This is a genomic window from Streptomyces sp. DS1-CR2 (assembly GCF_055760475.1).
Window position 1 is genome coordinate 1,790,001 of sequence record NZ_CM147085.1, and the last position, 114,662, is coordinate 1,904,662.

Sequence of the window (114,662 nt, forward strand, 5' to 3'; positions counted from 1 at the left end):
CGTCTCTCTTCACCCGCACGCCTATGTAGTGGTGGACGAAGAGGGCCACGGCGTCCTGACGCACCTGGGCATCGACACCGTTCAGCTGAATGGCGAGGGCTTCGAGCTGCTCGTCAACAAGGGCGACACCGTGCAGCGCGGTCAGGAGATGGTGCGCTGGGATCCGGCCGCCGTCGAAGCCGCCGGCAAGTCCCCGATCTGCCCGATCGTTGCCCTCGAGGCCACCGCCGAGTCCCTCTCCGATGTGATCGAGGACGGCGACGTCAAGTCCGGCGACGCACTCTTCAGCTGGAAGTGACGCGGGCCGTCGCTGGCGGCATTCAGGTCAACCACCGCGGCGGCTGGGCCCGCCGCACTATCGGAGACGGTGAGATGGAGACAACGCTGCGAGGCGTCGGCGTGAGCCACGGTGTGGCCATCGGCGAGGTTCGGCACATGGGGACGGCGGTTCTCGAGCCGCCGGCCAAGCAGATTCCGACGGAGGACGCAGAGCGCGAACAGGGGCGCGCCCGTCAGGCCGTGGAAGCTGTGGCGGCCGATCTGATTGCGCGCGGCAATCTGGCGGGTGGCGAGGCACAGCATGTGCTCGAGGCCCAGGCCATGATGGCGCAGGACCCGGAGCTCATGGCCGATGTCGACCGACGTATCGCGGTCGGCAGCACGGCCGAGCGTGCGGTGTACGACGCCTTCGCGTCCTATCGGGCGCTGCTGGCCGGTGCAGGTGAGTACCTCGCGGGTCGCGTCGCCGACCTGGACGACGTGCGGAACCGGATCGTGGCGCGGCTGCTCGGAGTGCCGATGCCTGGTGTCCCGGACAGCGACAAGCCCTACGTACTCATCGCGCGGGACCTGGCTCCCGCGGACACGGCGCTGCTCGACCCAACGCTCGTGCTCGGCTTCGTCACCGAGGAGGGCGGGCCGACCAGCCACAGCGCGATTCTGGCGCGTGCGCTCGGGGTGCCGGCCGTGGTCGCGCTGCCCGGTGCGGGTGAGCTCGCCGAGGGCACGGTGATCGCTGTCGACGGCAGCACCGGCGACATTTTCGTCAATCCGAGTCCGGAGAAGCGGGCCGAGCTGGAGGCCGCCTCCGCCGCGCGGAAGGCCGCGCTGGCCGCGTCGTCCGGTCCCGGTGCGACGTCCGACGGTCACAAGGTGCCGCTCCTTGCCAACGTCGGCGGTCCGGCCGACGTGCCGGCCGCGGTCGAGGCCGGTGCGGAGGGTGTGGGTCTCTTCCGTACCGAGTTCCTGTTCCTGGACGACAGCAGCCGCGCTCCTTCCGAGGAGAAGCAGGTCGAGGCGTACCGGAAGGTTCTCGAGGCGTTCCCCGAGGGCCGGGTCGTGGTGCGCGTCCTCGATGCCGGTGCGGACAAGCCGCTGGACTTCCTGACGCCCGCCGACGAGCCGAACCCGGCTCTGGGTGTGCGTGGACTGCGCTCGCTGCTCGAGCACCCTGAGGTGCTGCGTACGCAGCTGACCGCACTGGCCAAGGCGGTTGAGGGCCTGCCGGTCTACCTAGAGGTCATGGCGCCGATGGTCGCCGACCGTGCCGACGCGAAGGCCTTCGCCGACGCGTGCCGTGAGGCGGGACTCGATGCGAAGTTCGGCGCGATGGTCGAGATTCCGTCGGCCGCTCTCCGGGCGCGTTCGATCCTTCAGGAGGTCGAGTTCCTTTCCCTGGGGACCAATGACCTGGCGCAGTACACGTTCGCCGCTGACCGGCAGGTCGGTGCGGTGTCCCGGCTTCAGGACCCGTGGCAACCCGCACTGCTCGACCTGGTCGCCCTGTCCGCTGACGCGGCGAGGGCCGAGGGCAAGAGCTGTGGCGTCTGCGGTGAGGCCGCGTCCGACCCGCTGCTCGCGTGTGTCCTGACCGGTCTGGGCGTCACCTCCCTTTCCATGGGTGCGGCGTCGATTCCTTACGTGAGGACGACGCTCGGCAAGTACACGCTGGCCCAGTGCGAGCGTGCGGCCTCGGCCGCGCGGGCCGCGGACTCCGCCGAGGAGGCCCGCAAGGCCGCCCAGGCGGTGCTGTCAGGCGAGTAGCCCAGAAGCCGGTTCGCTGTCGTGGGGCGCTCCACCTTCGTGGTGTAGCGCCCCACGGTCGTTTCAGTGGGTGTGCCCGCCCTCGGGGCCGGTGTCTCCGAGGTCGGGTGCCGCGCAGTAGTCGACGCCGGACTCGGGTGCGACGAGGTCGCCGGACTGGGCGTCGGTGCAATAGGCGTCGAAGACTTCCGCCGCGGTGAGCGGTAGCAGGCGTTCGTCGCGCAGGCGCCAGCCCTGGACGCGGTCGTCCCTGTCCGGGGCGGTGGTGCGCATGACCAGGCCGCCCGGGCTTGCGGTCGCGAGGCCGAGGGCCAGGACCGTGGTGAACTCGAGCGCCTCCTTCTCGTCGAGTCGTGTGCTGTCTTCGGTGCAGCGGTCGACGTGTAGCACCGACAGCAGTGATTCGGCGTCTGTGGGGACGCTGCACACGAGGTGGTGGGCGCCGATGCCTGCCGTGTCGAGGACCCGCGTCAGGAGGAGCGAGGCGCGGGCGAAGGCGTCCCTTCCGATGTCCCGGCCGCAGGCACCGCACACTCCGATCCGGGCGAGGACGGACGAGGCGTACTCCCAGGTGGCCTGTCGGACCGCTTCGTCGACCAGGTGGTGCAGGAGGTCGGCCAGGGGCTGACCTTCGTAGGGGACGGTGGCGCCCATGACAGCCAGTTCAGCGGTGAAGCGGGTGCGGCTGGAGGGGGTGTCCGGTTCGAGGCCGGCCTCAGCGCAGAACTCCGCGTACTCCTCGGGGTCGAAGAGGGCGACGGTTGTGTGTCCGCCCTGTGCGGCGAGTGCCTGGAGGAGGTTCTCCACCTGCTGGAGGTACGCGTCGTGGTCGTCGAAGGCGAAGGTGCGGTAGCTCCGCATTGCCGTGAAGTCGCGTTCGTCGGCGAGTAGGCCGATGATGCCCGCGACTTCACGGCGCAGGACGCGTCGCATGCCGGTGTGCCGGGTGTTCTGGGTGTGCGCCATGGTTCCCCCTGAGAGCTGTGGTCAATGCTCACTCACAGTAATCGGGGGCACTGACAACGGCGGCGGAACCGGGTTCGGTCAGGGGCGGTTGCGGGCGATTTCCTCGTAGAAGCGCAGGAGTTCGACGCTGTCGACCGAGCCGAGGTTGACGGCCTTTTCGAGGGGGGTGCCCTGGAGGAGGCGTTTGACGGGGACCTCGATGCGCTTGCCGGTGAGGGTGTGCGGGACGCCTGGGGCTTCGATGATGTCGTCGGGGATGTGGCGCGGGGAGAGGTTCTCGCGGATGGTCAGCTTGATGCGGGCGCGGAGGTCGTCGTCGAGTACGGCGCCGGGCGCGAGGTGGACGAACAGGGGCATCCAGTAGCCGCCGTCGGGCTGTTCGAGGCCGATGACGAGGGACTCGCGGATTTCGGGGAGGCGTTCGACGGCCTCGTAGATGTCGGCCGAACCCATGCGGACGCCCTGGCGGTTCAGGGTGGAGTCCGAACGGCCGTGGATCACGACCGAACCGCGGGAGGTGAGGGTGATCCAGTCGCCGTGCCGCCAGACGCCGGGGTAGGTGTCGAAGTAACTGTCGTGATAGCGGCTGCCGTCAGGGTCGTTCCAGAAGCGGATCGGCATCGAGGGCATGGGGTTGGTGACGATGAGTTCACCGACTTCGTCGATGAGCGGTTTGCCCTGCGGGTCCCAGGACTGGAGGTCCGTGCCGAGGCAGGGGGCCTGGAGTTCGCCGATGTGGACAGGCAGGGTCGGGACGGCTCCGGCGAAGCAGGAGCAGACGTCCGTGCCGCCGCTGACGGAGGCGATCCAGAGGTCTTCGCGCACCTCGTCGTGGAGCCAGCGGAAGCCGTCGGGCGGGAGCGGCGAGCCGGTCGTGGCGACGCACTTGACGCGGGACAGGTCGTGGTCGCGCGAGGGGTGGACGCCGGCCTTGCGGCACGCCATGACGTAGGCGGCCGAGGTGCCGAAGAGGGTGGCTCCGGTGCGTTCGGCGACGGCCCACTGGGCGCCGGTGTCGGGGTAGCCGGGGCTGCCGTCGTAGACGACGATCGTGGTGCCCGTGAGAAGGCCGGAGGCGAGGAAGTTCCACATCATCCAGCCGGTGGACGTGTACCAGAAGAACCGGTCGCCGGGGCCGAGGTCGCAGTGCAGGCCGAGCTGTTTGAGGTGCTCGACGAGGATGCCGCCCTGGGACTGGACGATCGCCTTGGGGAGTCCCGTCGTGCCTGAGGAGTACAGAACCCACAGAGGGTGGTCGAAGGGGAGGGCTTCGAAGACGGGCTCAGTGTCGGCGGATGTGAGCTCCGACCACTCAAGGGTCCCTTCGGGGGCGTCCGTGCCCAGCAGCGGGATGTGGACGACCGCGCGGAGGGTGGGCAGTTCGGCGCGGAGTTCGCCGACCGTGTCGCGGCGGTCGTGCTCCTTGCCGCCGTAGCGGTAGCCGTCGACGGTGAACAGGACGACGGGTTCGACCTGCTGGAAGCGGTCAAGGACACTGCGGGCGCCGAAGTCGGGGGCGCAGGACGTCCAGACTCCGCCGACGGCCGCGGTGGCGAGGAGGGCGACGACGGCCTCGGGGATGTTCGGCAGGTAGCCGCTGACGCGGTCGCCCGGGCGGACGCCGATGGCCCGCAGTTCGGCGGCGAGCGAGCCGACCTGGCGGCGCAGTTCCGCCCAGGTCACGGGGCGAGGTTCGTGTGTCTCGTCCACGTGGAGGATGGCCGGGGTGTCCGCGCGCTCGGGGTCGGTGGCGGTGCGCAGGGCGTGTTCGGCGTAGTTCAGGGTGGCGCCGGGGAACCATTCGGCTCCGGGCATGGAGCGGTCGCCGAGCACGCGCGCGTACGGGGTGGTGAACCGGATGTCGAACCAGTCGGCGACGGCCTTCCAGAACGTGTCGAGTTCGGTCACCGACCAGCGGTGCAGCGCTTCGTAACCGCCGTCGGCGGGGGCTCCGTAGTGTTCGGACGCCCAGGCCTGAAAGCGCGTGATCTGCGCTTCGGCGATGAATTCCTTGTCGGGCTTCCAGAGCGGCGTCGGATTCGCTGCGGACGGCATGGGGCGGCTCCCGGATGTACGCGTGGTGTGCGTCGGTCCCGCGCACGGGCCGGTGTGCGCGCGTGACGCGGCTGACAGGGACGATGCCACGTGATCGACTTCCGCACCAGGTTGCGCCCCACATAGTCCGTGTCGTGAAGATGTGCCGCCACCACGGATGAACGGCAGTTGAACGACTCACTATTGCGCGCCCCGCAATGACAGGGTGAGCAGCATGAACGGTCGTGACCTGGTACGCGCGGTGAGGGCGGTCGGCTTGGTGGGTGCGGTCCAGGGTTTGCGGGCGGTGCGGTCCTCGTGGCGCAGGAAGCGTGCCGATGCTGTGGGTCTGCGGCGCCGGGGGCCGGAGCGGGCGAGGGTGCCGGGTCCGGTGACCGGGGCCGAACCGGCCCCCGGTGGTGGTGTCGTCCGGTTCACGCGGTCCCGGCTGCGGATCACGGTGACGGTGACGGGCGCGGTCTTCTGGGGCTGGGACGGGGCGGACCCGGAACCGTCGTACGCGCTGGCGGGTTCCTGTCCGCAGCCGGATCCGCGGGCTGTCCTGGAGCCGGACAAGGACGGCGGCTGGCGGGTGGTGGCGGAGCGGGTGACCGTCGTCGTGTCGCGGCACGGCGCCGTCTCCGTGTGCACTCCGGGGGGTGTGGTGCTGCGGCGTGATCTGCCGCCGCGCTGGTGGGAGCCCGTGGACGGGGGCGAGGCGCGGTGGGTGCAGCGGTCCGAGGTGGCCGCCGACGCGCGGTTCTTCGGTCTGGGGGGCCGGGCGTCGGGGCCGCGGCTGCGGGACGGCACGTACCGCCTGTGGAACACGGATCCGGGCGGTTCGTTCGGGCCGGGGGACGATCCGCTGTACCTGACCATGCCGGTGCAGATGGTGGTCGCCGACGCGGGCACCCATCTGGTGTTCCACGACAACTCGTGGGACGGCACGGTGACGCTGTCCGAGGGCGAGGAGGGTGCTGGTTCCGGGCATGACCGGGCCGGGACGTGCGAGGTCCGGATGGAGGGCGGTCCGCTGCGCTGCTGGGTCATGGTGGGTCCCCCCGCGCGCGTGCTGCGCGCGTGGGCGTCGCTGACCGGTGCTCCCGCGCTGCCGCCGGCCTGGGCGCTCGGGTATCAGCACTCGCGTTGGGGCTTCGGCGGGGAGCAGGCGGTGCGGCGGATCGTCGAGGGCTACCGGGAGCGGGGGCTTCCGCTCGACGTGGTCCATCTGGACATCGAACATCTCGACGCGTTTCAGGTGTTCACGGTCGACCGGGAGACCTATCCCGGTCTTCCGCGGCTCGCCGAGGACCTGCGCGCTGATGGTGTGCGGCTGGTGTCGATCGTCGACCCCGCGGTCAAGGCGGAGGCGGGGAACGCCGTGTACGACGCGGGAGCGTCCGTGGACGCCTTCGTGAAGGACGCGGCGGGGAGGGCGGTGCGGGGCGTGGTGTGGCCGGGTGAGTCGGTGTATCCCGACTTCACCGACCGGGCGGTGCGCAAGTGGTGGGGCGGTCTGTATGAGGAACGTCTCGCCCAGGGCTTCTCGGGGTTCTGGCACGACATGAACGAGCCGGTGTCCTTCGCCGCGTTCGGTGACCCGACGCTGCCCCGCTCGGCACGGCACTCCCTGGAGGGGCGGGGCGGCGACCATCGGGAGGCGCACAACGTGTACGGGCTGTGCATGGCGCGCGCCGGGTACGAGGGGCTGCGTGAACTGCGGCCCCAGGAGCGGCCGTTCCTGTTCTCGCGCTCGGGCTGGGCGGGGATGCAGCGCTACGGGGGGACGTGGTCCGGGGATGTGGCCACGGGGTGGCCCGGTTTGCGCGCGTCGTTGTCCCTGGTGCTGGGCCTCGGGTTGTGCGGAGTGCCGTATTCGGGCCCGGACGTGGGCGGGTTCGACGGGGATCCGTCTCCTGAGCTGTATCTGCGGTGGCTCCAGCTGGGTGCGTATCTGCCGCTGTTCCGTACGCATGCGGCGCTGCGGGCGGGGCGTCGGGAGCCGTGGGAGTTCGGTGACGAGGTGCTGGGGCACGCGCGCGTGGCGCTCGTCGAGCGCAGGCGGCTGCTGCCGTACTTCGTGACGCTGGCTCATCTCGCGCGGCGTACGGGCGCTCCATATGTGCGGCCTGTGTGGTGGGGCGCTCCGGAGGACAGGGCGTTGCGGGACTGCGAGGACGCGTATCTGTTGGGTGACTCCTTGTTGGTGGCTCCGGTCCTGGAGCCCGGTGCGGACCGGCGGGCGGTGCGACTGCCGCGTGGGCGCTGGTACGACACGGAGAGCGGGCAGGCTCACGAGGGGCCCGGTCAGGTTCTGGTGGACGCGCCGCTGTCCCGTGTTCCCGTCTTCGCGCGGGCGGGCGCGGTGATCCCGGTGCGGGGCGAGGACGGGGACCTGTGCCTTGAGGTGTGGGCTCCGGCGCAGGGGCGTACCGGCGGCGGGGTTGTCGTGCCCGACGTCGGTGACGGCTGGCAGGCGCCGGACGTTCAGCGCTACACCACGCGGTGGAGCGGCGGCAGTGTGGTGGTGGAGCGGCAGGACGAGGCAGGGCCCGCCGAGCCCGCGTACCCGGTGCGGATCCGCGGGCTGTGAGCGTTCAGAGGGCTGGGGAGGTCATGCGGCGGTGCGCGTCACACGTAGCGGCCCTCGAACCAGGCGCGGGCGGCCAGGGTGTGGAGGGGGAAGGCGAGTTCGGCTGGGCGGCGCAGGAGGTGCCAGCCTTCGGTCTCGTCCGTGACGGCGGGCTCGGGCAGTTCGGCGGCCGGGCGTTCCGGGAGGAGGCCGAACAGGAGCAGATGTCCGTCGGGCGAACTCATCGCGTCGGCGAGGCGCACGTCGCGGCTCGCCGCCTCGATGCCCGTCTCCTCCTTGAGCTCACGGACGACAGCGTCCTTCCAGCCCTCCCTGTGGTCGACGAACCCGCCGGGCAGGGCGACTCCCCCGCGCGCGGGGGCGATGGTCCGGGTGATCACGACGAGAGCGGAACCGCGGCTGTCGTAGACGGCCTGGAGGGCGACCGCGACCGGCAGGGGGTTGCGGTAGCTCACGTTGGCGCAGGCCGGGCACGTGCGCGGCCAACCCGAGACCTCGGGTCCGTAAGCGGTTCCACAGCTCGAACAGTGGGAATCCGGAACGGCGTTGGTTATGTGGTGGGGTTCTGACACGCCGCGGACTGTATCCGATCGCGACGCGGCGCTCTTCCCTGGCCACCCTTGATCCTGATAGATGCAGGTTCATGACACGAACAGCAACTGCCGTACGCAGACTCGCCGTCACCGCTGCCGCCGCGCTCCTGTGGACTGCCACCGCTCCCGGCGCCGCGCAGGCGAAGCCCGAGCCCAAGGCTCCCGCGCAGTTCGTGGCGCTGCGGGACGTCGACCCGACGATCATCCAGGAGATCCGCTACATCACTGCGCACAACTTCGTCGGGGCGCCTGTAGACGGCTACGAGAAGCCGATGTGCATCCTCACCGAACCTGCCGCGAAGGCGCTCCACAAGGCGCAGGCAGGGCTCCTGAAGCGGGGTTACTCGCTGAAGGTGTACGACTGCTACCGGCCGCAGCGTGCGGTCGACCACTTCGTGCGCTGGGCCAAGGATCTCGACGACCAGCGGACGAAGGCGGAGTTCTATCCGCAGGTCGACAAGACGCGACTGTTCGCCGACGGTTACATCGCGGAGAAGTCCGGGCACAGCCGGGGCTCCACGCTCGATCTGACCGTCGTGAAGCTGCCGGCGATGCCCACGCGCGCGTACGTGCCCGGTGAGCGGCTGGCGCCCTGCTACGGACCGAAGAAGGACCGTTTCCCCGACAACTCGGTGGACATGGGTACGGGCTTCGACTGCTTCGACACGCTCGCCCACACCGATGACCCGCGGATCCAGGGGGCGCAGCGCGCGAACCGTGACCTCCTGCGGGACGCTCTGGCCGCGCAGGGATTCGTGAACCTGCCCGAGGAGTGGTGGCACTTCACGTACAAGCCGGAGCTCTTCCCGGACACGTACTTCGACTTCCCCATCTCGCGACGTTCCCTGAGCGGTCGGCCCATGGCACACTTCTGACGGTCCATCAGATCTGCTGGTGTTCTGGTGGCGTCGTCGGATCCAGCGCGGGAGGGGCCTTGTCGCATACGCGCACACCTGTCGTGGCCGATTGGTTCACCGGGGAGGGAGAGGACTTCCGGCTGCTCGGCACGCGCTGCTCGGCCTGCGCCTCGGTCTTCTTCCCCCGCGAGGACACCTTCTGCCGCAACCCCGGCTGCACCGGAGGGGAACTGCTCTGCGTGCCGCTCTCCCCGCGCGGCCGGGTCTGGTCGTACACGGACAGCCGGTATCGGCCGCCCGCGCCGTACGTGTCCGATCCGGAACTTCCATGGCAGCCCTACACGTTGATCGCTGTGGAGCTGGAGGCGGAGCGCCTGGTGGTGCTCGGGCAGGCGGTTCCCGGAGTCTCCGTGGCCGACCTGGAGGTGGGCATGGAGGTGGAGGTCGTGCCCGGCGTGCTGGACGAGGACGGGGACACGACCTGGATGACCTGGCACTGGCGGCCGACGGGGGTGGCGGCATGACGGACGACGTGGCGGTACTCGGCGCGGGCATGCACCCCTGGGGCAAATGGGGGCGCGGCTTCGTCGAGTACGGGACGGCGGCGGCGCGGGCGGCGCTCGCCGACGCCGGAGTCGACTGGCGCGACGTGGACTCCGTCGTGGGTGCGGACACGGTGCGGGGCGGGTACCCGGGCTATGTGGCGGGCGCGACGTTCGCGAAGGCGCTCGGCTGGCAGGGCGCGCGGGTCGCGAGCGTGTACGCGGCCTGCGCCTCGGGCGCCCAGGCGGTCAACGCGGCGCGTACGCAGATCCTCGCTGGGCTCGCCGACGTCGTGCTCGTGGTGGGCGCTGACGCCGCTCCCAAGGGGTTCTTCCGCCCCGCGGGCGGGGACCGGCACGACGACCCGGACTGGCTGCGGTTCCGGGTGCTCGGTGCCACCAACCCGGCGTACTTCGGCCTGTACGCGCGCCGGCGTATGGCCGTGCACGGGGACACGCTGGAGGACTTCGCGCAGGTCAAGGTGAAGAACGCCGCGGCGGGCGCGCTCAATCCGAATGCCCGGTACCGCAAGACGGTGACGGCCGAGGAGGTGGCCGCGTCGGCGGTCGTCGCCGATCCGCTGCGGCTCCTGGACATCTGCGCCACGTCCGACGGGGCGGCCGCGCTCGTGCTGTGCGGCATGGACTTCGCGCGCAAACACGGAGTGCACAACCCGGTGCGGATCCGCGCGGTGTCGACGGTCACGCCGACGTATCCGAACACGGTGCTCGACCTCCCGGACATCGCCACCGACTCGGCCGCGGCCGTCGAGCCGGACGGCGTCACCTTCCGCGCCTCCATCGCGCGGGCCGCGTACGAGGAGGCCGGAATCGGCCCGGAAGACCTCTCCCTCGCCGAGGTGTACGACCTGTCGACCGCTCTGGAGCTCCAGTGGTACGAGGATCTGGGGCTGTGCGGCGAGGGCGAGGCGGCGAAGCTGCTGAGGGAGGGGGCGACGGCGCCGGGCGGGCGGATACCCGTGAACGCCAGTGGCGGACTCGCGTCCTTCGGAGAGGCGGTCCCCGCACAGGCCATCGCCCAGGTCTGCGAGCTGACATGGCAGCTGCGCGGCACGGCGGGCGCCCGGCAGGTGGCCAACGCGCGCGTGGGAATCACCGCGAATCAGGGACTGTTCGGGCACGGCTCGTCCGTGGTCGCAGTCCGCTGACCGGCGGCCTCCGATGGATCCGTACGCTGCGTGTTCGGCCGAAAAGGGCGCGTGAACAGCTCGTGAACTGCGCCTGGGCACGCGTCGGGGGCGCCATTATGCTTCCGTGCCTTCCTGGACGGACGCTCTCCGTTTCGCCTTCCAGCCGGTCGTCAACCTGACGACCGGCGCCGTGGCGGCCCTGGAGATACTCGCCCGTCCGGAGGTCGGCGACGTGCTGGCACAGGCCCGGCGCGACCCTGAACTCGACGGCCGACTCGCCGCGTTGGCGGTGCGCTCGGCGGTGCAGCGGGAGACGTTGCTGCCGCTGCACGTCAATGTGTTCGCGGGGACGGTGGCGGACCTCGGTGGTCTCGCCGCACTCCGGGACGCCGTCCGGGACGTGGGGCGGCTGCCCTGGGAAGTGACGGTCGACATCGGTCCCCCGTTCACCCACGTGCCGCACCGGGCGCTCCTGGAGGGGGTCACGGCCCTGCGCGAGGAGGGCTTCCGGATCTGTGCGGACGGCGTCGGTGACGGCGACCTGCCACTGCGGCTCCTGGTCGACCTGGCGCCGGACCTCGTGAAGCTCGACGCCTCGCTGCTGTCGCGTCCCGCGTCGGTGAGCGCGATGCGGACGCTGTGCGAGGGGCTGGGCGCGCTGCTCGCAGTCGAGGGCGTGGAGACGGAGTTGCAGTGCGGCGCCGCTCGTCAGGCCGGTGCGCAGCTGGCCCAGGGCGAGCTGTTCGCGCCCCCGTCGCGGCTGCCGGCGGCCGATGTGTACGTCCCGGCGCTCACTCCCCCGGTGGCGTCGCCGCCGCCTTCGGGGCCGCCGGTGCGCCAGTTCGTGCGGCCCGCCGCATTGCTGCCCGCATCGGCCTCGGCAGGGCGCGTACGCGCCCTGCTCACCGGGTCTCCCGACGTGTCCGGCGTGCTCCTGGTGGACTCGGCAGGCGCACCGGTGCGCTCGGTGCAGCGGGACCGCTTCCTGTTGTCCCTGTCGGGCCGCTACGGTCACGCGCTCTACGCCGACCGGCCGGCCGCCCGCCACGGTGACCGGCCGCGCACGGTGGGCGTGGACGCCACAGCCTGGGAGGTCCTCGACGTACTCGCGGACGGCGAGCGCAGCCGTACGGCCGACGACGTCGCGGTCGTCGACAAGCGGGGCCGGTGCGTGGGCATCGTGCGGCTCGCCGATCTCGTGCGCGCGCTGGCCGAGAGCCGGGTCGAGGAGGCGGCGGCGCTCAATCCGCTGACGCGGCTGCCCGGTTCGGACTCCATCACGGGCGAGGTGGACCGGCGGATCGCGCAGGGGCGCGGATTCGCCCTGAGCTGGCTGGACATCGACGGGTTCAAACAGGTCAACGACGGGGCGGGGTTCGCCGCTGGTGACGATCTGATCCGCGAGGTGGGCAGGTCCCTGGAACGGGCCGCGTCGGGGGCGACCAGGGTGGGGCACATCGGGGGCGACGACTTCCTGGTCCTGGCCGATCCGGACGGGCTCGATCCGCTGGCTTCCGCGGTGCTCGACGTGCCCTGGGCGGCGGGCGGGCGGCCCGTCACGATGTCGCTCGCCACAGTGCTGTGCGCGGCGGGCAGCGTCACCGACCACCGGCAGGCGGCCGCGTCGCTGGCGCCGCTCAAACAGGCCGCCAAGGCCCTGCCGGGGGCGAGTTGGGTCATCGGACGCTCGGACACGCCGGGGCACGAGGTGCGGCGGGGTATGCGTTCGGGGGCGGCACCGGTGTCCGGGGCCGCATGGGCGGGGACAGGACCGCGCGCGGAAGCGGAATCGGGCCGGGCAGCCACGGGATGAGGCGGGCGCGGGCCGTACGGACGGGCGCCGCCAACCGTTCCCGTCCGCGACCTTGACGCTCCATCACGGCCGGTGAACACTTCCCCGTGTCAGTCGGCATCGCCGCACGTCGTCCCACCGCCGCTCAGGGTCCCTGCCTGTCCGTCGGGCTCCTCCTGTCGCGTTCGGGCAGGTCAGGTCCTTCTCCCTGCGGCGATACGAGTGATCCGACTGAGCGGGAACGCTTGTCGCGGGCGCCCGGCGGGGCGCGGGAACCCCTGCCGTCGGCCGTTGCAGCCAGAGCCATCCAGAACCAGCCATGGAAAACGCACCCTGCACTGAGGACCGGGGCGTATCGCTCCGGGCGAGGGCCTAGGAGCCGCCATGAGCAATGGAGACATATTCGTCGGTGAGGTCATCGGGACCGCGATCCTGATTCTGTTCGGGGCCGGCGTGTGCGCCGCTGTCACGCTCAAGCATTCCAAGGCGAGAGCCTCGGGATGGGTCGTCATCGCGTTCGGGTGGGGCTTCGGCGTGCTGGCCGGGGCGTACACCGCCGCGCCGCTGTCCGGGGGCCAGCTCAACCCGGCGGTGACGATCGGCATCGCCGTGGACACCGGCAAGTGGGACAAGGTCTGGGTCTATCTGCTCGGCCAGATGGTCGGCGCGATGCTGGGCGCCGTGCTGGCCTATCTGGTCTATATGGCCCAGTTCAACGCCAACGTCACGTCGGGGTCCGGCGAGAGCGAGGCGGACGACGACGGGCCCACTCCGACGCTCGGGATCTTCTCCACGATCCCCGAGATCAACAACCCCGTGGCCAATCTGATCACCGAGATCATCGCGACGATCGCCCTTGTGCTGCCCATCCTCGCGTTCGGACTCACCAAGGGGCTCGGGGAGTCCGGTACGACGGTGCTCGTCGTGGCTTTCCTGGTCGTCGGGATCGGCCTCTCGCTCGGTGGGCCCACCGGGTACGCCATCAACCCGGCGCGCGACCTCGGTCCGCGCATCGTGCACTCGTTCCTGCCGATCCCCAACAAGGGCACGTCCGGCTGGGGTTACGCCATCATTCCGGTGGCCGGGCCGCTGATCGGCGGCGCGCTGGCGGGGCTCATCTACAACGCGGCGTTCTGACCGCGGCCGCGCAGCCGCCACGCCGCTTTCGCGTCCCCGCGCGCGGGGACCTCGGACGAAGTCGAAGGGGAGTCACATGCCCGACAACGATGAGAAGTACGTCGCCGCCATCGACCAGGGCACCACGTCGAGCCGCTGCATCATCTTCAACCACGGCGGCGAGATCGTCGCCGTCGACCAGCGCGAGCACCGCCAGATCTTCCCGAAGCCCGGCTGGGTGGAGCACGACGCCACCGAGATCTGGTCCAAGGTGCAGGCCGTGGTCGCCGGCGCGCTCGCCAAGGCCGGACTGCGGGCCGACGACCTCAGCGCGCTCGGCATCACCAACCAGCGTGAGACGACGGTCCTTTGGGACCGGGCCACGGGCCGGCCCGTGCACAACGCGATCGTGTGGCAGGACACCCGTACGTCGGCGCTGTGCACCGAACTGGGCGGCACGGACGGACAGGACCGCTTCCGGGAGCAGACCGGTCTGCCGCTCGCGAGCTACTTCTCCGGGCCCAAGGCGGCCTGGCTGCTCGACAACGTGCCGGGGCTGCGCGCCCGCGCCGAGCGGGGCGAAATCGCGTTCGGCACCATCGACTCCTGGCTCATCTGGAACCTGACGGGCGGCACGGACGGCGGCGTGCACGTCACCGACGTGACCAACGCCGGGCGCACCATGCTGATGAACCTGGAGACGCTCCAGTGGGACCAGGGGATCCTGTCGGCGATGAACGTGCCGGAGGCGGTGCTACCGGAGATCAGGTCGTCGGCCGAGGTCTACGGGACGGCCGTCGGCCAGCTCTCCGGCGTGCCGGTCGCGTCCGCGCTCGGCGACCAGCAGGCGGCGATCTTCGGGCAGGCCTGCTACGACACGGGGACGGCCAAGAACACGTACGGCACGGGCAGCTTCCTGCTGCTCAACACCGGGAACCGGCCCGTCCCCTCGAAGAACGGGCTGCTCACCACTATGGGGTACAAGATCGGCTCCGAGGCTCCCGTGTACTGCCTCGAAGGGTCGATCGCGATCACCGGCGCCCTGGTCCAGTGGTTCCGCGACCAGCTCGGGATCATCCGCACGGCCGACGAGATCGAGACGCTCGCGGCGAGTGTGAACGACAACGGCGGCGCCTACATCGTGCCCGCGTTCTCCGGTCTGTTCGCGCCGTACTGGCGCTCGGACGCGCGGGGCGTCATCACGGGCCTGACGCGGTACGTCACCAAGGCCCATCTGGCGCGGGCGGTCCTGGAGGCGACGAGCTGGCAGACGCGCGAGGTCGTCGACGCGATGTACCAGGACTCCGGAGTGCAGATCACCACACTGAAGGTCGACGGCGGCATGACCAAGAACAACCTCCTGATGCAGCATCAGGCGGATGTCCTCGGCGTGCCGGTGATCCGGCCTCGGGTGTCGGAGACGACGTGCCTGGGCGCCGCGTACGCGGCCGGGCTCGCGACGGGGGTGTGGAACGACCTGGACGAGCTCAAGGCGCACTGGCAGCGCGACGCGGAGTGGACGCCGGCGATGGACGGCGGGACGCGTGAGCGCGAGTACCGCAACTGGCGTAAGGCCGTGGAGAAGAGCTTCGGCTGGCACGACGACGAGGCGTGACGGTCGGCGCGCGCCTCTTGTGACTGGCACGTGGTCCTGGCGAGGGCCACGCGCGCGTGGACGACGGTCCGCACCCCGGTCGGCGAGGGTGCGGGCCGTTCCCATGGGGTCCGCTCCCATGGGGACCGCTCCCATGCAGCCCGTTCCCATGCGGTCGGTTCCCATGCGGTCCGCTACCGCGCCGGCGGATCAGGTGGTGGCCGGCTGGCGGCGGCGCGCACCCACGGCCAGCGCGTGCTCGACGACGCCGATGAGGACCTCCTTGACGGTCTCCTTCTCACGCGCGTCGCACATCAGAACGGGCACGTCGGAGTCGAGGTCGAGGGCCTGGCGTACGGCGTCTGCCGGGTAACGGGCCGATCCCTCGAAGCAGTTGACGCCCACCACGAACGGTATGGAGCGCCGCTCGAAGTAGTCGACGGCGGCGAAGCAGTCCTCCAGGCGGCGGGTGTCGGCGAGAACGACGGCTCCCAGGGCGCCGGTCGCCAGCTCGTCCCACAGGAACCAGAAGCGGTCCTGCCCGGGCGTGCCGAAGAGGTAGAGCACCAGGTCCTCGCGGAGCGTGATCCGCCCGAAGTCCATGGCGACCGTGGTGGTGTGCTTGCCCTCGACGCCGCGGGTGTCGTCGAGCGGGCGGCCCGCCTCGCTCAGCAGCTCCTCGGTGCGCAGGGGCTTGATCTCGCTGACCGCGCCGACGAGCGTCGTCTTGCCCACGCCGAATCCGCCGGCCACGAGGATCTTGAGCGTGACGGGCTCCACGGGGGGCTTGCCGCGCTCAGAACGCCCGAAGATCATGGGTCTCTTCTCCTGCCTCACTGCTGTCGCTGTGGTCGTTCCCGACAGGTGGCGGCGGACCGTATCCGCCACCTCCGGGGGTTTCGATGACAAGTACGTCGCCGGGGAGCACGTCCGCCGAGTCGCTGCCGGCGAGCCGGTCGACCGTGCCGTCGGGGTGTTCCACGGAGTTGGCGCCCAGGGCTCCCGGCCCGCCGCCCGCCATGCCGTAGGGCGGGACTCTGCGGTGCTGCGAGAGCGTTGAGACGGTCATGGGTTCGAGGAAGCGGAGGCGGCGTACGGCGCCGTCGCCGCCGTGCCACCGGCCCCGGCCCCCGCTGCCGCGCCGCACGGCGAACTCCTCGAGCAGGACGGGCAGTCGCCACTCCAGGACCTCGGGGTCGGTGAGCCGCGAGTTGGTCATATGAGTCTGTACGACGGGCGCTCCATGGAAACCGTCACCTGCCCCGGAGCCCGAGGCCACGGTCTCGTAGTACTGGTGGCTCTCGTTGCCGAAGGTCACGTTGTTCATCGTCCCGGAGCCCTCGGCCTGGACGCCCAGGGCCGCGTAGAGGGCTCCGGTGATGGCCTGGGAGGTCTCCACATTGCCGGCGACAACGGCGGCGGGTGGCTCGGGGGCGAGGAACGAGCCCGGGGGGACGATGATGTGCAAGGGGCGCAGGCAGCCGTCGTTGAGGGGGATGTCGTCGTCCACGAGGGTGCGGAAGACGTACAGGACGGCCGCGTTGACGACGGCGAAGGGCGCGTTGAAGTTGGTGGCGAGCTGTGGCGAGGTGCCGGTGAAGTCGACGGTCGCGCCGCGCTGTTCGCGGTCCACGGTGACGCGGACGCGGATCGTGGCGCCGGAGTCGGTCTCGTAGGCGAACTCACCGTCCTGTAGGGCGTCGACAACGCGGCGCACGGCGTCTGCGGCGTTGTCCTGGACGTGCTTCATGTACGCCTGGACGACGTCGAGCCCGAAGTGGTCGATCATGCGGGCGACTTCGTCGACGCCCTTCTGGTTGGCGGCGATCTGGGCGCGCAGGTCGGCGAGGTTGGTCCGCGGGTTGCGGGACGGATAGGGGCCGCCCGTGAGCAGGGCCAGGGTCTCCGTCTCGCGGAAGCTGCCCCCCTCGACGAGCAGCCAGTTGTCGAAGAGGATCCCTTCCTCGTCGATGGTGCGGCTGCCCGCGGGCATGGAGCCGGGGGCGATGCCGCCGATCTCCGCGTGGTGGCCGCGCGAGGCGACGTAGAACAGGATCCGCTCACCCTCCGTGTCGAAGACCGGGGTGATGACGGTGACGTCGGGGAGGTGGGTACCCCCGTGGTAAGGGTCGTTGACGGCGTACGTGTCCCCCGGCCGCATGCGCGTGCCGCGGCGGCGGATGACCTCCTTGACGCTGGTGCCCATGGATCCCAGGTGGACGGGGATGTGGGGGGCGTTCGCGACGAGGCTGCCGTCGGGGTCGAAGAGCGCGCAGGAGAAGTCGAGGCGCTCCTTGATGTTGACCGACTGGGAGGTGGACTCCAGGCGGGCGCCCATCTGTTCGGCGATCGACATGAAGAGGTTGTTGAAGACTTCGAGGAGTACGGGGTCGGCTTCCGTGCCGATGTCGGAACTCTCCGTGACCGCCGCGCGTTCCATGATCAGGTGGCCGTCATCCGTCACGGCCGCTCGCCAGCCGTCGTCCACGACCGTCGTGGAGCCGGACTCGGCGATGATCGCGGGTCCGGTGACGCTTTCGCCGGGCGGCAGTTGGTCGCGTCGGTGCAGGGGCACGTCGCGCCAGGTGCCGCCGGTGTGGAGGCTGACGGTCTCCGGGGCGGCGGGCGGGGCCGAGCGGGGTGCGAGGGCGGACAGATCGGGGGGTGCGGTGAGGCCGGTTGCTTCGACGGAGAGTGCTTCGACGACGAGAGGGCGGTCGAGGGTGAAGGAGTAGGTGGCGCGATGGCGTTCTTCGAAGGCGGCGCGCATCGTGTCGGGGTCCGTGAGTTCCACGGTGAGCGTGGTGTCGGTGCCGTCGTAGCGCAGTTGGGCCCGGCGGGTGACGCGAATGCGGTCCTCGGGCACGTCCTCGGCGAGGAGTTCGGCGCGGGCCGCGCCCTCCAGGTCGTCGGCGGTCTTGTGGACATGTGGCATGGCGGACGGTTCGAGCGGTGCCTCGGCGGACTGCTCGCGCATGGCGGTCGTGTCGGCGAGACCGATGCCGAGCGCGGACAGGACTCCCGCCATGGGCGGTACGAGGACGGTGCGGATGCCGAGCGAGTCGGCGACCCGGCACGCGTGCTGGCCACCGGCCCCGCCGAACGTGGTGAGGGCGTAGCGGGTGACGTCGTGGCCCTTCTGGACGGAGATCCGTTTCACGGCGTTCGCGATGTTGGCGACGGCGATCTGCAGATAGCCCTCGGCGACCTGCTCCGGGGTGCGGTCGTCGCCGGTGCGGTCGCGGATCTCGCGGGCGAGCGCGGCGAAGCGGTCCCGTACGAGGGTGTGGTCCAGGGGCTGGTCCCCCTCGGGGCCGAACACTCTGGGGAAATGGGCGGGTTGGATGCGCCCGAGGGCCACGTTCGCGTCGGTGACGGTGAGGGGGCCGCCGCCGCGGTAGCAGGCGGGTCCGGGGTCGGCGCCCGCGGAGTCGGGGCCCACGCGGTAGCGGCTGCCGTCGAAGTGGAGGACGGACCCGCCGCCGGCCGCGACGGTGTGGATGTCGAGCATGGGGGCGCGCAGGCGCACGCCGGCGATCTGCGTGGTGAAGACGCGCTCGTACTCCCCCGCGTAGTGCGACACGTCCGTGGACGTGCCGCCCATGTCGAATCCGATGACGCGGTCGAAGCCGGCGAGGCGGGAGACCCGGGCCATGCCGACGATGCCGCCGGCGGGGCCGGACAGGATGGCGTCCTTGCCGCGGAACTGTCCGGCCTCGGTGAGCCCGCCGTTGGACTGCATGAACATGAGGCGTACGCCCGCGAGCTGGTCCGCCACCTGCTGGACGTAGCGGCGAAGGACGGGCGACAGATAGGCGTCGACGACCGTCGTGTCCCCGCGCGGGACGAGCTTCATCAGGGGGCTGACCTCGCTGGAGAGCGAGATCTGCGGGAAGCCGATCCGGGCCGCGAGGGCGCCGATCTGCCGCTCGTGGTCGGGGTACAGGTGGCTGTGCATGCAGACGACGGCGAGGGCCCTGATCCCGTCGTCGTACGCCTGGCGCAGCGACACTTCGAGGGCGTCCGTGTCGAGGGGGGTGAGGACGGCGCCGTGGGCGTCGATGCGCTCGTCGGCCTCGATGACCCGTTCGTGGAGCAGCTCGGGCAGCTCGATGTGGCGGGCGAAGATGCGCGGCCTGTTCTGGTACGCGATGCGCAGGGCGTCACGGAAGCCCCGGGTGACCACCAGGGCGGTGCGTTCGCCCTTGCGTTCCAGGAGGGCGTTGGTGGCGACGGTGGTGCCCATGCGGACGGAGTCGACGTGGGCGTGCCCCGACTCGCCCTCGCTGTCGAGGAGTTCGCGGATCGCGGCGACGGCGGGGTCGCGGTAGCGGGCGGGGTTGTCGGACAGGAGCTTGTGGGTGAGCAGGCGTCCGCCGGGGTGCCGCGCGACGACATCGGTGAACGTGCCGCCTCGGTCGATCCAGAACTGCCAGCCTGTCACGCGCGTCTCCGTTGTTCGCCCCGCTGCTCGCCTGGTCCCCACCCTCGTGTGTGGCCTCGGTGTACGTGTGGGTCAGAGCGCCCTGAGACCGTTGATCACGTCGCGCAGAATACTCTCGTCCGGGAGCTCGGCAGGGGGTACGGGCCGGGTCACATGGACCAGTTCCTCGTCGACGAGATCGCCGATGAGGACGCGTACGACGCCGATGGGAAGGTCGAGTTCCGCGGCGAGCTCGGCCACCGACTGGGGGCTGTCGCGGCACAGTCCGACGATGTCCACGTGCTCCGGGGACAGCGTCTGGTCGGCGGCGGGGTCGCCGGTGCGGTGTTCCGCGACGACGACCGCGATCAGGTCGAGGCGATGCTGGGCCGCGCTGGTGGTGCGGCCGCGTGTCATGGCGTACGGGCGAACCACCGGTCCGGCGTCGTCGTCGAACCAGTGGTGCGTCTCCTGCGTCCCCTCCCCGTCAGGGCTCATACCGGCCCACTACCCGCCGGCGGACAGATCGGTGCGCGGAGCGGTCCCCAGGTGCACGCCGACCCGCTTGACCAGCAAGGTCATCTCGTATGCGACGAGACCGACGTCGGAGTCCGCATCCGACAGGACGGCGAGGCAGCTGCCGTCGCCGGCTGCCGTGACGAAGAGGAAGGCGTCGTCCAGCTCCACGACGGTCTGGCGGACGCTGCCCGCCTCGAAGTGCCGGCCGACCCCCTTGGCCAGGCTGTGGAAGCCGGAGGCGACGGCGGCGAGATGCTCGCTGTCCTCCCGGGTGAGGTCCTTGGAGACCCCGGTCGGCAGGCCGTCCCCGGAGAGCACGAGCGCCTTGCGGATACTGGCGACGCGCTCCACCAGGTCGTCCAGGAGCCAGTTCAGCTCCCCGGAACCGCCGTTCGCGGTGGTGTGTGCGGCGGCCTTCGGTGCGGTCATCGACCGTCCCCCTCAGATGTCGTTCCCTGTGCTGTGCCGTCGGAGGCGTCGTCGCCTGCGGCGTTCTCCTCACGGCCGCGGCGCCAGCCCCGTTGGAGCGAGGCCATCCGGTTGCGGACCTCGTCGGCGTCGCGCTCGGCGGGGCTGTCCGAGTGGTTGGGCCCCTCCCGGTCCGCGGCGCGGTCGGCGCGCAGGTCGGGTCCTTCCTTGAGCTGCGGGGCGAGATTGGCCTGGCGCACACGGCGGGGCAGGCCACTTGGCAAGCTCGGCGCGGGGGCGTCGGCGGCCGGTTCGGGCGCGGGGTCGCGCAGCGGCTCCGGGCGACGTGCGGGAGTGGCGTCCTCCGCGGCCTCGGCACGGGCGCGCCTGCGCGGCAGATCCGGCGCGGACGCCGAAGTGAGTCGGCGCTCGCGCGGTCCCTCCGGGGCTTCCGCGCCGTACGCGTTCCCCGGGGTGTCCGGGGTCGGGGCCTCGGGATCCCGTGGGACGCTGCCCGGGTTCTCGGGTCGGCCGTCCGTGCGTTGGTTGTCCGATGCTGACTCACCGGGCCTCGTGTGGGTGACGGGCCTGCCGTGCGAGCTGACGAGCTTCGGTGCCCTGCGGCGCGGCAGCGGCACGGGCGCGTCGTCGCCGTCGGGGCCGCCAGCCCGGTGGGTGGGCTCGGCCCGGTCCTCGAACTCGTCGCGCGCGTGCTGGTGCTGCTCTCCGGGGAGCCCGGCGGGGCGGCGGCGCGGCCGGAAGAGCCCGCCCCGCTCGCTGTCTTCGTCGTCGAGAGCGCCGGGGAAGGGCGCGAGATCCGACGCCGCAAGCGGCGCCTCCAGCTCCACGGGCCCGTCCAGGAGAGAGGCCTGAAGGCCCGGGAGCGGGCTGCCCGCCGTGGAGAGCTTCGGGGAGCGCACGCCCGGGGCGTCGCCGCGTCCGGCGCTGTTGGGACGGTCGAGACGGAAGCCGGCGCCCTCGGTGTCGGGGGCGTCGGTGAGCAGGGTGTCCGGGATGAAGACGATCGCGGTCGTGCCGCCGTACGGGGACGGCTGGAGCGAGACGCGGACGTTCTGGCGCTGGGCGAGCCGGCTGACCACGAAGAGGCCGAGCCGGTCGGTGTCGGAGAGTTCGAACTCGGGCGTCTCGGCGAGCCGCAGATTGGCGTCGAGGAGCGCGTCGGCCGCCATGCCGAGGCCCCGGTCGTGGATCTCCAGCGTGAAGCCGTTCGCGACGCTCTCGCCGACGACGTGCACGGCGGTGTGCGGCGGCGAGAACACCGTGGCGTTCTCCAGGAGTTCGGCCACGAGGTGGGTGAGGTCGGCGACGGCGGGGCCGGTGACGGCGATGCGCGGCAGACGCCGGACCTCGACGCGCTCGTAGTCCTCCACCTCGGCGACGGAGGCCCGGACGATGTCCATGAGCTGGACGGGCCTGCGCCACTGCCGGGAGGGGGCGGCTCCGGAGAGGATCACCAGGCCTTCCGCGTGGCGCCGCATGCGCGTGGTCAGGTGGTCGAGGCGGAACAGGTCGGCGAGTTCGTCGGTGTCCTCGGTCCTGCGCTCCATCGTGTCGAGCAGGGTGAGCTGCTTGTGGAGGAGCACCTGGCTGCGCCGGGCGAGGTTGACGAAGACCTCGGAGACGCCGTGGCGCAGTTCGGCCTGCTTGACGGCGGCCTCGACGGCGGAGCGCTGAAGGGTGTTGAGCGCCTGGCCGACCTGCCCGATCTCGTTCTTGTCGTACTCCAGGCGGGGGGCCTCGGTCTCCACGTCGACGTGTTCGCCTGCCGCGAGACGGCGCATCACGCTGGGCAGCCGCACACCGGACGCCTCGTGGGCCTCCAGGCGCAGCCGCCGCAGATCGCGGACAAGGCTGCGGCCGATGCGAACGGACAGGAACAGCGAGAGCAGGAGCGCGAGCAGGCCGAGCACACCGGCCACTCCGGCCTGCAGGAAGACATTGATCGCGACGGGGCGCGCCCGGTCCTGGTAGCGCTCCGTGGCGGCGGTGTCGCGCTTGACGAGCTCGTCGAGCACCTGGCCCGAAGCGTTGTTCCAGGCACGTGCGGTGACGCCCCGGGGGATGCCCGCCGTGGAGTCGGCGAGGGTGTTCTCCGCCATGCGCAGGGCCGCCGTGTCCGCGCTCTTCCAGTAGCGCTCGAACTCGGCGCGGTCGTGGTCGGGGAGCAGCGCAAGGCTGGTCTCGTACAGGATGGCGCGCTGGGCGACGAGGTCGGAGACCTGGCGCAGTTCCTTCTGCGTGATCCGGCGGGCGACGAGCGCCGAGCCGACCAACGCGTCCTCGCGGGACAGCAGTTCACGCGCGCGCAGCACGCCGATGACCGCGCGGCCCTGGCGGTCCATCGCCGAGTTGTCGAAGCTGCTGAGCGTGAGCAGGAAGTCGTACGTAGGGTCGATGAGGCGGTTGTAGAAGTCGAGGGCCTGCGCGCGGGTGACGGTTCCTTCGTCGACGTTGCGGCGCAGGGACTCGATGCCGTCGAATCCCTCGACGACGGTGCCGATGCGGCGCCGGGAGTCGTCGCTCATATCGTCGCGGATCCCGGAGTTCTCCGCCTTCGTCCTGATCTGGGCCATCGCCTCGTCGGAGGCGCTGCGACGGCTGCGCAGCTTGGAGAGGGCGTCTGAGGCACGGGGATCGGCCAGGTAGACAAGGGTCTGGCGGCGCTCGTCCTGGAGGGCCCGCCCGGCGTCGGATATCGGGTAGCCGATCTCGTCGGCGACCTTCGCCGCCGAAACGAGCTGAGTCGCGGCGCGGCCCGTGATCACCGTGGAGAAAGCCCAGATGGCGGTCAGGGACACCAGCGGCACCAGGAGCAACGCCACGATCTTCCGGCGGATGGACTTCCCGCGAAAGCGCATGGCCTCCCCCAGATCGACCCCTGCGGTCAGGGGTACACATGTGCGGCAACAAACGCCGCGAGCCTACTACTGACGCAGGAGCAACTCGAAGGACTGTCCGGATGCTGTCCGCTGGCGAGTGGCGTGGGACGTCAGCATGTGTCCGGCCATTGCAGGAGATTGCACCCCGCAAAGTGGCGCTCGAAATCCGGCACCATCCGGCCGGACGGGGAAGGCAGTTGGCCGGAATCGATCGATCTTCGGCGGAACGGAAATGACCGCCGCAATCCGGGGGAATCTTTCGAGGCCGCCGTACGTCCTTCCTCACGGGTCATACGTGATGAGGCCCGCACGAGGTGAGCGGGCAGCGTAAAGCGGCGCAATCCGGGCAGCCATCGAAGAGCCCCGGTGCGGGAGCACCCAGGGCGGCGGGCTGTGACGGCGGTGGGGAGTGACGAACTGATGGGCACGGCAGAGCGGCGCGGGGAATTGTGGGTCGAGGAGCCGGCGAGGCGGCGCCGGTTGCCTGATCCGGTGCGAACGGCGGCGGTACGGGCGGTGCTCATCGTCGCGCTGACGCTGATGCAGGCGGTGATCGCGTTCCTGTGCACCCTCGCCGACTCATGGCTGGCGTTCCCGATGGTGCTGAGCAGCGTGGGAAGTACGGTCGTGGCGACCTGGGGCGTGCTGGACGTCTGGGTGACCCGACAGGTGTGGAACCAGCGCAACGGCGTGGTGTCCGCGCCCAACAGCACGGCGCGGCAGCTGCGCAGGGAGCGTCGCCAGGCGCGCCGGCAGGCACGCGCGCAGGGCCGTCCGGCCCCGGAACGCATACGGAGGCGTGGCGGGGCCGGACAGTTGACGCATACGTAGGCGCGTGCAGGCAGTGCGTCGGTAGATACGCGCGCGTGCGGGGGGGGCGCGTAGGCAGGTGGGGTGGGATCGGTGACGGTTGCGTAGCGCTGGGGCATGTGTCGGCTACCTACGCACGCCCAAGGCGAGAGCCATCGTCACAGCGCCACCGGCTCCGCGACGTTCTGCACGGCCGGTCGCGCCTCGCGGCGTGCCAGCTCCCGGCGTACCCGTGTGAACGGTCGCGGCCGGTTCACCGCGAGCGCGGCCGTGGTCTCGCCCCCGCGCTCGTAGAGTGCGAGGAAGCTCCCGTCCTCCACGGCGCCTTCGATGACGCGGACCAGGTCCCCGTCCCTCCTGCGCCCGGCGAACTGGATGCGCGAGCCGTACTGGTCCGACCAGAAGTACGGCAGCGGCCGAACGGTCTCGACGGTGCGGCCCGCCAGCAGATTGCGTACGGCCACGCGCGGCTGGGCCGTGGCGCTCGTCCAGTGCTCGGCCCGTGCCCCGCCGACGCGTGCCACATCACCCACGGCCACGACCTGAGGAAGCGCCGTGACGCAGCCGTCGTCGCAGAGCACCCCGTCGTGCAGGGCGAGCGTCGAACCGGCGAGCCAGCCCGTGTTGGGGACGGCCCCGATGCCGACGACGACCACGTCGGCGGGCAGCACGCGCCCGTCGGCCAGTTCCACGCCGTGGACCGCGAGGTCGCCGTGGAGTGCCGCGACCCCGACGCCCGTGACCAGTTCCACCCCGCCGCGCGCGTGGAGCCCCGCGCACACCGCGGCCATCTCCGGCCCGAGTTGGGGCAGGAGCGGCAGCGGCGCCGCCTCCACGACGGTGACCGCGTGGCCGAGCGCGGCGCACGAAGAGGCCGTCTCGGCGCCGATGAACCCGCCGCCGATCACGACCACGCGCCGTGGCCCACGCAGCAGTTCGGCACGCAGGGAGCGCGCGTCGTCGAGAGTCCTGAGCGTGTGCACGCCCGCGAGGGAGGGTCCGGGCAGCCGGCGAGCGCTCGCCCCGGTGGCGATGACGATCCCGTCCGTGGACACCGTGCGGCCGTCCTCCAGGAGGACCGTGCGTCCGCGCGCGTCGAGCCCGCGGGCCCGTACGCCGAACATCCACTCGGCGCCCAGTTCCAGCGTCTCGTCGACGTCGGAGAGGGCGAGCTGGTCCTCGCCGGCCTTCCCGATGAGGAAGTCCTTGGACAGTGGCGGGCGGTCGTACGGGCGGTGCGGCTCCTCGCCCACGATCACGAGACGGCCGTCGAAGCCCTGGGCCCGCAGCTCGCGGGCGGCGTACAGTCCGGCGAGCGAGGCGCCCACCACGGTCACGGTCCTCATGCCGGATCCCGTGCTCATTCCGTTGACAGTGCTCATGCGGCGGTACCTTCCTCGGCGGCAGGATGGACGTGGACCACGCCGTCGTCGACGGTCACCCGGTGGGTGCGTACGGGGCGGCGGGCGGGCAGGCAGGTCGGCCGCCCGGTACGGAGATCGAATGAAGCCTCGTGGAGCGGGCATTCGACCAGACAGCCCTCCAGCCAGCCCTCCGACAAGGAGGCGTCCTGGTGGGTGCAGGTGTCGTCGATGGCGTACAGCTCACCGTCAGCGTTGAAGACGGCGATGGGCGGTGCTGTGTCGATGCGGACGGATCCGCCCTCGGGGAGGTCTTCAAGGCGGCAGACGGGTATCACGGGCCCCCCTCTTGGTCCAGGACTGTCTGGCTCAGGACTGTTCGGTAACATGGCGTTTCGTATGGCGCATGAGGGAGCGCTATGCGCAACAGAATCCGGTCGAGATGCCCGCCGCGTCAAGGGCTTCTCGAAGATGCGACCCGCCAAGGGGTCGCAAGGTGGTGAGAGTTGAGTGATGACCCGCAAGGAATCGCAGGCTGAACCAGGCACGACGGCACCGGAGAAAACCCCGAAGGGCGCGGCCGGCGCCGTCCAGTCCGTGGACCGTGCGGTGAGTGTCCTCGAGATCCTCGCCCGGCTCGGCGAAGCGGGAGTCACGGAGATCGCCGACGAACTCGACGTGCACAAGTCCACCGCGTTCCGGTTGCTCGGCGTACTGGAGAACCGGGGCCTGGTCGGGCAGGCCAAGGACCGTGGCAAGTACTACCTGGGGGCGGGTGTACTGCACCTCGCGGGGGCGGCGGCAGTGCGCCTGGACATCTCCCAGGAGGGCGTGCCCGTCTGCCGTGAACTGGCCGACGAGCTGGGCGAGACGGTCAACATCGCGATCCTCGACGACGATGTCGCCGTCAACATCATGCAGGCGCGCGGCTCCGCCTCCGTGACGGCGCAGAACTGGCTGGGCAGACGCACCCCTCTGCACGCCACGTCGAGCGGCAAGGTGCTGCTCGCCCATCTGCCGCCCGCACTGCGCGAGGGCCTGCTCGCCCGCCCTCTGGCCCGCTTCACCCCGCACACGGCGACCGGGGCGGTGTCGCTGCGAGCCGATCTGGAGGCCGTGCTCGACCAGGGATACGCCGTCGCCGTGGAGGAGCTGGAGGTCGGCCTCGCCGCGGTCGCGGCCCCCGTGTTCGCCCACGACGGAAAGGTCATCGGCGCGATCAGCGCGTCGGGTCCCGTGTACCGGCTGACCGAGGAACACCTCCCCGAGCTGGCCAAACGCACGGTCGCGGCATCGACCGAGCTGTCGCGCCGGATGGGGTACGGCTTCTAGCAGGGCGTTTCGCAGCACGGTTACTGAACGCGGGGTCAGGGAAACCTGGCCCCGCGTTCTGCGTGTGTCGACGAGGTTTCGGTACGTCCGATCGTTTTGCCAAGCATTAACTCCCACCCCTTGACGGGGCCTTGATGGCGTTTCCAAGATGTTCCTCATCGCGCAACCGATCGTGCGATGCGCAACAGCAGAGGAGTTTGGTCGTGCCACATGAGGTCCGCGCCGTCGTCGCTGTGAAGAAGGGCGCACCCGTCGAGGTACAGACGATCGTCGTGCCCGATCCTGGCCCGGGCGAGGTTCTGGTCAAGGTGCAGGCGTGCGGGGTCTGCCACACGGATCTGCACTACCGGGAGGGCGCCATCAACGACGACTTCCCGTACCTGCTCGGCCATGAGGCCGCCGGCACCGTCGAGTCCGTCGGCGACGGGGTCGCCGACCTCGTCCCGGGTGACTACGTGGTGCTCGCCTGGCGCGCACCCTGCGGCAACTGCCGTTCCTGCCGCCGCGGTCGCCCCTGGTACTGCTTCGACTCCCGTAACGCGACCCGGCCGATGACCCTTCTCGACGGAACGCCGCTGAGCCCCGCGCTCGGCATCGGCGCGTTCGCCGAGAAGACCCTGGTCGCGGCAGGGCAAGCGATCAAGGTCGACCCGGCGGCGCGCCCCGAGGCCGCGGGCCTGATCGGCTGCGGCGTGATGGCCGGCTACGGCGCGGCCGTGAACACGGGCAACGTCCAGCGCGGCGACACCGTCGCCGTCATCGGCTGCGGCGGTGTTGGCAACGCGGCCATCGCGGGCGCCTGCCTCAACGGCGCGCGCCGCGTGATCGCCGTCGACATCGACGACAAGAAGCTCGACCAGGCCGAGCGGTTCGGCGCCACGCACACGGTCAACTCCCGTGGCACGGACCCGGTCGAGGCGGTGCGCGCGCTCACCGGCGGGTTCGGCGTCGACATCGCCATCGACGCGGTCGGCCGCCCGGAGACGTACAAGCAGGCGTTCTACATGCGCGACCACGCGGGCGTGCTGGTCCAGGTCGGGGTGCCCGAGCCGGACATGGCGGTGGACATTCCGCTCATCGACCTGTTCTCGCGCGGCGGATCGCTCAAGTCCTCCTGGTACGGGGACTGCCTGCCGAGCCGTGACTTCCCGGTCCTCATCGACCAGTACCTCTACGGGCTGCTCGACCTGAACGCGTTCGTGACCGAGACGATCGCCCTCGACCAGGTGGAGGCGGCGTTCGCGAAGATGCAGCGCGGCGAGGTGCTGCGCTCGGTGGTGGTCCTGTGAGCCCTGCGGCCCGCACCGAACGCGTCGTCGCCTCGGGCACGTTCAGCCTGGACGGCGAGGCGTTCGACGCCGCCGTCCTCCTGCACCCCGCGGAGCGCGCCGACACGCCTGCCGCATAAGGCCATTCCATCCCCACCAGCATGAGGAGGGGCATGTCCAGCACGCCCGAAAAGCCCGGAACATCCAGCCCTCGCGTCGTCGTCATCGGCGCCGGAATCGTCGGCTGCTCCCTCGCCGACGAGCTCACCGCCCGCGGCTGGACCGACGTCACCGTCCTCGAACAGGGCCCGCTGCCGGCCCCCGGCGGCTCCACCTCGCACGCGCCGGGCCTTGTCTTCCAGACGGGCCCGTCCAAGACCCTCACGGAGTTCGCCCGGTACACAGTGGAGAAGTTCAACACCCTTGAGGTGGACGGTCTTCCCTGCTTCAACCCGGTGGGCGGCCTGGAGCTGGCGACCACCCCCGAGCGCTGGGCCGACCTGCACCGCAAGTCCGGTTACGCCGCCTCCTGGGGCGTGCGCGGCGAACTCGTCAGTGCCGCGCGCTGCAAGGAACTGTGGCCCCTCATCGACGAGTCGGCCGTACTCGGCGGCTTCCACACCCCCGACGACGGCCTGGCCCGCGCCCTCCTTGCCTCCCGCGCCCAGATGCAACGCGCCCGCGAACGCGGCGCCACCTTCCTCGACCGGCACACAGTCACCGGCATCGATCAGGACGACGGCCGGGTCACGGCGGTGGTCACCGACCGCGGCACCTTCCCCGCCGACCACGTCGTCTCCGCCGCCGGATTCTGGGGCCCGGTGATCGGCCGCATGGCCGGCGTGGACGTCCCGCTCCTGCCCCTCGCGCACCAGTACGCGAAGACCAAGCCGATGGCGGAGCTCGACGGGGCCAACGACCCCCGCACGGAGGCCTCGAAGCCGATCCTCCGCTTCCAGGACCGTGATCTGTACTTCCGTGAGCACACCGACCGCATCGGCATCGGCAGTTACGCCCACAAGCCCCTGCCCATCGATCCGTTCAAGGTCCTCGACTACGACACGGCGCGGGCATCCGAGCTGGACATGCCGTCGTCGCTGCCCTTCACCCAGGAGGACTGGGCGCCCAGCTGGGAGGACTGCCGGTGGCTGATCCCCGCGCTGCGTGAGACCGAGATCGAGGAGGGCTTCAACGGCGTCTTCTCCTTCACGCCCGACGGGATGCCGGTCCTCGGCGAGACCCGTGCGCTGCGCGGCTTCTGGCTGGCCGAGGCGGTCTGGGTCACGCACTCCGCGGGCGTCGCCAAGGCGGTCGCCGAGTGGATGGTCGACGGGCGGCCCTCCGTCGACGTGCACGAGTGCGACCTCACCCGGTTCGAGGACGCCCAGCGCTCCCCCTCCTATGTGCACGACCGCGGGGCGCAGCAGTTCACCGAGGTCTACGACGTCCTGCACCCGCTCCAGCCGGCCGAGCGGCCGCGCCCGCTGCGGGTCAGCCCCTTCCACGCCCGCCAGGAGCAGCTCGGCGCGTACTTCCTGGAGGGCGGCGGCTGGGAGCGTCCGCACTGGTACGAGGCGAACGCGGACCTGCCCACCGGCGACCTGCCCGAACGCGACGCCTGGTCGGCCCGCTACTGGTCGCCCGTCGCGGCCGCCGAGGCCAGGGCCACCCGCGAGAAGGTGGCCCTCTACGACATGACGCCCCTGCGCCGACTGGAGGTCACGGGCCCGGGTGCCCTCGCCTTCCTCCAGCGCATGACGTCGAACAATCTCGCGAAGAAGCCGGGCGCGGTCACGTACACGCTGCTCCTGAACGAGGCGGGAGGCATCCGTTCGGACCTGACCGTCGCCCGTCTCGCGCCGGACCGCTTCCAGATCGGGGCGAACTCCCCCGCCGACCTGGACTGGCTCACGCGGCACGCCCCCGCTGATCTGCAGATCAGGGACATCACCTCCGGCACCTGCTGCATCGGCGTGTGGGGCCCGCTCGCCCGCGACCTCGTCCAGCCGCTGACCCGCGACGACTTCTCGCACGAGGGCTTCGGCTACTTCCGCGCCAAGGAGACCTACCTCGGCCATGTGCCGGTCACCGCGATGCGCCTGTCGTACGTCGGTGAGCTTGGCTGGGAGCTGTACACCACGGCCGACCTGGGGCTGCGCCTGTGGGACACGCTGTGGGAGGCGGGGCGGGAGCACGGCGTGATCGCGGCCGGGCGGTCGGCCTTCAACAGCCTGCGCCTGGAGAAGGGTTACCGCTCCTGGGGCCACGACATGACCGAGGAGCACGACCCGTACGAGGCGGGCGTCGGATTCGCCGTCCGCATGGACCGCGGTGACTTCCTGGGCAGGGCGGCGCTGGAGCGCAAGGGCGAGCAGCCGGCCCGCAGGCTCACGCCGCTCCTCCTGGACGACCCGGGGGCCGTCGTGCTCGGCAAGGAACCAGTCCACGTCGAAGGGGTCCCGTCCGGCTACGTCACCAGCGCCTCGTACGGCTACACGCTGGGCCGCTGTGTCGCGTACGCGTGGCTGCCGCCGCTCCCGTCCGGTACGGGGGTCCACATCGAGTACTTCGGCGAGAAGGTCCCGGCGACGGTCGCCGACGAGCCCTTGTTCGACCCGAAGATGACCCGCATCCGCCGCTGATCGCGCGGAGGTCCGGACATGTCACGCACCTATGACGTGTCCGGCCTCCGCGAGCGGGCCACCGAGTGCGTGCCCGTCGTCGGTGGGATCGTCGCCTACCTCGCGCTCACCGGCGCCACCGCGCACCCCATCGACCTCTTCGACCTCTTCGACCCCAGCCGCCCAGGGCCTCTCCGGCGAACCACGCCGGAGTCGCGGGGTCTGGCACGCACTCCCCCAAGCTCTCGGCTGCGCTCGAGCAGGGGGGACTCCCATCGCGTCGACGCCCTCCTCCGCCTTGCGGCTGCACGCACCAGACCCCGCTCACCAGCACGAACCATGTACGGCCACCCAGTTCCGGCCTGGTCCGCCGGACAGGCCCTATCGCCGCGCCCGCCTGAGGAGTCCGCACGTGACGACGACCCCGATTTCCCCCAGCCTGAGGGCCACGCTGCCCGGGCACTACTACACCGATCCGGAGATCTTCCGGCAGGAACAGGAACGCATCTTCGAGTCGATGTGGTTCTGCGCCGTACGCGCCGCCGACCTCGACAAACCGGGCGCGTTCCGCACGGTCCAGGTCGGCCGCGAGAACGTCCTCATCACCCGCTCCCGCACCGGCGAACTGCGGGCCTTCCTCAATGTCTGCCGCCACCGCGGCGCCCGCCTGTGCACGGAGGCGTCCGGCCAGGTCCGCCGCAACCTCCAGTGCCCGTACCACGCGTGGACGTACGACCTCGACGGCAAGCTCATCGCTGCGCCGAACCTCGTGCAGATGCCGGACGTCGACCGTACCGAGTACGGCCTGGTCAAGGTCGCCCTGCGCGAGTGGCTCGGCTACGCCTGGGTCAGCCTGGCGGATGAGCCGCCCTCCTTCGAGGAGACGGTGATCGGCGATGCCGTCGAGCGGCTCGGCGACACGGCCTCGATCGAGCGGTACCACACCCAGGATCTGGCTCTCGGCAAGCGCATCACATACGACGTGAAGGCCAACTGGAAGCTGATCGTCGAGAACTTCATGGAGTGCTACCACTGCGCGACGATCCACCCCGAACTGACCGATGTCCTGCCGGAGTTCGCGGACGGCTACGCCGCCCAGTACTACGTGGGCCACGGCGCCGAGTTCGGGGACGGCGTGAAGGGTTTCACCGTCGACGGCAGCGAGGGCTTCGGCCGGCTGCCCGAGGTCGCCGAGGACCAGGACCGCCGCTATTACGCGATCACCGTGCGGCCGACGGTCTTCATCAACCTCGTCCCCGACCATGTGATCCTGCACCGGATGTTCCCGCTGGCCGAGGACCGCACGGTCGTCGAGTGCGACTGGCTGTACGCGCCCGAGGTCATCGAGTCCGGGGCCGATGTCTCCCGGTCCGTGGAGCTGTTCCACCGGGTCAACGCCCAGGACTTCGAGGCCTGTGAGCGGACCCAGCCGGCGATGGACTCCCGTGCCTACCGGCGCGGCGGCGTACTCGTCCCGACCGAGCACCACATCGGGATCTTCCACGAATGGCTGACCTCCAAGCTGGGCGGTGCCCATGCCTGACCTGTTCATCGGCGGCGTGTGGACCACCGCCCGCGACGAGCGGACGCGCGAGATCCGCTGCCCCGCCGACGGTTCGCTCGTCGCCGTGGTCGACGAGGCGGCCGCCAAGGACACCGCCGACGCGATCGCCGCGGCCCGCCACGCCTTCGACGAAGGCCCGTGGCCCCGGATGTCGGCGGCCGAGCACGGCGACCTGCTCCTGCGCGTCGCGGACCTGCTCGTGCGCGACAAGGACGCGCTGGCCCGCGCCGAGTCCCTGGACACCGGGAAGCGGCTGGTCGAGAGCGCGTACGACATCGACGACATCGCGAACTGCTTCCGCTACTTCGGGAGGCTCGCGGCCTCCGACACCGGACGCGTCGTGGAGACGGGGACGGAGGGCGCCGAGAGCCGGGTCGTGTACGAGCCTGTCGGGGTGTGCGCCCTGATCACCCCGTGGAACTACCCGCTCCTGCAGACCGCGTGGAAGGTCGCCCCGGCGCTCGCGGCCGGGAACACCTTCGTCCTGAAGCCGAGCGAGCTCACCCCGCACACGGCGATCCGTCTGATGAGGCTGCTCGACGAGGCGGGGCTGCCCGCGGGCGTCGCGAATCTGGTCCTCGGCGCGGGTCCGGAGGCGGGCGCGCCGCTCGGCGACCATCCGGACGTGGACCTCGTGTCGTTCACGGGCGGTCTGCAGACCGGACGGCTGCTCATGGCCGCCGCGGCGGGCTCGGTCAAGAAGGTCGCCCTCGAACTCGGTGGCAAGAACCCGAACATCGTGTTCGCGGACGCCGACTTCGACGCGGCCGTCGACATGGCGCTCACCGCGGTGTTCCTGCACTCGGGACAGGTGTGTTCGGCCGGCGCGCGGCTCCTCGTGGAGGACTCGCTGCACGACCGCTTCGTCGACCAGGTCGTGCGGCGCGCCGAACTCATCAGGCTGGGCGGCCCGTTCGACGAGGACGCCCAGACGGGGCCGCTGATCTCGGCCGCGCACCGCGCCAAGGTCGAGGCGTATGTCGCACGGGGCATCGAGGAGGGGGCGGTTCTGCGCTGCGGCGGCGGACGGCCGCGTTCGGCCGCGTACGAGCAGGGCTTCTACTATCTGCCCACCGTCCTCGACGAGTGCACGAGCGGCATGTCCGTCGTGCAGGACGAGTCCTTCGGCCCGGTCCTGACCGTCGAGCGGTTCACCGACGAGGCGGGTGCGGTGCGGCTCGCGAACGGCACGATCTACGGGCTCGCAGGGGCCGTCTGGACGAGCGACGAGGCGAAGGCCGCGCGCGTCGCGGGGGCCCTGCGCCTCGGCACGGTCTGGATCAACGACTACCACCCGTACGTCCCGCAGGCGGAGTGGGGCGGCTGCAAGCAGTCCGGCACCGGGCGCGAACTCGGCCCCGCGGGGCTCGCCGAGTACCGCGAGACCAAGCACATCTGGCGCAATACGCAGCCGGTGGCACAGGGCTGGTTCGACGCGCCACCGGAGTGTTCCGGGGGCGGTGAGCCGTCATGAGCCAGGACGAGAGCAGGGAAGGGGGCGGGGACGACGCGGAACTCGCCGAGTTCGGCTACCGGCCCGAACTCAAGCGCACGCTGGGCAACTTCCACACCTTCGCCGCGGGCATCAGCTACATCTCCATCCTCACCGGCACCTTCCAGCTCTTCTACTTCGGATTCGCGAACGGCGGCCCGGCGTACTGGTGGTCCTGGCCGATGGTGTTCGGCGGCCAGTTCATGGTCGCCCTGTGCTTCGCCGAACTCGCCGCCCGCTATCCCGTCGCGGGTTCCGTCTACAACTGGGCGAAGAAGGTGGGCAATCCGCACATCGGCTGGCTCGCCGGCTGGATGATGCTGCTCGCCTCCGTCGTGTCGATCGCGGCCGTCGCGCTCGCCTACCAGCTGACGCTGCCGCAGATCTCGTCGGCCTTCCAGTTCGTCGGGGACGGCACCGGCCCGTACGACGTCGCGACCAACGCCGTCGTCCTGGCCTCCGTACTGATCCTCTTCACCACGCTCGTCAATGCCTTCGGTGTGAAGCTGATGGCCACCATCAACACGGCCGGCGTCTTCCTCGAACTGATCGCGACCGTCGTCCTGATCGTGCTGTTCGCGGTGCACATCGTGCGCGGCCCGCAGGTCGTGACCCATACGGCCGGGGCGGGCCACGGCCAGCCCTTCGGCTACCTGAGCGCGTTCCTCGTCGCGTCGCTGGCCTCCGCGTACGTGATGTACGGCTTCGACACGGCGGCCTCGCTCGGCGAGGAGTCCCTCGACCCGACGCGGGGCGCGCCGCGCGCCATCATCCGCGCGATCGTCGCCTCGTTCGTCCTCGGCGGGCTGATCCTGCTGCTCGCCCTGATGAGCGTGTCGAGCCTGACCGGCGGAAAGCTGTCGACGGACGGCCTGCAGTACGTCGTCCTCGACGTACTCGGCCCGACGGCCGGCAAGGCGATGCTGTGGTGCGTGCTGATCGCGGTCACGGTGTGCGCGCTCGCCGTGCACACCGCGGCGATCCGCCTCGCCTTCGCGATGTCGCGCGACAACAACCTGCCGGCGTCGTCCGTCCTCGGCCGGGTCAGCCCGCGCTTCAAGACGCCGGTCGTGCCGGCCGTGGTCATCGGCGTACTGGCGCTCGCGATCCTGGTCGTCAACATCCGCCAGCCGCAGATCTTCACCGTGGTCACCAGCATCGGCATCATCATGATCTACCTCGCCTATCTGCTGGTCACCGCCCCGATGCTGGTGGCGCGGCTGCGCGGCACGTGGCAGCCGGCGAGCGACGGGAAGTTCTCCCTCGGCCGCTGGGGGCTTCCCGTCAACATCATCGCCGTGCTGTGGGGCGGCGCCATGACGCTCAACCTGATCTGGCCGCGCGCGGCCGTCTACAACAGCGCCGCCCCCTACCACTGGTATCTGCGCTGGGGCGCCGTCCTGTTCATCGCGGTGATCGCGGGCGGCGGCTTCGCCTACTACTGGTTCGTCCAGCGACACCGCACCGGTGTCCTCGCCGAACACGCGGCCGAGCCCGCCCGAACCGTTGCCCCACTGGAGGAGGTCACCACCCCATGAACTCTGACGTCTTCGACTACGTCGTGGTCGGCGGAGGCACCGCCGGGAACGTCGTCGCGGCGCGCCTGTCCGAGGACCCGTCCGTCAGCGTGTGCGTCCTGGAGGCGGGACCGAGCGACGTCGGCGACGACAACGTCCTCCAACTGGACCGCTGGATGGCCCTGTTGGATTCCGGATACGACTGGGACTACCCGGTCGAGCCCCAGACCAGCGGCAACAGTTTCATGCGGCACGCGCGCGCCAGGGTCCTCGGCGGCTGCTCGTCCCACAACTCGTGCATCGCCTTCTGGGCGCCGGCCGAGGACCTGGACGACTGGGCGGCGGCGGGGTGCACGGGCTGGGGCGCGGCCGACGTGTTCCCGCTCTACAAGCGCCTGGAGAACAACGACGCCCCCGGGGACCACCACGGCCGCTCCGGCCCGGTGAAGCTGCGCTCCCTCAAGGGCGCGGACCCGTGCGGCAGCGCGCTGCTGGCGGCCTGCGCCCAGGCGGGCATCCCGACCACTCCGTTCAACACGGGCCGCACGGTGGTGCGCGGCGCCAACTGGTTCCAGATCAACTCCGACGAGGACAACATCCGCCAGTCGTCCTCGGTCGCCTATCTGCACCCGGTCATGGGCAAGCGGCCCAACCTCTCTGTGCGGACGGGGGTGCGGGCCAAGCGGCTCGTCTTCGAGGGCCGGCGCTGCGTGGGCGCCGAGTACCTCGACCCCGACCTCATCCACACCAGGACGGTGCGGGCCCGCCGCGAGGTGGTCCTCTCCTGCGGCTCCATCGACTCGCCCAAGCTCCTCATGCTGTCCGGGATAGGCCCGGCCGGTCATCTGCGCGAGAGGGGCGTGGACGTGCTCGTGGACTCCCCCGGGGTCGGCGAGAACCTCCAGGACCACCCCGAGGGGGTGATCATGTGGGAGGCGAAGCAGCCGATGACCACCACGTCCAGCCAGTGGTGGGAGGCCGGCATCTTCTACGACACCGAGCCCGGCCTCGACCGGCCCGACCTGATGTTCCACTACGGCTCCGTGCCCTTCGACATGAACACCGCGCGGTACGGCTATCCGACGTCGGAGAACGCCTTCTGCCTCACGCCCAACGTGACACGCGCGAAGTCACGCGGCACCGTGCGGCTGCGCACCCGCGACTACCGGGACAAGCCGCTCGTCGACCCGCGGTACTTCACGCACGAGCACGACGCGCGCGTGATGACGTACGGGCTGAAGCTGGCGCGGCGGATCGCGGAGCAGCCCGCGCTCGGCGGCTGGGCGGGCGCGGAGCTGGCCCCCGGGCCTGATGTCCGCACCGACGAAGAGCTGCTCGACTACATCCACAAGACGCACAACACCGTCTACCACCCGGCCTGCACGGTGAAGATGGGCGCGGACGACGATGCCTCGGCCCCGCTCGACGCGCGGCTGCGCGTGAAGGGGACCGAGGGCCTGCGCGTCGCCGACGGTTCCGTGATGCCGGACCTCGTCACGGTCAATCCGTGCATCACGACGATGATGATCGGCGAGAAGTGCGCCGATCTGCTGCGCGCGGAGGCCTGATGCGACGGGCTCGGCTCTCGCTCTCCAGGGGGTGTGCGGCGGATCAGGGCCGGACACCCCCTAACCGGGCTGGTTCGCGGGGCGCTTGTACATGCGCGTTGCCGTGATCTCTCCGTGCACGGTCTCCTCGGCCGGGTCCTGCTGCGGCAGGCCCGGCCGCAGGTGCTCCTCGACGCTGATGTACTTCAGCCCGGCCCTGAGGTCCGCGTCGTTGCGCAGCCTGATGACCAGCGGGAACTCGGCGAGTGCCGTCGTGTCGAACAGGCCGGTGGTGTACAGGAGCTGCACGCCGAGCGCGTCCGACACGGCCCGCTGGAGTTCGAGCAGGTACGTGGCGTTGGCGCGGCCGATCGGGTTGTCGAGGAACAGCGTGCCCGCGTGCCGGTGCTTGTCGCGGCCCCGGTCGTTCGAGCGCAGGGCGGCCATCGTGCAGTACAGGGCGATGGCCGCGGTGAGGAGCTGGCCGCCGGAGAACACGTCGCCCATCTGTCCGACGGGGACCCGCTCGGCGCGCAGCACGGCGTCCGGCTTGAGGATTTCCACGGCGATGCCCTTGGGCTGGAGCGCCGCGCCGACACCGCGCAGGAGCAGGGACATGCCGTCGCGGCGCAGGTCGGAGTTCTTCTTGACGGCGGCGCGGGTCGCCTCGTCGACGACCTCGCCGAGCCGCTCCACGAGGGTCGCCTGGTCGGGCTCCTCGAAGCGGATGCGCACGAACTCCTGGCCCGACCACTCGCCGAGCCCCTCCGGGAGGCGGGACAGGCGCTGGGCGGACCGCAGTGTGGCGAGCGCCGACTCGACGAGCCCGCGCAGCCGGTCCACGATCGAGTCGCGGTTGCGCTCCAACTGCTCCAGCTCGTCGGTCAGGACGCGCAGCCGGGGTGCGAACGCGTCCGCCCACTTCTGTGCGTGCTCCGGCAGCGCCGAGGCGGGCAGCTCGCGGATCTGTTGCCGGGCCGGCGTGCGCACCTGCTCGTAGCGGGTGGCGTTCGCGTGCCGTACGAGGATGTCACTCGCGTCGCGCACGGCGGCCTCGGCGGCAGACAGGTCGGCGGCGCAGCCGCGCAGGGAGCGCCGGGCCTCGGCCGCCGCGTGCCGGGCCTCTTCGAGGGTCCCGGGGTAGGGCTCGGGCTCGTCCTGCTCGCTCTCGTGCCGGTCGGGATGCTCGCGCAGCAGGTCCTTGAGGAGCGCTGCGGTCTCCTCGAAGCCGCCGGTCGCGTCCGCGGCGGCGCGGTGGGCGTCGAGGAGTTCAGTGTGGGCGGCGCGGGCCACGGTCAACGCCTCGGTGCGCGCGGCGAGTTCGCCCGTGGCGGTGCGCAGGAGCGTCTGGGCGTGCTCGGCGCCGGTGGGGACGAGGTCGTCGGGCAGCTCGGTGTGGGCGTCGCCGTCCTCGGGCGCGTGCCGCTCGGCCTCGCCGCGCAGACGTCCGAGCTGCTCACTCGCGGTGGAGACGCGGGCCTCCAGGAGCTGAACGAGCTCGTCGGCGCGGGCCGCGGCGGCCTGCCGTGACGGTCCGTCGGAGCCGTCCGGGGACTCGAGGAGCTGGGCCGCGCGGGTGCGGACCTTGTTGCTGAGCCGGTCGAGCTCGGCGAGCGCGGCACTCTCGTCGCTCTCCGCGCGGGCCTGCTCGGCTCGCAGGTCGGCGCCGACACCGACCTTCTCGTAGACCTGGGAGGCCGCGCGGTACGCCTCGCGCAGCGCGGGCAGCGACGGCTTCGGCGTCTTTGGGGCGGGCTGCTCCGGGTCCGCCGGTACGTCGTCGGGGGCGCCGGCGATCTCCGCGCGTTCGGCGCGCAGGGCACGGGCGGTTCGGCGGGCGTCATCAGCGGCGCGCTGTGCCGCCCTGCGGTCCTCGTCGGCGGAGCGGGCGCGCTCCAGGCAGGTCTGGGCGCGTGCCTCCGACTCGACGGCCTCGTCGGCGAGTTCGCGCACCTTGACCTGCCAGCCGGCGCGCTCGCGCAGCCGGAACGCGAGGCCCGCGAGGGCGTCGGCGACGCGCCGCGCGCGCTGGGCCGCGTCCTGCCGCTCGTCGCGTACGCGGGTCGCCTCGACCGCGGTCTCCTCGGCCTCGGCGCGGACCGTGCGGGCCTCGGCGAGCTCGGCCTCGGCCTCGTCGGCGAAGGCGCGTGCCTCCTGTGCGGCGGCGGCCAGTTCGGCGAGGCGTCCGGCCGGGCAGCCGGTGCGCCAGGAGCCGATACGGGCGGCGAGCTCCCGGTCCTTGGAGAGCCGGGCGGCCAGGGCGCGGATCTCCTCGTCGCGCTCGGTCGCGCGCGTGCGCAGCGCCTGCCGCTCCTCGTCGGCGGCCTGCTCGTCGTGCATCGCCGGGTTCGGCGGCACGAGGAATACACCGAAGACACCGGAGACGCCGCTGTCGCCGGTCTCCTCGTGGGGTGTCGGGGCGAGCAGGGCGGCCGCCGTGCCGACGGCGACGGCGGAGCGGGGCAGCAGCGCGGCGCCGGCGAGTGCCTCGCGGGCCCGGGCGTGCGTGTCGGGGTCGGTGATGACGACGCCGTCGACGAGCTCGGGGCGTGCGGCGAGCACGCGCGCGTGGTCGGCGGGGTCGACGGCCTGGGCGAGGTAGCGCCAGCCGGGCAGGGCGGGGATGCCGTGCTCGCCGAGGAACTCGACGGTGGCGAGGACGTCGGGTCCCGGCGGCAGGAGCCCGCCGTCGCCGAGCGCGCCCAGGATGCGGGCGTCGTCGGCCGCGGCCGTGCGCAGGTCGAAGAGCTGGCGCTCGGCGGAGGCGACGCCGTCGTCGAGCAGCGCCTTGAGGTCGTCGGCCGCGCGGTCCAACTCCTCGGCCGTGAGCCGCGTTTCGGTGAGGTCGCGGGTGACGGTCGCCATGCGCGCGTGCCCGGTCGAGGCTCCGTCGGCCGCCGCGCCCCGGGGAGCGGGCACCCCTGCGGCGGGGATCCCGGGGACCCCCGTCAGTCCGAGCAGCTCCGCGACGCGCTCTTCGCCCGCGAGGGAACCGGCGGCGCGGTGCTCGGCCCCGTACGCGTGCTCGGCGGCCGTGGCGGCGTCCGCGGCGCGGGCCGCGGTGAGTTCGGCGCGGGCCTCGGCGCCCGCCGCCTCCCGGGCGTGCTCGCTCGCGCGCCGTGCGGCGTCACGCGCCGTGTCCCAGGCGGCGACCGTGGTCTTCTCCGCGTCGCTCGCGGCGAGCGCCGCGCGCGCGGGGTCGGCGTCGGGCGCCGTGTCGTCGAGCCAGCCGGCCCGTACCGCCTCGGCGGTCTCCTGTTCGACCTCGGAGAGCCGCTGCCGCAGGTGCCCGACCTCGCTGCGGGCGCGCTGCGCCTCGGTCGCGGCGACGGTCGCGTCGCGGTGAGCGGTCTCGCCCGTCTCCTGGAGCGCGGCGGAGCGCTCCTCGCCCTCGTTGGCCAGCTCCTCGGCGCTCTCGGCGGCTGCGTGCAGGGCGCGTACGAGGTCGGCGGCGGCCTTGGCGCGGGCGGCGAGGGCCGGGGCGGCGTCCCGTTCGGCCTCGCGGATGGCGACGGCCACGCGCGCGGAGCGGTCGGCGGCGGCGCGGTGGCGCAGGACGGCCTCGGCGGCCTGCCAGGCAGCGTGCAGGGTGCGCGCGTCGGCCAGCTCACGCTTCTGCGCTGCGGCGGCCTTCTCGGCTCCGGCGAGCGCCAACGAGGCGTGCCGGTATGCGAGTTCGGAAGCGATCAGGGCGCCGCGGCCGCGGGCCTGCTCCGCCTCGCCGACGGTGTGCGCGGCGGCGGTGACCTGCTGGGCGAGGTCGGCGCCACGGCCGCGCTCCAGGGCGGCACGGGCGGCGAGCCTGCGGGCCAGGGTGCGGGTGCGGCGCTCGGCTCCGGCGTGCACGTCACGCGCGCGTGCCCGGGTGTCCGCGGCGTCCACGATGCGGCCGAGGAGGTCCACGGAGCCGGCGGTGAACTCGCGCTCGGCGATCAGCTCGGCGCGCCGCCCCAGCTTGTTGCCGAACCCGCTGACCAGGTCTGCCAGCCCGTCCGTGTCCCGGGTGTCGGTGACGGCCCGCAGGAGCAGGTCGGTGAAGTCGGAGTCCTTCTTGACGGCGAAGAGGCCCGCGGCCTCACCCTCGTCCGCGTTCATCTCGCGCTGGTAGCGGAAGAGTTCGGGGTCGAGGCCGAGGTCACCCAGGTGCTCGTTCCACCGGTCGTGGATCTCTTCCCAGTGCACTTCGAGGTGCGGGTACGCCTTGCCCGCGTCGGTCAGTGCGTCCCGGAAGCCCTTCATGGTGCGCCGCCGCCCCTGCGCGCCCGAGACGCCCTCGGCCGAGGACCGTACGGCCGAGGACTCGGCGACGGGCAGCGAGTCCAGGCTCATGCCGGGCCCGGGCCGCAGCGAGTACCAGGCCTCGGCGAACTTGCGCGGGTCGTTCGAGACCTGCCGGCCCCGCCACTCACTGACCTTGCCGACGACGACGCACTCGCCCGTGAGGGTGTGCTGCCACTCCAGGGCCACGTGCCCGCAGTCGTCGGCGAGCAGGAACTTGCGCAGCACGCCGGAGCTGGCGCCGCCGAGCGTGTTCCGGTGGCCCGGCAGCATCACGGAGAAGATGAGCTTGAGGAGGACCGACTTGCCGCCGCCGTTCTCCAGGAAGAGCACGCCCGCGGGCGCCGGGCGCCGCGGCGGCCCGACGGGCTCGTCCTCGAAGAACTCCGCCTGGGTGGGGGCGGGGTCGGGCACGGGCTCGCCGACGCCCCGCAGGTCCAGGACGGTGTCGGCGTAGCGCGCACCGGCGGGCCCGATGGAGTAGAGGCGAATCCGGGACAGCTCGTACATGGCGGCGGACTCTCGTCGTAGTAAGTCGGTGAGGCGGTGTGTCGTGGTGCGTGGGGCGGTAGCGCGTGGCCGGTCAGGAGTGGAACGGGAGTCCCGCGTCGGCCACGAGCTCCCCGTCGTCCTCGTCCGCAGGCGGCAGGAGGCTCGCGGAGCCGTCCGTGACGGGCACGATGCCGAGGTCCGCCAGCTCGGAGAGGGCGGCGGTGCCGGCCAGGTCGCGGACCTGGAGCTGGTAGCGGGCCGTGGTGCGGTAGGTGCCGCCCGAGTCGTCGCCCGTTCTCTGCAGGAACCCGGAGTCGGTGAGGAACGCGACGGCCTTGGCGACGATGCCGGTGGTGGATCCGGCGAGGCGGCGCGCGTCCTTCGTCGCGCCGGTCGAGCTGCGCCTGGCCCAGATGCGCCACGCGGCCTCGAGGCCCGGGGCGTCGGAGGCCGGGTCGGTGTTCTCGCCCCGCTCCTCGGCGCGCTCCTCCAGGCGGCGGCAGGCCTGGCGGACGAAGGCGTCCACGCCGTTGACCGTGACGCGGCCGATGTAGCCGTCGTCGGCGAGGTCCTCGGGGCGCGGGAACGCCATCGCGGCGACGGCGAGGTGCGCGAGGCCGTGCAGGAAGCGGTCGCTGCCGTCGGCGGAGGTGCGGCGCGCGTAGTCGCCCATCCGGACGGCGAAGACGGAGTCCTCAGCGGCGGTCACGGCCATCCCCGCGCGCGTGGAGACCTCCAGGACGACGAGGCCGAGCCCGGCGGCGACGGCGTCGGCGAGCCGCGCGAACGGCGGGTCCTCGCGGTAGCGGCGCAGCAGCTCGGCGTACTCCTGGTCGCGAGCGGGCTGCAGCTTGGGCTGGAGGCCGAAGGCCACGAGGCGGGCCGCGTCGGCGGCGTCGGCCGGGGTGACGGGCGCGCCGGCCGCCGGAGCCTGAGAGGGCTCCGTCTCGCCCCACGCGGCGTGCTCTGCGGGGTGATCGGTCACGGCTGGTGCTCCTTGGTCGGGTCTACGGCGAGGCTCGGGAGTACGTCGGTATCAGCGACGCGCGGCGGTGACGCCCGGTGCGATGCGGTCGGCACTACGCGGCCTCCGTCCGGTCGGCCGCCATGCCTGCGGCGTCCAGGAGGGCCGTGCCGACGACGAGGTCGGCGCCGCCGAACTCCGGGTCGTCGAGCTCGGTGCCGTCGTCCACGGCGAACAGCAGCTTCTCCTCGCCCTGCCGGTAGGCCGTGCCGACCGGCGGGCTGGCCGCGTGGACGGACAGCAGGGCGACCAGATAAGGCAGTTCGGGGTCGCGGCGGCGCGCCTCGGCGAGCAGTCCGGAGAGCCGGCGCGGCGCGTCGGAGGGCAGGTCGAGCAGCTCCATGGCGCTCGCCAGCTGCTCCTCGCTGAACCGGCTGTCGTCGGGCGTCGCGATCAGGTCGGGCTCGGGCATCTCGACGCCGAGGTGCTCCCGCTCCTGGGGCGGCGTCAGCAGTATGTCGATCAGGTCCCCGACCCGTACGGACACGGGCGTGCGCATGCCTGTCCCGCGCGCGAAGAACGCGTCGGTGACACGGCTCGCCTGCTCGACCGGCAGCGGCAGCAGCGGCGCGACGAGCTGCCCGTACAGGTCGAGGCCCGTGCGCGCGGACGGAGCGGCGAAGGCCTGCCGGTCCTGCTCGGCGCGGAACAATGGGCCTGCTTCGAGGAGGCGGGACTGGAGCTGTGTGTGCCGGCGGATGCAGTCCTTGACGATGTCGACGAGCTCGGCGGCGCGCCGCTTGTGCTCGGGGTCCTCGGACTCGTCGCGGGCCTTGCGGATGTTCGTGAGGATCGCGTTCTCGTGGCGGTACCGGTCGGCGACGTGGTCGAGCGCCTCGGCGATCATGTCCGGGACGGCGTTCAGCCAGTCCACCGCTCGGACGTTCCTCCGGGTCGCGTCCAGGGCCCTTCGGAGGGTCTCGGAGTACTGCACCGTCCGGTACCTGGCCTGCTCGGCGGCGAGCTGGGCATCGGCGAGACGGCCGCGGTTGATCAGCACTTCCAGCTTCACCTCGGCGGCGATCTGGGCGCTCGTGACGTCGGTGTCGAGGGCGCCCACCAGGACGTTGACCGCTTCGTCGGTGGTGCGGAGGTAGACGCTGCCCCCGTAGCCGGCGACTTCCTCGATCAGCTTGAAGTCGTAGTCCCTGCGGACATAGGAGCCGTCGGGCGCGAACGTGCCGTACACGGCGCGGAAGCCGCGGTCGACGCTGCCGACGTTGATCAGGTTCTCCAGGACCCAGCGGGCCACGCGCTCGTGCTCGGCGGCGGGGCGCTGCGGGGCCTGTGCGCCGACGCGGGGGATGAGCCTGGCCACTATCTGCTCGTGGTCGGCGCCGGTGTCGAAGTCCATGTTGAGTGTGACGAGGTCGATGGCGGAGAGCGCCACCTCTGCCATGCCGTATCCGGAGTACTCGCCCGCGAGATTGGCCTTGCGCACGTCGAGGTCGTGCAGCGGCGCGGTGCAGGCGAGCGCGCGAAGGCGGCGCGCGAGCCCTTCGTCGGCGGCCGGGCCCGGTGCGGGCCGCGGTCCCGCGCTGAGCTGGGGCGGAACGGATTCCGTGGTGGCAGGCGAAGTCACGGAGCACAGACTAGGTCCTAGGTCTGACAACGGTCGAAACGGCGCAGAAGCGACCGCCCGCACCGCACGCCCCGCGAACCCCCGCACCGCCGGGAACGGTGGCTGTCAGGCGTCCGGCCGTTCGCCTTCCGCGACCCGTCGGCCGTACACGTCGACCAGACCCTCGCGGGAGTCGTCGAGGTACTGGGAGAGCAGCCGCTCGGCGTCGTCGCGGCGCCCCGCCTCCAGGGTCTCGAGGATCTCCTTGTTGCGGGCGAGATAGGGCTCGTGCAGGCGGCGGGGGTCGTCCACGACGTGGAACGCGAGGCGCAGTTCGGCGAAGACGCTGCGCATCAGCTCGTCGGTCCGCGCGCTGCCCGCGAGTGCCACGAGCTCCCGGTGGAAGTGGATGTTGGCGGTGGAGACGCCCTTCCACTCCCGTGCCTTGGCGGCGCGGTGCCCGTCGGCGACCGCGTCGGCCACGGCGCCGAGGTCGTACGGGGGCCGGCCGAGGCCGCGTACGACGGCGCACTCGACGAGGCGGCGCGTGAGGTAGATGTCCTCGACGTCCTCGACGGTGAGCACGCGCACGAAGACGCCGCGGTTGAGCTGGTGCACGAGGAGCCGCTCGTGGGTGAGCAGCCGGAACGCCTCGCGCAGCGTGTTGCGCGAGACGCCGAGTGCGCCGCCGATGCTGTCCTCCGACAGGCGCGTCCCGGGCGGGAAGTACCCCTCCGCGATGCGGCTCCTGAGGATGTCCGCGACCCGCTCGGCGGTGCTGGTGCGCCCCAGGAGCGCGCGGTCGTCCGCCAGTCCGTTCAGTTCGGCCACGCCCGAATTCAAGCGCAGATACCAGAACGAAACAACATGGGTATTGAGGGATCGTTCAACGATCCTCTACCTTGGCGGACAGGCGCTGTTCCCCGCACGGACCGCGCCCATCGGTTCAGCTCACTCAGGAAGCACCCAATCCCCTCCTGCGAGGTGCCCATGAGCACGACCCCACCGCCCGACGCGACCGTGACCGACTCCCCCGCACGCCCTGGTGAACTCCCGCCCTCCGAGGGCACGTTCGGATGGCTGCGCGATCTCGGCCCGCGCGGCCGACGCGCCTTCGGGGGCGCCTTCGGCGGCTATGCGCTCGACTCGTACGACTACTTCACGCTGCCACTGAGCATGGTCGCGCTGGCCGCGTACTTCGGTCTCGACAGCGGCCAGACCGGCCTGCTGACGACGGTCACGCTCGTCGTCTCCGCGGTCGGCGGCGCCGTCGCCGGAGTGGTGGCGGACCGCATCGGCCGCGTGAAGGCCCTGCTGATCACGGTCATCACGTACGCGGTCTTCACCGTGGCCTGCGGCTTCGCCCCCAACTACGAGACACTGCTGGTCTTCCGCGCCCTCCAGGGCCTCGGCTTCGGCGGCGAGTGGGCGGTCGGCGCGATCCTCGTCGCCGAGTACGCCACGGCCAGGAACCGCGGCCGCACCCTGGGAGCGGTGCAGAGCGCGTGGGCGGTCGGCTGGGCGCTCGCCGCGGTCGTCTACACCCTGGTGTTCCAGTTCCTCGGCAACGACCTCGCGTGGCGCGTGATGTTCTGGACCGGGGCGCTCCCCGCGCTCCTCGTCCTGTGGGTACGGCGCCGCGTGCACGACGCCCCCAAGGCGACCGAACAGCTGGGCACGAGTGCGCAGAAGGGCTCCTTCTCGGCCATCTTCGCTCCGGGCCTTCGGCGCGTCACCCTGTTCGCCGTCCTCCTGTCGACGGGTGTCCAGGGCGGCTACTACACACTCGCCACCTGGGTGCCCACGTACCTCAAGACGGAACGCGGCCTGACCGTCGTCGGCACGGGCGGCTATCTCACGTTCCTGATCTCCGGCGCCTTCGCCGGCTATCTGACCGGGGGCTATCTCACCGACCGTCTCGGCCGTAAGCGGAACATCACGCTCTTCGCGGTGCTGTCCGCGGCGAGCATCGCCGCCTACACGAGCATTCCCGACGGGTCCAACGGCCTTCTCCTTGTGCTCGGTTTCCCGCTCGGCTTCTGTATGTCGGCCATTTTCAGCGGCTTCGGCTCGTTCCTCAGCGAGCTCTACCCGACGGCCGTGCGCGGCACGGGACAGGGCTTCACGTACAACACCGGGCGTGCCGTCGGAGCGGTCTTCCCCACGCTCGTCGGGTACCTCGCCGACAGCTGGGGTGTGGGCGGCGCCCTGATCTTCGGTGCGGTGGGGTACGCACTCGCTGTGATCGCCCTCTTCGGGCTGCCCGAGACCCGTGGAAGGGAGCTCCTGTGAACCGCACGCAGGACCGCGCCACGGAGTCCGTCACTCCCGACTCGCCCCCGACCGGCACGGAACTCGTCGACGGCCACGCGCACGCGTGGAGCCCGGCCGAGGCCCGCGCCCGCATCCGCGCCGGCGCCTCGGGGCCGACCGCGGGCTGGTCGCGCGGCCACACGCAGGCCAACCTCATCTCGGTCCCCGCCGACTGGGCCTACGAAATGCTGCTGTTCTGCCAGCGCAACCCCAAGCCCTGTCCCGTACTGGACGTCACGGACGCGGGGGCCTGGACCACCCCGCTGGCTCCCGGCGCCGATCTGCGTACCGACCTGCCGCGCTACCGGGTGTGGGAGCACGGCGAGCTGACCGACGAGCCCACGGACGTCGTACGCCACTGGCGCGACGACCTCGTGTCGTTCCTCATCGGGTGCAGCTTCACGTTCGAGTGGGCGCTGTCCGAGGCCGGTGTGCCGATGCGCCACATCGAACAGGGCCTCAACGTCGCGATGTACACGACCAGCCGCCAGTGCCGGCCCGCCGGGCGGCTCCAGGGGCCGATGGTGGTGTCGATGCGCCCGGTCCCGCCGGAGCATCTCGCGGCGGCGATCCGGGAGAGCGCGCTGCTGCCCGCCGTCCATGGCAGCCCGGTGCACTGCGGTGAGCCGTCCGGGCTCGGCATCGAGGATCTCGGGCGGCCGGACTTCGGCGATCCCGTGGCCGCGCAGCAGGGCGACATCCCGGTGTTCTGGGCGTGCGGCGTCACTCCCCAGGCCGCGGTGATGGCCTCCCGGCCGCCGTTCGCCATCACGCACGCGCCCGGCCGGATGTTCCTGACCGACGCGCGCGACGAGAAGTACCGCGTCGCCTGATCCCGCAACACCCCACCGGAAGAAGAGGGTTCCATGACCTCACTGACCACGCAGGCCCCACCCGCGGCCGTGACCATCGACCTCAACGCCGACCTCGGCGAGGGCTTCGGCCGCTGGCGCCTCACCGACGACGAGCAGCTCCTGTCCGTCGTCACGAGCGCCAACGTGGCCTGCGGCTTCCACGCCGGGGACGCGGCCACGATGCGCCGCGTGTGCGCCCTCGCGGCCGAGCATGGTGTCCGGGTCGGCGCCCAGGTCTCGTACCGGGATCTGGCGGGTTTCGGGCGGCGCGCCATGGACGTGCCGCCCGACGAGCTGGCGGCCGAAGTGGCGTACCAGATCGGCGCCTTGGAGGTCTTCACGCGCGCGGCGGGCACGCGGGTGGCCTACGTCAAGCCGCACGGAGCGCTCTACAACCGTGTCGTCCACGACGAGGAACAGGCCCGCGCGGTCGTCGACGGCGTCCGCCTCGCGGATGACACCCTGCCCGTCCTCGGACTGCCCGGGTCACATCTCCTGAAGGTGGCGGGCGAGGCCGGACTGCCCGTGGTGACCGAGGCGTTCGCGGACCGGGCCTACACCGCGCGGGGCACGCTCGTGCCGCGCGGCAGCGAGGGCGCCGTGGTGACGGACCCCGAGTCCGTGGTCGAGCGGTCCGTCGGCCTGGCCCGCTTCGGAACGGTCGCCTCACACGACGGCGAGCGGATCTCCGTACGCGCGCGGTCTCTGTGCCTGCACGGGGACACCCCGGGCGCGGTGGACCTCGCCCGACGGGTACGGGCGCAACTGGAGTCGGCGGGAGTCCGGGTGGAGGCCTTCGCATGAAGGCCCTTCCGGTCGGCGACCGGGCCCTGCTCATCGAGGTCTGCGGAGGCGAGGAGGCCGCGGCGCTCCATGCCGAGCTGCTGCGCCGCCGCGCCGCGGGCGAGCTGCGCGTACGCGAGATCGTGCCCGCGGCCCGCACGGTCCTCCTCGACGGCCTCGACGAACCCGCGGGCGGGCTCGCCGCGCAGCTGCCTCACTGGGAGCTCCCGCGGCTGCCTCCGCGCGCGGACGACGCCGTGCACCTCCCCGTCCGCTACGACGGTCCCGACCTGGCGGACGTCGCCGCGCTGTGGGGCGTCGCTGTCGAGGAGGTGCCGCGCATCCACGCGGAGGCCGAATTCCGGGTGGCCTTCTGCGGGTTCGCGCCCGGCTTCGGCTATCTGACGGGGCTGCCGGCCCGCTACGACGTGCCGCGCCGGACGACGCCGCGCACGTCCGTCCCCGCGGGCTCCGTGGCGCTCGCGGGGCCTTACACGGGTGTGTACCCGCGCTCGTCGCCCGGCGGCTGGCAGCTGATCGGGACGACGGACACCGTGCTGTGGGACCACGCGCGCGTGCCCGCCGCGCTCCTCGCCCCGGGGACCCGGGTCCGTTTCGTGCCGGAGGTGACCGCGTGACGGACCGTGCCATGGCCGTCGTCCGGGCCGGAGCGCTGACCACCGTGCAGGACGAGGGCCGGCCCGGGCACGCGCATCTCGGGGTGCCGCACTCCGGCGCGCTCGACCTCCCGGCGGCCCGCCTCGCCAACCGCCTCGTCGGCAACCCGCGCGGGGCCGCCGTCCTGGAGACCACCCTCAACGGATGTGCCGTACAGCCGCGTTGTGATGTGACGGTGGCCGTGGTGGGCGCGCCGTGCGCGATGACGGTGGACGGGCGTCCGGTCGCCTGGGGCACGCCGGTACGGGTCCCTGCCGGGGCGCTCCTCGACCTCGGACCCGCGCTCTGCGGAGTACGCAGTTACGCGGCGTTCGCCGGTGGGGTGGCCGTCGAGCCGGTCCTCGGCAGCCGGTCGACCGACCTGCTCTCCGGGCTCGGCCCCGCCCCCCTCGCGGACGGCACGGTGCTCCCGCTGGGCACGGTGTCGTCGGCGCACGCGCGCGTGGACGTGGCCCCGCAGCCGGCGCCGCCCCGCGAACTGGTGCTGCGGATCTCGCTCGGGCCGCGCGCGGACTGGTTCACGGCGGCGTCCCTGCGGACGCTGACCACGCGCGCGTACCACGTGTCGTCGGCGAGCAACCGCATCGGCCTGCGCACACAGGGCCCGCCGCTGCTCAGGGCATCGGAGGGTGAACTCCCCAGTGAGGGAATGGTCCTGGGAGCCGTACAGGTACCGCCGGACGGCAGGCCGGTCGTGTTCCTCGCCGACCACCCGACAACGGGCGGCTATCCCGTGGTCGCCGTCGTCCGCCAGGCAGACCTGCCCGCCGCGGCACAGGCGACCCCTGGCACACCGGTCCGTTTTGTCCTGGCGGCGGGCCGCTGACGGAAGACCCCACAGCGACCGCCGGCCACCGGAATACCGGGCCACCGAGCCGCCGTCGCGTGGTGCCCCACACGCCCCTCACCACGTCACCTCACCCGCCGTCCGCCCCTCACGCCGCGTCCGCCTGTTCCACGGCCGCCAGCGCCGCGAGCGCCGAGACCACCGAGCTGGACGCCCGCAGGTCGAGGCGGGCGCTGGTACCGCGGGCCCGGTGGCGCAGTTCGTCCGCGGCGAGGGTGAGGAGCTGGGGGAGCAGGTCGGTGCACCGCCGTGCGACCCAGCCCGTGCCCGCCGTGGCGAGCCACAACAGGCTCGCCGAGCGCGTGGGCGCGGGCCGTTCGGGCTGCTGCGACGGCGGTGTGCCCTGGGCGCGCCCGTCGGCCGCGAGCAGGGCGTGGAACCGCGCGGCGAGCATGCGGTGCCCCCGTTCGCCGGGGTGCAGCCGGTCCGCGCTCCACATGGCACGGTCGGCGACCCATGCCCCCTCGGCCGCGTGCAGATGCACGGCGCCGTAGCGCTCGGACAGGGCGTGGACGACCGAGTTCACCGCCTGCTGGCGCCTCGCGAGAGGCTGGCCGAGCAGACCGGGCAGCCCCAGCATGGTGCCGGGGTCGGGCAGGCACGCCGTGAGCAGGACCGCGCCCTGCTCCGTGAACGCCGCGTACACATGGTCGAGGCGGGCGGCCACGGCGTGGATGTCGAACGTGCGGCGCAGGGTGTCGTTCACGCCCACGAGGACGGAGACGATGTCGGGCCTCAGGGCGAGCGCCTCCGGCATCTGACGGCCAAGGACGTCATGCGTCTGGGCGCCGCTCGCCGCGAAGTTGCGGAACTCCACGGGCATGCCGTCCGGGGCAAGCCCGGCACAGAGCAGCGCGGCCCAGCCCCGCCAGCCGTCGCCGACCGGGTCGCCGAGCCCTTCGGTGAGGGAGTCACCCAGGGCGACGAACCGCAGGACCGCGCTCATACGGCATCCCGCCCGCTCACCCGTACAGGCACGTCGGCCGTCCCCAGGAGAGACACGTCGGCGGTCGTCTGGCGCGGCACGTCGGCCGTCACCCGTACCGCGTCATGCGCCTGCAGGAAGGCGTCCACCGCGGCGTCCCATCCGAAGCACTCGGCACGCGCGCGTGCCGCCTCGCGGCGTTCGTCCCTGGGCCGCGCGACGAGCTCATCGACCGCGACGGCGAAGGCCTCGCCGGTGTCCTGCGCGACTCCCCCGGCGGGGCCCACGACCTCGGGCAGCGCCGACGACGCGCTGGCGACGACGGGAGTGCCACAGGCCATGGCCTCGAGCGCGGCGAGCCCGAACGTCTCCGCCGGACCCGGCGCGAGACACACGTCGGCGGCGGCCTGCAACGCCGCGAGTTGCCCGCGGTCGGCCACGTGCCCGAGGAACGTCACCGGCAACCTCCGTGCGCGCGCCTGCTGTTCGAGCCGGGCCCGCAACGGCCCGTCCCCGGCGACGACGAGCACCGCCTGCGTCCCGCGGCGGCGGAGCGCGGCCAGGGCGTCGAGCGCGGTGCCGGGCCGCTTCTCCACGGAGAGCCGCGAGCACATGACGAGCAGCGCCTCGCCCACGCGCGCGTACCGCTCCCGCACGGCCGGGTCCCGCAGGCTCGGACGGCACCGCTCCAGATCGACGCCGAGCGGGGCGCGCACGACGTTGCGCGCCCCGATGCGGATGAACTCGCGCTCCGCGTACTCGGTCGTGCACACCACGCGCGCGTAGGCGTGCGCGGTGCGGGAGTTGAGCGCGTCGGCGGCGCGCAGGGCGAACTTCTCGGGAAGTCCCCAGGTCCGCAGGACCCCGTCGGCCGTCTCGTGGGACACCATCACGGCGGGCACCCGGGCGCGCCGCGCCCACTCCCCCGTCCACCTCAGCGTCGTGCGGTCGGACACCTCGATACGGTCGGGAGCGAGGCGTTCGAGCAGTTCGCTCACGCGCCGCCGGTCGGTGAGGACGCGGTAGCCGCCGGTGCCGGGAAGCGGCGTCCCCGGCAGCCTGATGACGCGGCCCTGCGCGCTGTCGTGCTCGTCGGCCCGCTCTCCCGGAACGATCAGGACGGGCTCGTGCCCGGCGGCGCGGTAGCCGGCGCCCAACTCCCGCAGGGCGGTGCGCAGTCCGCCCGAGGAGGGCGCGACGAAGTTGGCGAGACGTACGATCCGCAGCCCGCTCATGCCGCCACCGCCGTCCGCGCGTCGAGGACCTCTTCGTAGTGGCCGACGAGTTGGTCCCCGACAGCCGCCCAGGTCCGCCCTTCGACCGTGCTGCGGCCGGCCGCCCCGTAGGCGAGGCGGCGCAGCGGGTCAGCGGCGAGCGACCAGACGGCGTCGCGTACGGCGGCCGGGTCGCCGGGTGCGACGAGGAGCCCGGTCCGGCTGTGTGCGACGAGGTCCAGCGGCCCTCCGGCGGCGGGCGCGATCACCGGCACGCCACTGGCCATGGCCTCCTGCACGGTCTGGCAGAACGTCTCGTAGGGGCCCGTGTGGGCGAAGATGTCCAATGAGGCGAAAATGCGGGCGAGTTCGGCGCCGGTGCGGCGGCCGAGGAAGACGGCGCCGGGGAGTGCCTCGCGCAGGCCGGGCTCGCTGGGGCCGTCGCCGACGACGACCACGCGCACGCCGTCGAGGGCGCACGCGCCGGCCAGCAGGTCGACTTGTTTCTCCGGGGCGAGCCGGCCCACGTAGCCGACGATCAGCTCGCCGTCGGGCGCGAGTTCGCGCCGCAGGGCTTCGTCGCGCAGGTCGGGCCGGAAGCGGACGGTGTCCACCCCTCGCGGCCAGAGCCGCACGCGGGGCACCCCGTGCACCTCCAGGTCGTGCACGGCGGCGCTGGACGGGGCGAGTGTGCGGTCGGCGGAACCGTGGACGCTGCGGATCCGCCGCCACGCGGTGGCCTCACCTGCCCCCATGTACGTACGGGCGTAGCCGGCGAGGTCGGTCTGGTAGACGGCGACGGCGGGGATCCGCAGCCGTGAGGCGGCGGCCATGCCGCGCACGCCGAGGATGAACGGGCTGGCCAGATGGACGAGTTCGGCGCCGTGCGCGGCCAGGGCCGCCGCGACCCGGCGGCTCGGCAGCGCCACCCGGACCTGCGGGTAGCCCGGCAGCGGCAGGGAGGGCACCCGTACGACGGGGCAGGGGGCATCGGTGTCGGTGTCAGGGCCCGGCGCGGTGGCCGGGGCGATGACGAGGGGGTCGTGACCGCGCGCGGCGAGGTGCCGGGCGGTCTGCAGGGCGCAGTGAGCCACACCGTTGATGTCGGGGGGAAAGGACTCGGTGACGATGACGACACGCATACCGGTGTTGTCGTCGCGTCGAGCGTGGGCACGTCAACGTGGATCTTTCCTGGCGAGGAACGTCCCATGAGCGTTGGCCCTCGCTCGCCGCCGGCCGGGAGGCAGCGTCCATCGCGCGTTGCCTCCCGGAAAGCCGCCGGTCACAAAGCCGTCGCGTCGGGGCCTATTCTGCTGCGCACCGCGGTCTGCACCTCGGCCTCCTCGGCCGGGTCGGCGGCGAGTCTTCTGAGCTGGTCCACGACGCGCGCGTCGCCTGTCTCCGCGTGGCGCGCGGCGACTTCGCGGGTGGATTCCTCGCAGTCCCACAGGCATTCGACGGCGAATCCTGCGGCGAAGGAGGGGTCGGTGGCGGCGAGGGCCCTGGCGGCGTGGCCGCGCAGGTGGGACGAGGCGGTCTCTCTGTAGACGTGGCGCAGAACGGGGGCGGCGCCGGCGATGCCGAGGCGTCCCGCCCCGTCGACCAGGGGCCACAAGGCCGGTGCGTCGGCGCCTTCGCCGCGCACCGCCTCGCGCAGGGCGGCCAGGACCGGTTCGGCGTCCTGGGCTCCGCCGCGGCAGGCGAGCATACGTCCCGCGGCGGCACCGAGGGCGTCGGGCCTGGGGGCCCAGCGGCGGGCACGCTCCAGGGAGGCGACCGTCCGCATGCGTTCGAAGGCGTCGAGGGCGGCGTCCACCACGGCGTGCGAGGGGCTCTCCACGGCGGCCTCGATCAGATCGAGGACGTCGGGATCATGGGTGTCGGCGAGATAGCGCAGGGCCGTGCTGCGGGCGCCGTCGTGCCCGGTGAGCGCGGCCTGGACGATCTCGGCCCTGTCGTCGGGTCCGGCGACGGCGGTCAGGCAGCGCGCGGCGGGCACGTACAGGACGGCTCCGCGTTCGAGGCCTTCCTGGGCCCAGTCGAAGACGGCCCGCACGCTCCAGCCGGGGCGTGGCCCGGCGGGGCGCATCTGGCGCTGCCACTGGTCGAAGGAGCCGCGTTCCTGGGCGGCGCGCACGCGGGCGCCGATGGCTTCCCTGGGGTCGTCGGCCCACAGCCGCCAGGGGCGCGGTTCATAGGCGTCGCGCACGGCGGCGGCGAGTTCGGCGTCGCCCTCGGGGTCCTCGGGGAATCTGTCGAGGATGGGGGCGGCGAGCACGCGCAGCCCCGCGTCGTCGTCGCGCAGGGCCAGCTCGTCGAGCGCCCAGGCCCAGCTGGACCCGAAGGCGGCGTAGCGGCGCAGCAGCTCCAGGGCGTCGCGCCTGCCGTACGAGGCGAGGTGGCCGAGGACCGCGAGCGCGAGGCCCGTGCGTGACTCGTCCGTATTGAGGACGTCGTCGGGGTCGAAGAGGTGGCGCTCGATCTCCCCGAGCTCTCCGTGGAGGTCGAGGTAGAGGCGGGCGTAGTAGAGCGAGCGGTTCTCCACCTGCCAGTCGTGGCGGGGGTCGCTCAGCACACAGTGGTTCAGAGCCGCGAGCGCTTCGGCGCGCGGCGCCGTCAACGCGTGCAGGGTGCCGTCGCCGCGGCCCCTCTGCAGCAGGCCGAGCAGCGTACCGCTGGGCGCTATGACCGGATCGAACATGGGAAACAGCCTCACATCAAGCGTCGACGCAACCGGGGGAACCGCACTACCTGGCCGCGTGACAACACTGCGGGGCGCCCGCCGTCTCTTGCTTGCTGTAGACCATCTTCCTCTGCCTCTCGTCCGTGGTCCGAATCGGACCGTTCACGGCCCACGCGGTGTGGCACCATCTGCCCCGCCGTCGCGTCCGTGAATCACGTCGTCATGATGACCCAGCGGTTCTTCTCGCCGCGACCACATTTCCTGCTCCCCCGTTCTGCCTGGTCAATGGCGGTGTCTCAGGAAGCGCCGAAGAGCTCCACAAGCTCCGCCTTGCCGAACATGCGGGCGGTGTCGACCGCCGACGGAGTTCCCGCCGCCGGGTCGGCCCCGCCGTCGAGCAGTGCCCGGATCACGTCGTCCGCGCCCTTGAAAACAGCGCCCGCGAGCGGGGTCTGGCCCCGGTCGTTGGCTCGGTCGGCGTCGGCGCCGCGGGCGAGCAGCGCGCGGACGGCCTCGGCGTGCCCGTGATAGGCGGCGAGCATCACCAGAGAGTCGCCACGGTCGTTCGTGAGGTCCGGGGATACGCCGGCGTCGACATAGGCAGCGAGCTGTCCGCTCTCACCCCGGCGCGCAAGATCAAAGATCTTGGTAGCCAGTTCCACGACCTCGGGGTCGGGGACTTCGCTCATCGGAACAGACCGCCTTTGCGTATACGGAGTGCTACGACCGTGCGGCCGTACGAGTGAATCGACAGAGTACTGCCCGGTTCAGCACATGAGCAGCGGCGACCGAGGCAAAGATCACGAAGAGCCCTGACGGCCGAACACCACACACCCAGGAGGCTCACGGGGCGCCTGCCGAACGGGTGAAATCAAGAATATTCCACCCGTTTGCACCTTTTATCGTATAGATACATGCTGTGATCCTGGAAGGACTCATGGTGACTGTCCCCATCAACCAGGAGAACTCAAATGATCCTGTCCATCTCAGGCGTGGTGCTGCTCGGAGTCGTCGTCTTCCTCTTCTTCCGCAAAGACGGACTCAAAGCCTCGCACGGCCTGACCTGCGCCCTCTTCGGGTTCTACCTCTCGGGCACCGCCATCGCCCCGAGCATCAAGGCCGGAGGCGCGAGCCTGGCCAGCCTGCTCGGCGGGATCAAGTTCTGACCCCCTCCCCCCTCGCACGTGACTTCAGGAGGCAGACGTGGCCCGGCGCCCCCTCCCCCGCATTCTGAGCAACGGCAGCGCCCCCATCGCCCGGAGCCGGGAACTGGCACGGACGGCAGCCGACGGGGCCATCGACGTACTCCATCCCCTGATCACGATCACCAAGGGCCTGGGCCGCCTGGCATCCGCCGGACGGCACAAGTGGGCCGACACCCCCAAGGACCGGCGCGGACCGCTGCTGTTCCTGATGGCGGCCGTGGTGCTGGTCGTGGTGCTGATTCCGTACGGGCCGCTGCTGGCGCTCATCACCCTGATGGCAGCGGCCGCATGGAAGGGCCGGGACCAGACGCCGCCGGCGCCCACCGGTCCCGACGAGTCCCAGGTCAAGCGGCTCACCGCGCTCTACGAGGCGCTCGTCCCGTACTTCTCCGTCCCAGAGGACCCGAGCCCGCTCTACGCCCACGGCGGCGACTGGGAGAAGGCCTTCGAGTCGTACGACTTCGACGACGACGGGCGCGTCTCACGGTTCGTGCTGCACTACCCGGCGTACTTCACGGACGGTGAGGCCGACTCCCGCGCCCGTATCGAGCAGCTCCTGCACGCCAAGTCGGGCCGGGGCCGCGAGTACCACTTCGAGTGGGACGAGGAGGGCAACCAGCTGACGGTCACCGTCATGCCCCCGCTGCCCACCGACATCGCCGCCCAGCGATTCGTCACGGCACCGGGCGAAATGGTCCTCGGCTTCACCGACGCGAGCGGTACCCAGCGGACCCTGCCCCTCGGTGACGGCGACGAGCGGCGCGACGTACCGCCCGTCGTCTGGCGTACAGGGATGCGCTCCACCGAGCCGCACCTCCTCGCCGTCGGCCACCCCGGCAGCGGGACCACCTCACTCCTGCGCTCGATCGCGCTCCAGGCCCTCCAGCACGGTGACGTCCTCATCGTGGAGGGCAACGGAACGGGCGACTACGCGTGCCTCACCGGACGCAGCGGTGTCCTGGCCGTCGAGTGCGGGCTCGCCGGCGCCCTGGCCAGCCTGGAATGGGCGGCCCACGAGACGGAGCGGCGCCTGATCGCCGCGAACCGGGCGCGCCAGGCCGGCCACCCCGCGCCGGACGACACCCGGCGTCCCCTGTGGATCCTGCTCGACCGGCCCAGCGTCCTCGGTCATCTGGCCGCGGCCGACGGGCGCAAGGACCCTCAGACCCTGCTCCAGGTCCCCCTGCGGCACGGGCGCGCGGCCAACGTCACGGTCGTCGTGGCGGACCAGTTCGACAGCCTCGACTCCCTGACCGACACCGTCTGTCAGCACACACGCGCGCGCGTGGTGCTCGGCCCGGCCACGTACGACCAGATCGAGGACGTCCTCGGGGTCGCGCCCCACACGACGCCCATCCCGGACGTCCCCGCCGGACGGGGCTACGCGCGCCTCGGCGCGGGGGCCGTGCACCGCCTCCAGGTGCCGGCCACCCCCGACCCGTACGACGACGCGACGAGTGACGCGCACCGGCAAGCGGTGCTCGGGCTGCTCCCGCAGCGGACGACGTCTGCCGACGACAGCCCCGAGCCCGAGCCGGTCGAAGCGGCCGAGCAGGTCCACGTCGTGGAAGCGGTGGGTACGGTGCAGACGGTCGCCGCCGAGGGGTGACGGCCGGCCCCACCGGCCCTATGCGATGAGCGTCCGCGGCGGCTCCGCCCCGGACGCTCCGCCTTCCCGCACCAGCCGCGCCGCCGCCGCGAGCCGCACCGCAGCCTCGTCGGCGACCGCCCCGGAGACCGTGAACGGCAGTCGCACGTACCCCTCGAAGGCGCCGTCCACCCCGAAGCGGGGGCCCGAGGGGACCCGTACGCCGACGCGTTCGCCGACCTCCGCGAGCCGCGACCCCGACAGGCCTCCGGCACGCACCCACAGCGTCAGACCGCCGACCGGCACGTCGAACTCCCAGTCGGGCAGCTCGCGGCGCAGCGCGGCGACCAGCGCAGTGCTGTTGTCCCGGGCCTGGCTGCGGCGCAGCTGAACGGCCTCCTCCCAACCGCCGGTGCTGAGCAGCCAGTTCACGGCAAGCTGCTCCACGACCGGGGTGCCGAGGTCGGCGTAGGCGCGCGCTGCCACGAGGCTGCGGATCACATCGGGCGCCGCCCGCACCCAGCCGATGCGCATGCCCGCCCAGAACGCCTTGCTCGCCGAGCCGACCGTGATCACGGTGGAGCCCGCCGGGTCGAACGCGCACACCCGCCGGGGCATGTCCAGGTCGTGGTCGAAGTGGAGCTCGGTCATGGTCTCGTCGACGACGAGCACGGTGCCGGCCGAGCGCGCCGCGTCGACGAGCTGCCTGCGCTGGTCCTCGTCGGCGAGCGCCCCGGTGGGGTTGTGAAAGTCGGCGACGACGTAGGCGAGGCGGGGCGCCGCGTCGCGCAGGACCTGCCGCCAGCGGTCGAGGTCCCATCCCGCGAGTCCCTCGGCCATGGCGACCGGGACGAGCCGGGCGCCCTGCTCGCGCATGAGCTGGAGGATGTTGGCGTACGAGGGCGACTCGACGGCGATGCGCTCGCCGCGGCCCGCGAACAGATGGCAGATCGCGTCGATCGCGCCCATCGCACCGGTGGTCACCATGATCTGCTCGGGCATGGTCGGGATGCCGCGGGCGGTGTAGCGCTCGGCAAGCATCTCGCGCAGGGCGGGCAGGCCGGCCGGGTAGTCGCCGTGGGTGTGCGCGTAGGGCGGGAGTTCACCGAGCGCGCCCTGGACGGCGCGGGTCAGCCAGGGTTCGGGGGCGGGCAGGGCCGCGGTGCCGAGGTCGATCATCGAGCCGAGCGCCTCGGGCGGCAGGGGCTCAAGGCCGCGCGCGGGCAGCGGGTTTCCGGCCGGTACGGCCGTCCAACTGCCCGCTCCCCTGCGAGATTCGAGGAACCCCTCGCCGCGCAGCGCCTCGTAGGCGGCGGCGACGGTCGTGCGGCTGACGGCCAGGGAGACGGCGAGCTCGCGCTCGGCGGGCAGGCGCGCCGCGACGGGTACGCGCCCTTCGAGGACGAGGAGGCGGATGCCGTCGGCGAGGGCGCGGTAGGCGGGCGGGCGGCGGCTGCCGGGGCCCGGGGGGCGCGTCTGCTGGGAGGTGAGCAGCCGGGCGAGCTGGGCCGCGCCGACCGCCGAAGTCCACTGAGCCATGGAGTCCAGTCCACCTTCCCCGAATTGGCCATGGTTGGCCTGTGTTCCCAAGCCACAGAGTGTCACGCGACAGGCCACTACCACCACAGGGGGCTCCACTTGTCCGCGTCGTCCACGCCACCCGGCCCCGGTCTCCCACGGCGCCTTCTCCAGCTCTACGTCGGCCTGGCGCTGTACGGCGTGAGTTCCGGTCTCCTCGTGGAGGCGGGGCTCGGCCTGGAGCCGTGGAACGTGCTCCATCAGGGCCTCGCCGAACTCACAGGGCTCTCCATCGGAGTCGTGTCGATCATCGTGGGCGCCCTGGTGCTGCTCCTGTGGATCCCGATCAAGCAGCGCCCCGGCCTCGGCACCGTCTCGAACGTCTTCGTGGTCGGCATCGCGATGGACGGCGCGCTGGCCGTCGTCCCCGATGTGCACGCCCTCGGGATCCGGATCCCGCTGATGGCGGCGGCGATCGTCCTGAACGGCGCGGCGACGGGCCTCTACATCGCCGCCTCCTTCGGACCGGGCCCGCGCGACGGCCTGATGACCGGGCTGCACCGGCGTACCGGGCGCTCGATCCGGCTGGCGCGCACGACGATCGAGATCGCGGTGGTGGCGACGGGCTTCGCCCTCGGCGGCACCATCGGCGTCGGCACCCTCCTGTACGCCGTGGCGATCGGCCCGCTGGCCCAGGTGTTCCTGAAGGTCTTCGCCGCCCCCGCGCCGCCCGAGGCACCCACCGCGGTTGCCGGCGCGTCACCCGAACGGGCGATACTTCCGCGGTGACCACGCGCGTACGCCATCCGTATCTCGACCGTTCCGGACCGCTGGCCTTCGCCCATCGCGGCGGGACGGCCGACGGCCTGGAGAACACGATGGCGGCGTTCCGGCGCTCCGTGGACCTCGGCTACCGCTATATCGAGACCGATGTGCACGCCACGTCCGACGGCACGCTCGTGGCCTTCCACGACGCGACGCTCGACCGGGTCACGGACGCGGCGGGCCGCATAGCGGACCTGCCCTGGAGCGACGTGCGCCACGCGCGCGTGGCGGGCCGCGAGCCGGTGCCGCTCTTCGAGGAACTCCTGGAGACCTTCCCCGACGTGCGCTGGAACGTGGACGTCAAGGCCGAGCCCGCACTGCTCCCGCTGCTCGACCTGATCGGCCGCACGGACGCCTGGGACCGCGTCTGCGTCGGCTCATTCTCGGAGGCCAGGGTCGCCAGGGCCCAGTCCCTCGGCGGCCCACGCCTCGCCACGTCGTACGGCACGCGTGGCGTGCTCGGCCTGCGGCTGCGGTCCCTCGGGCTGCCCGCGGCGCTGCGGGCTTCGGCGGTGTGCGCCCAAGTACCCGTGGCCCATTCGGGGGTACGAGTCGTCGACCGCCGCTTCGTCCGCGCGGCCCACGCGCGCGGGCTCCAGGTCCATGTGTGGACGGTCAACGACCGCGCACAGATGAGTGAACTCCTCGACCTCGGCGTGGATGGCATCATGACCGATCACATCGAGACGCTGCGTGACATGCTCAAGGACCGGGGAGCCTGGACCTGACGGCTCGCCGGCGGCGTAGGCGTCCGGACACGGGGACAGCGAGGGGGCGCGGGTGGGCAGCGACACCGTGCGGGCGCAGACAGCGGGCGGCGACGCGGCGCAGCGGCGCCGGGAGCAGCGCGGCTGGTACTTCTACGACTGGGCGTGCTCGGTCTACTCGACGAGCGTCCTCACGGTGTTCCTGGGGCCGTATCTGACGGCGGTCGCCAAGTCGGCGGCGGACGCGGACGGGTTCGTGCACCCCCTGGGGATTCCGGTCCGGGCCGGCGCGTTCTTCGCGTACACCGTCTCCGCCTCGGTGATCGTCTCGATCCTGGTGATGCCGCTCGCGGGCGCGGCCGCCGACCGTACGGGACGCAAGAAGCCGCTGCTCGCGATCTCGGCCTATCTGGGGGCCGCGGCGACCGCCGGGATGTTCTTCCTGGACGGGGACCGCTATCTGCTGGGCGGGTTCCTGCTGGTCGTCGCCAACGCCTCGCTCGCGGTGTCGATGGTGCTCTACAACTCCTATCTGCCGCAGATCGCGCCCCCTGAGGAACGCGACGCGGTCTCCTCGCGCGGCTGGGCGTTCGGCTACGCGTCCGGGGCGCTCGTCCTCGTGGCGAATCTCGTCCTGTACTCCGGCCACGACTCCTTCGGAGTCTCCGAGTCGACGGCGGTACGGATCTGCCTGGCCTCCGCGGGCGTGTGGTGGGGCGCCTTCACGCTCGTACCGCTGCGGCGCCTGCGGGACCGGCGCACGGCACCCGCCGACGGTGAGGCGGCCGCCGTGCCCGGCTGGCGTCAGCTGGCCTCGACCGTGCGCGACATGCGCCGCCGCCCGCTGACACTGTCTTTCCTGCTCGCCTATCTGGTCTACAACGACGGCATCCAGACGGTGATCTCGCAGGCGTCCGTGTACGGCTCGGAGGAGCTCGGCCTCGACCAGTCGACGCTGATCGTGGCGGTGCTGCTGGTCCAGATCCTGGCCGTGGCGGGGGCGCTCGCGATGGGGCGCCTCGCCCGCACGTACGGCGCGAAGAACACGATTCTCGGCTCGCTGGTCGCCTGGACGGTCACGATCGGGGCCGGTTACTTCCTGCCGTCGGGGGCACCGGTGTGGTTTTTCGCGCTGGCGGCCGGCATCGGGCTCGTCCTCGGCGGGACGCAGGCACTGTCCCGTTCCCTGTTTTCGCATCTGGTGCCGGCCGGCAAGGAGGCCGAGTACTACTCCGCGTACGAGATGAGCGACCGCGGAATGAGCTGGCTCGGACCGCTCGTTTTCGGCCTCGCGTACCAGCTGACCGGCAGTTATAGGGACGCGATCGTGTCCCTGGTGGCGTTCTTCATGATCGGCTTTGCACTGCTTGCCCGGGTTCCGGTGAGGCAGGCGGTGCGCGACGCGGGAAATCCCGTACCCACCCGGATTTAGCACCTGGGGCCAAAGGCCGGTAGTGTACGCCTTTGGCCTGCCAGGCGTACCGTTACTGCACGTCAATATCGCAAAACACTGGGTGACATCTGCTGGCAGATGTGACAAACCAGGCGCCGGTGGGTACAACAAGGGGCGGCTACGACGGCGACGCATGACCCGGAATCGGGAATCTTTACCGCCGACCGGACGTTGACCGGATGACGACGACAGCGACACCTGTCCTGTGGGCGACAAGCCCGGGAGGCACGATTCATGAGTGAGCGAGCTCTTCGCGGTACACGCCTGGTAGTGACCAGCTACGAGACGGACCGCGGCATCGACCTGGCCCCGCGCCAGGCCGTGGAGTACGCATGCGAGAAGGGACATCGCTTTGAGATGCCCTTCTCGGTGGAGGCCGAAATTCCGTCGGAGTGGGAGTGCAAGGTCTGCGGGGCCCAGGCACTCCTAGTCGACGGTGACGGCCCTGAGGAGAAGAAGGCCAAGCCCGCGCGTACACATTGGGACATGCTGATGGAGCGGCGCACTCGCGAGGAGCTCGAAGAGGTCCTCGCGGAGCGGCTCGCCGTTCTTCGATCGGGCGCCATGAACATCGCGGTGCATCCGCGCGACAGCCGCAAGTCCGCCTGATTCCCTCGGGAGCAGCGGGAGCGCGACTGCACGAAGCCGTGGGCTGGACACACATCATGTGTGTCCAGCCCACGGCTTTTCGCATGTCCGGCGCCGGGCGGGGCTCAGTGAGCTTCTGAGCCCCGCCCGGGCTCAGGGAGTGATCGGGGGGCGCGGACCAGCGTCGGGGCGCTGTGCGGGCCGCTCATCGTCCTTGATCACCTCGCCCTGGATGACCGTGCCGTCCGGCCGGTGCATCCGCGCCTGCTGGAACGCGTCACCGAAGGTCCCGGGGGTGGCCGACTGCATCTTCCGCTCGATGGTCCGCTCCGTGTAGCGGCTCAGGGCCGTTCGGACGGGCGGCACGAGCAGGACGAGACCCAGGGCGTCCGAGATCAGGCCGGGGATCATCAGGAGCAGGCCCGCCAGCATCAGCAGACCGTTGCCCCCGGAGCGCTGCTCGCCTGCCGGGACCGCGCCGCTCTGCTGCTGTTGCAGCGTCTCGCTCAGATTCTTGAAGGCCCGGCGCCCGGCGCGCTTGATGACGACGGCGCCGAACACCATCCCGGCGAGCAGCAGCAGGAAGACGGTGAACCCGCCGACCGCGCCCGCCACCACGGTCAGCAGCCAGATCTCCAGGACCAGCCACGCGGCGATACCTAGCGGCAGGAACGTGCGGACCCGGGAACGCCGGGGCGTGGCGGGGCGCGAAGGGGGCGGTGTGCCAGTGGTCATGCCCCCAGTGTGCCTGGGCCCCGGCCCGAGTGGCGTAAGCGGGAGATCAAGATCGACGGAGGCTGCGGATCGGGCCTACTTGCGGCCGATCACCCGCCCCATGCGCTCCCCCACGCCCCAAGCGGTGACCCGCCACAGCGCCTCGACGACGATGTCACGGCTCATCTTGGAGTCGCCGAGCTCGCGCTCGACGAACGTGATGGGCACCTCGACGACGTGATAACCGGCCCTGACCGCCCGGCGCGCGAGGTCGACCTGGAAGCAGTAGCCCTGCGAGGAGACCTCGCCGAGCCCGAGGCCTTCGAGGGTCTCGCGGCGGAAGGCACGGAAGCCGCCGGTGACGTCCCGGATCGGCACGTCGAGCAGCAGCCGCGAGTACGTGCTGCCGCCGCGGGAGAGGAACTCGCGCGACTTGGGCCAGTTGACGACCCGTCCGCCCGGCACCCAGCGCGAGCCGAGCACGAGGTCGGAGCCCTTCAGCGCGGTCAGCAGCCGGGGCAGTTCCTCGGGCTGGTGGGAGCCGTCGGCGTCCATCTCCACCAGGACGCCGTAGCCGTTCTCGAGGCCCCAGCGGAAGCCCGCGAGATAGGCCGCGCCCAGGCCTTCCTTGCCCTGCCGGTGCAGGACCCGCACCTGCTCGTCGCCCGAGGCGAGCTCGTCGGCGAGCTTTCCCGTGCCGTCGGGGCTGTTGTCGTCGGCGACGAGGACATGCGCCTCGGGCACGGACGCGCGCACCCGGCCGACGATCGACTTGATGTTCTCCGCCTCGTTGTAGGTCGGGATGATCACCAGCGCCGTACCGAGAGGGCCGAACTGCCGCCCACCGCCGTCGTTCACAGCTTCCCCTTAAGACTCCTGTACGAGGGGACCACCATAGCGAGGGTGCTTGTCGGCGCTGGTAAGGCGCCCTGCGCGGGACTGCGGGATCGGGGCCCGGTGCCCTTCGGGCCGGCCTGGGACCGCTGGCTGCGGGTCTACCGAGAGCCGTTGTCTACTGAGCGTCCGGGCCCCACCCGGGTCGCACCTTCCCCCGTGCTCCCGCGGAGCAGGGAGGGACCCCCATCCGGCCGGAACGTTCCAGCGCCCCATGGCGCGGGTGCTGGGCCTGGCTCCCAGTGGCGGTGCGCCGGTGCGGCACACCGCCCCATGACCCAGCGGCGTTCATCGACTGCGCGGAGGTTCCCCGGTCGGACGTCCTGTGGTGGACCCGGCCGAACCTACCCGGCGACCGCGCCCAGCTGTCAACACCCCTTTGATCTGCGGTGATTGAGGAAACCACCTGGTCAGCGCCGAGGACTCGCAGGTCGCGCGAGCGTGCGGCGGACCGCTGTCGGCGGTACTGCGCGTGCCGACATCACTCGTCCGGCCCTGCGTACACGGTCCGCCCGCCGACCACCGTGCGCAGGCAGAGCGGCAGTTGGGCCCCCGGCGTGAGATCGGGGAGACCGGGCGTCCCGGAGCGCGGGTCGGTCGACCAGCGCGCGACGCGGTCGTCCGGCGCCTGGACGACGAGCTCCTCGGTGCGCCACACGGCGTAGTCCGCCGGGGCGCCCGGGACCAGGATTCCCGCGTCGTCCCGGCCGACGGCCCGCCAGCCGCCGCGGGTGTGCGCGGTGAACGCGGCCCGCACGGACACCCGGTGCTCGGGCGTGCGGTGGAAGGCCGCCGCGCGGACCGTGCCCCACGGGTCGAGCGGGGTGACGGGGCTGTCGGAGCCGAAGGCCAGCGGGACCCCGGCGCGCAGGAGCGCGGCGAACGGGTTGAGGGCGCGGGCCCGTTCAGCGCCGAGGCGGTCCGCGTACATGCCGTCCTCGCCGCCCCACAGGGCGTCGAACGCGGGCTGTACGGAAGCGGTGAGGCCGAACTCGGCGAAGGAGGCGATGGTTTCCGGCGACAGCATCTCGGCGTGCTCGACGCGGTGCCGCGCGGCCCTGACACGGGCGAGGCCGACCTTCTCGGCGGCGGCGCGCACGCCGTCCACCACGGCGGTCACCGCGGCGTCCCCGATGGCGTGGAAGCCCGCCTGAAGCCCCGCCTCGGTGCAGGCGACGACGTGGGCGGCGACGGCGTGGGCGTCCAGGTAGGAGGTGCCGGTATGCCCGGCGGCCGCGTCTGCGTACGGCTCATGCAGGCAGGCCGTGTGCGAGCCGAGGGCGCCGTCCACGAACAGGTCACCGGCGGCGCCGACGGCGCCCAGCGCGCGGGCCCGGTCGATGTCCCGGTCGGCCCAGTAGCCGATGACCCGGGGGCCGGACTCCTCGGCGGCCAGCCGCAGCAAGCCGGTGAAGTCGTCCTCGGAGGAGATGTCGGGGCCGCCGCACTCGTGCACGGACCCGATCCCCAGGGAGGCCGCGTGCCGCAGGGCCGCGCGCTGGGCCTCCGTGCGCTGCTGCGGGGTGACGGCGGCGTGGGCGGCGGCGCGGACGGCGTGGTGGGCGTCGCGGGTGAGGGGTCCGTCGGGGGTGAATCCGGGGCGGTCCGCGATGCCGGGGACGAGGTCGAGCAGGGCCGTGGTGACAGCGGCCGAGTGGACGTCGATGCGCGAGAGGTAGAGCGGGCGGCCGCCGGTGGCCTCGTCGAGCTCGGCGCGGGTGAGGGGCGCGCCGTCGGGCCAGCGGGCGGCGTCCCAGCCGTGGCCGAGGAGGATCCGGTCCGTGGGGCGGGCGGCCGCGTGGGCGCGGACGAGGGCGAGCGCCTCGCCCCGGGTGCGGGCCGAACCGAGGTCGAGGCCGGTCAGCGCGAGCCCTGTCGACGTGGTGTGGACGTGGGCGTCGGTGAACGCGGGAGTGACGAGGGCGCCTTCGAGGTCGACGACCTCGTCGACCCCCTCGGCGAACGCGTCTGCCGCGCCTTCGGAGCCGACCCAGGCGACATGCCCCCGCTCGACGACCATGGCCGTGGCGAAGGGGTCGGCGGGGCTGTGGACGTCGCCACCGCGCAGAAGGAAGGTGCGGGACTCGGCCGGTGCGGGCGGCGTGGGGGTCGTACTCATGGGGACAGTTTCCCGCGTTTGCGCTCCCGGGCCGCACCCGGGGGCCCCGCAGCGGTCGGACCCGCGTCGGTCAGACGCGGGGCGGCCGTGCCTCGTACGGCGTGGAGAGGACCACGGTCGTGCGCGTGGAGACGCCGGCCAGGGAGCGCACCCGGGCCAGCAGGTTCTCCAGGTCGTGCGGGGTCTCCACGCGGACCTTGAGAATGTAGTTCTCGTCGCCGGCGACGCTGTGGCACGCCTCGATCTCCGGGACGCCCGCGAGACGTTCCGCGATGTCGTCGGGGGCGCTGGGGTCGAACGGTTTCACCGAGATGAAGGCGGTGAGCGACAGGCCGACCGCCTCGGGGTCGACGACCGCGGCATAGCCGCGGATGACCCCGCGCTGTTCGAGTCGGCGCACGCGCTGGTGCACCGCGGACGTGGACAGGCCTGTGGCCTTGCCCAGGTCGGTGTAGCTCATCCGCCCGTCCTTGACGAGCAGCTGCACGATCTGTCGGTCGAGCTCCTCCATGGCGCAGAACCTACAGGGCCCTTGATCCCCGGGGATACCCGAGCGGGCCATGGGGCGGACACGCCTACCTGCTGCCGGGCCTCCGCAATCGGCATGTGACGAAGACCACACCTGCCGAACCGTGTCCAGACGCGTGCCACGATTACCCCCACGACGGGACGGGAAGTGCTTGCTGTGGTCGAGGCCGCAGCGCCTTGTCGGCCCACCCGAGGGGGAGAGTCCCATGCAGAATGTGAAGCGTCCCGGTCGTCCTGCCCGCAGTCGGCAGCAGCCGGTGATCGAGCCCGAGCCGGAGGGTGTCGAACCGGCGGACACCGGCATCGACGCGTTCGACGCGTACGACACCTTCGAGATGTACCGGGTGTTCTGCCCGGACTGCGCGCAGCCGATCGCGCTGCTCGCCGACGAGGTCGTGCTGCCCGAGCACGCGCTGTGCGCCTCGCCGTGGAACCCGTTCGGTCTCACGGTCTGCGCCGGTACGGGCCGCCCGGCGGCCGACGCCCGGCCCGCCGACGACTCGACGGAGGCTCAGGAGCAGGACACCGCCCTCCTGTTGACGCTCCCTCAGGGCCTTGACTGGCGGATGCAGCCCTTCTCGCACGTGGGCGGCCCGGGTTCGCGCCCGCTGCGCGTCCCCGAGCAGGAGCGGCGCACGGCCGCCTGACGTCGCCTCAACTCCAGTAACTGCCCTGCACCATGGCCCGCAGACTGGCGTGGTGCAGGATCAGTGTGTCCGGATCGTCCGGCACGGCCACCTCTTTGAAGTACGCCTGCCGGTAGGCGACGCGCAGCATCACGATGGCGTGGCGCAGAGCGGCGTACAGGGTGTGGAAGTCCATGTCGCGCGGTGCGTGGCCGGTGAGCCCGGCGTAGCGGCGCTCGATGTCCTCGCGGCGCAGGAAGCCGGGCAGTCCGGCCTGGCCGAAGCTCTCGGTCAGGTCCTGGAAGAAGCGGTGCAGGTACACGGTCCAGCCGAGGTCGACCTCGCGCGGGGCCAGGGCCGCCATCTCCCAGTCGAGCACGGCGGCCGGTTCGAAGCCGTCGTAGATGATGTTTCCGATGCGGGCATCGCCCCAGTTGAGGACGGGTTCGCCCTCGTCGGCGGGCCAGAGTTCGGCGAGCCGGTCGAAGGCGCTCTCGATGAGCGGTGACGGCGGCAGTCCGTCCACCACCCAGGCATAATAGGCGCGTTGGGCCTCGACGTGGCGGCGTAGCGCGCTGCCCTGTCCGGGTGCGGCGAGGAACTCGGCCTCGGACGCCGGGACTCCGTCGTGCAGCCGGGCGATGAGCCGCACGGTCGCGTCCTGGAGCCGTGCGCGCTCGGCGTCCGTCGCGGCGTGCAGCCAGTTGCCCTCGTACGTGTAGGGCATGACGTCCGGCGGTACGCGCCCCGCGACACGCTCCATCACGAAGAACGGAGCGCCCAGCGGCCCGGGATCCTCCTCCAGCCACAGCACGCGCGGCACCGGCAGCCCGGCCCGATCGGCGGCGAGCCGCATCGTGCGGTACTGCCGCGGCATGTCGTAGTCCGGGAAGATCGTGTACGCGGAAGGGTCGGCGGCGAGTCTCAATGCGCAGGCCCGGACCGGGGGTTCGGGGTGTTCGATGTCGAAGAGCAGGGTCTCGCTGGACATACCGTTGGACTCGGGGACGGTCACGTTCACCGCTTCGGCGCCCGGCAGCCGGGCGGCCAGCCAGGACGTGAGCCTTCGGGACACCTCCTGCGGGTCACGGGTGCTGGTGCGCGGTCTGGGGGCTGTCGCCATCGCGGGATCCTTTCAGGGCGCCACGGAGTCGTAGCCGGTGAAACCGCTCGCGTCGTGCCTGCCGAAGCTGCCGTGCTCGAAGATGCCGTGGCCGACCTGGCCGTCCAGGGTGAAGCGCGCCGCGTGGTCGATGACGCCGTAGGCGGCCGGCGGGTGGGCGGCGGGGTCGGAGAGGTCGTAGCTGCGGCGGTCGGTCCAGTCGCGGCCGCGCCAGGTGCCGTGCTGCCAGTCGTCCGCGGGCGGGTATCCGGCGCCGACGGCGAGCGGGGACGAGGCGAGGATCTCGACGCCGAGTTCCACGGGCTTGCGGGACAGCGGGTCGGTGAGATGAACGACGGCGCTCTCGGGGTGGCGGGTGCCGGTCCGGTAGGTGATGTCGGCCTGGGGCCAGCCGAGTTGGAGGTCCGGGTGGCCTTCGCGGACGAGGGTGGCGTCGTTGAGGGTGCGGTAGCCGTCCGCGTCCTCCTGGACGATCACCATCAGGAAGCGGTCGTCGAAGCGGACCGGTGACCAGATCCAGTGGAAGCCCTCGGTCCTGTTCTCCTCGGCGAGCCGGCCGCCCTCCTCGCCGGGGACCGGGCGCACGCCCCAACTGCGGTCGCGGGTGCCGGTCCAGCCGTCGAGGGACACCTCGCGCCCGCCGACCCCGAGCCGGCCGTCACAGCGCCCGGCCTGCACGAAGCGCCTGCCCTCAAGGGTGAGGCGGCCGCCGCGGCGCTGGGTGTGGTGGGGCTCCCAGAGGGCCGGAAAGGCCGCCGACCAGTTGATCTCGTACGAGAGTCCGTCGGGGTCGTCCGGGTCGGCCGCGCAGGTCAGGACGAAGTCCCGCAAGGGGCGTTCGACATGAATCCGGAGCGGGCCGACGGCGAGTTCCATGCGGGCGTCGTCGCGCAGGGCGTCGGAGGCGCGGACCGCGTGGAGGGTGTCGCCGACGCGCAGGGTCGCATACGCGTCGATGACGCCGAGGTTCGGATAGACACCGAGGCCGAGGATGAGCAGGAACTCCCCGGTGGGGTCGACGAGATGGAAGATGCACCGGTCGTAGGCGTTGCGGTCACCGGTCGCGACGTGCTTCATGGACAGCGGCACCTGGTGGACCGGGTATTCGTCGAGTGCGACGGGGCGGTCGTCTGCCACGCGTTCCTCCCTGGGCGTACGGCGGTTGACGTCGCCCGGAGGGGTGCGGCCCCCGGCGGCCGAGTTGACGGTACGTCAGCTGAGGCGCCGGAGCCAGATGCGTGCGCCGACCCGGACACGGCGATGGCCGGATCAGGCCGGGCGCGCGGGGCCGACCCTGATCCGATCCGATCCGATGCGATCTGATCTGATCTGATCTGATCCAGCCCGATGCAAACGAAAGGCCCTAGAACTCACGCCCCCATGTCCCGGACGGTGACCTGCCCGGCGCCGGCGCGTTGGCCCGGGCATGCCCCTTACACAGAGCGCCACCGGCCGTCGCCGCCGCCTCCTGGTCCCCACCACCGCAGAATCGGTTCCGCAGCCGCCGCCCCCGGAGCGCCCCGCACCCCCTGACCCGCCGATCTACCGCGCTCTGGTCAGCCACTGGGCCGAGCGCGGCAAGACCCTGCCGGGACGCCACGATCCGGAGTGGGCCCGGCTGGTGGCGTCCCCGGTCAACACCGGACAGCTCAGCGGCTTTCAGGACCGGCGAGGTGCCGGGCGATGACCATGCGCTGGATCTGATTGGTGCCCTCCACGATCTGGAGCACCTTGGCCTCGCGCATATAGCGCTCGGCCGGGAAGTCGGCCGTGTAGCCGTACCCCCCGAGCACCTGGACGGCGTCCGTGGTGACCTTCATCGCCGTGTCCGTGCACATCAGCTTGGCCATGGCGGCCTGCTTGGAGAAGGGCCGGCCCGCGTCGCGCAGACGGGCCGCCGTCAGATAGAGCGCGCGGCCGGCCTCGATCTGCGTGGCCATGTCGGCGAGCATGAAGCGCAGGCCCTGGAAGTCGGCGATGGGCCGCCCGAACTGCTCACGCCCTGTGGCGTACGCGAGGGCCTCGTCGAGGGCCGCCTGGGCCACGCCGATCGCGCAGGCCGCGATGCCGAGCCGCCCGGAATCGAGCGCGGAGAGCGCGATCGCGAAGCCCTGCCCCTCGTCGCCGATCCGGCGCGCGTCGCTCACGCGCACCCCGTCGAAGTGAACCTGCGCCGTGGGCGAGCCCTTCATCCCCATCTTCTTCTCGGGCGCCGCCGCACTCAGCCCCTCCGCGTCGCCGGGGACCAGGAACGCGGTGATGCCACGCGCCCCCTCGGCGCCGGAGCGCGCCAGGACGGTGTAGAAGTCGGCGATGCCGCCGTGTGTGATCCATGCCTTGGTGCCGGTGATCACCCAGTCGTCGCCTTCGCGGACGGCCTTGGTCCGCAGGGACGCGGCGTCCGATCCCGACGACGGCTCGGAGAGGCAGTACGCGCCGAGGAGGCCACCGCCGAGCATGGCGGGCAGATGCTCCGCCCGCTGCTCCTTGGTGCCGAAATTGGCCAGTGCGTGACAGGCAAGCGAGTGGACACTGACGCCGAGGCCGACGGTGAGCCGGGCGGCGGCGAGCTCCTCAAGGACCTGGAGACAGACCTCGTACGGCTGGTCGCCGCCGCCGAAGTCGGAGTCGTAGGGGAGGCCGAGCAGGCCCGACTCGGAGAGCAGTGAGAACGTCTCGCGCGGGAAGCGTCCGGCGTCCTCCTCCACGGCCGCGCTCGGGGCGATCTCGCGCTGCACGAGCTCACGTACGAGCGAGAACAGATCCCGGGCCTCGTCCGTGGGCAGTTGACGGTCCACCGGCTGCGGGGCGCGGTCGGGCATATCGACGCTCTCCTCCCTGTCGGGCACTGCGGCGGTCGCGCGCGGGGTGTGCGGCGGCGCCGTGTTCGAGCCGCTGCCGAGGGCTCCCTTCCGGGTCTCGGACGGGCGCTGACCAGCGGCTGCGGCCCGTTGAGTATGCCCGTTCGACGGCGGCCAGTCACCAGTTAACGACCGCTCACTTTAAAGATACCGAAAAGACGGCGCCGAGGCGGCCGGGGGCGGCCCGGAGCCCTCACCGGCGGCTCCCGGAGCCCACGCGAGAGCCGAGCGCATTGGTCCGCACCATTGACCCCACTGGTCTAGTCCTCCTAAGGTTCCCTGCAACGTCTTAACGCGTTCATGCCAAAGATCGTGATACGGATCGCGTGACGACGCCCCCGAGGTCCACAGCAAATCCCCCCACGCTCCCCTCCCCCACGAGGAGACACGATGCTCAGACCGCACCGTCCCCGCGCCTCCTTCCGGGCGCTCCTGTCCGCCGCGTGTTGCGCCGTCCTCGGCGCCGGACTGCTCGCCTCCGCGGGCACCGCCGCAGCGCAGAACGACGCCGGCCCCCAGCAAGCCGCGGCCGGTTCGAAGGTCGTCGGCTACTTCACCGAATGGGGTGTCTATGACCGGAACTACCACGTCAAGAACATCGAGACGTCGGGCTCGGCCGACAAGCTCACGCACATCAACTACGCCTTCGGCAACGTCACCGGCGGCAAGTGCGCGATGGGCGACTCCTACGCCGCGACCGACAAGGCGTACACCGCCGACCAGGCGGTGGACGGCGTCGCCGACACCTGGGACCAGCCGCTGCGCGGCAACTTCAACCAGCTGCTCAAGCTGAAGAAGCTGCACCCGAACCTCAAGATCCTCTGGTCCTTCGGCGGTTGGACCTGGTCGGGCGGGTTCACCGACGCGGCCAAGGACCCGGCCGGGTTCGCCCAGTCCTGCTACGACCTGGTCGAGAACTCCAAGTGGGCCGATGTCTTCGACGGCATCGACATCGACTGGGAGTACCCGAACGCCTGTGGCCTGTCCTGCGACACGAGCGGGCGCGACGCCTACAAGAACCTGATGAGCGCGCTGCGTTCGAAGTTCGGCTCCAGCGCGCTGATCACGTCCGCGATCCCGGCCGACGCCTCCGACGGCGGCAAGATCGACGCCACCGACTACGCCGGCGCCGCCCAGTACGTCGACTGGTACAACCCGATGACGTACGACTACTTCGGGGCCTGGGACGCGCAGGGGCCGACCGCCCCGCACTCGCCCCTGACCTCGTACAGCGGCATCCCGAAGGCGGGCTACAACACCGACGCCACCATCACCAAGCTCAAGGGCCTCGGCGTCCCGGCGTCGAAACTGCTGCTCGGCATCGGCTTCTACGGGCGCGGCTGGACCGGCGTCACGCAGGCGGCGCCCGGCGGCACGGCGACGGGTCCGGCGGCCGGAAAGTACGAGCAGGGCATCGACGACTACAAGGAGCTCAAGTCGAAGTGCCCGGCGACGGGCACGGTCGGCGGCACCGCCTACGCGTACTGCGGCAACAACTGGTGGAGCTACGACACCCCGGCCACCATCGCCGGGAAGATGGACTACAAGAACCAGCAGGGCCTTGGGGGCACGTTCCTCTGGGAGCTCAGCGGTGACACGACGAACGGCGAGCTGATCAAGGCGATCAACTAGCCGCTCGAGTCCGGCACTTGGGGCGGGGGATGCGCGGCGTCCCCCGCCCCTTCACACATCGCGTCAGGCTGGACTCGGTGAACGGAGTCCAGGGCGAGCGTGGCAGGTTCGGGCTCCAGGCGCACGGCATCGAGGTCGCCTAGGTCAGGTCGCACGCCTGGTCCGCGACCGGCGGGAACTTCCGGCTCAGGGCATGAAGGTCGATGTGAGCATCGGCGGCAAGAAGTGCTTCTGAGGGGCGGCGGACGGCTGAGCGACCGGCTGCCGCCTGCCCCGGCGCTCTCCCGTGCGGTGGCTCTACGGGCTCGTGGGGCTCCCGGACCGGCACTGGCGCGTCGAGCCGGGCGCCGGGGAGAGCCGGGTCACATCAGTCCGGCCTGCGTGACGAACATGGCGAGGACCACGACGAAGGTCCAGCCGAGGACGTGCTCCAGGATCTTGGGGCCGTTGTCCTTGGGGCCGCCGGTGCGGGTCCGGGCGGCGCGGTTCGTGGCGGTGGTCGCGGTCATGGCATCTCGCTGAGGTCGTCCGGCAGTGGCATCCCCCCACTGACCCGTCCACCATGCCACCGCCTCGGCCGGATGTGGGCGAGAGCTTGGTCACGCACAACTACGCCGTGGCGTCGTCCGTCTCACATCGGTGACACCGGGGCAGTGCCAGGCCCGACACCGGCCGCGGCCCCTCCCTGTCGCGCGGGGAGGGGCCGTGGCAGGTTCCTCAGCGGACGCCGACCGCCTCGAGCGCGCCGCGCTGCTTCGGGGTCGGCTGGGCCGGGAAGTACAGGTAGCAGACGCCGCCGGTGCCGGACACGACCTTGCCGGTGGCGTTGTACCGCTTGGTCCTGAGCCAAATATTTTCCCACTCGGCCCGCTTGTAGACGCGGCGCACGGCCGCGTCGCTCGGCGACGCCGGGTCGTTGGCGATCACGTCGCCGTCCGCCGTGAAGCCGATCACCGTCATGAGGTGTCCGGACGTCCCGTAACCCGCGCCTGTCAGCTCCTCCTTGAGGAACGACTGCGACGTTATGGCCGGGATCCCCGCCGCGATCAGGGTCTCCAGATCACCGAGCGAACCGAGCCGCGTGACGACTCCCTGGAGGTCCTTGTACGTCGCCGCGTAGGCCGCGTTGAAGGGCCAGTTGCCACAGCCCTCGTACTGGTAGTCGTACGTGAAGCGGGCCGCGTGGCAGACCTGCGGGTCCGTGTAGTCCGGGTTGACCCAGGAGAGGTCGTCCGACGAGGGCTCGCGGCCCCAGTACTCGACGATCATCTGCGAGGACGTGGGGCTGCACCAGGCCTCGCCGCCGTTGTCGTACTCGGGGTACTGGCCCGCGTGGATGCTCTGCGAGTAGCGCGGAACGGCCAGCTCCTTGGCGAGCCCCGGCGTCGAGGCCGGGACCGAGAAGCGGTCGGGCACGTCGGAGCCCATGGCCCCGAGCCGCCACACGAGGGGCGAGGCCTTGGAGCCCGGCGCACGGTACAGGGTCAGCCGCAGGCGGTACGAGACGAGGCGCAGGCCCGAGGCCGCGTCGTCGATGGAGAAGGTGTCCGTCCAGATACTGGACTTGCCGTCCGACTGGTCGTCGACGGAGGTGCGCCGGATGTCCTGGTCACCCGCGGCCCAGCGGCCCATCACGTACCAGGGCGTCGCCGCGCCGTCGGAGTACGTGCCCTGGAGCTCGATCTGGATCCAGGTACCGGCCGGTGTCCGCGCGTTCCAGGAGGCGATGACCTCCGTGGCGGGCACCGACAGGCGGTGTGCCGGGGAGGTCCACCGGCCGTACTCCCAGGTGGCGGTCTTGCCTGTGTGCGGATCCGTGTAGTCGGTGCGGCCCTCGGGCGTCGCGAGCGTGAGTCCGGGGCGGGACCCGGCGACCGCACGGGTGCCGGCCGCCGTTCCGGAGCGCCAGTCCGCGTACGAGGTCCAGGCGTGGTTGTCCACGAGGCGCGGGGCCGCGTGAGCGCGCGCCGGTGCGCCGGTGCCGGCGACGGCGGTGCCCGCCGTCGTGGCGAGCGCCGCTGCGCCCGCGGTGGCCGCGGCGGCGGTGAGCAGGGTTCTGCGGGACAGATGTTCGGGTCGGGTCATGGGCGGGGCTCCCCCAGTCGACGAGATATCCGTAAAGGGGTGGGTGAGGCACGACAGTGCGCCAACTATGGCCGGTACCCGCTGACTTCCACCAGCGTTTCCGGGCCGGTCATCGCCACCAATATTGGCCTGTACCACTGGCATGACCTGCGGCGGCGCGCGGGAAGCCGGCCGGGCACCTCCCGTACCCTTGCGGGCGATGACCTTCCAGCACCTCCCGCTCCCCCGGCTCGCCGCGACCCTGCGGGCCCTGCCGCCCTCCTGCGGCCCGGTCCGGCTGGTCGCCGTCGACGGCCACGCGGGGTCCGGCAAGTCGACGTTCACCGCCCGGCTCGCCGAGGCACTCGGGCAGGCGCCCGTCCTGCACCTCGACGATCTCGCCAGCCACGACGCCCTCTTCGACTGGACGGCGCGGCTGCGCGAGCAGGTCATCGATCCGCTCTCCCGCGGCGAGAGCGCCCGGTACGAGCCGTACGACTGGAACGCCCGGAGCTTCGGCACCCCGCGCGCCCTGCCGCCCGCGCCGGTGGTCCTGATGGAGGGCGTGGGCGCGGGCCGGCGGGCCGTGCGTCCTTTCCTGGCGTGGCTGTTGTGGCTGGACACGCCCGAGGAGGTGTCCTGGGAACGGGGGCGGCGACGGGACGGACCGGCGCAGAGGGAGTTCTGGGACGGCTGGATCCGTGCGGAGCGCGCGCACTTCGCCGACGACCCCTCGCGCCCCTTCGCTCAGACATTGGTACGAGAGTGTCCGGAGGGCTACGAGGCACGTGAGATGCCTCCCGGGACCGGACTTTCGACGCCTTCCGTCACTCAGCGTGAGGATCCGTCGGCAGCGTGCTGAACGCTCCTGAGACGCCTTCCGCCAGTTTCCGCGAGTGCCTCAACTCGGCTTGACCGAGGGGCCGTACAGGACTTACGTTCTGAATGTGCGGCCCTACGGGGTCGCCCGCAGACGCGAAGCCCCCGGTTGTTCCCCCGTGATCGGGGGCTTCGTTCTGCCCTGTTCACCCTTTCAGGGGTGCGGTGAGCCCCGCTTCGTTCACTCTCGGTCACCGTCCGGCTCCGCCCCCACCTGCGCCGTCCGCCTTGGATCCGGTCCTGCGGCGCCCTCGGCCGACGACTCCTGCGCAGGTACGATGCCTTTCGGTGCGGCCTACGGACGGCTCGCGGCCCGTACCGTGACAACTCCCGTCCACAGCACATCGGTTCGGCGCAGGAGCCGGCGGGCACCGGCCCGGCGGCGCACCACGGGGGCACGGTTTGTGGGGGACGTGATGGACTTCGGCACACAGGGCTCGCCCGGCCCGGCCGACCTCGCCTGGGTGCGTGGCGTGGACGCCTACACCATGGGCGCCTATCCGCAGGCCGAGGAGGAGTTCCGGGCCGCGGTCCGGATGGATCCCGGCATGGCCGACGGCTGGCTGGGGCTGCACGCGTTACGCATCGACACGACGACGGCGCTGCTGCGCATGTTCCGGCACCGCGACCGGTTCGGCGAGCAGCGCACCCGGCACCGGCGCACTCTCAACTCCTGGTACTGGCTGGGCTGGTGGGTGCAGCCCGTCCTGGAGCGGCCGCGCGATCTGCTCCTTGCGCACGCGTCGCACTGGCTCGACGGGCGCCATGTCCCGGACCTGGACGGGGCGCTGGCGACGCTGCCGCGCGTGGACGCCGATCCGCAGGTGCGGTTCCTGCACGCCTGCCGCGCCTACCTCGTCAAGGACTGGGAGCAGCTGGTCCGGCATACCGATCCGCTGCTCGACGACGGGCTCCTCGGCATCGAGGCCGGGCTCTTCGGCGGGATGGCCCGGGTGCGCCTGGAGATGTACGGGCAGGCCGAGCCGCTGCTGTCCGCAGCGCTGATGCGCTGCCGGAGCGAGCAGCCCCAGCGCAAGGAGCTGCGCTACTGGCTGGCCCGCGCGCACGAGGGCACCGGCCGCTCCGCCGCCGCGCTCCCCCTGTACCGGGCCGTGCACCGCGTGGACCCCGCCTTCATGGACACCTCGGCCCGCCTCGCGGCCATCGCCGAGGGCGACGGCTACGGCGACTTCGGCGACGGCACCGACCTCAGTCCCCTCACCATGACCGGGCTCGGCCAGGAGGTGCTGGACGGCTCCGAGTCGATGGACCCGCTGTACGAGGGCGACGGCCGGAACCTGAAGGTGAGCGAGCCCGATCTGCCGCCGCCCGGCGCGGTGCCCGCCGAGACCGACGCGGTCCGCGAGAAGGCCGTCGTACCGATCACGCCGCAGCTGCCCGCCGGGCCCGCCGACCCCGCGCTCCTTGAGGAGGCACTCGCCGAGCTGGAGCGGATGGTCGGCCTGGAACCCGTGAAACGGCAGGTCAAGGCTCTCTCGGCCCAGCTGAACATGGCGCGCCTGCGGGCCGGGCAGGGCCTGCCCGTGCAGCCGCCGAAACGGCACTTCGTCTTCTCGGGCCCCTCCGGCACCGGCAAGACCACCGTGGCCCGCATCCTGGGCCGCGTCTTCTACGCGCTCGGGCTGCTCGGCGGCGACCATCTCGTGGAGGCCCAGCGCGCCGACCTGGTCGGCGAGTATCTGGGCCAGACGGCCGTGAAGGCGAACGAACTGATCGACTCGGCCATCGGCGGCGTCCTTTTCGTCGACGAGGCGTACGCCCTGTCGAACTCGGGCTATGGCAAGGGAGACGCGTACGGCGACGAGGCGCTCCAGGTGCTCCTGAAGCGCGCCGAGGACAACCGGGACCACCTGGTGGTGATCCTCGCGGGCTACCCGGAGGGCATGGACCGCCTCCTCGCGGCGAACCCCGGACTGTCCTCGCGCTTCACGACGCGGGTCGACTTCCCCTCGTACCGGCCCCTCGAACTCACCGCGATCGGCGAGGTGCTCGCCGCGGAGAACGGTGACGTGTGGGACGAGGAGGCCCTCGACGAACTGCGCTCCATCAGCGGGCACGTCGTCGACCAGGGCTGGATCGACGAGCTCGGCAACGGCCGCTTCCTGCGGACGCTGTACGAGAAGTCGTGCGCCTACCGGGATCTGCGGCTGACGGGATACACGACGACGCCGACGCGGGACGACCTGTCGACACTGCGGCTGCCCGATCTGATGCAGGCGTACGGCGAGGTCCTCTCGGGGCGCGGGCCCCAGGACCCGTCCGCGATGTGACATGCCGAAGGGGCGGGCCCGGTCGGCGGTTTCTGGGACCCGCCCCTTCGCCGTGTGCGCCTGTCAGCCGGCCAGCGCCTCCTCCGGCGCCTCGGCCCGCGGCTCCGCGACCCTGGCTCCGAGCGCCGGAGCGTCCCGGTGCGCGGGGTCACGGACCTCGCCGACGAGCATCTCCAGGACGTCCTCCAGGGCGACCAGGCCGAGGACCCGGCCCGAGGCGTCGGCGACCTGCGCGAGGTGCGTCGCGGCGCGGCGCATCACCGTCAGGGCGTCGTCGAGCGGGAGTTCGGCCCGCAGCGTCGTCATGGGACGCCAGATCTGCTGCGGCACCGCGCGGTCGTGGTCCGCGGAGTCGATCAGGTCGAGGACGTCCTTCACATGCAGATAGCCCATGAAGGCGCCCCCCTCCGCGCAGACGGGGAAGCGGGAGTAGCCCGTACGGCCCGTCAGTTCGATGACCTGGCCCGGGGTGACCGAGGGGCCGACCGTGACGAGGGACGACCGGTCGAGCAGGACGTCGGTGACCGGGCGCGAGCCCAGCTCCAGGGCGTCCCCCAGGCGTTCCTGCGCCTCGGGTTCGAGCAGCCCCGCCTGTCCGGAGTCCTCGACGAGACGGCCGAGCTGCACGCTGGTGAAGACCGCCTCGACCTCGTCCCGCGGCTCTACCCCGAACAGCTTGAGCACGAGCCGGGCACAGGCGCCGAGGGCGACGGTGACCGGCCGGCACAGCCGGGCGAAGGCGACGAGGCCGGGGCTGAACCAGAGGGCGGTCTTCTCCGGCGCCGCCATCGCGAGGTTCTTCGGGATCATCTCGCCGACGACGAGGTGGAGGCTGACGACGGCGGCGAGTGCGATGACGTAGCCGAGGGGGTGGATCGTTCCCTCGGGCAGGTGAATCGCCTCGAAGAGCGGCTCCAGCAGATGGGCGACCGTCGGCTCGGCGACAGCGCCGAGCGTCAACGAGCAGACGGTGATGCCGAACTGGGCCGCCGCCATCATCTGCGGCAGGTGCTCCAGGCCGTGCAGGACCTGGCGGGCCCGCTTGTTGTCGATGGGCTCGATCTGGCTCCGGCGCACGGAGACGAGGGCGAACTCGGCGCCCACGAAGAAACCATTGGCCAGCACGAGGAGCAGGGCGAACAACAGTTGGAGCACGCTCATCGGGCGGCCTCCGCCAGCTGGGCGGCGTCCACGGTCCGTACGATCCGGACGCGCTCCGCGCGGTAGTGGTCGACCTGACGCACCGCGAGCCGCCAGCCGGGCAGCTCGGCCCGGTCACCGGGCGCGGGGATCCGGCCGAGCAGATCGGCGACGAGACCGGCGACGGTCTCGTACGGGCCTTCCGGTACGTCGAGTCCTATGCGGCGCAGGATGTCGACCCGGCAGCTGCCGTCGGCGTCCCAGGCGGGGCGGCCGTCCTCGGGCGGGGCGACCGCGAGTTCGGGCAGGTCGAGGCGGTCGTGCTCGTCGCGGACCTCGCCGACGAGCTCCTCGACGATGTCCTCCAGGGTGACGACCCCGGCCGTGCCGCCGTACTCGTCGACGACGACGGCTATGGGCTGCTCACTGCGCAGGCGCTCCAGGAGGGGCTGCACGGGCAGGGTCTCCGGGACGAGCAGCGGGGCCTGGGCGATGCGGCTCACGGGGGTGCGCAGCCGGTCGTGCGCGGGCACCGCGAGGGCGTCCTTGAGATGCACCATGCCGACGATCTCGTCGATCCGCTCGCGGTAGACCGGGAAGCGGGAGAGGCCGGTGGCGCGCGTGAGGTTGACGACGTCCTCGGCGGTCGCCGAGGACTGGAGCGCGCTGACCTTCACGCGCGGCGTCATGACGTGCTGGGCGGTGAGCTCTCCGAGGGACAGGGTGCGGACGAACAGGTCCGCCGTGTCCTGCTCCAGGGTGCCCGCCTGTGCGGAGTGCCGGGCCAGGGAGACGAGCTCGCCGGGGGTGCGGGCCGAGGCCAGCTCGTCGGCGGGCTCGACGCCCAGGGCGCGTACGGCGCGGTTGGCCACGGCGTTGAGCAGGGCGATCACGGGCCGGAAGAGGCGCGAGAACGCGTGCTGGGGGCCCGCGACGAACCGTGCGACCTGGAGCGGCTTGGAGACCGCCCAGTTCTTCGGCACCAGCTCGCCGATCACCATCTGCACGGCGGAAGCCAGCAGCATGCCGAAGACGACGGAGACGCCTGAGACGGCGCCTTCCGGGATGCCGACGGCGGCGAAGGGCCCCGCGAGCAGCGTCGCGAGCGCCGGTTCGGCGAGCATGCCGACGACCAGCGAGGTGATGGTGATGCCGAGCTGGGTGCCGGAGAGCTGGAAGGACAGCTCCTTGAGGGCGTTCACGACGGTACGGGCCCGTCGGTCGCCGTCGGCCGCTGCCTTCTCGGCGTCGGCGCGCTCCACCGTGACGAGGCCGAACTCGGCCGCCACGAAGAAGCCGTTGGCCAGGATCAGCAGGAATGCCGCTCCGAGGAGCAACAAGGGGATGGTCATGCCGCCGCCTCCGCGCACACAACGCGCAATTCGGTCGCGCTATGTCGGGAGGGGGCGGCGCATGTACTGCAGGACGAACCGTCCATCGCCGGAGGGAGTCACTCCTCGGGTAGCAGGAAACCCCCGGGGCCCTGGCGGACCCGTCGTCGGGGGCGGGGCGGCGATGTGCGCGCGCCCGCCACCAGATTAATCAAGACAGGGGTGGAAGCGTCAGTGCGTGCGGCCCTGAGTCAGCCCTGAAGTTCCCCGGATCGCCCGGATCCCCCCGAAAACACAGAACGGGCCTCGGTGAGGGCGCGCAGGGCACGCGCGTCGGTGAGGGCACGCTCCTTGGCCATGGCGGGCTGGATGCCCATGGCGGCCAGGCTCGTGCCGTCGCTGAGGTTGAGGAACACCCAGGGGTCGCCGGGCCGCAGGGTGACCTGGACGATCTCCGCCCAGGCCAGGCGGCGGCTGCGGGCGATGTTCACGACGGTGACGCCCTCGTCGTCCGCCACGATCTTGGGCCGGGCGAGCAGGACGAGTCCGCCGGCGAGGAGCACCCCGGTGAAGATGAAGGTGAGGCGGTCGCCCGGGTTGAGGCTGCCCAGCATGAGGGCGATGGCCGTGAGAGTGACGAACATCGCTCCGCCGAGGCCGAGCAGGACGGCCCGGGTGCGGGCCGGCCGGAAGGTGACGGGCAGCGTGGGTACTTCGGACATGACTGCGGTCCTCAAAGGCGGCAGGCGTGGATGGCCGTGGTCAGGATGGCCCGCGCGCCGAGGTCGTACAGGTCGTCCATGATGCGCTGGGCGTCCTTGGCGGGGACCATCGCACGGACGGCGACCCAGCCCTCGTTGTGCAGGGGCGAGACGGTGGGCGACTCGAGGCCCGGGGTGAGAGCGACGGCCTGCTCCAGGTGCTCGGCGCGGCAGTCGTAGTCCATCATCACGTACGTCCTGGCGACCAGGACGCCCTGGAGGCGACGCAGGAACTGCTGGACCTTGGGCTCCTCCGCGGCCGCGCCGCAGCGGCGGATCACGACGGCCTCGGACTTCATGATCGGCTCGCCGAAGACCTCGAGGCCCGCATTGCGCAGGGAGGTGCCGGTCTCGACGACGTCCGCGATGACCTGGGCGACGCCCAGCTCGATGGCCGTCTCGACGGCGCCGTCGAGGTGGACGACGGACGCGTCGACGCCGGACTCGGCGAGGTGCTTGGCGACGATGCCCTCGTAGGAGGTGGCGATCGTCTTGCCCGCGAGGTCCTCGAGACCGGAGACGGTGCCGGGCTTGGCGGCGAAGCGGAACGTGGAGCGGGCGAAGCCGAGCGGAAGGATGACCTCGGCGTTGACGCCGGAGTCGATCAGGAGGTCCTCACCGGTGATGCCGATGTCGAGCTTGCCCGACGACACGTAGATCGCGATGTCCTTGGGCCGGAGGTAGAAGAACTCCACCTCGTTGACCGGGTCGACGAGGACGAGCTCCTTGGACTCCTTGCGCTGCTGGTATCCGGCCTCATGGAGCATCGCCGACGCAGGTCCGGACAGTGAACCCTTGTTGGGGACGGCGATGCGCAGCATGAGGTCGGATTCCTTTGCGTGAGAGACGTGAAAGAGGGGCGTGTCGCGTGCGACGGTGAACCGGGCGCCGGCTCTAGAGGTGGGCGTAGACGTCGTCGAGGGAGATTCCCCGGGCGACCATCATCACCTGGACGTGGTACAGCAGCTGCGAGATTTCCTCGGCAGCGGCCTCCTTGCCCTCGTGCTCGGCGGCCATCCAGACTTCGGCGGCCTCCTCGACGACCTTCTTGCCGATGGCATGGACGCCCTTGTCCACCAGTTCGGCGGTGCGGGACGTCGCGGGGTCGCCGTTCTTGGCCTTGAGCTGAAGCTCGGCGAAGAGTTCTTCGAAGGTTTTGTTCGCCATGATGGCCCTAAGACTACGGGGTACGCCCGGCCACTCAGCGCCAGGGTTCGCTGACCGAGCGCAGTGTGGCCGCCGTGGCGACCGCCGCGGTGACGGCCTCGTGGCCCTTGTCCTCGTTCGAGCCCTCGATCCCGGCGCGGTCGAGGGCCTGCTCCTCTGTGTCACAGGTCAGCACGCCGAAGCCGACGGGAACGCCGGTGTCGATGGTGACCTGGGTGAGCCCCATGGTGACGCCCTGGCACACGTACTCGAAGTGCGGTGTGCCGCCGCGGATGACGACTCCGAGGGCGACGATCGCGTCGTAGCCGCGGCCCGCGAGGACCTTGGCGACGACGGGGAGCTCGAAGCTGCCCGGGACCCGCAGGAGGGTCGGCTCGTCGATGCCCAGCTCGTGCAGGGCGCGCAGGGCGCCGTCCACGAGGCCGTCCATCACCTTCTCGTGCCACTGCGCCGCGACGACGGCGACGCGCAGGTCACCGCAGTTGCGTACGGACAGTTCGGGTGCGCCCTTGCCACTCACGTTGCTCCTCAGTGCTTGTGTGGTGCTGTGTTCGGTGTGCGGTATGTCGTCTGAAAGGGGTACGGGCTACTGGTTCGCGCAGGTCGTGGACGCGGGGGCGTCCAGCCAGGGCAGGTCGTGGCCCATCCGGTCCCGCTTGGTGCGCAGGTAACGGAGGTTGTGCTCGCCCGCTTGGACCGGCATGGACTCGCGGACGACGACCTTGAGGCCGTGCCGCACGAGCGCGTCGGTCTTGTCGGGGTTGTTGGTCAGCAGGCGCAGGCCGCGCACGCCGAGGTCCTCGAGGATCTGGGCGCCCGCCGCGTAGTCCCGCGAGTCGGCCGGCAGGCCGAGTTCCAGATTGGCGTCCAGCGTGTCGCGGCCGCGCTCCTGAAGCTCGTAGGCGCGCAGCTTGGAGAGCAGGCCGATGCCGCGCCCCTCGTGGCCGCGCAGGTAGACGACGATGCCGCGCCCCTCCTCGGTGATGCGCCGCATGGACTCCTCCAGCTGGGGGCCGCAGTCGCAGCGCAGCGAGTGGAAGACGTCGCCGGTGAGGCACTCGGAGTGGACCCGGACGAGAACGTCCTCGCCGTCGCCGATCTCGCCGTGGACGAGGGCGACATGCTCGACGCCGTCGACCGTGGAGCGGTAGCCGTACGCGGTGAAGTCGCCGAAGGCGGTGGGGAGATTGACCTCGGCCTCGCGGCGGACCGTCGGCTCACAGGAGCGGCGGTAGGCGATCAGGTCCTCGATGGAGATGATCGTCAGACCGTGCTTGCGGGCGAACGGGATGAGCTCGGGCAGGCGCAGCATCGTGCCGTCCTCGCCCGCGATCTCGACGATCGCTCCGGCGGGGCGCAGGCCCGCGAGCCGGGCGAGGTCGACGGCTGCCTCGGTGTGGCCGTTCCTGACCAGGACGCCGCCCGCCTTGGCGCGCAGCGGGAAGATGTGGCCCGGCCGTACGAAGTCGCCGGCCTCTGCGGTGCCGCCGGCCAGGAGCTGGAGCGTGGTGGCGCGGTCGGCGGCGGAGATGCCGGTGGTCACGCCGTGCGCGGGGCCCGCGTCGACGGAGACCGTGAAGGCCGTGCGCATCGACTCGGTGTTGTTCTCGACCATCTGCGGCAGCTGGAGGCGCTCCAGCTCGTCGTTCTCCATGGGAGCGCAGATCAGGCCGCGGCACTCGCTCATCATGAAGGCGACGATCTCGGGGGTGGCCTTCTCGGCCGCGATGACGAGGTCTCCCTCGTTCTCGCGGTCCTCGTCGTCGACGACCACGACGGGCCGGCCGTTCGCGATGTCGCGGATCGCCTGCTCGACGGGGTCGAGCGACAGGTCCGAGATGTCCTCGTCGTGCGAGGTGCTGTACCAGACGCTGGTGCCTGAAGGGGCGGCGCGCAGCGCCTCGTTGAGGGCGGTGGTGGGAGACGGGTGGGGGGTCATGCCGGTGCTCCTTCCAGGGCGGGCTGCGAGGCCGAGCGGGACCGCAACCACCAATCGCGCATGCCCCACAGGACGAGCGCGCCGTAGATCACATAGACGAAACCGGAAAAGGCGAATCCGTTGGCGAAGTTCAGCGGTACGCCCACCAGGTCGACGAGCAGCCAGGCGAACCAGAACTCGACCATGCCGCGCGCCTGTGCGTACATGGCGACGATCGTGCCGACGAATATGTACGCGTCCGGCCAGGGGTCCCACGACAGCGTGGGGAATGCGGTGAACAGGCCGCCGACCGCCAGGGTGCCGAGTGCGGCGGCGCCCAGCAGGTAGCCGCGCTCGCGCCAGGTGGCGAACCGGACGGCGAGGGAGCCGTCCTGGGCCTGCCCCTTGCCGCGGTTCCACTGCCACCAGCCCCACGCGGCGACGACGATGACCACGAGCTGCTTGCCCGCGCTGCCCGAGAGGTGGGCGGTCGCGAAGGCCGTGAGGAGGATGAGACCGGAGACGAGCTGCGCGGGCCAGGTCCAGATCGAGCGGCGCCAGCCGAGCGCGAGGGCGACCAGACCGACGGTGTTGCCGATCATGTCGGACCACATGATGTGCTGGCCGAAGAGCGTGAACGCCTCGGAGTTCAGCCAGTTCAGGCTCACTTGGTCGCCTCCTGGGCACGGTCGCCGAGCAGCCGCTCGACGTACTTGGCGATGACGTCGACCTCGAGGTTGACCGGGTCGCCGGCCTGCTTGAGGCCGAGCGTGGTCAGGGCGAGGGTGGTGGGGATGAGGCTGATGGTGAAGTAGTCGGGGCCCGCGTCGACGACCGTGAGGCTCACTCCGTCGACGGTGATGGAGCCCTTCTCGACGACGTAGCGCGCGAGGTGCGCCGGGAGCGAGACCTTGACGATCTCCCAGTTCTCCGACGGCTTGCGCTCGATGATGCTGCCCGTGCCGTCGACGTGGCCCTGCACGATGTGTCCGCCCAGGCGGGCGCCGACGGCGGTGGGGCGCTCCAGGTTGACCCGGGAGCCGACCGCGAGGGCGCCGAGGCTGGAGCGGTCGAGGGTCTCCGCCATGACGTCGGCGGTGAACTCGTCGCCCTCGTGCTCCACGACCGTCAGACAGACGCCGTTGACGGCGATGGAGTCGCCGTGCCGGGCCCCTTCGGTGACAACGGGGCCACGCAGCCTGAAGCGGGAGGCGTCGCCGAGTTCCTCGACGGCAGTGATCTCGCCCAGCTCTTCGACGATTCCGGTGAACACTTCAGTGCTCCTTCGCTGCAGGGGCCGCGGGGCCGACAAGGGTGGCGGTGAGGCGCAACGCCTCAGGGCCGGCGGGGATTCCTGAAGGAGCGAAGGACGCGTGCGGGCGCACGGCTGCTCGCCGGGCGGGCACTGCGGAAGTGGGGGCCACCGGGTCCTCCTGCCTCTTCGGGCACGGACTCCGGGGCACTGTCGCGATACGGCGACAGAACGTACGGGTGAGGACACCGAGGCCGACGCCGAATGAGACCTGCCCCTGAGGACACGTCGAAACAGACGGCGGCGCGCACGAATGCCCGCCCGCCGCGCACTGCCTCCCATCCGGACTTTAACCGTCGGTCCAGGAATTTCACCTGGTCAACCGGCCGCTGGAAGCGACCGGGTCGCGGACTGTAACCGCCGGTTCGGACTTTCACCGACCCCGGAGTGCGCTGCTTCTGGTACAGGGCCAGTGTGCCACGTCCCCACGTGGGCCAAACGGGTGATCGGCTGTGGGCTGGCTCACAGGCCGTGTGCGTGGACTCGCGCAGCGTTCCGGGCATTCCCCTCTACGTTCGAGGAGTTCCTCGCGCGGCGGTTCCCCGCGAGCCGACCCGGGTGCGCGCGGACTCAGCGGTCCGTCGGCGCGAAGAGGTCGTCCTGCGCCCCGTCCCGCGCCATGAGCAGCGCTCCGCGCAGCACCGCGGCGCCGCCGAGAGCGCCGGCCCGCACCTCGGTGGGCAGGGGGGACATGGCGGCGAGGCGGGTGGCGACCAGGGTCGCGAGGCGGTCACCTCCAGCGCGGCCGACCTCACCGCCCAGGACGAGGCAGCCGGGGTCGAGGACGGCGACGACGGAGGCGGCGCCAAGGACGAGCCGGTCGGCGAGTGCGTCGAGGAAGCGGGCGGCGGGAGTCCCGGGCTCCGCCCCTGCCGCTTCGCGCACGAGCGCCGCGGCGGCCGGCTCCCCCGCTGCGGCCGTCGGGCCCGCCAGGCCGTGCGCACGGGCGAGTTCGGCGATGGCGGCGGATCCGGCCAGCGAGTGGAAGCCTCCGTCGCACCCGGTCGCGGACGGGAGTCCGGACGTCCCAGGCACGGGCAGGAAGCCGATCTCGCCGGTGCCACCGGAGGCCCCCCGGCGCAGGACGCCGTCGAGGACGACCGCGGCGCCGATGCCGTGGCCGAACCAGAGCAGGGCGAACGTGTCGCGGTCGCGGGCAGCGCCGTCGCGCTGTTCGGCGAGGGCGGCGAGGTTGGTCTCGTTCTCGACCAGGACGCGGGCGGGCAGGCGTTCATGGAGGGCGGCGACGAGGCGACGGTGCCACTCGGGCAGGCCCGACGAGTCGCGCAGTTCGCCGGTGACCGGGTCGATGAGACCGGGCGCGCCGATTCCCATGGTGTGCAGGCGTTCGGCGCCCGCCTCCTTCGCGGTGCGCTCGACCAGGGCGACGGCCCGTTCGACGGCGGGTCCCGTGCCCTCTTCGCCGTCGATGGGCGCCGACGCCTCGGCGAGGACCGTGCCCACCAGGTCGGCGACGGTGAGGGTGACGCCCTCGGTGCGGACGTCGAGCGCGGCGAGATGGGCGAGCCCGGAGACGATCCCGTGGAGCTTGGCGTTGGGGCCACGGCGCTGGGCGCCGGCTTCCCCGACGACCTCGATCAGGCCCTGGGCCGTGAGCCGCTCGACGAGGTCGGCGACGGAGGGCCGGGACAGGCCGGTGAGCTCCTTCAACTGCCCGGCGGTCAGGGGTCCTTCGCTCTGGAGGAGGCGCAGTGCGAGCCGGTCGTTGATGGCCCTGGCGGTACTCGGTGATGCGGGCATGGCGCGGATCCTTCCAGATCGCCTTCACTGCCGGGACCGGGGCCGTACGGGGAGACCGCTGGGAAACCGACTATTTATCAGGCAGGGTTCCTGATAGTTTACGCCAGCAGCCTGGGGACGGTATCGGGAGGGGCACGCCGGATGAGTGAAGTCGGTTACGGGGCAAGGGAGTTGAAGCGCGCCCGCTATGCGGTCGCGGCCGTCTTCTGCGTCCATGGAGCGGTCACCGGGTCCTTCGCGACCCGGGTGCCCTGGATCCAGGAGCACGCGGGGGTCAGCGCGGGCCAGCTGGGACTCGCGCTCGCCTTCCCCGCGCTCGGCGCCTCGGTGGCGATGCCGCTCGCGGGCTGGGTGAGTCACCGGTTCGGCGCGCGCACGGCGCTGCGCGGCCTGCTCGCCCTGTGGACGCTCGCGCTGATCCTGCCCTCACTCGCGCCGAATCTGCTCGTGCTGTGCGTGGCCCTCTTCGCCTTCGGCGCGTCGGCGGGCATGTCGGACGTGGCGATGAACGCGCTGGGCGTCGAGGTCGAGAACCGCCTCGACCAGTCGATCATGTCCAGCCTGCACGGCATGTGGAGCGTGGGAGCCCTCATCGGTTCGGCGGCCGGCACGCTGGCCGCGCACCTCGGCTCCGACGCGCGTCTGCACCACCTGCTCGCCGCGGCGGCCCTGACGGTCGTTGGCTTCATCGCGTGCGCAGGTGTGCTGGACCTGCGCCCCACGGAGGACGAGGAGCCGCCGCCGCGCTTCGCGCTGCCGCCCAGGTCGGCGCTGCTGATCGGCGCGGTCGGCTTCTGCGCCGTCTTCGCCGAGGGGGCGAGCCTGGACTGGTCGGCGGTCTATCTGCGGGACGTCCTGGACACGTCCGCCGGACTCGCGGCCGCGTGCACCACCGCGTTCACGCTCACGATGGCCGTGGCGCGGCTCGCCGGCGACAGGATCGTGGACCGGTTCGGCCCGGTGCGCACCGTGCGGGTCGGCGGGGTGGGCGCCGCGCTCGGCGGACTGCTCGTCGTGGTGGCGCCGAACCCGGCGGTCGCGATGGCCGGATTCGGCCTGATGGGCCTCGGGATCGCGGTCGTCGTGCCGCTCGCCTTCGCGGCGGCGGGTCGCAGCGGGCCGAATCCGAGCCAGGCCATCGCCGGTGTCGCCACCATCACGTACACCTCGGGCCTCATCGCCCCTTCCGCGATCGGGACGGTCGCCGACGCGACGAGCCTGGTGGTGTCGTTCGGTCTGGTGACATTCCTGGCGTGCGGGCTCGCGGTGTTCGCGGGGGTGCTGCGCACGGGGGACCGCACGCGGACGAAGCAGGCCGACGTCAGCCCTGCGGGCGCAGGAGCTCACGGCCAAGGGTCGTCAACGACCCGGGACTAAAGTCCCGGGCTTGCACAACGGGCGCCACTGGCTGTGGTGCTGGGTTTGCGTCCTGTCCCACGCCCGGGTTTCAGGGGTGGGTCTGGGGCGGTTGACTGCGCCCCGCGTCGCCACAACTCTTCCGCACGGTGGCGGATGTTGCGGGAGCCGTTCCAGTCCGCGTGTGCAACGACACCGCAGGACCGGCATGCGAAACGGGCCTGACTGGCCCGGTTCGCCTTGTCTATGTGCCCGCATTCGGCGCAGGTGCGGGAGGTGTACGCCGGATTGACGTGCACCACCGGCACTCCTGCCTTGCGGGCCTTGTACGCGATGAAATCTCCGAGCTGGGCAAAAGCCCAGGAGGAGTGGGTAGCCCGTTGGGGCTTGCGAAGCCGTACCCGTGCGCGGATGCCGGTGAGGTCTTCCAGGGCGATTCCGCGACCGGTGCGTTCTGCCTCGGCCACCACATGTTTCGCGATCTTGTGGTTGATGTCCCGCACCCGCCGCGCCTGCTTACGGCGCCGCTTCTTCAGGCGACGTTTGGCCGACGGGGTGTTCTTACGCTGGAGTTTCGTCCGCAGGGTGCGCTCGCGCAGGCGCCCACGGTTCAGCTGGCGTCCGGCCATGATCTGACCGTCCGAGGTGGTCGCGATGTTCACGATCCCCAGATCGACCCCCAGGAACTGGGTGACGCTGGTGTTGAGTTCGGTCTCGGGGACCTCGCAGGTGGCACTCAGGAACCACATGCCGTCGCGGAACAGCAGGTCGGACTCGCCCTTGCGATAAAGAGCCAGGCGGGCCAAATGCTCGGGCGACGCGGTGAACGCCACTTCCTTCATCCGGCCCGACAGGGTCCAGATCGACACGGTGCGCTGCGTGTACTGCCAGGACAGCATCCGGTCGTCGTAGGGCTGAGCGCCCTCGGGCCGGAAGGCGATCGGTTTTTCGGTGGCCCGCCGGTAGCGCTTGGAGGAGGGCTTGCCGAGGTTTCCTGCCTTCAGGTTCGCCTTGAGCGTGGTGTAGGCGTCGCAGGTCTTCTTGATGACGTGCTGGGCGGCCTGAGCTCCGAGCCCCCACCGGTCCTTGACCTGTCCGTAGGTGTGCTCACGCAGCGCGAAGTTGCGCTTGATGTTCTTCTCGAACGCCACGGACGGCACCCAGGTCGCGGCCTCGTTGCAGGCATGCAGGGTTTCCTCAAGTGCCGCCGCCTGCGCGGGCGTCGGCAGGAGCTTCACCTGCACGGTCAACTTCACAACCGCGACGCTACCTGCCGCCCGACGTACCGGCATTCGAACAACGCACATTCCTCACCGGGCACTTCGGCCCGGTTTCTTGCGGACGCTCCGCGCCCGTTGCCGCGGCGATGCTCCGCATCGCCATCACCGGATGCGATTCCTCCCGGGGGTGAAGTGAACCCCCGAGGTTCCTCGCAAGAGCACGCTGAACATCTCGCTCCAGGGGGCGGGGCGCAGGGTGGCCGGGTCCAGGCGGACGAGCACGCGGGTGCCGTGGGCGTAGGTCGTCCCCCCGTCCGCCGAGCAGAAGCGGAAGCGTTGCAGAAGTCGCCGGCCGCCACCCAGTCGCCCTCGAAGACGAGGCCGCGCTCCGCCCAAAGCGCGGTCCAGGCGCGCTCGACCATCACCGGGTAGCGGGCGTTGTGGAGCAGGCCGAGCGCGTCGAGGTCGTCGAAGTGGACGGCGACGGGGACGAGCTGACCGTGGGACTGGGCGGGGCGGGCGAGGGCTTCGGCGGTCACGGGCGGGGCTCCTGATGCGGTACGTACAAGAGCCCCATCGTACGACTTTTGACTAAGCAAACGCTCAGCAGGCCAGGTCGGGGCGCGACGCGCCCCGTTCAGCCCGCGATCGAGTCGAGCTGCTCGGCCGCCGGGCGCAGCGCCCACAGGTCCCCGCCGGGCGGCGTCTCCAGGTTCGGGACCGCCCGTTTCGCCTCCGCGCTCCCGGCGTCGGCGGCCGCGTGCACGACGTCGCTCGCCGCGAACCGGTGGAACTCCAGCTCGGGGTGCGGCCACGCCGTCGCCCCGGTGGCCGCGGGCAGCAGATAGTCGACGGCCTTGAACAGGCTCTGCCCGTCCGGGCCCCGGTACGACCACAGGTCCACGCCCACATGCCGCCCGACCGCGGCGAGCCGGGTGTAGGCGACCAGGTCGAAGGTCGAGTAGTGCCAGCTGCGGGTCCTGGCGAGCTCCTGCGGCTGGCTGCCGTCGACCGCGATCTGCGGGGCGATGCGCTTGGTGCGCGCGTCGAGGACGGTCCGGCGGGCGAGAGCGGTGTCGCCGGTCGCGTAGGCGAGGGCGGCGACCTGGAGGTCGTAGAACGTGCCGTGGTTGTTCTCGGCGGCGCCCTCCTGCTTGCCGAAGTCGCTGTTCACGAGCCAGCCGAGGAAGTCCTTGTTCCACTCCCCCATCGCGGAGCGGTCGCCCTTCGACCAGCCGGGGGCGCCGGCGCCGAGGAGCGCGACGGCGTCGGTGACGCTGGTGTACGACTGGGAGAAGTCGATGATGCCGATGGCCCGGCCGTCGTACTTGCAGGGGACGAACTGGGCGTGGTCCAGGTTCGGGTTCATGCGGGTCGCCGGATCGAGGAACCAGGTGCGCAGGACGGTGGCGGCCTTCTCCGCGTACTCCTTGCGGCCCGTGTAATACCAGGCCAGGGCGAGGTCGTACGTCGAGTCGAAGACCTTCTCCACGTCCTGGCGGTCGGTACCGGTGTCGACCTCGGGGTTGCGCTGCCCGTCGCGCTGGACGTAGGGGCAGCCCCAGGGGTTGTCGGCGGTCGGTGTCTGTGAGGGCCACCAGTAGGGGGCCTGGCTCAGGTAGTCGTGGACGTCGCCGCCTGGCGCGGGCTTCGGCTTGTCGACGACGGTCCAGGGGCCCTGGCCCAGCCAGGTGTCGGCGCGGGCCGTCAAGTCCCCTGCCGCGCGCTTGAGTTGCGGGTCGCCGAGGTCGAGGCGCTGCTTGGTCCGCAGCAGGCGCTCACCGTCGAGGACGGCCGTACGCGGAGCGCTCACGCCGGCCGTCGCGGACTGGGCCGGCGCGGGGACGGCGACGACGGCGGCGAGGGCGGCCGCCGCGGTGAGCAGGGCACCGAGACGCACACGGGATCGGGCACGCATCACAACTCCCATCACATGTCTGAACAACGTTCATGGATCGAGCCGTGCGAGCGTAGGGCGCCGAGGTGGGCGTGACAATGCCTCCAGCAGGGATTCATGGATGAGATCGGGGCCGCGGGGCGTGGCGCGAAAGCGGCCTTACGGCGCATTAACATGGCGGCGATCATTTCGGGCCACAAAAGCACCACAGAAAGCAGAACTCACATGGACCTCGGTGTGCGCTGGAAACTTCACGGCGACGGGCGCACCCCGGCTCCGGGCGACGTCGTGCGCCCGGACGAACGGCTCACCTGGCCGCGCACCCTCGGGCTCGGCGCCCAGCACGTCGTCGCGATGTTCGGCGCGTCCTTCGTGGCGCCCGTCCTGATGGGTCTCGACCCGAACCTCGCGATCATGATGTCCGGCGTCTCGACCGTGATCTTCCTGCTCGCCACCCGTGGCCGCGTGCCCAGCTATCTCGGCTGCTCACTCTCCTTCGTCGGCGTCGCCGCGGTGATCCGGGCACAGGGCGGGACCAGCGCCACGGTGACCGGAGCGGTCTTCGTGGTCGGCGCCGCGCTGTTCCTGGTGGGGCTCGCCGTGCAGAAGTTCGGCGCGCGGATCATCCACGCCGTCATGCCGCCGGTCGTCACCGGTGCGGTCGTCATGCTGATCGGCTTCAACCTCGCGCCGGTGACGGCGTCGACGTACTGGCCTCAGGACCAGTGGACCGCGCTCCTCGTGATGCTGTTCACCGGATTGGCCGTGGTGTGCCTGCGCGGTTTCTGGTCCCGCATCGCGATCTTCCTCGGGCTGCTCTTCGGCTACGGCATCTCCTGGGTGTTCGACCGGATCTTCGACCGGATCCACTCCGTGTCCGGCGGCGCCGAGGCCGTCGACCACTGGCGCCTCGACCTGTCCGGCGTCGGCAAGGCCGAATGGATCGGCCTGCCCTCCTTCCACGCCCCGTCGTTCCAGTGGTCGGCGATCCTCGTCGCGCTGCCCGTCGTGATCGCGCTGATCGCCGAGAACGCCGGACACGTCAAGGCCGTCGGCGAGATGACCGGCGCCAACCTCGACGACAAGCTCGGCACCGCGATCTCCGCCGACGGCGTCGGCTCCATGCTCTCCACCGCGGTCGGCGGCCCGCCCAACACCACGTACTCCGAGAACATCGGCGTGATGGCCGCGACCCGCGTCTACTCGACCGCCGCGTACTGGGCGGCCGCCGGTTTCGCCCTGCTCTTCGGCGTGTGCCCGAAGTTCGGCGCGATCGTGGCCGCCATCCCGGGCGGCGTCCTCGGCGGCATCACCGTGATCCTTTACGGCATGATCGGCCTGCTCGGCGCGCAGATCTGGCTGAACGCCGGGGTGGACCTGCGCAATCCCCTGAATCTGGTGCCAGCCGCGGCGGGCATCATCATCGGCATCGGCAACGTCTCCCTGAAGTTCACCGACAACTTCTCGCTGAGCGGCATCGCCCTCGGCACGCTCGTCGTCATCACCGGCTACCACGCGCTGCGCGCCATGGCTCCCGCGCATCTCAAGACGCAGGAGCCGCTGCTCGACGAGGGGACCTCTTCGTACGACGATGCGGCCGACGATGCTGTTGGCGGTCAGTCCGCCAAGTCGTAGGCGTAGTCGGGGGCGAACGATCCCGGCTCGCCCTCGCAGCCGTCCGACTCCCCCGGCAGCTTCACCCACAAGTAGGCGTCGATTCCGGGCTCCCCGGTGCGCAGGGTCGGCGCCTGCCCCAGTTTGCGGCCCGAGGGGTCGCACCACGCGCCGTTCGCCGGGGCGCCGTTGCCGTTGCGGCTGGTGTCGATCACGGCGCCCAGGGACGGCGGACCGCCCATCGCCGCCAGGACGCGGCGCGCGTAGGCCACCTCGGCGGAGGTGTGGTTGAAGTTGGAGACATTGGTGAAGACGCCGTCGGACGATGCGGGCGACGCGGCGCCCGCCGGGGCGAAGGGCCGGGCGAGGCCGAGGCGGATGTCGCGGTGGGAACGGCGGGCAGCGGAAGCAGGTCGGGCGACCGCGTCACCCGGGGCCGCGCCATATCGCCGCCCTCGGACCCGTCGAGCGCCGACACCATCCCGGCGACCGTGCCGGCCGCGGCGACCAACGACGCGGCCGCCGCCATGGCCCCCCGGCGGGCCGCGCCCCTGCGCTCGGCGCGACGCTCGGCCGGTCGCTGCGCACGTAAGCCTGACACGCTGTTCTCCCCTTCCCCCCACGCACGGTGTCCGGCCCGTTCCCTCGTTCTGGGGACGCCCCCGGCCAGGCGGCACGCGCGCCAGCCTAGGCTTGAGAACCTGCCCCCATGGCGCAGTTGGAACGGTTCGCGAAGTGCACGCCCGCCGCGCGCGGGGTCGACTCCGTAGTGGCCCGGATGCGTGAGCTGGCCGCGTCCTGGCCCGCCTGCGACGGCGTGGCCGTCTTCAACCGGGTCTATCTGTCCGTCACGGAAGAGGTCGACCGGCACATCGACGGCGGCCGGTTCGCCGACGCCGAAGCCGCGACCACGCTGGACGTTCGCTTCGCCGGGCGCTATCTGGCGGCCGTCGAGTCCCGCTCCGCCGACCACCGTCCGCCCGCCTGCTGGCGCCCGCTGCTCCAGTACCGCCGCCATCCGGGCGTACACCCCCTGCAGTTCGCGCTCGCGGGCATCAATGCGCACATCGGCCACGATCTGGCGCTCGCCGTCGTGGACACCTGCCGTACGCTCGGCTGCGAACCGGTCGACGTGGAGGATGAGTTCGACCGCGTGGGCGATCTCCTCGTCTCGCTGGAGGAGCGCATCCGCGAAGATCTGATGCCGGGCCCCGATCTGCTCCAGATCGCCGATCCCCTCACCCATCTGCTCGGCTCCTGGACTCTGGAGCGGGCCAGGGACGGCGCCTGGGCCGCGGCCCGCGCCCTGTGGGTGCTGCGTGAATTCCCGGACGTCACCGAGGAGTTCGTCCGGCGCCTCGACACCTCGGTTGGGCTGGTCGGCCGCATGATGCTCACCCCTGTGCCGAACTGATCCGGCCACGCACCCGCCTTCGCCGCGGAACTCCCTCGTGATCGCTGTACGTTGACGAGGAGTTACGCGAGCGATCCCAGATGCGAACGCGAAGGAGCACCGGCATGGCGACCCGACTCGGCCTCAGCCTCCCTCAGATGAAGCAGTACGACATCGGGCGCGACATCCCGGCGGTCGCCCGCGCCGCCGAGCAGATCGGTTACGAGAGCCTGTGGGTCTTCGAGCGGATCCTGTTCCCCGAGCCCGCACGCCAGGGCCTGTACGGGGTCCCGGGCCTCCCCTGGCCGGACCAGTACCGCTCGGTCGCCGACCCGCTGGTCTCGCTCACCCTGGCCGCCGCCGTCACCGAGCGGGCCAGGCTCGGCACGAGCGTGCTGATCGGCCCTCTGCACGTGCCGTTCCAACTGGCGCGCGCCCTCGCCTCGTTGGACGCGGCGAGCGGTGGCCGCGTCGTCGCGGGCATCGGCACTGGGTGGTCCCACGACGAATACGCGGCCTCTTCCGTGGCCCCGTTCGAGAAGCGCGGCCAGGTCCTGGACGAGCTGCTCGACGTGTGCCGGGCCGTGTGGGGCCCCGACCCGGTGAGTTACGAGGGCGAGCTGACGACGATCGCGCCGTCCGTGGTGGGGCCGAAGCCCGCCGGGCCGATCCCGGTGCTCCTGCCGGCGAACAGCCCGAAGGCCGCGCGCAGGCTCGTGGACCGCGCGGACGGCTGGATGCCGGGGGCCGCGGGCGCCGAGCAGCTCGCCGAGCAGTGGCGGAATCTGCAGGAACTGGCCGAGGAGCGCGGCCGCAAGGAGCCGATCCAGAGCGTGCTGCGGGTGAACACGTTCTACACGCGGGACGAGTACAAGGGCGACGACCGCCGCCCCTTCCAGGGCAGCGTCGCGCAGATCGTCGAGGACCTGGTCGCGCACAGCGCGGTGGGCCTCGAGGAGATGCTGATCGACCTCCAGGGCCTTGTCCGTGACGCGGACGAGCTGACGGATGTCGCGGCCGAGGTGTACACGGCGGCGCGCGAGGCCGGGGTCTGAGCGGTGCGGGCCCCCGGCGTCTGCCGGGGGCCCGCACGCCCGTCAGTCCTCGGGCAGCTCGACCGGAGCGATCTCGTCGTACACGTCGCCGGGGCCGGGGTTCGTGCCGTCCGTCGCGCCGCCGAGCTGGTGCATCACGCCCCAGACTGCGTTGAGCGCGGTCTGGACGGCGCCCTCGGCCCAGCCCGCCGTCCAGGAGATGTCGTCGCCCGCGAGGAAGATGCCCCGCTTGTCCTCGGGGAGGCGGTCCTGCATGAAGTGCGTGAACAGGCGGCGCTGGTAGCGGTAGTGGCCCGGCAGGTTCGCCTTGAACGCGCCCATGAAGTAGGGCTCGTTCTCCCAGGACACGGTCACCGGGTTGCCGATGATGTGCTTCCTGATGTCGACCTTCGGGTAGATCTCGCCGAGCGACTTGAGCATGACCTCCATGCGCTCGTTCGCCGACAGGGGCAGCCACTTCAGGCTGTCGTCGCACCACGTGTACGACAGGCAGATGGTGGCCGGCTTGTCCGGGCCGTCGTCCAGCAGGTAGGTGCCGCGCGTCATGCGGTCGGTGAGCGTCATCGACATGACGTCCCGGCCGGTGACCTCGTCCTTGTCCAGCCAGAACGGCCGGTCGACCGGCACGAAGAGCTTCGAGCTCTCCATGTAGTGGGTGCGCTCGATCGCCGTCCAGTGGTCGATCGGGAACAGCGAGTCGTCGCACGCGACCTTGGACAGCAGCATCCAGGACTGGGCGGTGAAGATCGCCGCCTGGTAGGTGCGGATGTCACCGGACGCGTCGGTGACCGTGATGTGGTTGCCCGCGGTGCGGTGCAGCCGGGTCACGGCCGGGCGCGGCTTCCCGCTGTCGTGCAGCTCGGCGAGCGAGGTGCCGTACGCCCAGTGGACGATCTTCTCCGGCTCGCGCTCCCACAGGCGCAGCGGGAGCTGCTGGGAACCGCCGACGATGCCGCGGTGGTGGTCGTCGGCCTCGGTGTAGACGACGCGCAGGATCTCCAGGATGGAGTTCGGGAAGTCGGTGTCCCAGCCGCCGGTGCCGAAGCCGACCTGCCCGAAGATCTCCCGGTGCCGGAAGGACTTGAAGGACTCGGAGTCGCAGAGGAACCCGTAGAACGTCTGGTTGTCGAGCTTGTCGACGAGCTTCGACCAGATCTCGCGGATGCGCGGCACGTCGCGCTCCCGCATGGCCCGGTTCATGTCGGAGAAGTCGGCGCCCTCTTCGAGGCAGGCGTTCCACGCGTTCATGACGTCGCGGTAGACCTGCGGCAGGTCGTCGACGGTGTTCGCGTAGTGGGACTCGCCCTTGAGGTCGACGACGGTCGACGGGGTCTCGGGGGCGAGCGGGTTGGGGAAGGGCCGCGTCTCGAGGCCCACCAGGTCGATGTAGTGCTGGAGCGCCGTCGACGACGGCGGGAACCGCATCGCGCCCATCTCCGCGGTCAGCCCGGCGGCCTCGGAGGGGGTGCCCTCGAAGCCGACGGTGCGCAGCCGGCCGCCGATCTCGTCCGCCTCGTACACGACGGGCTTGAGGCCCATCTTCATCAGCTCGTACGCGGCGACGATGCCGGAGAGGCCGCCCCCGATGACCGCGACCTCGGTGCCGTGCGCGGTCGCCGGTATCTGGCCGAGGCCCGCGGGGTGCGCGAGGAAGTCGTCGTACGCGTACGGGAAGTCCGGCCCGAACATCGTGATGGGGGGCTGCGCGTCAGTGTGCTGGACGGCGTTGGGCACCGTGGACGTCATGGGGTACGGACTCCTTGCGGGAACTGAGGTACTGAAGGTTCGGGGCGGCGGCTCGGGGCTCAGATCAGCGGCGTGTACAGGCCCGGGCGGCGGTCGCTGAGGTACGGGTTGGCGTCGCGGGACGCGGCCAGGAAGGCGGGGTCCACGTCGGCACAGATCAGCTCGTCATCGCGGCCGGCGCGCGCCCTGGCGACACCGTCGGGGCCGGCGAGCGTGGAGAGCCCGACGAACTCGAACTCCCCTTCCTGGCCGACCCGGTTGACGTACGCGACGTACATCTGGTTCTCGAAGGCCCGCACGGGGACGACGGACTCGGCGACGAACTGGTACGGGTGCATCTGGGCCGTCGGTACGAGGAGCAGGTCGGTGCCGGCGAGGGCGTGCGCGCGCACGTTCTCCGGGAACTCGACGTCGTAACAGATCATGAGGCCGATGCGGACACCGTCGAGGTCGGCCTGGACGACGGCCTGGTCGCCGGGCGTGAAGGCGTCGCGCTCGAAGCAGCCGAAGAGGTGCGTCTTGCGGTAGTTCGCGAGGCGGGTGCCGTCGGGGGCGATCAGCTGGGCCGAGTTGAACACCCGCTCCCCGTCGCGCTCCGGGTAGCCGTAGGCCACGGCGACGCCGTGCCGGGTCGCGATCTTGGCGATGGCCTGCGCGCAGGGCCCGTCGGCGGGCTCGGCGAGGCGGGCCACGTCGTCGCCGATCGCGTACCCGGTCAGGAACATCTCGGGGGCCGCCAGGAGCCGGGCTCCGGTCGCGGCGGCGCGGCCCGCGGCGCCGTCGAGCACCTTGAGGTTCTCGTCGACGGACCCGGGGCGGCCGGAGCTCTGGAGCAGGGCGGTACGCAGCGGCGGCATGGGCGTCCTAGGGAGCGTGCGAAAGGGGGGAGGAGGAACGGATAAGACGCTACGTTTCCCCGCGCCGGCGGGACAAGACGGGACTGTTGCGTCTTCCGTTACGATCCGTTGCGCCTCAAGGGCCGCCGACGGCGATTTGTTGCGCGCCCGGGTGAGCTCGCGGTCGCAGTCCGTACGAGGTGGCCCCACTTTCGCCTTCAGCCACCGTCCCGGCGGCTTCCAGGAGCTGCCGTTGCACCCGGTGCGCCCCCACGAAGTGAGGTGTTACGCGGGCGAGCCCGACGTGTAGCGCCGCATCAGCGGCGACAGGACGAGCACCGACTTGGTCCGCTCCACGAACGGTTCCCCCGCGATGCGTTCCAGGACCCGCTCGAAGTGCCGCATGTCCGAGGCGAAGATCTGGACGATCGCGTCCGCGTCACCGGTGACGGTGGACGCGGACGCGACCTCGGGGTACCGCTCGAGGCCGCGTTTGATGGCCTCGGGCGAGGTGTTGCGGCGGCAGTACATCTCGATGAACCCCTCGGTCTCCCAGCCGAGCGCGGCCGGGTCGACCCTCACCGTGAAACCCGTGATGGCTCCGGTCGCCCGCAGCCGGTCCACGCGCCGCTTGACGGCGGGCGCGGACAGGCCGACGACCTGACCGATGTCGGCGTAGGAGCGACGGGCGTCCTCGGCGAGGGCGTGCACGATACGTTCGTCGAGATCGTTCAGCAAGGCAGGTGGTTCACTTCTCTTGGGCAGGCGCGGAGGCGAGTCGGGAGCGACGGGCCCCGTAAAGGAAGTAGAACACGAGGCCGACGGCCATCCACACGCCGAAGACCACCCAGGTGACGGTGGACAGGCTGCCCATCATCCAGACGCAGAACCCGAAGCCGAGCGCCGGCAGGATCGGCGAGAGCGGCACACGGAAGGTGCGCTTCATGTCGGGGCGCGTGCGGCGCAGGACCACGACCGCGATGTTGACCAGGGCGAACGCGAAGAGCGTGCCGATGCTGGTCGCGTCGGCGAGCTGGCCGAGCGGGATCGCGGCGGCGAGGACACCGCAGAACAGCGAGACGATCACCGTGTTGGCGCGCGGTGTGCCGGTCTTCGGGTGGACCTTCGAGAACACCTTGGGCACGAGGCCGTCGCGGGACATCGCGAACAGGATGCGGGTCTGGCCGTAGAGCACGGTCAGGACGACGGACGCGATGGCGATCACGGCGCCGGCGGCGAGCAGCGTCGCCCAGAACGACTGCCCGGTGACGTCCTTCATGATTCCGGCCAGGGCCGCCTCGGAGTCGTTGAACTGCTTCCAGGGGCGCGCGCCGACGGCGACGGCGGCGACGAGGACGTACAGCGCGGTGACGATCACGAGGGAGAGCATGATGGCGCGCGGCAGATCGCGCTGCGGGTTCTTGGCCTCCTCGCCGGCCGTGGAGGCGGCGTCGAAGCCGATGTACGAGAAGAACAGCGTCGCGCCGGCCGCGCTCACTCCGGCCATGCCGAGCGGCATGAAGTGCTCGTAGTTGCCGGACTGGAAGCCCTTGATGCCGATGGCGCAGAACAGCAGCAGCGCCACGATCTTGACGGCGACCATGATCGTGTTGGCGCGGGCGGACTCACGGGCGCCGCCGAGCAGGAACGCCATCGCGAGGAGCACGACGATCAGCGCCGGCAGGTTGAAGATGCCGCCGTCTCCAGGGGGCGCGGACAGGGCGTCGGGGATCGTGACGCCGATCGTGCCGTCCAGGAGCTCGTTCAGGTACTCGCCCCAGCCGACGGCGACGGCCGCGACCGACACGCCGTACTCGAGGACCAGACACCAGCCGCAGATCCAGGCGATCAGCTCACCCATCGTTGCGTACGCATACGAGTAGGAGGAGCCCGCGACCGGTATGGTCCCGGCCAGTTCGGCGTACGAGAGCGCCGAGAAGAGGGCCGTGAGACCGGCGATCACGAACGACAGGGTGACCGCGGGGCCCGCCTTGGGGACGGCCTCGCCGAGCACCACGAAGATGCCGGTACCGAGCGTGGCGCCGATGCTGATCATGGTCAGCTGCCACATGCCGAGCGAGCGGCGCAGACTGCCGCCTTCACCCTGGCCACCCTCCGTGACCAGGGCTTCCACCGGCTTGCGCCGCATCAGCCTGGCGCCGAGGCCCGGGGTGGGGGTCTCGGTTGTTCGGGTGCGCGGTGGTGCGCCGTGGTCGAGCACGGGCTGGCTCCTTCATCGCTGCCGGTCAGGTGGGCGCGCACCGGGACAACAAGCAACGACAGCCCGCACAGACCGGGGACCGCCGAGCAGGCCGTCCCCGCCACGCCACGTACAGCGGTTGACTCTAAAGGGTTTCTCTTCCCAGCTGTAATGCAGCAACCTTGCGTATGCGCGCACGAACGTTGCGTGCTGCGCGCGGGTGCGGACGAACGTTGCGCGGTCCGTTTCGTCCGTTGCGTTCCGGCTCCCGGGAAACTTCCGGAAAAGGCGAAACCCCGCGCCCCAAAAGGGGCGCGGGGTTTCGTCGATATCCAGGTCGATATCCGGCTCCGCCGCGCGAGCACGAACAGCCGCACGACCCGCAGGCAGCGAGCGGCCGGACCTTAGCTCCAGCTGGCGTGCAGCGGCTTGCCCTCCGCGTATCCGGCGGCGGACTGGATGCCGACGACGGCCTTCTCCTCGAACTCCGCGAGGGAGTTGGCACCCGCGTAGGTGCAGGAGGAGCGGACGCCCGCGATGACCGAGTCGATCAGGTCCTCGACGCCCGGACGCTGCGGATCGAGGAACATGCGCGAGGTGGAGATGCCCTCCTCGAACAACGCCTTGCGGGCACGGTCGTACGCGGACTCCTCGGAGGTCCGGTTCCTGACGGCGCGGGCCGAGGCCATGCCGAAGGACTCCTTGTAGGCGCGCCCCTGGGCATCGTGCTGGAGGTCGCCCGGGGACTCGTACGTACCCGCGAACCAGGAGCCGATCATGACGTTCGACGCGCCGGCGGCGAGCGCCATGGCGACGTCGCGCGGGTGACGGACGCCGCCGTCGGCCCACACGTGCTTGCCGTACTGCTTCGCCTCGGCGGCGCACTCCAGGACGGCGGAGAACTGCGGCCGGCCGACGCCGGTCATCATGCGCGTGGTGCACATGGCGCCGGGGCCCACGCCGACCTTGATGATGTCGGCGCCGGCCTCGATGAGGTCCTTGACGCCCTCGGCGGCGACGATGTTGCCCGCGACGATGGGCACCTGGGGGTCGAGGCCGCGGACGGCCTTGATCGCGGAGATCATCGACTCCTGGTGGCCGTGCGCGGTGTCGACCACGATGGTGTCCGCGCCGGCGTCGAGGAGCAGCTTGGCCTTGCCCGCGACGTCGCCGTTGATGCCGACGGCGGCGGCGATGCGGAGCTTGCCGTTCGCGTCGGTGGCCGGGGTGTACAGCGTCGCGCGCAGGGCGCCCGTACGGGTCAGGATGCCCGCCAGGCGGCCGTCCTTGCCCACGGCGGGGGCGTAGCGGCGGTTGGCTTGGTCCAGCTTGTTGAAGGCGTCGCGCGGGTCGATGTCGGCGTCCAGGAGGAGCAGGTCCGTGGACATGACCTCGATCAGCTGCGTGAACCGGTCGACGCCGGTCAGGTCGGCGTCCGTGACGACGCCGACGGGCCGCTGCTCCTCGTCCACGACGACACCGGCGTTGTGCGCGCGCTTGGGCAGCAGCGCGAGCGCGTCGGCGACGGTCTGGTGCGGGGCGAGGACGATGGGGGTGTCGAGGACCAGGTGGCGGGTCTTCACCCAGGAGATGACCTCGGTGACTACCTCGATCGGGATGTCCTGCGGGATGACGACGAGGCCCCCGCGGCGGGCGACGGTCTCGGCCATGCGGCGCCCGGCGATCGCGGTCATGTTGGCGACGACCAGCGGAATCGTGGTGCCGGTGCCGTCGGGGGACGCGAGGTCCACCGCCTGACGGGAACCCACGGCGCTGCGGCTCGGCACCATGAAGACGTCGTCGTAGGTCAGGTCGTACGCAGGCTGGATGTCGTTGAGGAAACGCACGTGCTGCTCATCCCAGTCGATCAGAGGTGGCCCCCGGGCAGGTCAGCCCGTGGGGGAAAAGCACGTACTTCAGTGTCCCATGCCGCCGCTACCCCATGCCCACGGACGATTACACAGGCGGTCGGGAGGGGGCGTGGTCGGATCCTCCAAGGGTCAGGGCGATCACGAGCCTCGGATTCCGGCCACGCCTGCGGTCGACCGCGTCCGTGAACACATCGAGCGCGGTCTCCCAGTCCTCGGGCCTGGCACTGGCGTAGGCCCGCCAGCCCACGACGGACAGGAGAAGCGCCTGGTCGCTGCCGTCGGGCCAGAAGGAGACATCGGTCAGGACGTCGAACAGCGCGTCCCAGTTGCGGCCGAACCAGTCCGGCAGCTCCAGGTCGCGCACGCACCGGTCCATGAAACCGGCCTTGTCCTTGACGCCTTCGAGGTCGAGGACACGGATCCTGTCGGGAGGACCTCCGGTCATCTCAGCACCGCCTTGAACGACTCGTAGTGGTCATCGGTGTAGTACGTCTCGTGGCTCTGCCCCGTGACGATGCGCCGGGCGCCGCGGTCCGGCTCGCCGGGGGTGGGGACGGTGTACTCGTGGTAGTAGCCGCGGCTCTGCCGGGGCAGCTCCCGCTCGAAGTTCGCGAAGACGGCACCGTCCTTGGCGTACGGGAACGGCCCGCCCTTGTCGATGAGGCCGAGGGTCGTACGGGCCTGTGCGGGGAGCCGGGATTCGGGGACCGTGGCCATGCCCCGCGCCCAGGCGGGCGTGGAGCGGCCCGGGGCGGCCCGTGTGTCCTGTTGCGTGTCCTGTGCGGAGCACCCGGTGACCAGCAGGGCGAGGGCGACGAGCAGCGCCCCCGGGAGGAGAGCGGGGAGGCGGGTGAGAAGCCGCGGCAGCATGCCGCCGATGCTGCCACAGCCGCCTCCGGTGAGCGCGGTACGCGACGTGAGCACCGCGCGATCCCAGCATGATCCAAACGAAAGGCCCTAGACGCCGTCCGGGTCGGCCCGGTTCAGCGCGGGCTTGGGCGTGGGGCCCGCTGTGAGGAGGAAGTCCGCGGCGGCCGTGTCCGTGACCAGGCTGGTGACGAGCCCCGACCTCAGCACCGCGTCGATCGCGGCAGCCTTGCGCTGGCCGCCCGCGATGGCGACGACCTCCGGTATGCGCCGCAGGCGGTCCGTCTCGACCGTGATGCACCGCTCGCCCAGGTCACGGCCGACGCGGCGGCCCTCGGCGTCGAAGAGGTGCGCGGACATCTCGGCGGCGACGCCGAGCGAGGCGTAGTGGGCCCGCTCCTCGTCACTGAGCATGTCGTGGACGGTGGAGATACCCGGCTCCCAGGAGCCGATGGAGACGCAGGCGACCGTGACCTTGTCGAAGTACTCGAAGGCGCGGGCGATGCCCGTCTGGCTGCGCAGCGCGGCCGCGGTGGCCGGGTCGGGCAGCAGCATCGGGGCGTAGATCGGGTGGGCCTCGCCGCCGGAGACCTGGGCGGCGCGCCGCACGGCCTCGACGGAGCCGCGCTCGGCGGTCCCGGCGTCGTACACGCCCGTGAGCTGCACGACCGTGCAGGGCGGCAGCCGGTCGAGCGCGGCCGCCATGTGGATGGTCGACCGGCCCCACGCAAGGCCGAGCACGTCGCCCTCGGAGACCAGCTCGCCCAGGAGGTCGGCCGCGACCTCGCCGAGGTTCTCGGGGTCGGGCGACTCCTCGGCCTCGGCCGGGGACTCGACCACCACGGCGTGCCGCAGGCCGTAGCGGGCGCGCAGCGCGTCGGAGCGCTCCGCGTCGAGCTCGGCCGGTACGCGGATCTCGATGCGTACGAGATCACGTTCGAGCGCAGTCTCCAGGACCCTGGCCACCTTGAAGCGGCTCACGCCGAACTCCTCGGCGATCTGGATCTTGGATTTGCCCTCGAGATAGAAGCGGCGGGCCATGGCCGCCGCCTGCACCAGCTCCGCGGGTCCCATCCGCATCGCTGAGCGACCCGGCGACAGTGCCGACACGGCGATCTCCTCACTGCTGTTCACAACCTGGACTCACCGTTCATCCTTGCAGATGCGGCGGACTTGATCTGCCCTGATGGGCGGCGTTCACGTTCCCGTGGCTCAGTGGCCGCATGCCCAGGCCGCGGCGGCCGACACCGTCTCGGCCTGCGTGCGCAATGCACGTACCGCCTGGGCGGGGTCGGCGGCGCCGTAGACGGCGGAGCCGGCGACGAAGACGTCGGCGCCCGCCTCCGCACAGCGCTCGATGGTGGAGGCCGAGACGCCGCCGTCGACCTGAAGCCAGAGTTCGAGGCCGTGCTTGCTGATCAGCTCCCGGGTCCGGCGGATCTTCGGCAGCATGAGGTCCAGGAAGGCCTGCCCGCCGAAGCCCGGCTCGACGGTCATGATCAGCAGCATGTCCAGCTCGGGGAGCAGGTCCTCGTACGGCTCGATGGGGGTCGCCGGCTTGAGCGCCATGGAGGCGCGGGCGCCCTTGGCGCGGATCTCGCGGGCCAGCCGGATGGGGGCGGCCGCGGCCTCCGCGTGGAAGGTGACGGAGCCGGCGCCGGCCTCGACGTACTGCGGGGCCCAGCGGTCGGCGTCCTCGACCATCAGATGGCAGTCCAGCGGGATGTCCGTGGCCCGCGCCAGGGACTCCACGACCGGCACCCCGAGGGTCAGGTTCGGGACGAAGTGGTTGTCCATGACGTCGACATGGAGCCAGTCGGCGCCCTCGACGGCCTTTGCCTCCTCGGCAAGGCGGGCGAAGTCCGCGGACAGGATGCTGGGGTTGATCTGCACGGCCATGACCCAAGACTGCCATGCCCGGCGCCGGTTGCTCCCCCCGGTCCAGACCTGTCTCGCCTCCCGGATGCCGCGCCAGGGCCCCGGTGCCATGGTGAGCGACCCGGATCCGCGAGACCGAAAAGGCCGCCGGCCCCGGCACCTGAAGGCGCGCGGGACCGGCGGCCGGCCGTGTGTCCGTGTCAGGCGGCGCCGTCCGGATCAGGCGGTGCGCCGGATCAGCGCCAGATACATCGCGTCCGTGCCGTGCAGATGCGGCCAGAGCTGGATGTCGGGGCCGTCCCCGAGCGCCGGTACGCCGGGCAGCAGAGGGCGCGCGTCGATGAGTTCGGCGCCGGGGTGGTGCTTCATGACGTCGTCCACGACCGCGCGGGTCTCGGCGAGGTGCGGCGAGCAGGTCGCGTAGCCGACGACGCCGCCCACCCGTACGGAGTCGAGGGCGGTGGTCAGGAGCGAGCGCTGGAGCGGCGCGAAGCCCTCCAGGTCCTCGGGGCGCCGCCGCCAGCGCGCCTCGGGCCGGCGGCGCAGCGCGCCGAGACCCGTGCACGGCACATCCATGAGGACGCGGTCGAAGGTACCGGGCCCCCACGGCGGACGGGTCCCGTCGGCCGCGATGACCTGGTACGGGCCGGGGTTGCCCGCGAGCGCGTTCGCCACGAGGCGGGCCCGGTGGGGCTGCCTCTCGGCGGCGAGCAGGGCGGCGCCGCGCCCGGAGGCAAGGCCGGCGAGCATGGCCGCCTTGCCGCCGGGTCCTGCGCAGCCGTCGAGCCACTTCTCGTCGCGGCCCTCCAGGGGCGCGTTCGCGAGGGCGATCGCCACGAGCTGGCTGCCCTCGTCCTGGACACCGGCACGGCCGGTCCGCACGGGGTCGAGCGAGCCGGGCTCGCCGCCTTCGGTGAGCCGCACGGCGTACGGCGACCAGCGCCCCGGCAGCGCCGACTCCTCGCCGACCTCGTCCAGGACGATGTCCGCGGTCGTCCGGCCCGGCCGCGCCACGAGCGTGACCTCGGGCCGCTCGTTGTCGGCCTCCAGCAGATCCTCGATGCCCGCGCGGCCCCCGCCGAGCGAGTCCCACAGCGCCGACACGATCCATCGCGGATGCGAATGCACCACGGCGAGATGGTCCTCGGCGTCCTCGTCGTACGGGGGCGCGACCTTCTCCACCCAGCCGTCGAGGTCGTCCTGCGCGACCTTGCGGAGCACGGCGTTCACGAACTTGGCGCGCCCGTCACCGAGCACGACCCGCGCCAGCTCCACGGAGGCCGACACGGCGGCGTGTGTGGGGATCCGGGTGCCGAGCAGCTGGTGGACGCCCATGTTCAGCACGTCGAGAACGGGCGGGTCCACCTCCCGCAGCGGCCGGTCGATACAGGCGGCGACGATCGCGTCGTACGTGCCCTGCCGGCGCAGCGTCCCGTAGACCAGCTCCGTGGCGAGCGCGGCGTCACGGGCGTCGAAGTCGCCCTTCTCGCGGGCCTTGCGCAGCAGCGGCGGGAGCACGAGGTTCGCATACGCATCGCGCTCGTCCACGGCCCGCAGCGCCTCGAAGGCGAGGTAGCGGACCGGGTCCTTCTGAGGGCGGCGGTACGGCCTTCCCTGCTTCCCGGGAGTGCCGGGCTTACCTGACTTCTGGGGTCGCCGGCCGGGCTGGTCGTTCAAAGGTGCTCCGCTGCTGGTATCGGCTCGAACCCATTCAGCCTACGTCGGTCCCGCCCAGCCGCTCCCCCGGGGCGATCCGCACCCCGCGCGCCCAGTCGGCCGCGGCCATCGGCTTCTTGCCCTGAGCCTGCACCCACAGCAGCTCCACCGCGTAAGAGCCGGTCCCGACGTACAGGTTCTTCTTGCCGACGGCGAGCTCGCCGGGCGCGAGGTCGGTGCGGGCCGGCACGGGGACGGCCTGGATGAGCTTGAGGCGCTCGTCGCGGAAGACGGTCCAGGCGCCGGGCGCGGGCGTGCAGCCGCGGACGACGCGGTCGACGCGCAGGGCGGGCGCCGCCCAGTCCACGTGCGCGTTCTCGACGGTGATCTTCGGGGCGACCGTGATGCCGTCGGCGGGCTGCGCGACGGCCTTCAGGGAGCCGTCCTCGATGCCGTCCATGGTCGCGGAGAGCAGTCCGGCGCCGGCGAAGGCCAGCCGGGTGAGCAGGTCGCCGCTCGTGTCGGTGGGCCGCACCATCTCCGTCACCGTCCCGTAGACGGGCCCGGAGTCGAGCCCCTCCTCGATCAGGAACGTGGACGCACCGGTGATCTCGTCACCGGCCATGATCGCGTGCTGCACGGGGGCGGCGCCGCGCCAGGCGGGCAGCAGCGAGAAGTGCAGGTTGACCCAGCCGCGGGCGGGGACGTCGAGGGCGGCCTTCGGCAGCAGCGCGCCGTAGGCGACGACGGGGCAGCAGTCGGGCGCGATCTCGCGCAGCCGGGCCAGGAATGCCTCGTCGCGCGGCTTCGCCGGCTTGAGGACCTCGATCCCCGCCTCCTCCGCACGCTCGGCGACCGGACTGGCGACGAGCCTGCGGCCGCGGCCCGCGGGGGCGTCCGGCCGGGTGACGACCGCTGCGACCTCGTGCCGGTCGGAGGCGATCAGGGCGTCCAGAGCGGGAACGGCGACCTCGGGGGTGCCTGCGAAGACGAGCTTCATAGGTGTCTTTCGGCCTCTCGGGGCAGGGACTTGACGGGCAGCACACCAGTCTATGGCCGTTCCATGGGCCCGTTCCCTCCGATATTCGGGGGCCGCCTGTCCCTGGGGGCGTACGCATGGACGCGCGCCCTGCGCATATGCGCATACGCCCCTCCTGCGTGACCCCTCACCAACTGGCGCGTTGGTCAAGGAAGAGTTGACCAACCAAGGGCCACAGATGCGGCCCTATCCGTTTCAACGCCGGTTCGAGAGGCTTGTTCATGGCCGACCACGCAACCCACGACGCCCAGGCACGGGCCAGCCTGCACCTCCTGGTACGGGACATCGAGCGGGTCCGCCGGCAGGTGGACGCACTGCGCACCCTCAGCGCCCAGCTCGGCAACGTCTACCGTCCGCGCCGCTCCGGCCCCTCCGCGGGCTTCGTCGTCTACGGGCGCGCTCCCGCCCCGACCGTCCGCCTGGCCCAGGAACTGCGCGACAGCGTCGAGACCCTGGTGACCGCCGCCGTCGACTTCGACCGCTCGCTGGGCTTCTCGTGGGACGCCGTGGGATCCGCCCTCGGCGTGACGAAGCAGGCGGTGCACCGCCGGTACGGGGCCCGCAGGGCCGCGGCGCAGGCGGCGGCCGAGGCCGAGCGCGCCACGGAGACGGCGGGGACACGGCCCCCCGTCCCCATCGGTACGGCGACGATCCCGTCCGTACCCGCCGCCCGCTCCATGCCCACCCAGCCGACCGCGGGCAGCCCGGTGCTTCGCGAGGACCCCCGCCCAACGGCCTTCCCCGGCCCGCGCAACGGCTGACCTCGTCTGCTGTCTGCCTCCCTGCATATCGTCAAATACGGGGAGGCAGAGGTGTGTTGGGGCGCACTGCGTTGTTTCGAGGCAGCACCCGGAGCGGCCGATTGCCACCGGCCGCTCCGGGTGCGCCACCCGCGCCACGTCCACCGCCTCAGCCGATGTCCGGCGGATCCACCCGCACCCGTACCGGCTCCGTGCCGCCCCTGGCCATCCGGGCCGCCTGAGCATGCTTCAGCGCCGACGCGAGTGCCGCGCCGCTGCCAGGCGGGACCCTGACCAGGACGCGCTCCCAGTGCTCCCCCGGCGGCGGCGCACCGGGACGGCGTGACGGTCCCGGCGCCGCGTCCGGCACCGGGACAGGGCCCAACACCTCGGCGTCACCCGGCAGTTCCACCGCCGCCAGGAACCCGGCGAGCGCCTCGGGCGCACCCGACACCGCTGCCATCCGCGACACCGGAGGAAAGCCGAGCTCGGCCCGCTCGGAGAGCTCCCGCACGGCGTGCCCCACCGGGTCCCACCGCACCAGCGCCTGCACGGGACGCAGCGTCGGCTCGGCCACGATCACCACGGTGCCGCCCGTCCCCTGGGGTCTGACCAGCGAGGCCGCCGCGATCCAGCGCCGCAGCGCGTCCTCCCCGGCCCGCAGGTCGGGGCGGCCCAGCATCGCCCAGCCGTCGAGCAACAGCGCGGCCGCGTACCCGCCTTCGGCCACCGGCTCCGCGCCCGGCGTACTCACCACCAGGGCCGGCGCCCCCGGCACCGTATCGAGAACCTGCTCCCGCCCGGACGTGCGCACCGGCACCGCCGGAAACGCCCGCCCCAGCTCCTCCGCCGTCCTGCGCGCCCCCACGACCTGCGCGCGCAGCCGGAAGCCCCCGCACTCCTGACACTGCCAGGCGCTCTCCTCCTGCCCGCACCAGCCGCACGTGAGGGCGGCGGCCCCCTCGCTCGCCTCCAGGGGCCCGGCGCAGTGGCGGCAGCGCGCGGGCTCGCGGCACCGCTCGCACGCGAGCCGCGGCACGTATCCGCGCCGCGGCACCTGCACCAGAACCGGCCCGCTCTTCAGCCCTTCCCGCACCACCTGCCACGCGAGCGTCGGCAGGCGCGCGGCCCGCGCCGCCTCGTCGCGCGCGAGGTCCCCGTCCCCCACGGTCCGCACGAGGGGTGCGGCGCCCCGTACTTGCTCACGACCAGCGACGAGGGGCGCGGCCCAACCGCTCTCGACGAGCTGCGCGGCCTCGACCGTGCAGCTCCAACTCCCCAGCAGGAAAGCACACTTGTCGTGCGCCGCTCGCAAGAGCAGCACTTCGCGCGCGTGCGGCTGCGGAGCATGCGGCTCCGCATGGCTGGAGTCCCCGTCGTCCCATATGACCACGAGCCCCAGGTCCCGCACGGGGGCGAACATCGCGGCCCGCGTCCCCACGACCGCCTGCACCGACCCGCGCCGCACCCCGAGCCACTCCCGATACCGCTTCTCGGGTCCCGCGTCGGCGGTCAGCACGGCATGCCGTCCCTCGCCGAGTACGGTGCTCAGCGCGGCGTCGACCCGCGCGACCGCCCGCCCGTCGGGCACCACGACCAGGGCCCCGCGCCCACAGGAGAGGGTCGCGGCGACGGCGCGCGCCACTTCGTCGGCCCACTCGGGTCCGGGCAGCGCGTTCCACACGGCCCGGGGCGCGGCACCGGACGCGAGAGCGTCCAGGAAGCCCGGCCCGCGCTCGTACCGCCGCCAGCTCCCCGCGTCCGGCGCCGGCGGAGGCGGGAGCGGCTCGGGCGACGGCTTCTTCTCGGCGCGCGCGTTCCGCGGCGGGACGGCCAGCTGGAGCACGTCGGCGAGGCTTCCCGCGTACCGGTCGGCGACGGCGCGGGCGAGGCCGAGCAGCTCCTCCCCGAGCACGGGCTCGGGCGACACGACCTGCGCGAGGGCGGCCAGCGGCCCCTGGTACTCGGACTCGGCGACCCGCGCGACGACGAACCCGTCGATCAGACCGCCCCCCTCGCGGCGCCCGTCCCGCACTGAGTGCTTCCCGGCGCCGAACCGCACCCGCACCCGCACCCCCGGCTGCGCGTCGGCGTCGAGCTCCTCGGGCACCGCGTAGTCGAAGTACCGGTCGAGATGCAGCACGCCCTTGTCGACGAGCACCCGGGCCACGGGCAGCTCCTTGGCGAGCGCGGCCCCCCGCCACGTACGCGGCTTGGCCCGCGGCACCTTGGCCTGCCGCACACTCTCCCGAATCAGCGCAAGCTGCTCGGGCGGCGCACCCTCACCACCGCCGTCGCCCTGCCCGTTCTCGCTGCTCACAGCCAAATTCCTACCAGACCGCACTGACAGCGGCCGCCGCGATGGGGGCGAAGACGCGCGACGGCCCCGGACCGAACCGGTCCGGGGCCGTTCACGTACAGGCGTCGTCCGCCGCGGGGTCCCGCTTAGAGGCCCGCGGCCTTGCGCAGCGCCTCCACGCGGTCCGTGCGCTCCCACGTGAAGTCGGGCAGCTCGCGGCCGAAGTGGCCGTACGCGGCGGTCTGCGCGTAGATCGGGCGGAGCAGGTCGAGGTCGCGGATGATCGCGGCGGGGCGGAGGTCGAAGACCTCGGTGATCGCGTGCTCGATCTTTTCCGTGTCCACCGCGGCCGTGCCGAACGTCTCGACGAAGAGGCCCACCGGCTCGGCCTTGCCGATCGCGTACGCGACCTGGACCTCGCAGCGGGTGGCGAGGCCGGCCGCGACGACGTTCTTGGCGACCCAGCGCATCGCGTAGGCGGCCGAGCGGTCGACCTTGGACGGGTCCTTGCCGGAGAAGGCGCCGCCACCGTGGCGGGCCATGCCGCCGTACGTGTCGATGATGATCTTGCGTCCGGTCAGGCCGGCGTCGCCCATCGGGCCGCCGATCTCGAAGCGGCCGGTGGGGTTCACCAGAAGCCGGTAGCCCTCGGTGTCCAGCTTGATGCCGTCCTCGATGAGCTGGCCCAGGACGTGCTCCACGACGAACTCGCGGATGTCGGGGGCGAGCAGCGACTCGAGGTCGATGTCCGACGCGTGCTGGGAGGAGACCACGACCGTGTCGAGGCGGACGGCCTTGTCGCCGTCGTACTCGATGGTGACCTGGGTCTTGCCGTCGGGGCGCAGGTACGGGATCGTCCCGTTCTTGCGAACCTCGGACAGGCGCCGCGAGAGGCGGTGCGCGAGGTTGATCGGGAGCGGCATCAGCTCGGGCGTCTCGTCGCACGCGTAGCCGAACATCAGGCCCTGGTCGCCCGCGCCCTGCTTGTCGAGCTCGTCCTCTTCGTCTCCGCGGGAGGCCCCCTCGACACGCGACTCGTACGCCGTGTCGACGCCCTGGGCGATGTCGGGGGACTGCGAGCCGATGGACACCGACACGCCGCAGGAGGCGCCGTCGAAGCCCTTCTTCGAGGAGTCGTAGCCGATCTCGAGGATCTTCTCGCGCACGAGCTGCGCGATCGGCGCGTACGCCTTGGTCGTGACCTCACCGGCGACGTGCACGAGGCCCGTGGTGATGAGCGTCTCCACGGCGACCCGGGAGGTCGGGTCCTCCCGCAGAAGCGCGTCAAGAATGGTGTCGCTGATCTGGTCAGCGATCTTGTCGGGGTGACCCTCGGTCACGGACTCCGAGGTGAACAGGCGACGGGACACAACGCTCCCTGTGGTTGCAGCGGCTGCTGGCTGATCATTTGCGGACGGCCGGGGGCTGCGCCCGGCGTCGTCCGTGACCAGTTTATCGGTCACTCTCGGCCGTCGGACCACGCGTCTCGCCACTTGGGAGCGCTGTGACCAGCGGCACTGCATTCTGCGGTACGACGATCGCTCTTAGGAAGAGGCGAACCTGTCCGAATTGTACGGGCTTCATGCGATTCGGGGCCTCCGTTGAAGCGAAAGCGTCCTTCACTCGCCGTCGTAGATCCGCTCCACGGCCCGCGCGTCGCCGATGGGCAGCAAACGGGCGACCGCGTCCCAGATCGTGTCGGAGAGCACTTCCTTCGGACCGTACGGGACCGGGGCCTCGCTGCCGTCCGCGCCGAGCAGAACGGCCTCGTTCTCCTCGGAGCCGAAGGTCTTGCGCTCCCCCACCTCGTTGACCACGAGCAGGTCACAGCCCTTGCGGGCCAGTTTCTTGCGGCCGTTGGCGAGGACGTCGTCCGTCTCCGCGGCGAAGCCGACGACGATCTGCCCGGGGCGCGGCCGGTCCGCCGAGAGCTCGGCGAGGATGTCCGGGTTACGGACCAGGACGATGGGCTCCGGCTCCTGCCCGTCCTTCTTCTTGATCTTCCCTGTGGCGTACGTCTCGGGGCGGAAGTCGGCCACGGCTGCCGCCATGACCACCACGTCCGCCTCCGGCGCCGCCGCCAGGACGGCCTCGCGCAGCTCTACTGCCGTCCCTGTGTGGACGACGTCGACGCCGGCCGGGTCGGGCAGCGTCGCGTTCGCCGCGAGGAGGGTGACGCGGGCGCCGCGGGCGACCGCCGTGCGGGCGAGGGCGTAGCCCTGCTTGCCCGAGGAGCGGTTGCCGAGGAAGCGGACCGGGTCGAGGGGTTCGCGGGTGCCGCCCGCGCTGATGACGACGTGCCGTCCGGCGAGGTCCTGAGTGGTCGCCCGATCGCCGCGCGCGAGGACCCGACGGACGAATTCGAAGATCTCCACCGGGTCGGGGAAGCGGCCCTTGCCCGTGTCGACGCCGGTGAGGCGGCCGACGGCGGGCTCGATGACGAGGGCACCGCGGCGGCGGAGCGTGGCCACGTTCTCCCGCGTCGCCGGGTGCTCCCACATCTCCGTATGCATGGCGGGGGCGAAGACGACCGGACAGCGGGCGGTCAGGAGCGTGTTCGTGAGGAGGTCGTCGGCGAGGCCGTGCGCGGCCTTGGCGAGCATGTCGGCGGTCGCGGGCGCGACGATCACCAGGTCGGCGTGCTGGCCGATGCGCACGTGCGGGACCTCATGGACGGACTCCCAGACCTCGGTCGAGACGGGGTTGCCGGACAGCGCCGACCAGGTCGCCTCGCCCACGAAGTGCAGGGCGGACTCCGTCGGCACGACGCGCACGTCGTGTCCCGACTCGGTCAGCCGGCGCAGAAGCTCGCACGCCTTGTAGGCGGCGATTCCGCCACTGACCCCCAGAACGACCTTCGGCTTGTCCACGGTCCGTGCCTCCCCGCACTCGGATTCCCGCACTCGGGAACGTACGACTCCCCTCGGAGACGTACGACTCCATGACACACCACAGGCCCGACAGTTGCGCTGCCGGGCCTGTGGCCAAGAAAAACTGATTGCTTACTGAGCCGGACCCTCGATGGCCTCGGACGTCAGCAGCCCCGCGTTGATCTCGCGGAGCGCGATCGAGAGCGGCTTCTCGTGGACGTGGGTGTCCACCAGCGGGCCGACGTACTCGAGCAGGCCCTCACCGAGCTGCGAGTAGTACGCGTTGATCTGACGCGCGCGCTTGGCGGCGTAGATCACGAGGCTGTACTTCGAGTCGGTCGCCTCGAGCAGCTCATCAATCGGCGGGTTGATGATGCCCTCGGGCGCGGTAATGGAAGAGGACACTCTCTGCCTTCCGATGGGAT

General features: G+C 71.7%; 95 protein-coding genes, 2 pseudogenes and 1 riboswitch (1 of these 98 only partly in view). Of the genes and pseudogenes, 39 read left to right on the plus strand and 58 right to left on the minus strand.

The genetic code is table 11. The features are described 5' to 3' along the window. A protein-coding gene (locus tag ACY0PA_RS08990) for a PTS sugar transporter subunit IIA (protein ID WP_473084151.1) crosses the window boundary here: on the plus strand, positions 1-298 show its 3' portion. Its footprint begins 152 nt before the window's first position; only the last 298 of its 450 coding nucleotides appear in the window; its start codon lies off the left edge, out of view; its stop codon occupies positions 296-298. A 74-nt stretch (positions 299-372) separates the two neighbouring features. After that, positions 373-2,043: a phosphoenolpyruvate--protein phosphotransferase gene (ptsP, locus tag ACY0PA_RS08995; RefSeq protein ID WP_473084152.1), complete on the plus strand. Its 1,671-nt coding sequence runs from the start codon at positions 373-375 to the stop codon at positions 2,041-2,043. 63 nt (positions 2,044-2,106) lie between these two features. Here ptsP and ACY0PA_RS09000 read toward each other — a convergent pair whose 3' ends face one another. Both ACY0PA_RS09000 and ACY0PA_RS09005 read right to left on the minus strand, forming a co-directional pair. Then, a complete protein-coding gene (locus ACY0PA_RS09000) occupies positions 2,107-3,009 on the minus strand; it encodes a hypothetical protein (protein WP_473084153.1) in 903 nt (300 codons plus the stop codon). 78 nt (positions 3,010-3,087) lie between these two features. Next, positions 3,088-5,064, minus strand: a complete 1,977-nt coding sequence (locus ACY0PA_RS09005) for an acetoacetate--CoA ligase (RefSeq protein WP_473084154.1) — start codon at positions 5,062-5,064, stop codon at positions 3,088-3,090. 214 nt (positions 5,065-5,278) lie between these two features. Between ACY0PA_RS09005 and ACY0PA_RS09010 the strand changes: the two genes are divergently transcribed. After that, positions 5,279-7,636 carry a glycoside hydrolase family 31 protein gene (locus tag ACY0PA_RS09010; protein WP_473084155.1) on the plus strand — a complete coding sequence of 786 codons (2,358 nt, stop codon included), beginning with the start codon at positions 5,279-5,281 and terminating at the stop codon, positions 7,634-7,636. Between the two features lie 38 nt (positions 7,637-7,674). On the opposite strand, the gene ACY0PA_RS09015 is transcribed toward ACY0PA_RS09010, so the two are convergent. After that, positions 7,675-8,208 carry an NUDIX domain-containing protein gene (locus ACY0PA_RS09015; protein ID WP_473084156.1) on the minus strand — a complete coding sequence of 178 codons (534 nt, stop codon included), beginning with the start codon at positions 8,206-8,208 and terminating at the stop codon, positions 7,675-7,677. Between the two features lie 71 nt (positions 8,209-8,279). Between ACY0PA_RS09015 and ACY0PA_RS09020 the strand changes: the two genes are divergently transcribed. The 6 genes from ACY0PA_RS09020 to glpK all read left to right on the plus strand — a co-directional run bounded on the left by ACY0PA_RS09020 (position 8,280) and on the right by glpK (position 15,302). Then, positions 8,280-9,104 (plus strand): M15 family metallopeptidase, encoded by an 825-nt coding sequence (locus ACY0PA_RS09020; protein ID WP_473084157.1) that lies wholly within the window; start codon positions 8,280-8,282, stop codon positions 9,102-9,104. Between the two features lie 59 nt (positions 9,105-9,163). After that, positions 9,164-9,610, plus strand: coding sequence for a Zn-ribbon domain-containing OB-fold protein (locus ACY0PA_RS09025; protein WP_473084158.1), 447 nt, complete (start codon positions 9,164-9,166; stop codon positions 9,608-9,610). Continuing rightward, complete coding sequence (locus ACY0PA_RS09030) at positions 9,607-10,797, plus strand: lipid-transfer protein (protein WP_473084159.1); 1,191 nt, start codon at positions 9,607-9,609, stop codon at positions 10,795-10,797. Before ACY0PA_RS09025 ends, ACY0PA_RS09030 begins: the two co-directional genes overlap by 4 nt. Positions 10,798-10,903: 106 nt before the next feature. Next, complete coding sequence (locus ACY0PA_RS09035; RefSeq protein ID WP_473084160.1) at positions 10,904-12,592, plus strand: EAL domain-containing protein; 1,689 nt, start codon at positions 10,904-10,906, stop codon at positions 12,590-12,592. A 363-nt stretch (positions 12,593-12,955) separates the two neighbouring features. Further along, the gene (locus ACY0PA_RS09040) at positions 12,956-13,708 is read left to right on the plus strand and encodes an MIP/aquaporin family protein (protein WP_473084161.1); all 753 of its coding nucleotides are present in this window, start codon (positions 12,956-12,958) and stop codon (positions 13,706-13,708) included. Between the two features lie 76 nt (positions 13,709-13,784). Further along, a complete protein-coding gene (gene glpK, locus ACY0PA_RS09045; protein WP_473084162.1) occupies positions 13,785-15,302 on the plus strand; it encodes a glycerol kinase GlpK in 1,518 nt (505 codons plus the stop codon). Between the two features lie 189 nt (positions 15,303-15,491). On the opposite strand, the gene ACY0PA_RS09050 is transcribed toward glpK, so the two are convergent. The 5 genes from ACY0PA_RS09050 to ACY0PA_RS09070 form a co-directional block, all read right to left on the minus strand. After that, positions 15,492-16,097: a GTP-binding protein gene (locus ACY0PA_RS09050; protein WP_473084163.1), complete on the minus strand. Its 606-nt coding sequence runs from the start codon at positions 16,095-16,097 to the stop codon at positions 15,492-15,494. Next, positions 16,078-19,725, minus strand: a complete 3,648-nt coding sequence (locus ACY0PA_RS09055) for a hydantoinase B/oxoprolinase family protein (protein ID WP_473084164.1) — start codon at positions 19,723-19,725, stop codon at positions 16,078-16,080. The genes ACY0PA_RS09050 and ACY0PA_RS09055 overlap by 20 nt, the downstream gene beginning before the upstream one ends. A gap of 72 nt (positions 19,726-19,797) precedes the next feature. Continuing rightward, positions 19,798-20,202: a DUF742 domain-containing protein gene (locus tag ACY0PA_RS09060; RefSeq protein ID WP_266566735.1), complete on the minus strand. Its 405-nt coding sequence runs from the start codon at positions 20,200-20,202 to the stop codon at positions 19,798-19,800. A gap of 9 nt (positions 20,203-20,211) precedes the next feature. Further along, the gene (locus ACY0PA_RS09065) at positions 20,212-20,652 is read right to left on the minus strand and encodes a roadblock/LC7 domain-containing protein (RefSeq protein ID WP_100597501.1); all 441 of its coding nucleotides are present in this window, start codon (positions 20,650-20,652) and stop codon (positions 20,212-20,214) included. Beyond that, positions 20,649-23,510, minus strand: a complete 2,862-nt coding sequence (locus ACY0PA_RS09070; protein WP_473084165.1) for a sensor histidine kinase — start codon at positions 23,508-23,510, stop codon at positions 20,649-20,651. Before ACY0PA_RS09070 ends, ACY0PA_RS09065 begins: the two co-directional genes overlap by 4 nt. A gap of 387 nt (positions 23,511-23,897) precedes the next feature. Here ACY0PA_RS09070 and ACY0PA_RS09075 point away from each other — a divergent pair, with 387 nt between their 5' ends. Further along, a complete protein-coding gene (locus tag ACY0PA_RS09075; RefSeq protein ID WP_100597499.1) occupies positions 23,898-24,362 on the plus strand; it encodes a hypothetical protein in 465 nt (154 codons plus the stop codon). A 137-nt stretch (positions 24,363-24,499) separates the two neighbouring features. On the opposite strand, the gene ACY0PA_RS09080 is transcribed toward ACY0PA_RS09075, so the two are convergent. After that, on the minus strand, positions 24,500-25,687 hold the full coding sequence (locus ACY0PA_RS09080) for an NAD(P)/FAD-dependent oxidoreductase (protein WP_473086277.1): 1,188 nt from the start codon (positions 25,685-25,687) through the stop codon (positions 24,500-24,502). Positions 25,688-25,719: 32 nt separating this feature from the next. Beyond that, positions 25,720-26,040: a bifunctional 3-phenylpropionate/cinnamic acid dioxygenase ferredoxin subunit gene (locus ACY0PA_RS09085; RefSeq protein WP_116503570.1), complete on the minus strand. Its 321-nt coding sequence runs from the start codon at positions 26,038-26,040 to the stop codon at positions 25,720-25,722. Between the two features lie 175 nt (positions 26,041-26,215). Between ACY0PA_RS09085 and ACY0PA_RS09090 the strand changes: the two genes are divergently transcribed. From ACY0PA_RS09090 to ACY0PA_RS09125, 8 genes are all read left to right on the plus strand, one after another. Then, positions 26,216-27,034: an IclR family transcriptional regulator gene (locus ACY0PA_RS09090; RefSeq protein WP_473084166.1), complete on the plus strand. Its 819-nt coding sequence runs from the start codon at positions 26,216-26,218 to the stop codon at positions 27,032-27,034. A gap of 203 nt (positions 27,035-27,237) precedes the next feature. Beyond that, complete coding sequence (locus ACY0PA_RS09095) at positions 27,238-28,323, plus strand: S-(hydroxymethyl)mycothiol dehydrogenase (protein ID WP_473084167.1); 1,086 nt, start codon at positions 27,238-27,240, stop codon at positions 28,321-28,323. Next, positions 28,320-28,442, plus strand: a complete 123-nt coding sequence (locus tag ACY0PA_RS09100) for a hypothetical protein (protein ID WP_473084168.1) — start codon at positions 28,320-28,322, stop codon at positions 28,440-28,442. The genes ACY0PA_RS09095 and ACY0PA_RS09100 overlap by 4 nt, the downstream gene beginning before the upstream one ends. 33 nt (positions 28,443-28,475) lie before the next feature. Further along, positions 28,476-30,944 (plus strand): GcvT family protein, encoded by a 2,469-nt coding sequence (locus tag ACY0PA_RS09105; protein ID WP_473084169.1) that lies wholly within the window; start codon positions 28,476-28,478, stop codon positions 30,942-30,944. A 391-nt stretch (positions 30,945-31,335) separates the two neighbouring features. Then, positions 31,336-32,466, plus strand: a complete 1,131-nt coding sequence (locus ACY0PA_RS09110) for an aromatic ring-hydroxylating oxygenase subunit alpha (protein WP_473084170.1) — start codon at positions 31,336-31,338, stop codon at positions 32,464-32,466. After that, positions 32,459-33,961: an aldehyde dehydrogenase family protein gene (locus ACY0PA_RS09115; protein WP_473084171.1), complete on the plus strand. Its 1,503-nt coding sequence runs from the start codon at positions 32,459-32,461 to the stop codon at positions 33,959-33,961. The genes ACY0PA_RS09110 and ACY0PA_RS09115 overlap by 8 nt, the downstream gene beginning before the upstream one ends. Continuing rightward, the gene (locus ACY0PA_RS09120) at positions 33,958-35,517 is read left to right on the plus strand and encodes an APC family permease (RefSeq protein WP_473084172.1); all 1,560 of its coding nucleotides are present in this window, start codon (positions 33,958-33,960) and stop codon (positions 35,515-35,517) included. Before ACY0PA_RS09115 ends, ACY0PA_RS09120 begins: the two co-directional genes overlap by 4 nt. Next, complete coding sequence (locus ACY0PA_RS09125; RefSeq protein ID WP_473084173.1) at positions 35,514-37,064, plus strand: GMC family oxidoreductase; 1,551 nt, start codon at positions 35,514-35,516, stop codon at positions 37,062-37,064. The genes ACY0PA_RS09120 and ACY0PA_RS09125 overlap by 4 nt, the downstream gene beginning before the upstream one ends. Positions 37,065-37,124: 60 nt before the next feature. On the opposite strand, the gene ACY0PA_RS09130 is transcribed toward ACY0PA_RS09125, so the two are convergent. The 4 genes from ACY0PA_RS09130 to ACY0PA_RS09145 all read right to left on the minus strand — a co-directional run bounded on the left by ACY0PA_RS09130 (position 37,125) and on the right by ACY0PA_RS09145 (position 45,229). Further along, a complete protein-coding gene (locus ACY0PA_RS09130; protein ID WP_473084174.1) occupies positions 37,125-41,831 on the minus strand; it encodes a coiled-coil domain-containing protein in 4,707 nt (1,568 codons plus the stop codon). 73 nt (positions 41,832-41,904) lie between these two features. Then, on the minus strand, positions 41,905-42,798 hold the full coding sequence (locus ACY0PA_RS09135) for a hypothetical protein (protein WP_356272109.1): 894 nt from the start codon (positions 42,796-42,798) through the stop codon (positions 41,905-41,907). 94 nt (positions 42,799-42,892) lie between these two features. After that, a complete protein-coding gene (locus ACY0PA_RS09140; RefSeq protein WP_383095430.1) occupies positions 42,893-44,419 on the minus strand; it encodes a hypothetical protein in 1,527 nt (508 codons plus the stop codon). A gap of 105 nt (positions 44,420-44,524) precedes the next feature. Continuing rightward, positions 44,525-45,229 (minus strand): GntR family transcriptional regulator, encoded by a 705-nt coding sequence (locus tag ACY0PA_RS09145; RefSeq protein ID WP_473084175.1) that lies wholly within the window; start codon positions 45,227-45,229, stop codon positions 44,525-44,527. A gap of 159 nt (positions 45,230-45,388) precedes the next feature. Between ACY0PA_RS09145 and ACY0PA_RS09150 the strand changes: the two genes are divergently transcribed. Genes ACY0PA_RS09150 through ACY0PA_RS09170 form a run of 5 tightly spaced genes read left to right on the plus strand, consistent with a single transcriptional unit; the run spans position 45,389 to position 49,852 of the window. Beyond that, on the plus strand, positions 45,389-46,690 hold the full coding sequence (locus ACY0PA_RS09150) for an MFS transporter (RefSeq protein WP_473084176.1): 1,302 nt from the start codon (positions 45,389-45,391) through the stop codon (positions 46,688-46,690). Further along, positions 46,687-47,544 carry a putative hydro-lyase gene (locus ACY0PA_RS09155; RefSeq protein WP_473084177.1) on the plus strand — a complete coding sequence of 286 codons (858 nt, stop codon included), beginning with the start codon at positions 46,687-46,689 and terminating at the stop codon, positions 47,542-47,544. Before ACY0PA_RS09150 ends, ACY0PA_RS09155 begins: the two co-directional genes overlap by 4 nt. A 33-nt stretch (positions 47,545-47,577) precedes the next feature. After that, the gene (locus ACY0PA_RS09160) at positions 47,578-48,369 is read left to right on the plus strand and encodes a LamB/YcsF family protein (RefSeq protein ID WP_473084178.1); all 792 of its coding nucleotides are present in this window, start codon (positions 47,578-47,580) and stop codon (positions 48,367-48,369) included. Then, positions 48,366-48,986, plus strand: coding sequence for a 5-oxoprolinase subunit B family protein (locus ACY0PA_RS09165; protein ID WP_473084179.1), 621 nt, complete (start codon positions 48,366-48,368; stop codon positions 48,984-48,986). The genes ACY0PA_RS09160 and ACY0PA_RS09165 overlap by 4 nt, the downstream gene beginning before the upstream one ends. Further along, positions 48,983-49,852: a 5-oxoprolinase subunit C family protein gene (locus ACY0PA_RS09170; protein WP_473084180.1), complete on the plus strand. Its 870-nt coding sequence runs from the start codon at positions 48,983-48,985 to the stop codon at positions 49,850-49,852. The genes ACY0PA_RS09165 and ACY0PA_RS09170 overlap by 4 nt, the downstream gene beginning before the upstream one ends. Positions 49,853-49,961: 109 nt before the next feature. Here the strand turns inward: ACY0PA_RS09170 and ACY0PA_RS09175 are convergent, their stop codons facing one another. The 5 genes from ACY0PA_RS09175 to ACY0PA_RS09195 all read right to left on the minus strand — a co-directional run bounded on the left by ACY0PA_RS09175 (position 49,962) and on the right by ACY0PA_RS09195 (position 55,384). Continuing rightward, positions 49,962-50,819, minus strand: coding sequence for an SGNH/GDSL hydrolase family protein (locus ACY0PA_RS09175; RefSeq protein ID WP_473084181.1), 858 nt, complete (start codon positions 50,817-50,819; stop codon positions 49,962-49,964). Beyond that, positions 50,816-52,033: a glycosyltransferase gene (locus ACY0PA_RS09180; protein ID WP_473084182.1), complete on the minus strand. Its 1,218-nt coding sequence runs from the start codon at positions 52,031-52,033 to the stop codon at positions 50,816-50,818. Before ACY0PA_RS09180 ends, ACY0PA_RS09175 begins: the two co-directional genes overlap by 4 nt. Further along, entirely contained in the window at positions 52,030-53,154 is a 1,125-nt protein-coding gene (locus ACY0PA_RS09185; RefSeq protein ID WP_473084183.1) for a glycosyltransferase family 4 protein, read from the minus strand. Before ACY0PA_RS09185 ends, ACY0PA_RS09180 begins: the two co-directional genes overlap by 4 nt. Positions 53,155-53,294: 140 nt before the next feature. Next, positions 53,295-54,713: a HEAT repeat domain-containing protein gene (locus ACY0PA_RS09190; protein ID WP_473084184.1), complete on the minus strand. Its 1,419-nt coding sequence runs from the start codon at positions 54,711-54,713 to the stop codon at positions 53,295-53,297. A gap of 278 nt (positions 54,714-54,991) precedes the next feature. Next, on the minus strand, positions 54,992-55,384 hold the full coding sequence (locus ACY0PA_RS09195) for an ankyrin repeat domain-containing protein (protein ID WP_473084185.1): 393 nt from the start codon (positions 55,382-55,384) through the stop codon (positions 54,992-54,994). 282 nt (positions 55,385-55,666) lie between these two features. On the opposite strand from ACY0PA_RS09195, the gene ACY0PA_RS09200 reads away from it, so the two are divergent. Continuing rightward, on the plus strand, positions 55,667-55,861 hold the full coding sequence (locus ACY0PA_RS09200) for a hypothetical protein (RefSeq protein ID WP_473084186.1): 195 nt from the start codon (positions 55,667-55,669) through the stop codon (positions 55,859-55,861). A 37-nt stretch (positions 55,862-55,898) separates the two neighbouring features. Beyond that, entirely contained in the window at positions 55,899-57,509 is a 1,611-nt protein-coding gene (locus ACY0PA_RS09205) for a hypothetical protein (RefSeq protein ID WP_473084187.1), read from the plus strand. An 18-nt stretch (positions 57,510-57,527) separates the two neighbouring features. Here the strand turns inward: ACY0PA_RS09205 and ACY0PA_RS09210 are convergent, their stop codons facing one another. Next, positions 57,528-59,027: an SCO1417 family PLP biosynthesis transcription factor gene (locus ACY0PA_RS09210; protein ID WP_473084188.1), complete on the minus strand. Its 1,500-nt coding sequence runs from the start codon at positions 59,025-59,027 to the stop codon at positions 57,528-57,530. A 99-nt stretch (positions 59,028-59,126) separates the two neighbouring features. Between ACY0PA_RS09210 and yczE the strand changes: the two genes are divergently transcribed. From yczE to ACY0PA_RS09230, 4 genes are all read left to right on the plus strand, one after another. After that, positions 59,127-59,795 carry a membrane protein YczE gene (gene yczE, locus ACY0PA_RS09215; protein ID WP_473084189.1) on the plus strand — a complete coding sequence of 223 codons (669 nt, stop codon included), beginning with the start codon at positions 59,127-59,129 and terminating at the stop codon, positions 59,793-59,795. Continuing rightward, on the plus strand, positions 59,792-60,559 hold the full coding sequence (locus ACY0PA_RS09220; RefSeq protein ID WP_473084190.1) for a glycerophosphodiester phosphodiesterase family protein: 768 nt from the start codon (positions 59,792-59,794) through the stop codon (positions 60,557-60,559). Before yczE ends, ACY0PA_RS09220 begins: the two co-directional genes overlap by 4 nt. Before the next feature lie 52 nt (positions 60,560-60,611). Then, on the plus strand, positions 60,612-61,970 hold the full coding sequence (locus ACY0PA_RS09225; RefSeq protein WP_473084191.1) for an MFS transporter: 1,359 nt from the start codon (positions 60,612-60,614) through the stop codon (positions 61,968-61,970). 255 nt (positions 61,971-62,225) lie between these two features. Next, positions 62,226-62,600: an RNA polymerase-binding protein RbpA gene (locus ACY0PA_RS09230; protein WP_473084192.1), complete on the plus strand. Its 375-nt coding sequence runs from the start codon at positions 62,226-62,228 to the stop codon at positions 62,598-62,600. 132 nt (positions 62,601-62,732) lie between these two features. On the opposite strand, the gene fxsA is transcribed toward ACY0PA_RS09230, so the two are convergent. From fxsA to ACY0PA_RS09250, 4 genes are all read right to left on the minus strand, one after another. Further along, the gene (fxsA, locus tag ACY0PA_RS09235; protein ID WP_473084193.1) at positions 62,733-63,314 is read right to left on the minus strand and encodes an FxsA family membrane protein; all 582 of its coding nucleotides are present in this window, start codon (positions 63,312-63,314) and stop codon (positions 62,733-62,735) included. Positions 63,315-63,389: 75 nt separating this feature from the next. Further along, the gene (locus ACY0PA_RS09240; protein ID WP_100597470.1) at positions 63,390-64,151 is read right to left on the minus strand and encodes a polyprenol monophosphomannose synthase; all 762 of its coding nucleotides are present in this window, start codon (positions 64,149-64,151) and stop codon (positions 63,390-63,392) included. Positions 64,152-64,668: 517 nt separating this feature from the next. After that, positions 64,669-66,306 carry an amidohydrolase gene (locus ACY0PA_RS09245; RefSeq protein ID WP_473084194.1) on the minus strand — a complete coding sequence of 546 codons (1,638 nt, stop codon included), beginning with the start codon at positions 66,304-66,306 and terminating at the stop codon, positions 64,669-64,671. Positions 66,307-66,376: 70 nt separating this feature from the next. Continuing rightward, entirely contained in the window at positions 66,377-66,817 is a 441-nt protein-coding gene (locus ACY0PA_RS09250) for an Lrp/AsnC family transcriptional regulator (RefSeq protein ID WP_100597468.1), read from the minus strand. 223 nt (positions 66,818-67,040) lie between these two features. On the opposite strand from ACY0PA_RS09250, the gene ACY0PA_RS09255 reads away from it, so the two are divergent. Beyond that, a complete protein-coding gene (locus tag ACY0PA_RS09255) occupies positions 67,041-67,481 on the plus strand; it encodes a hypothetical protein (RefSeq protein ID WP_473084195.1) in 441 nt (146 codons plus the stop codon). Positions 67,482-67,488: 7 nt separating this feature from the next. Here the strand turns inward: ACY0PA_RS09255 and ACY0PA_RS09260 are convergent, their stop codons facing one another. After that, positions 67,489-68,583 carry a phosphotransferase family protein gene (locus tag ACY0PA_RS09260; protein ID WP_473084196.1) on the minus strand — a complete coding sequence of 365 codons (1,095 nt, stop codon included), beginning with the start codon at positions 68,581-68,583 and terminating at the stop codon, positions 67,489-67,491. A gap of 12 nt (positions 68,584-68,595) precedes the next feature. Beyond that, a complete protein-coding gene (locus ACY0PA_RS09265; RefSeq protein ID WP_473084197.1) occupies positions 68,596-69,720 on the minus strand; it encodes an Rv3169 family protein in 1,125 nt (374 codons plus the stop codon). A 289-nt stretch (positions 69,721-70,009) separates the two neighbouring features. On the opposite strand from ACY0PA_RS09265, the gene ACY0PA_RS09270 reads away from it, so the two are divergent. Further along, entirely contained in the window at positions 70,010-70,270 is a 261-nt protein-coding gene (locus ACY0PA_RS09270; protein ID WP_473084198.1) for a hypothetical protein, read from the plus strand. Here the strand turns inward: ACY0PA_RS09270 and ACY0PA_RS09275 are convergent. Further along, complete coding sequence (locus ACY0PA_RS09275) at positions 70,233-71,405, minus strand: acyl-CoA dehydrogenase family protein (protein ID WP_473084199.1); 1,173 nt, start codon at positions 71,403-71,405, stop codon at positions 70,233-70,235. The genes ACY0PA_RS09270 and ACY0PA_RS09275 overlap by 38 nt on opposite strands. A 429-nt stretch (positions 71,406-71,834) precedes the next feature. Here ACY0PA_RS09275 and ACY0PA_RS09280 point away from each other — a divergent pair, with 429 nt between their 5' ends. Next, a complete protein-coding gene (locus ACY0PA_RS09280) occupies positions 71,835-73,076 on the plus strand; it encodes a glycoside hydrolase family 18 protein (RefSeq protein ID WP_356272159.1) in 1,242 nt (413 codons plus the stop codon). 362 nt (positions 73,077-73,438) lie between these two features. Here ACY0PA_RS09280 and ACY0PA_RS09285 read toward each other — a convergent pair whose 3' ends face one another. Both ACY0PA_RS09285 and ACY0PA_RS09290 read right to left on the minus strand, forming a co-directional pair. Next, positions 73,439-73,585: an SCO1431 family membrane protein gene (locus ACY0PA_RS09285; protein WP_107489218.1), complete on the minus strand. Its 147-nt coding sequence runs from the start codon at positions 73,583-73,585 to the stop codon at positions 73,439-73,441. Between the two features lie 208 nt (positions 73,586-73,793). Further along, positions 73,794-75,161 (minus strand): peptidase C39 family protein, encoded by a 1,368-nt coding sequence (locus ACY0PA_RS09290; RefSeq protein WP_473084200.1) that lies wholly within the window; start codon positions 75,159-75,161, stop codon positions 73,794-73,796. Between the two features lie 199 nt (positions 75,162-75,360). Between ACY0PA_RS09290 and ACY0PA_RS09295 the strand changes: the two genes are divergently transcribed. Together ACY0PA_RS09295 and ACY0PA_RS09300 are read left to right on the plus strand one after the other, a co-directional pair. Further along, entirely contained in the window at positions 75,361-76,002 is a 642-nt protein-coding gene (locus ACY0PA_RS09295; protein ID WP_473084201.1) for a uridine kinase family protein, read from the plus strand. 433 nt (positions 76,003-76,435) lie between these two features. Next, positions 76,436-78,310: an AAA family ATPase gene (locus ACY0PA_RS09300; protein ID WP_473084202.1), complete on the plus strand. Its 1,875-nt coding sequence runs from the start codon at positions 76,436-76,438 to the stop codon at positions 78,308-78,310. Positions 78,311-78,373: 63 nt separating this feature from the next. Here ACY0PA_RS09300 and ACY0PA_RS09305 read toward each other — a convergent pair whose 3' ends face one another. The 10 genes from ACY0PA_RS09305 to ACY0PA_RS09350 form a co-directional block, all read right to left on the minus strand. Beyond that, the gene (locus tag ACY0PA_RS09305) at positions 78,374-79,471 is read right to left on the minus strand and encodes a hemolysin family protein (protein WP_473084203.1); all 1,098 of its coding nucleotides are present in this window, start codon (positions 79,469-79,471) and stop codon (positions 78,374-78,376) included. After that, positions 79,468-80,802, minus strand: coding sequence for a hemolysin family protein (locus ACY0PA_RS09310; protein ID WP_473084204.1), 1,335 nt, complete (start codon positions 80,800-80,802; stop codon positions 79,468-79,470). Before ACY0PA_RS09310 ends, ACY0PA_RS09305 begins: the two co-directional genes overlap by 4 nt. Before the next feature lie 230 nt (positions 80,803-81,032). Continuing rightward, entirely contained in the window at positions 81,033-81,503 is a 471-nt protein-coding gene (locus ACY0PA_RS09315) for a PH domain-containing protein (RefSeq protein ID WP_473084205.1), read from the minus strand. 11 nt (positions 81,504-81,514) lie between these two features. Then, entirely contained in the window at positions 81,515-82,363 is an 849-nt protein-coding gene (gene hisG, locus ACY0PA_RS09320) for an ATP phosphoribosyltransferase (RefSeq protein WP_473084206.1), read from the minus strand. A gap of 73 nt (positions 82,364-82,436) precedes the next feature. After that, positions 82,437-82,709, minus strand: a complete 273-nt coding sequence (locus ACY0PA_RS09325) for a phosphoribosyl-ATP diphosphatase (RefSeq protein WP_100597453.1) — start codon at positions 82,707-82,709, stop codon at positions 82,437-82,439. A 34-nt stretch (positions 82,710-82,743) separates the two neighbouring features. After that, positions 82,744-83,229, minus strand: a complete 486-nt coding sequence (ribH, locus tag ACY0PA_RS09330; RefSeq protein ID WP_473084207.1) for a 6,7-dimethyl-8-ribityllumazine synthase — start codon at positions 83,227-83,229, stop codon at positions 82,744-82,746. Between the two features lie 66 nt (positions 83,230-83,295). Next, complete coding sequence (locus tag ACY0PA_RS09335; RefSeq protein WP_473084208.1) at positions 83,296-84,648, minus strand: bifunctional 3,4-dihydroxy-2-butanone-4-phosphate synthase/GTP cyclohydrolase II; 1,353 nt, start codon at positions 84,646-84,648, stop codon at positions 83,296-83,298. Next, positions 84,645-85,289 carry a nicotinamide mononucleotide transporter family protein gene (locus ACY0PA_RS09340; protein WP_326778742.1) on the minus strand — a complete coding sequence of 215 codons (645 nt, stop codon included), beginning with the start codon at positions 85,287-85,289 and terminating at the stop codon, positions 84,645-84,647. The genes ACY0PA_RS09335 and ACY0PA_RS09340 overlap by 4 nt, the downstream gene beginning before the upstream one ends. A 2-nt stretch (positions 85,290-85,291) precedes the next feature. Beyond that, complete coding sequence (locus tag ACY0PA_RS09345; protein WP_473084209.1) at positions 85,292-85,900, minus strand: riboflavin synthase; 609 nt, start codon at positions 85,898-85,900, stop codon at positions 85,292-85,294. A 303-nt stretch (positions 85,901-86,203) separates the two neighbouring features. Next, positions 86,204-86,334: riboswitch (FMN riboswitch) on the minus strand. 175 nt (positions 86,335-86,509) lie between these two features. Next, positions 86,510-87,700 carry an ROK family transcriptional regulator gene (locus ACY0PA_RS09350; protein WP_473084210.1) on the minus strand — a complete coding sequence of 397 codons (1,191 nt, stop codon included), beginning with the start codon at positions 87,698-87,700 and terminating at the stop codon, positions 86,510-86,512. Between the two features lie 141 nt (positions 87,701-87,841). Here ACY0PA_RS09350 and ACY0PA_RS09355 point away from each other — a divergent pair, with 141 nt between their 5' ends. Beyond that, complete coding sequence (locus ACY0PA_RS09355; RefSeq protein WP_473084211.1) at positions 87,842-89,077, plus strand: MFS transporter; 1,236 nt, start codon at positions 87,842-87,844, stop codon at positions 89,075-89,077. On the opposite strand, the gene ACY0PA_RS09360 is transcribed toward ACY0PA_RS09355, so the two are convergent. From ACY0PA_RS09360 to ACY0PA_RS09370, 3 genes and pseudogenes are all read right to left on the minus strand, one after another. Beyond that, the gene (locus ACY0PA_RS09360) at positions 89,074-90,312 is read right to left on the minus strand and encodes an RNA-guided endonuclease InsQ/TnpB family protein (protein ID WP_473084212.1); all 1,239 of its coding nucleotides are present in this window, start codon (positions 90,310-90,312) and stop codon (positions 89,074-89,076) included. The genes ACY0PA_RS09355 and ACY0PA_RS09360 overlap by 4 nt on opposite strands. A gap of 126 nt (positions 90,313-90,438) precedes the next feature. Beyond that, positions 90,439-90,815 (minus strand): annotated as a pseudogene (locus ACY0PA_RS09365) (acyl-CoA thioesterase). A gap of 98 nt (positions 90,816-90,913) precedes the next feature. After that, positions 90,914-92,194 carry an alginate lyase family protein gene (locus ACY0PA_RS09370; RefSeq protein ID WP_473084213.1) on the minus strand — a complete coding sequence of 427 codons (1,281 nt, stop codon included), beginning with the start codon at positions 92,192-92,194 and terminating at the stop codon, positions 90,914-90,916. A 204-nt stretch (positions 92,195-92,398) separates the two neighbouring features. Between ACY0PA_RS09370 and ACY0PA_RS09375 the strand changes: the two genes are divergently transcribed. Continuing rightward, positions 92,399-93,808: a uracil-xanthine permease family protein gene (locus ACY0PA_RS09375; protein WP_473084214.1), complete on the plus strand. Its 1,410-nt coding sequence runs from the start codon at positions 92,399-92,401 to the stop codon at positions 93,806-93,808. Here the strand turns inward: ACY0PA_RS09375 and ACY0PA_RS09380 are convergent. Further along, a pseudogene (locus tag ACY0PA_RS09380) lies at positions 93,790-94,134 on the minus strand (glycoside hydrolase family 6 protein); the annotation flags it as partial. The gene ACY0PA_RS09375 and the pseudogene ACY0PA_RS09380 overlap by 19 nt on opposite strands. 362 nt (positions 94,135-94,496) lie before the next feature. Here ACY0PA_RS09380 and ACY0PA_RS09385 point away from each other — a divergent pair. Next, positions 94,497-95,201, plus strand: coding sequence for a DUF5995 family protein (locus tag ACY0PA_RS09385; RefSeq protein ID WP_473084215.1), 705 nt, complete (start codon positions 94,497-94,499; stop codon positions 95,199-95,201). Between the two features lie 104 nt (positions 95,202-95,305). Beyond that, positions 95,306-96,235 (plus strand): LLM class F420-dependent oxidoreductase, encoded by a 930-nt coding sequence (locus ACY0PA_RS09390; protein ID WP_473084216.1) that lies wholly within the window; start codon positions 95,306-95,308, stop codon positions 96,233-96,235. 42 nt (positions 96,236-96,277) lie between these two features. Here the strand turns inward: ACY0PA_RS09390 and ACY0PA_RS09395 are convergent, their stop codons facing one another. From ACY0PA_RS09395 to fmt, 11 genes are all read right to left on the minus strand, one after another. Then, positions 96,278-97,981, minus strand: a complete 1,704-nt coding sequence (locus ACY0PA_RS09395; protein ID WP_473084217.1) for a flavin monoamine oxidase family protein — start codon at positions 97,979-97,981, stop codon at positions 96,278-96,280. A gap of 59 nt (positions 97,982-98,040) precedes the next feature. Further along, positions 98,041-98,829: a carbon-nitrogen hydrolase family protein gene (locus ACY0PA_RS09400; protein ID WP_473086278.1), complete on the minus strand. Its 789-nt coding sequence runs from the start codon at positions 98,827-98,829 to the stop codon at positions 98,041-98,043. Positions 98,830-99,102: 273 nt separating this feature from the next. Continuing rightward, positions 99,103-99,555 (minus strand): Lrp/AsnC family transcriptional regulator, encoded by a 453-nt coding sequence (locus ACY0PA_RS09405; protein ID WP_473084218.1) that lies wholly within the window; start codon positions 99,553-99,555, stop codon positions 99,103-99,105. Positions 99,556-99,565: 10 nt separating this feature from the next. After that, the gene (locus tag ACY0PA_RS09410; RefSeq protein ID WP_473084219.1) at positions 99,566-101,038 is read right to left on the minus strand and encodes an amino acid permease; all 1,473 of its coding nucleotides are present in this window, start codon (positions 101,036-101,038) and stop codon (positions 99,566-99,568) included. A gap of 383 nt (positions 101,039-101,421) precedes the next feature. Then, positions 101,422-102,864, minus strand: coding sequence for a GuaB1 family IMP dehydrogenase-related protein (locus ACY0PA_RS09415; protein ID WP_473084220.1), 1,443 nt, complete (start codon positions 102,862-102,864; stop codon positions 101,422-101,424). 109 nt (positions 102,865-102,973) lie between these two features. Continuing rightward, positions 102,974-103,333 carry a barstar family protein gene (locus ACY0PA_RS09420; RefSeq protein ID WP_100597436.1) on the minus strand — a complete coding sequence of 120 codons (360 nt, stop codon included), beginning with the start codon at positions 103,331-103,333 and terminating at the stop codon, positions 102,974-102,976. Continuing rightward, positions 103,330-103,758 (minus strand): guanyl-specific ribonuclease, encoded by a 429-nt coding sequence (locus tag ACY0PA_RS09425; RefSeq protein ID WP_473086279.1) that lies wholly within the window; start codon positions 103,756-103,758, stop codon positions 103,330-103,332. Before ACY0PA_RS09425 ends, ACY0PA_RS09420 begins: the two co-directional genes overlap by 4 nt. A gap of 87 nt (positions 103,759-103,845) precedes the next feature. After that, positions 103,846-104,889, minus strand: a complete 1,044-nt coding sequence (locus tag ACY0PA_RS09430; protein ID WP_473084221.1) for a sugar-binding transcriptional regulator — start codon at positions 104,887-104,889, stop codon at positions 103,846-103,848. Positions 104,890-104,967: 78 nt separating this feature from the next. Further along, entirely contained in the window at positions 104,968-105,654 is a 687-nt protein-coding gene (gene rpe / locus ACY0PA_RS09435; RefSeq protein WP_473084222.1) for a ribulose-phosphate 3-epimerase, read from the minus strand. Between the two features lie 198 nt (positions 105,655-105,852). Then, positions 105,853-107,310, minus strand: coding sequence for an RsmB/NOP family class I SAM-dependent RNA methyltransferase (locus tag ACY0PA_RS09440; protein ID WP_473084223.1), 1,458 nt, complete (start codon positions 107,308-107,310; stop codon positions 105,853-105,855). 34 nt (positions 107,311-107,344) lie between these two features. Next, on the minus strand, positions 107,345-108,289 hold the full coding sequence (fmt, locus tag ACY0PA_RS09445) for a methionyl-tRNA formyltransferase (RefSeq protein WP_473084224.1): 945 nt from the start codon (positions 108,287-108,289) through the stop codon (positions 107,345-107,347). A 260-nt stretch (positions 108,290-108,549) separates the two neighbouring features. Between fmt and ACY0PA_RS09450 the strand changes: the two genes are divergently transcribed. Then, positions 108,550-109,089: a hypothetical protein gene (locus ACY0PA_RS09450; RefSeq protein WP_100597430.1), complete on the plus strand. Its 540-nt coding sequence runs from the start codon at positions 108,550-108,552 to the stop codon at positions 109,087-109,089. A 148-nt stretch (positions 109,090-109,237) separates the two neighbouring features. Here the strand turns inward: ACY0PA_RS09450 and ACY0PA_RS09455 are convergent, their stop codons facing one another. The 4 genes from ACY0PA_RS09455 to rpoZ form a co-directional block, all read right to left on the minus strand. Continuing rightward, positions 109,238-111,388: a primosomal protein N' gene (locus tag ACY0PA_RS09455; RefSeq protein ID WP_473084225.1), complete on the minus strand. Its 2,151-nt coding sequence runs from the start codon at positions 111,386-111,388 to the stop codon at positions 109,238-109,240. 125 nt (positions 111,389-111,513) lie between these two features. Next, entirely contained in the window at positions 111,514-112,737 is a 1,224-nt protein-coding gene (gene metK, locus ACY0PA_RS09460) for a methionine adenosyltransferase (protein ID WP_473084226.1), read from the minus strand. 249 nt (positions 112,738-112,986) lie between these two features. Continuing rightward, positions 112,987-114,237, minus strand: a complete 1,251-nt coding sequence (gene coaBC / locus ACY0PA_RS09465; protein ID WP_473084227.1) for a bifunctional phosphopantothenoylcysteine decarboxylase/phosphopantothenate--cysteine ligase CoaBC — start codon at positions 114,235-114,237, stop codon at positions 112,987-112,989. 132 nt (positions 114,238-114,369) lie between these two features. Continuing rightward, on the minus strand, positions 114,370-114,642 hold the full coding sequence (gene rpoZ / locus ACY0PA_RS09470; protein WP_005319902.1) for a DNA-directed RNA polymerase subunit omega: 273 nt from the start codon (positions 114,640-114,642) through the stop codon (positions 114,370-114,372). Between the last annotated feature and the right edge of the window lie 20 nt (positions 114,643-114,662).

Bases quoted from the DNA above. Each gene is read 5' to 3' on its own strand.
- ptsP (WP_473084152.1), top strand. From the start codon at position 373: ATGGAGACAACGCTGCGAGGCGTCGGCGTGAGCCACGGTGTGGCCATC.
- ACY0PA_RS09000 (WP_473084153.1), bottom strand. From the start codon at position 3,009: ATGGCGCACACCCAGAACACCCGGCACACCGGCATGCGACGCGTCCTG.
- ACY0PA_RS09005 (WP_473084154.1), bottom strand. From the start codon at position 5,064: ATGCCGTCCGCAGCGAATCCGACGCCGCTCTGGAAGCCCGACAAGGAA.
- ACY0PA_RS09010 (WP_473084155.1), top strand. From the start codon at position 5,279: ATGAACGGTCGTGACCTGGTACGCGCGGTGAGGGCGGTCGGCTTGGTG.
- ACY0PA_RS09020 (WP_473084157.1), top strand. From the start codon at position 8,280: ATGACACGAACAGCAACTGCCGTACGCAGACTCGCCGTCACCGCTGCC.
- ACY0PA_RS09030 (WP_473084159.1), top strand. From the start codon at position 9,607: ATGACGGACGACGTGGCGGTACTCGGCGCGGGCATGCACCCCTGGGGC.
- ACY0PA_RS09040 (WP_473084161.1), top strand. From the start codon at position 12,956: ATGAGCAATGGAGACATATTCGTCGGTGAGGTCATCGGGACCGCGATC.
- glpK (WP_473084162.1), top strand. From the start codon at position 13,785: ATGCCCGACAACGATGAGAAGTACGTCGCCGCCATCGACCAGGGCACC.
- ACY0PA_RS09050 (WP_473084163.1), bottom strand. From the start codon at position 16,097: ATGATCTTCGGGCGTTCTGAGCGCGGCAAGCCCCCCGTGGAGCCCGTC.
- ACY0PA_RS09060 (WP_266566735.1), bottom strand. From the start codon at position 20,202: ATGAGCCCTGACGGGGAGGGGACGCAGGAGACGCACCACTGGTTCGAC.
- ACY0PA_RS09065 (WP_100597501.1), bottom strand. From the start codon at position 20,652: ATGACCGCACCGAAGGCCGCCGCACACACCACCGCGAACGGCGGTTCC.
- ACY0PA_RS09070 (WP_473084165.1), bottom strand. From the start codon at position 23,510: ATGCGCTTTCGCGGGAAGTCCATCCGCCGGAAGATCGTGGCGTTGCTC.
- ACY0PA_RS09080 (WP_473086277.1), bottom strand. From the start codon at position 25,687: ATGAGGACCGTGACCGTGGTGGGCGCCTCGCTCGCCGGACTGTACGCC.
- ACY0PA_RS09090 (WP_473084166.1), top strand. From the start codon at position 26,216: ATGACCCGCAAGGAATCGCAGGCTGAACCAGGCACGACGGCACCGGAG.
- ACY0PA_RS09105 (WP_473084169.1), top strand. From the start codon at position 28,476: ATGTCCAGCACGCCCGAAAAGCCCGGAACATCCAGCCCTCGCGTCGTC.
- ACY0PA_RS09115 (WP_473084171.1), top strand. From the start codon at position 32,459: ATGCCTGACCTGTTCATCGGCGGCGTGTGGACCACCGCCCGCGACGAG.
- ACY0PA_RS09120 (WP_473084172.1), top strand. From the start codon at position 33,958: ATGAGCCAGGACGAGAGCAGGGAAGGGGGCGGGGACGACGCGGAACTC.
- ACY0PA_RS09125 (WP_473084173.1), top strand. From the start codon at position 35,514: ATGAACTCTGACGTCTTCGACTACGTCGTGGTCGGCGGAGGCACCGCC.
- ACY0PA_RS09130 (WP_473084174.1), bottom strand. From the start codon at position 41,831: ATGTACGAGCTGTCCCGGATTCGCCTCTACTCCATCGGGCCCGCCGGT.
- ACY0PA_RS09150 (WP_473084176.1), top strand. From the start codon at position 45,389: ATGAGCACGACCCCACCGCCCGACGCGACCGTGACCGACTCCCCCGCA.
- ACY0PA_RS09160 (WP_473084178.1), top strand. From the start codon at position 47,578: ATGACCTCACTGACCACGCAGGCCCCACCCGCGGCCGTGACCATCGAC.
- ACY0PA_RS09165 (WP_473084179.1), top strand. From the start codon at position 48,366: ATGAAGGCCCTTCCGGTCGGCGACCGGGCCCTGCTCATCGAGGTCTGC.
- ACY0PA_RS09175 (WP_473084181.1), bottom strand. From the start codon at position 50,819: ATGAGCGCGGTCCTGCGGTTCGTCGCCCTGGGTGACTCCCTCACCGAA.
- ACY0PA_RS09180 (WP_473084182.1), bottom strand. From the start codon at position 52,033: ATGAGCGGGCTGCGGATCGTACGTCTCGCCAACTTCGTCGCGCCCTCC.
- ACY0PA_RS09185 (WP_473084183.1), bottom strand. From the start codon at position 53,154: ATGCGTGTCGTCATCGTCACCGAGTCCTTTCCCCCCGACATCAACGGT.
- ACY0PA_RS09190 (WP_473084184.1), bottom strand. From the start codon at position 54,713: ATGTTCGATCCGGTCATAGCGCCCAGCGGTACGCTGCTCGGCCTGCTG.
- ACY0PA_RS09195 (WP_473084185.1), bottom strand. From the start codon at position 55,384: ATGAGCGAAGTCCCCGACCCCGAGGTCGTGGAACTGGCTACCAAGATC.
- ACY0PA_RS09200 (WP_473084186.1), top strand. From the start codon at position 55,667: ATGATCCTGTCCATCTCAGGCGTGGTGCTGCTCGGAGTCGTCGTCTTC.
- ACY0PA_RS09210 (WP_473084188.1), bottom strand. From the start codon at position 59,027: ATGGCTCAGTGGACTTCGGCGGTCGGCGCGGCCCAGCTCGCCCGGCTG.
- ACY0PA_RS09230 (WP_473084192.1), top strand. From the start codon at position 62,226: ATGAGTGAGCGAGCTCTTCGCGGTACACGCCTGGTAGTGACCAGCTAC.
- fxsA (WP_473084193.1), bottom strand. From the start codon at position 63,314: ATGACCACTGGCACACCGCCCCCTTCGCGCCCCGCCACGCCCCGGCGT.
- ACY0PA_RS09245 (WP_473084194.1), bottom strand. From the start codon at position 66,306: ATGAGTACGACCCCCACGCCGCCCGCACCGGCCGAGTCCCGCACCTTC.
- ACY0PA_RS09250 (WP_100597468.1), bottom strand. From the start codon at position 66,817: ATGGAGGAGCTCGACCGACAGATCGTGCAGCTGCTCGTCAAGGACGGG.
- ACY0PA_RS09255 (WP_473084195.1), top strand. From the start codon at position 67,041: ATGCAGAATGTGAAGCGTCCCGGTCGTCCTGCCCGCAGTCGGCAGCAG.
- ACY0PA_RS09260 (WP_473084196.1), bottom strand. From the start codon at position 68,583: ATGGCGACAGCCCCCAGACCGCGCACCAGCACCCGTGACCCGCAGGAG.
- ACY0PA_RS09270 (WP_473084198.1), top strand. From the start codon at position 70,010: ATGCCCCTTACACAGAGCGCCACCGGCCGTCGCCGCCGCCTCCTGGTC.
- ACY0PA_RS09275 (WP_473084199.1), bottom strand. From the start codon at position 71,405: ATGCCCGACCGCGCCCCGCAGCCGGTGGACCGTCAACTGCCCACGGAC.
- ACY0PA_RS09280 (WP_356272159.1), top strand. From the start codon at position 71,835: ATGCTCAGACCGCACCGTCCCCGCGCCTCCTTCCGGGCGCTCCTGTCC.
- ACY0PA_RS09285 (WP_107489218.1), bottom strand. From the start codon at position 73,585: ATGACCGCGACCACCGCCACGAACCGCGCCGCCCGGACCCGCACCGGC.
- ACY0PA_RS09290 (WP_473084200.1), bottom strand. From the start codon at position 75,161: ATGACCCGACCCGAACATCTGTCCCGCAGAACCCTGCTCACCGCCGCC.
- ACY0PA_RS09295 (WP_473084201.1), top strand. From the start codon at position 75,361: ATGACCTTCCAGCACCTCCCGCTCCCCCGGCTCGCCGCGACCCTGCGG.
- ACY0PA_RS09300 (WP_473084202.1), top strand. From the start codon at position 76,436: ATGGACTTCGGCACACAGGGCTCGCCCGGCCCGGCCGACCTCGCCTGG.
- ACY0PA_RS09305 (WP_473084203.1), bottom strand. From the start codon at position 79,471: ATGAGCGTGCTCCAACTGTTGTTCGCCCTGCTCCTCGTGCTGGCCAAT.
- ACY0PA_RS09310 (WP_473084204.1), bottom strand. From the start codon at position 80,802: ATGACCATCCCCTTGTTGCTCCTCGGAGCGGCATTCCTGCTGATCCTG.
- ACY0PA_RS09315 (WP_473084205.1), bottom strand. From the start codon at position 81,503: ATGTCCGAAGTACCCACGCTGCCCGTCACCTTCCGGCCGGCCCGCACC.
- hisG (WP_473084206.1), bottom strand. From the start codon at position 82,363: ATGCTGCGCATCGCCGTCCCCAACAAGGGTTCACTGTCCGGACCTGCG.
- ACY0PA_RS09325 (WP_100597453.1), bottom strand. From the start codon at position 82,709: ATGGCGAACAAAACCTTCGAAGAACTCTTCGCCGAGCTTCAGCTCAAG.
- ACY0PA_RS09335 (WP_473084208.1), bottom strand. From the start codon at position 84,648: ATGACCCCCCACCCGTCTCCCACCACCGCCCTCAACGAGGCGCTGCGC.
- ACY0PA_RS09350 (WP_473084210.1), bottom strand. From the start codon at position 87,700: ATGCCCGCATCACCGAGTACCGCCAGGGCCATCAACGACCGGCTCGCA.
- ACY0PA_RS09355 (WP_473084211.1), top strand. From the start codon at position 87,842: ATGAGTGAAGTCGGTTACGGGGCAAGGGAGTTGAAGCGCGCCCGCTAT.
- ACY0PA_RS09370 (WP_473084213.1), bottom strand. From the start codon at position 92,194: ATGCGTGCCCGATCCCGTGTGCGTCTCGGTGCCCTGCTCACCGCGGCG.
- ACY0PA_RS09375 (WP_473084214.1), top strand. From the start codon at position 92,399: ATGGACCTCGGTGTGCGCTGGAAACTTCACGGCGACGGGCGCACCCCG.
- ACY0PA_RS09385 (WP_473084215.1), top strand. From the start codon at position 94,497: ATGGCGCAGTTGGAACGGTTCGCGAAGTGCACGCCCGCCGCGCGCGGG.
- ACY0PA_RS09390 (WP_473084216.1), top strand. From the start codon at position 95,306: ATGGCGACCCGACTCGGCCTCAGCCTCCCTCAGATGAAGCAGTACGAC.
- ACY0PA_RS09395 (WP_473084217.1), bottom strand. From the start codon at position 97,981: ATGACGTCCACGGTGCCCAACGCCGTCCAGCACACTGACGCGCAGCCC.
- ACY0PA_RS09420 (WP_100597436.1), bottom strand. From the start codon at position 103,333: ATGACCGGAGGTCCTCCCGACAGGATCCGTGTCCTCGACCTCGAAGGC.
- ACY0PA_RS09425 (WP_473086279.1), bottom strand. From the start codon at position 103,758: ATGCTGCCGCGGCTTCTCACCCGCCTCCCCGCTCTCCTCCCGGGGGCG.
- rpe (WP_473084222.1), bottom strand. From the start codon at position 105,654: ATGGCCGTGCAGATCAACCCCAGCATCCTGTCCGCGGACTTCGCCCGC.
- fmt (WP_473084224.1), bottom strand. From the start codon at position 108,289: ATGAAGCTCGTCTTCGCAGGCACCCCCGAGGTCGCCGTTCCCGCTCTG.
- ACY0PA_RS09450 (WP_100597430.1), top strand. From the start codon at position 108,550: ATGGCCGACCACGCAACCCACGACGCCCAGGCACGGGCCAGCCTGCAC.